Raw genomic sequence first — 115,343 nt, 5'->3', positions numbered from 1 at the left:
GCGCTATTGCTTGTGGTTTTGGTGTTTTTTTTACCGGCTTTTTCTGTAGCTTCTGTATTGTCGATACTGACTGGCATACTGATGAGCGGCAATGTCTGCAAGCTTGGATGTGTACCAGATCTGAGCCACTGACAGCTTTCACACGTGGCGCACGCTCCTTGCGGATGGGTTGCACGCTCGCGGCATAACAGCCACGCCACCAGACGCCAAACAAAAGCACGTTTGCCCATGCCTTGCATGCCTGCGGCCAGTAGAGCATGCGGCAAAGTCTGCTGCCGAGTGACGCGGTCAGTGAGCTGCGACCATAGTGCTTGCTGCCATGGCAATAATGGCGCAAAGTAAATATCATCTGCAGTCTTTGATGCACCTATATTTTCCATTGTATGACCTATCGCTCCAGCTTTATAAAATGACTTGAAAGCTTAATGGTAGTTTTGCTTAGGCTATTTTAGTTAGTCATGCTACTCGGGCTCTGAAAGTCGGTGAACGCCATCGCATTGAGGCGATCCAAGTCCTCTTGGGTATCGACCCCAGCCGGCAGATGACACGCTGCAGTCGCGATGGCAATATGACCACCGTTTTCTAGTACGCGTAATTGCTCCAAACTCTCTAAGGTCTCAAGCGGGGTCTGTGGCCAATGTACAAACTGCTGTAGTAAGCTCACGCGGTACGCATAAAGCCCCAAATGCCGATAAGCGTTTTTGGGTGGTCGTTTGTTTGGCTCGTCTGCCAATACCACATCACGGTCACAAGGAATGGGCGCGCGGCTAAAATATAGCGCGCGCTGCAGTGCATTAGTATATTGACTGACGACCTTGACCACTGAGGGACGCAAAAAAGTCTCATAATCATCGATCGGTTCACACAAGGTGGCCATGACGCTGGCTTTATCCGCGACCAATAGATTCTTTACTTGCTCTAATAATAAAGGCGGCACCAGCGGCTCATCGCCTTGCATGTTGATGACGATATCCTGATCGGCCCAGCCTTTGATGGCTGCAACTTCCGCTAAGCGATCTGTACCCGAAGCATGCTCGCGGCTGGTCATCACCACCTCAAACCTTGCGTCCATACACACCTGAGCAATGCGCTCATCATCAGTTGCGATACACATGTCATCAGCAAAATGCGCCGCTTGCGCCTTTTCAGCGACCCACAAAATCATCGGCTTGCCATGAATAGCTAACAACGGCTTGCCAGGTAATCGAGTACTCTTAAAACGGGCAGGAATCACAATGTGAGTTTTGGCAGCAGCCATAGACGCAGTAGCAGGGTCAATGACAGACTCAATGTTAGACATGGTTACTTCCTTAGCAGGTTTGATGTGACGTACCGTCTTATATGTTTTTGATAATGGCTATCTTTGATAATGACTGTTTTTAGAGCCGCTTTATTTTTTTGTTTATTTTAGGGCTTGATGAGATTTGATATCGATATCCAGTCTCTGTAATTGCTCTGTCAATAAGCGGTAGCAATCATCAGAGAGCACGGCGGTGACTGGCAATACCCAGAGCCTACTCACCAGCGCTTGGTAGTCATCATCTAGCGCATTATTAGCCATGGCCTTTGAGAGTAATGCTTTGATTTTTACAGCGTCTTTTGTGGTAACGACAATAGGATGCTGACGATACTGTAGCAGCTCCGCCAAAGTAAATTCATAGTGATCTGGATAAGGATGAGCGATGACCTCAAAGCCTAAATCTGTGAGCGTCTCAAAAAAACGCTGCGGATAACCGATGCCGCTGACTGCATGTACTTGACTGCCTGTCTTTGGCGCTACCAGAGGGTCTTGCTGCTCGCTCGTCTGTATATCGGCCTTCGCAGCGTTTGGTTTTTGGGTATTCGCCAATGCAGGTCTCCATAAAGGCTGCATGCTGTCCGCTTGCATATACATAAGCAGGCGCTGATTCGCCTGCTTTTGCTTGCTTGCGTGCTCGGGGGCTGGACTTATCTGTTGCTTGCTATGGTATACCACAGTAGCACCCTTAAGCCGAGACAATGGCTCACGTAAAAACCCTGTCGGTAGTAGCTGCTTATTACCAAAACCGCGAGCGGTGTCCACGACGATCCACTCTATATCACGCTGCAGTGCATAATGCTGCAAGCCATCATCGGCAATGATCAGTTGCAAGTCTGGGTGAGCGGCCAATAACGTTGTGATCGCTTGCTGCCGATTGGGACTGACCGCCATCGGTGCGCCTGTCATATTGACTATCAAACACGGCTCATCGCCGACCACGCTAGGGGTGCTGCTGGCATCGACCAGTGCTGGCATCTGACTGGTGTCGCCGCCATAGCCGCGACTAATCACCCCCACCTTGATACGATGTACCGCTTGTAGATGGCTCACCAACTCAATAATCAATGGCGTCTTGCCGCTACCGCCCACACTGATATTACCGATGACCATGACAGGTATGGGCGCCCGATAGCTGGCAAACACCCCCCATCGATAAGCCTGGCGGCGCAGCGTGATGATGAGACCATACAGCCAACTAATAGGCAACAGCAGCCATAGCCAAGCGGCTTTGCGTTGCCATGCACGCGTCACTGTCGTCTCAATACTCAAGGCTGATTGCTCACTTATTCGTTGATTTGAAGCTTTGCACGCACCAATGGCTACTCAAAATCGCGGGCATACATCTGGGCATAATGACCTTGCTTTTGCATCAGCTCATCATGGGTGCCCAGCTCTACAAGCTGACCACCATCTAAGACTGCGATACGATCAGCGGACTCAATGGTCGTCAATCGATGAGCAATGACCAATGTCGTCCGGTCTTTCATAACATTATCAAGTGCCTGCTGGATATAGTACTCTGACTCATTGTCCAGCGCGCTGGTCGCCTCATCTAGTATAAGAATCGGTGCGTCTTTTAGCAGTGCCCGAGCGATAGACAAACGCTGACGCTGACCACCTGACAGCTGCAGACCTTCCGCACCGATTTCGCTTTGATAGCCATTTGGTAGCTTCATAATAAAATCATGAGCAAACGCATCTTTGGCTGCTTTTTCTACCTCTGCTTGGCTTTTATTGGCCAAACTGCCATAAGCGATGTTATTAAAAACAGTGGTATTAAATAGCACCACCTGCTGATTGACCATCGCAATCTGCGCGCGCAGACTCTCAAGTTTGATATCCTCAATCGGCCGTCCATCCAAGGTAATCTGCCCCGAGGAGGTCGACAAGGTACGCGTCAACAAGTTGACCAATGAAGACTTACCAGCGCCGCTGCGCCCTACCAAGGCTACCGTCTCCCCTGCTCGCACATCCAGCGTAAAGTCGCGCAGCGCTACGGTCGAATCGGGATACACCAAACTGATATTGTCCAGAGATATCTCCCCAGACAACGCTGGGCTGACTGTGCCGGTGTCTTTTTCTTCTGGCTCATCAAGTAGCGCAAAGATGGACTCACCCGCGGCAATGCCTTTTTGCAATTTTTGATTGACATCGGTCAGGGATCGAACCGGCTTACTGAGCAGTCCTGCCGCGGCGATATACGAGATAAACTCACCGGCAGAGATATTGTCGATTACCGATGGTCTAAGGGCCAGCCAAACCACCACCGACATCGCCATGGCCATCAGCAGCTGTACCGCTGGGGTATTGATACTGTTGGTCACGACGACCTTCATACCTTGGCGCAGGTTCTTTTTGGAGGTTTTATCAAAACGCTCGGCTTCGTAAGCTTGGCCGCCGTAGTTTTTGACCACCTGATAGCCACCGATGACTTCATTGGTGATATGACTGACATCCCCCATGGTTTCTTGGATGCCTTTTGACAACTTGAGATAACGCTTGGATGCGATGCGAATCAGCCATAATATGGGCGGCAACACCACAAACAAAATCAAGGTCAAACGCCAATTACTATAAAGCAAAAACCCAATCAGACCAATCACAGTCAAACCATCTCGCAACACCGTTTTCATCGAGTCGGTACTGGCAGCGGTGACTTGCTCGACGTCAAATATCAGCTTTGAGGAGATAGTGCCAGCCGGATTGGCCAAATAAAACGCACTCGGCAAACGCAGCAGCTTATTAAACACCTCCACACGCAGCTCATACACCAAGTTGCGCGACACCAACGCGGAGTAATAGTTACCCAAAAAGCTACCCACACCGCGAACAAAGAACAGACCAATAATAAGCAGTGGAAACAAATCTTGCTTACTTTGGTCATTTTGATTGATGGCATCAGTGATGTATTGCAGCAGTTTGGCAATCCAAATCTCGGTTGCCGCATTGATCGCAAACCCCACAACCGTCAGCAGCAACGCCCACCAGTACGGCTTAAGATAGCGTAGCAGCCGCAGCAATGTCTGGTATTTTGGCGTACCTGAGGGCGCAGCCGACTGTTTTTTTGCAGACGGTTTTTTAGCGTTTGATGAATAAGCTTGGCTCATAAAAGCCTCAATTTGGGTGTCATAACATGAATGGACTGCATCTATACTGCACCTTCACAGAACTACAGCTGTACAGATAAGTGCGGCATCGAGCAGGCCATATATTATTGCGGTAACGATTGGCCAAGCGGCACAACCGTACTGATATTTAGGTTCAAAAACCCCATTTTGCCAGCGACATCCATCACACGCACGACTGATTGGTGCGTGGCATTGGCATCTGCCGCGATGACAAAGAGCATCTCACGATTGCTGCCGGCTTCTTGCTGAAGCATACTGGTCAGCTCCGCTTCATTGCTGCTCGCAAGTGTGATGCCATTGACAAGATAATTGCCATCTTCTTGCACTGCCACTTCGATGGTACTGTTTTGCTCTGTCAGCGCCACCCCTTCTGCCTCAGGGAGAATGATATTTAAACGGCTAAAATGATTGAACGAGGTGGCCAACAACAAAAACACGATTAGGAATAATAAACAATCAATCATCGGTGTCAGATTGATTTCAAGGGGCTCGACCGTCGGTTTTCTAAAGCGCATACCATTCTCTTTAATTGACTCAATACCACACTTGGTAGAATACTGATAACGTAGAATACTGATAACCACTGACGCAGATTATGAGGTCATGGCTGCTTCAGCATTGACCTCTAACCCATGCATAGCAGGCGCTGAGTCTGCCGCGCCCTCTACTGCAGCAGAAGGAAACTGACGCATATCCGCCAGATTACTATCTGCTAACAGGTGATAGTCGTATAGCTCTTGAATCATCAAACCCGCTTGGGTCTCAAACTGTGCATTGATATCAATGATACGGCGCTGAAAATAGCGATAGGCCACCAGTGCAGGGATGGCCACAATCATCCCTGCAGCTGTGGTTATCAGTGCTTGTGATACCCCAGCAGCTAGCATCGTCGGGTCCTGCATCGCGCCATCAGTAATCGCCAAAAACGATGAAATAATACCCAGTACAGTACCCAATAGCCCAAGCAGTGGGGCAATCGCGCCGATGGTGCCGAGCATATTGATGTTTTTTTCTAACTGATGGATTTGCACACTGGCACGGTTTTGCATGTGCATGGTCATCGAGTCTAGCCCATATTGGCGATAGAGCAGCCCTGTCGCTAGGATATCGCCTAATGGGGTTTTTTCTTTAACGTTCATCAGCTGAGTGCGGCCGATATCACCGTTTTCACGCAAGCGTGTGATTAGCTGCTCACGCAGCCTGCTTGGAACGATTTTGTTAAACTGTAAGGTATGACTACGCTCGATAATGATGACCAATGCCAAAATTGAGCACAACACAATCGGCGTCATCAACCAACCACCTGCCTTTACCAACTCCCACATATTGCTTCTCTTTTATATTTTTTTTAAATAGTTGTTATAAAGATGGCGCTTGTTAAGCCTGCGCTTCTATCTGTTTGATCAAAGCGGCCAGCTGGTCTTGACTATGAAAAAATATCTCGACACTGCCCTGCCCGTCTTTTTTGTGCTTAAGCTTTACTTCAGCGCCGAGCATATCTGTCAGGCGCTGGGTCAAACGCTCGACGTCACGTGATTGCACTTGCTCAGCGCGGCTGACTTTTGGCGCAGGCTGGAGGATAGATTTTACCAGTTTCTCAGCTTCGCGTACCGTCATGCCGCCATCGATGATCTTTTGGGCGATGATCGGCTGCTGCTCAGAAGAGAGCGCCAACAGGGTACGCGCATGCCCCATATCAAGCGCATTGTTGGCCAAATGATCTTTGACCGTGTCATGCAGCTGGTTGAGACGCAGCAAGTTTGACACAGTTGTACGCGCCTTACCGACTACCTCAGCGATCATCGCATGGCTCATACCAAACTCGGTATGAAAGCGCTGCAGTGCAGCGGCTTGTTCAATCACGGATAAGTCTTCACGCTGGATGTTTTCAATCAATGCTAGCGCAATCGCCAGCTCATCAGACAAAGCGCGTTCAATCGCTGGAATGACTGGCTTACCTGCCATCTTGGCCGCACGCCAGCGCCGCTCACCTGCGATGATTTCGTGCGTGACAAAATCCTCACTCTTATCTTCACTGGCCAGTAGTGGACGAATCACGATAGGCTGCATGACGCCATGCTGCTCGATAGACGATGCCAACTCTGCCAGCGCCGTTTCACTCATATCACGGCGCGGCTGGTATTTACCCGCTTGCAGGCGTTTGACATCGATCTGCACCAAGCTGATTTGATCTTCAAGCGCACTGTTGTCTGTACCTGTGGCACGCGGTTTGGCCGCTGCCTTGTTTGTAGCCCGTGATTTTCGGCCACTGCTATCAGCAGCGCGCGTTTGGGTTTTAGCAGCATTGGTACGCTCAGAGCGAGTCGCGACACTAGGCGCTTTTGCGTTCGTGTTTGATGGCGAGGTATCTGACGTGTCGACGGGCGCAGCATTGCCACGCGCAGCCATATCGTCTTGCAAGGCAGAGGCGGTAATTTGCTTTTCTTTTTTGATTGACCCTAATAAGGCATCTAAGCCTCGATTGGCCGCCAACCCTCTCTTTTTCGCCATGATTACCTATCCTCTAACACTAAAATAAAAGCCCATTTTTTACAAATGCGGCTTACTCATTACTTATAAATATGATAGTTACTGCTTATCTACTCTAACGCTGGCCACGCCGCGTTTTTAGGCACTTTGCTTAATCACTTCAGCGGCCAGTTTTTGGTAAGCGCGCGACCCTTTTGACCACCTCTCATACGCAATCACCGGCAGACCATGGGCAGGTGCCTCTGCCAGACGAATGTTTCTGGGAATGTGGGTTTTGTACATGATATCGCCAAAATGCGCCTCAAGCTCGGCTGAGACATCGCGTGCGAGTGTGTTACGTGCATCATATAGGGTTCTTACGACGCCGCGTATATAGAGATTTGGATTGAGCTCCGTTAAACGCTCAATAGTCTGCGACAAGTCGGCCAGCCCTTCTAGCGCATAGTATTCGCATTGCATCGGAATAATCACGCCATCAGTTGCCACCAAAGCATTGATTGTCAATAAATTCAAACTCGGCGCGCAATCGATAATCACATAATCATAAGACGGTGTGTTGGTAGCGGCTTGCTGCTCTACCAGCGCTGCCATGGCATTTTTAAACAGCTCATGACTGTCTGTTTTGTTCATCAAAGTGATGTCCATACCTGCCAAATCTCGGTTGGCACCAATCACGTCAAACCCAGCAGGACTTGAGACAATCACATCAGCCAGCGAGACGCCATCGAGCAGCACATCAGCGATGGTCAAGGACAGCTCGTTTTTATCGACACCTGTACCACTGGTCGCATTGCCTTGTGGGTCTAGGTCAATCAGCAGGACACGCTTGCGCTTAGCAGCCAAGCTGGCGGTCAAATTTACCGCCGTCGTGGTTTTACCCACGCCGCCTTTTTGATTGGCAATTGCTATGATTTCCATACACTCACTCAATTTTATTAGGATCTATTACTATTATTCTATGTTTTACTGATGCTTGCAGACATCGCTTGCAATCACAACACCCTGCAGCCTTGATACTCGTCAATATATGCTATTTGGATATCAAGGTAAACGATGTTTCACGACCGCACGGGCTCATAGCTTAGACATTTTTAGCAGACAATTCAATCAAATGACGACTATCATGTAAACGTGGCACTGTTAACTTTATGGTGTCGATACGCCAGTCGTGCTCGAGCGCTTGCAGCTCTTCATCGCTTGGCGCTTTGCCCTTCATCGCACACAAGCACCCCTCTGCGGCCAGTCTTGGCTGTGCCACGTGGACAAAATCAATCAGGCTGGCAAAGGCCCGCGAGGTCACCACCTCATAGCTGGCCTCATGCGCCTCGATACGAGAGGCAATAGGCTGCATATTATGTAGGCCAAGCTCACTACTGATTTGTTTGATAAAGCGAATTTTTTTCTGATTGCTGTCTAAGGCTGTGCAAGCGCGCTCAGGCTGGCAAATCGCGATAATAACGGCTGGCAGCCCTGCCCCTGTACCGATATCTAACAGTGACCCTGACGGCAAATGCGGTATAATAGCCAAACAATCAATCACATGCTTGATCAGTGCTTCTTTGGGATCAGTGATGGCGGTGAGATTATACGCCTTATTCCACAATAAAAGCTGATCTAAGTACAATAATAGCGTGCGCTGCTGCGTCTCACTCAAAGACAAACCCAGCTCATTGATCGCTTGTGCCAACGTATCGGCCAGTGCTGGCAGCTGTGTGCCAAGTTTAACAAAGCCGGCCGGATCGATAGCGGCATGATCCACGCTGGTAGATGGTGAGGTTTTTTTGGCAGAAGCTGACATAAGGCGCATTATCCAGTTTTGACATGTGAACCGTCTATTTTATCACGCACTCCGCGTATTGAATAGTTGCAGATTGCCCCAATGTGAGACATCTTATACTATCTGCGCAGTCTTTGAGGCTTATTGTTCTTTAATCATAGCAAACCGCTGGGGGTTTACTGCTATCATACGCAGCAAATACCGCGGCTTTATGATGAAATATACTAAAAAACCAATCGCTCATTTTTAAAGGCCGCATCCTAGACACCGATAATCAAACCGCCTCATAGCAACACTTCCCAATCATCAAAAACGCGACCAAACAAGACACTAATGATATGGTAACACCCTCGACTCAGCTGACCGACCCAGCAATAGACACCACCAAAGAACAGACAAAACACGCAAAAAAGGTAACGCAGCTGCATCCACGTTTTTTAGAAGTGAAGCAGCACTGCCACCTAAGCGCTGCGCAATTGAAGCGCTATAGCGATCCTGCGGCACTGCCAAGCGACACCCGATCTGCCCCTGATTTGGACGTGGGCTTTGGCCAGCAGCGAGCGCTAAAAGCATTGCAAACTGCCCTAGACATCAAAGCCAGTGGCTATCATGTGTTTGCCGCAGGCGAAAACGGTTTGGGCAAACGTACGGTCATCAGCCGTTTATTGACTCGCATCGCCGCCGATGCATCAACGCCTGATGACTGGGTCTATGTGCATAACTTCGCTGATCCCCGTACGCCGCAAGCATTATCCCTACCTGCTGGACAAGCAGAGATATTGCAGCAGCAGGTGAGTCAATTGTGGCAGCAAGCCAAAAAACGCCTCAGTCAGCGTTTTCGCAGTGATCAATACCAAAGCAAAATAGAAGCCATCAAAAACGCCACCCATCAAAAAGAAAGTCAGGCTTATGATGTGCTCAATGCCGAAGGCAAGCAATACGACTTGGCTTTGACGTTTCGCTCGTTTGATAACAAAGCGGTGTTTGTCCATCCGAGTCAGCTGCCAACGGAGAGTAGCAGCGCCGCCGATACCGCCGCTGAGCACACTCCCGCCAGCCCTAGATCCGATAATCCGCAATCCGCGGCCAAGCCCAATGAGACGGCGCATCGTCGTGGCAAGCAAGACGAAGACAGCTATGGCGATGACGAGTACGAAACCGAGCTCGACAACTTCGTACAAAAAAACCACATGCAAAAGCGCCTAAGTCAGCTCACCGTCGCACTAGAGCAATTAGAAGACGAAGCCAATGACGCCATCGAAGCGCTGCATCGTGACATTGCACGCCGTGCACTACAGCCGTTATTTGCCCCAGTTTATCAGCAGTTTGCAGCTCAGCCACAAGTCGTCGATTACCTAAAAGCCGTATCTGCAGATATGGTCACGCATGCCGAGCGCATCGTCAATGGCGATGATGAAGAGTTTGTCACAGCAGCGCTGGCCACCACTCCCAGTCGTTATGCGGTCAATGTCATCGTCAGTCACGCGCCAGACAGTGGTTCACCTGTGGTCTTTGAGGATTTGCCGACGCATCTAAACCTATTGGGACATGTCGAGCAAATCACCCAGTTGGGCACAGTCACCACTGACGTCAGTATGATTCGAGCGGGCGCTCTACACCGTGCCAATGGCGGTTATCTGTTGTTGGAGGCCAGTCATTTACTTGAGCATCCTTATGCTTGGCAAGGTCTCAAACGCGCTCTGCAATCACGCAAAATCAAACTCTCTAGCCTTGAGCAAATGCTGACTTTGACAGGTAGCCTATCGCTTGCACCGTCTCCCATTGACCTTGATGTCAAGGTGATTTTGCTGGGCGAAGCTGACCTATATTACGAGCTTTTGGAGCTCGAGCCTGAGTTTGATGCCGTCTTTAAGGTGCGTGCCGACTTCCACGACGATGTGACGCGCAGCCCTGAGCACGAGTTGGCATTGGTGGCAAAAATGGCTGATATCATCGATCATGCTAGCCTTTATCCATTTGATCGCAATGCACAGGCGGCGCTGCTTGAGCATTTGAGCTTACAAGCCGAAGACCAAGACCGCTTAAGCTTACACAGCGACTTATTGATCAAACTGCTGCACGAGTCTGATCGTCATGCGCGCCTAGATGGCCAGCATATCGTTGATGCCCATCATGTCATGCAAGCCATTGACGATATGGACGAGCGCTCAGGGTATCTGCGCGACTTATATTGGGATGAGCTAAAAAACGGCCAGCAGCTCATTCAAACCCAAGGTCATGCGGTCGGGCAAGTCAACGCCCTGACCGTGGTCAGTTATGCCGATAGCGAGTTTGGCATGCCAGCACGCCTCACCGCCGTCATTCAACCCAACATCGGCGCAGGTGAGATTCTCGATATCGAGCGCGATGTGGATTTGGGCGGTAGTCTGCATGCTAAGGGTATGCTGATTATGACCAGCTATTTGCGGGCGCTGTTTAGTCAACACCACGCCCTTAACTTTAGTGCCTCACTTGCTTTTGAGCAAAGCTACGCGCAGATCGATGGTGATAGCGCCACAGTCAGCGAAGGCTGCGCGCTGCTCTCAGCCTTAGCCGATGTGCCAATCGATCAGTCCTTAGCCATTACTGGTTCCATGAACCAATTAGGCGAGGTACAAGCTGTCGGTGGTATCAACGCTAAAATCGCTGGATTTTTTGATGCTTGCCGCGAGCAAGAACTGACAGGCCAGCAAGGCGTGGTCATCCCTATTGCCAACGTCCAGCAGCTGATGCTGCGTGACGACATCATCGCTGCGGTCAAAGCTGGTAAGTTTCATATCTATGGAGTGCAGAGCTTAAGTGAGGCGTTGACACTGATGACAGGACTGCCTATCGACACCATGAATAAAAAAGGCCGCTATCGTAAAGACACGTTGTTTGGCAAAGTATTAAATCGCTTACTGCTGTGGGACGAAAACCAAAACGTCGATGACGATATTGAGGACAAAGATGCCAAGCAAACCAGCCAAAAAAAGCGCAAGGCAAAAAAGAAAAAAGACAAGAAAAAAAGACGTCAACGTCAAGAGGATAAGGGCAAAAAAGGCAATGACGGCCACTCAAGCGCGGATATCACGACAGCTGATGAGTCGCCTGATATCGCCCAGCCCTGATGGTGACAGGCATCAGATCATGGACTGACGACCTGCTACCGTCGTTTATCATGCGCTGCTCATCAATGATAGACACAACATAGATGTCAAGATAGACGTCAAGCTGCTTTTCTGCCATGATAACCCGCGACGAACTCGTTAAAATACCAGCATTAAAATATCCATATCGATTGCGACATTGATTTACGACTTCATAAAGGTTATCTCTGAATGACTGTACATCATACCCACACAGATGAGCGAATAGACGAGCAGCGCACGAGCACCGATGCCCCTGCTGCAGAGACTCATCATAATAATCGTCATGGCGCGGCAACCACGGCGCGGCAGTGGCAAGTACTCTCACAGCTACAGCGCAATCGCTGGGTGGGAACGACGCACATTTACGAGCAGCTCAAACTTGCAGGATTTGACATCAGTCTGCGCACCGTACAGCGCGACCTAAACGCCTTGTCCAAACGCTTTCCCATCGAAAAAAACAACGCCAACCCGCAAGGCTGGCGCTGGCGTGACGATGCCCCGCTACACAGCCTACCGCATATGAATCTATCACAAGCGGTGGCTTTTAATATGGTAGAGGCCAATCTCACCCAGCTATTACCGCCCGTGATTTTAGACGAGCTGTTTCCTTGGTTTGATTTAGCAAGACGACAGCTAAAAAACAGTAAAGTCACGCACTCTTGGATCGACCGAGTACGCATTGAGCCTGCTACTCAGCCCTTAATCGCCCCGCACATTGACCTCGAGAGCAAAGACAATCTGTATCACGCGCTTTTTTATCAATTGCAGGTCAAAGCCTGCTACACCCGTAGCAACAAAAATGAGGCCAGCGAATATACGCTAAACCCCATTGCCATCATTCAGCGCGGCGTGATTATCTATTTATTAGCGACCCGTACCGATGACCCAGAAGCCATCATTCGCACCTTTGCTCTGCACCGGTTTGATAGCGTTGAGATTTTAGAGAGTCCGGCACAAACGCCAGAGGATTTTCAGCTTGATACCTATTTGGAGGCAGGCAGTATGGGCTTTAGTCATCCGTTGTTTGGCGAGCTACCTGAGCGTGGCAAAAACACGGCCATTGAGCTACAATTCACCAAACAAGCTGGCAAGAGTCTGACAGAAAGTAAGCTTAGTGACGATCAAGTCGTCACCGTCAATGATGACGACACCCTAACCATCAAAGCCACGGTCAACCTAACCTCACAGCTGGTTTGGTGGTTACGCGGCTTTGGTAGTGGCCTGCTCAATGCTCATCCCGAGCTGCTATATCGAGCCGTCTTGGATAACAGCGCCAATAACGCCACTGATAATAAGCCTGATTAACTGGTGTTATTTTGTCTTAAGCGTTACAGACTCAAACCACGATAACATCCTCGAACCATTGCAACTCGAACCATTGTAAAAGGAACACTATGTCGACCACAACCCCATCGCCACTACTTTCCGACAGCTTAAGAGGACTAGGCTTAGATGCGGGGACTTTGTTTTTTGCGCTAAACTACGAATTTACCAGAATTGAGCCAAAGGGACTGCTAAAACGTTTTAAAAAAAACCAAGGCGCGATAGATATCGACATCGCGTGCGCGTTATACGATGACAATTGTACCATCAGCGATATCGTTTGGTTTAAGCAGCTGCGAGACAAAGCGGAGTCGGTACGCCATCAAGGCGATAGCTTAAATGGCAAAGATCGCGGTGAGCAGGCCATGTATTTGGCACCGCTTGATCAAGAGCAGATCAGACTGTATTTAGACAAAATTCCTGCGCATATCACCCATATCGCCATGATGGCCAACTCTTATCACGGCCATCCTTTTTCTCGAGTCAAAAAAGGCGAGATACACCTGAGTGATGATGAAGGCAATCGCTGTTTTGAAGTCAATCTCAAACAGCTGCCACGCGACTGCCAAACACTTTGGGTCGCTCATTTGCGCCGAGAAGTAGATGACTGGCATCTAACTTTGCAAAACTTACCACTGGCAGCAGAGGATTTGGCCACAGCCGCGCAGCAAGTCGCCTATGAACTGGCGCGCGCCCTTCCTATCCCTCAAGGTCTATAAAAAGCCTATAAAGAGAAATCAGCCACAGCGTTTGACTGCAGCCATTAAAACCAGAAAATGAGACCATAAAAATGAAATCGCAGGAATGAAGCTGTCGAAATAAAGCTGTAAAAACCTCTCAAACACAAAACGGATAAAAAAGACTAGGGCGTGTTGAGTAGTGCACTGCTCTATAACGGCTCGCCGCAGTGCGGGCAGTAATTCTTTTGCCGCCTTTTCACCTCTCTTTCGCGGCGCTCAAGCTCTTGCTCACGCAGTACTTGTAAAACGATATTTTGCGCCTGCTCCTTATCCAGCCCGAGCTCACGGCGAATCTTGTCAATCATCATCTGGTTTTGCACCAAATCAAAATCACTGTCAATCAGCTGCTCACGAAAATGCTGCTCTAACTCCTCGCGGCGCTGAGCCAGCTCATTGGCCAAACCAGTCGCCAAAATACCAGCTGGCAATGCCGCCAGACCCACACCCAATATGGTAATGACGGCACCCAATATCTTGCCTGCATTGGTGATCGGTGTGACATCACCATAGCCGACAGTCGTCAGCGTCACCACCGCCCACCACATCGCCTTCGGTATCGACTCAAACTCATCTGGCTGTGCGTGATTTTCGACCAAATAAATCCCGCTAGAGGCGGTGACAATCATGATAATCAATATAAAGATAACCGCTTGAAACGAGCCTTTTTCTTTACTAATGACCACCAGCAAGATACGCATAGAGGCAAAGTAGCGGGTGAGTTTCAGAATCCGAAATAGACGCAAGATACGCAAGAAGCGTAAGTCAATAGAGACAAAGAAGTTTAAAAAGGCAGGGACGATTGCAATCAAATCGATCATCGCCGACGGGCTTTTGAGCCACTCCCAGCGCTGACGCCAAGTGGTATTATCTGGTTTGGCTTCGGCCACACTCCACAGACGCAACAAATACTCGATAGAAAAAATAACGATAGAGAAATTTTCAAACCAAATAAAATAGTCTTGATAAGGGTAATACCAGTTGTCTACAGACTCGGCAATCACAGCGGCGACATTGGTCATGATCAAAAAAATCAGGAAGTAGTCCACATAACGGCTAAACCGAGTGTCATGCTCATCGTTTTGCAAAATATCATAAACAAAAAAACGCAAGCGCCGTATAGATTGGAATAGCATGCTGACCTTATGCGGTAAAACCCGCGCGTGGATAAATAAAATAAATCGCCATTGCCGCAAAAAACATCACCGTGACCACCATAATGCCCAAGCTGACCTAAAAGGCGTCGATCGGCTGCTGCGTGTTATCCACAGCCAGCGTGTGCCCTCAGATTATACAAAATTTTTATAGTAAATATAGACAGTTATCAGCAGCGTAAAGGCAATTGCCAAGATGGCCAATCGTAAAAACCGTTCATCAACCTTTAACTGCCGGCTGATATTTTGAGCAGGCAACAAAAACAGATGGCACTCAGGACAACAGCCATCTACTTCATTTAATAGCTGCATCGTCCGTGCATTAGTACAACGCAGAGGAGAGTTACTACAATAACCAAGCATAATATGGCGCGCCTCCGTTTTTGACTTCCTCCCCTCCCTAAACGGAGGGGATTCCTACTAAAGACGGCCAAGCCCGACCGCGAGAATGTTTTTTGCTCCATTAACATCTCTGTTATGGGTCGTTTTACAAGAACGACAAAACCACTCTCTTATACCAAGCCCTGATCTACCTTTCGGACTGTCTTGGCGGGAGCCGCAACACGAGCAGGTTTGGGTGCTGTACGCTTCATTGACTTCGATATAGTGGCAACCTGCGTTCGCGCATTTGTAATCCAGTTGCCGTTTTATTTCAAACCAACCAGCATCATAGACGGATTTGGCCAGTTTGGATGAAGTGAATGATGTTGATTTAATCTTGCCAACAACGATTAGGCTGTTGGCTTTGACTAATTTATTGGTGAATTTATGGATTAAGTCTTGGCGGGTATTTTTGATCTTGGCGTGTATCGTCTTAACTCGTTTTTTGTTTTTAGCGCGTTGAGCAATGGCCAGTTTTTCAGCATATTGATGGGTTAGCTTAGTGGTTAGAACATCGCCATTACTACTGACCGCTGAATCCTTACAGCCTAGGTCAATACCGACTTGGCCAGTACCACACTTAATCTTTGGAAAATCTTTGACGGTGATACAGGCGTACCAGTGACCACGACTGTCTTGTACCAATTCGCACGTATTGATACGGTAGAGGGAGAGATTATAGCTATCCCACACATCAATGGTCAGCTTTTYACCCTTAGCAAGGCTTAGCTGAATGGTAGATTTAAGGCTTGTCTTGCCTGATTGACGAGTTGATAGGTGTTTTACGGCTGTCTTTTTAAAAGGAATCCAGCCCAAGCTTCTTCTCTTGGCCTTTGGGTTGTTGGTGCGCCAGTTGAGTTTGGCTTTTTTAAACTGTTTTCGGCTTTTGGAGTGAACCTCACTAATCGCTTGCAGGGTTTGGCTGTGCAAGTTTAAATACTCGCCACTGCCTTTGGTATAAGCGGCCAAATCATAGGCTGAAAAGAATTTGCCCGTGCGCTGTAAATGTTTAAAACTAAGCTCATTGACGTAATTCCAGACAAAGTTAACCGACCCAGCCAAGATATTGAGCTGAGTGGCATGTTTGTCTTTGATGCGTAGTTTGAGCGTTTTCATGGAATAATTATGATCTCAATGCGTTTGGTTATCAAGGTATTCACAATATTGTACGACAATGACTGACGCCTGATATCCACGCCCTAGAAGGATGTGGTTTTACGGCGTTGGATGATAAATGGCCATCAAATAGGGATGAGCTGTGAGGGTGTTGTCTGGCGTGACCGCTTATCATAGAGATAAGTGGCTGGCGAAGGCGATTCGTCAATAGTGACGATAACACAGAATAAAGATTGAGTAAAAATTCTGTGAGGTCAAAGCGGATAAATAGATAGTAACGAGACAGATAAGCCATCATTCATGCATCAACAATAGTAAGTAATAAAAAGATCTAAAGATAGGGCCGCTGACATAAAAGCGCCCTGCAAAGGCAAGGCGCTATGATAAAGCTTTGATAAAGTTCTTATTATCAATGACGTATTTACAGTCTTGGATGGTCTGCGTCGTGTTTTTCGCGCAGTTTTTGCCGCAGTACCTTACCCACATTGCTCTTTGGTAGCTCGCTGACAAACTCGATATGACGTGGGCACTTATAACCCGTTAAGTTGTCCAGCGCAAATTCTTTGATGACTTCTTTGGTGACGTTATTGTCCGCAGGCACCACATAGATTTTGACCGCCTCGCCTTGGCGCTCATCAGGAATACCTATCACTGCACAATCAACAATACCGTCGCAGTCAAGCATGACAGACTCAATCTCATTAGGAAAGACGTTAAAACCAGAGACCAAAATCATGTCTTTTTTACGGTCCAACAGTCTAAAGTAGCCTTTTTCGTCCATGCTGACGATATCACCAGTACGGAAATAACCATCGCTGGTAAAGTCATCACTGCTGTCTCTGTTTAAATAACCTGAGGTGACGTTAGGGCCCTTGACGCACAGCTCGCCTGCTTGGTTTGCACCGACGCGCTTGCCCTCATCATCAACCACGATGGCATCGACGCTAGGGACGGGCACACCAATTGTCCCGTTAAACTTACGATCTGTGATGACGTTGGCCGTACCGACCGCCACGCCTTCGGTCATCCCCCAACCTTCGATCATCGCACAGCCAGTGGTCTCAAGCCAGCGAGTGGCGGTTTGTTCGGTCGCCGCCATACCACCTGCCTGCGAGATACGTAGCGAGCTAAAATCTAGGTTTTTAAAGTTTGGATGATCCAGCAGGCCTTTAAACAGCGTATTGACCGCGGGCAAGATATGGAATGGCTGTTTTGATAAGGTTTTGATAAACCCTGGTATGTCGCGCGGGTTGGGTATCAAGATAAAGGTATAGCCTGAGCGCATGCCAAGCAAGCTAAGCATAAAGGCAAAGATATGATACAGCGGTAGCGCCATGACCATATTGATATATACCTCATTGATCTCAGAGGTGATAGGGCGGGTCCAAGCTTCTGATTGCATCGCCGCCGCCACGATATTACGCTGCGACAAGATGGCACCCTTTGATAATCCTGTCGTGCCGCCGGTATATTGCAAAAACGCCTTTTGATCAAGTGACATTTTTGGCTTTTGAAAGGGAAGGTTTTTGCCTTTTTTGAGCACATCAGGGAGTTTGGTGACTTGATACTTTGGGTCGTTGAGCTTGTATTTGGGGACCAGACGTTTGACTTGGCGAATGATGGTATTGACCAAGATGCCTTTGAGCCCCATCATATCGCCCATTTTTGATAAGACAATACGTTTGATTTTGGTCTCGCCGATGACCTGCTCGAGCGCTTGGGCAAAGTTGTCTACCACAAAGATAATTTGTGCGCCTGAGTCGTTGAGCTGATGACGCAGCTCGCGGCCTGTATAGAGTGGATTGACTGGGGTGCATACATAGCCTGCCCGCAAGATACCAATCATCGTGGGCAGATATTGCGGCACGTTTGGCATCATCAGTGCCACCACACTGCCTTGTGGTAGTCCCTGAGATTGTAGCCATGCGGCGACGGCCAACGAGGCTTCATCCACATCATGATAAGTATGAGTCACACCCATACAGATACTCATAGGGTGCATACGAAAGCGGTCAAAGCATTCCTCGTACAGCTCCATTATGCTGCTATATCTATCAGGGTTGATAGTCTTAGGTACACCATCGGGATAATTGGCAAGCCAAGGTTTGTTCGGCATCATAGTCAGCGTCCTTGAATTTCAAAATAGGGTAGGAGGGTGTATCAAAGCAGTCTTATCCGTGTCAATAAAACACACCAGCGCTGACAGAGGTAGTTTGTCGCTGCGTGCGTCAACATCCGTATTTATTGACTGGCTGCTCAGTTTTTTGAATGACAGGGTAAGTTGCACGGTAATCATCGATTGCTTCAGTGATAGCGAAAACCATGCGCTATTATTAAAGCATAAAAACCAAGGCATCAAAAAAATAATACACTTCAGAAATACAGTAGCATGAATGTCGGCCAAGGCAACAACGGTATATGATACTGATCAGTTCATTTAACCATCAGCCATAAAGTATGAGGTAGATTAAGCCTGTACCAGAGAAGTTATCTATATATAATTGACAATTACAATGAACGGATAATGAGAAGAAGCGAGGCTTGATGGAGTAAATTTGGTGACTATCAGTTGAATTGAGGACACGCCCTCATAGAAGCCAGCAATTGGCAGTCAAGGAAGCGAGAATTGCTGGTTTTCATTAAAAAATCGGCGGTAAGTGAGTAGGGCGCTGATGGTGCAGCCCAATGTGCTACTCACACAGATTAAAAACATGGTGACTATTTGATAGCGAATGGCTTGGGTAGGATCAGCGCCTGCTAAGATCTGTCCTGTCATCATGCCAGGTAAGCTCACCACGCCGACCACCAACATAGAGTTGAGCGTCGGTGTCATACCATTGATGATGGCCGTTCGTACCTGCTCATGGACAGCCTCAAAGGGCGTCGCAGATAAGCTGAGCATCATCTCGATACGCGCTTGCTGCTCATAAAAGGCATGGATCAGCTGGTTACTGGTCAATGAGATAGCCGTCAGTGAATTGCCTAATATCAGACCCAAAATAGGAATCACAAACTGCGGTGTGTACCATGGCTGCACATCTAAAATAACCATGATGGCAATGGCTGTCACCAGCACTGCGGAGATACTAACGGCAAGCAGCGTATCGATAAACAAGCCTTTATAGCGGCGTTTGACTCGGTTTTTGGCCGCACTTCCTGCAATCAGTGTCATTATGGTCAAGATGGATAAAACTTCATACCACTGCTCGCGCGCAAACACCCACGCTAGGATGAGACCGATAAGGCTCAGCTGCACGACTGTACGTAGCGCCGCCATCAATAGTGTCTTGGTCAGATGTAGACGCAAACGCCAAGAGACCATCAATACCATGAGGATTAAGCTGCTGGCGAGCGCAATGTCGCCATATGTGAGAAATATCTGCATATCGTCGCTGGTGTTCATCGCGGCTCACTTTATCAGCCAAGTATGCTGGCTCACTCATTTATTTTTACTGCCCGCTGTGCCTACGCAGACATGTACCCTTTGATGCGTTCGCTGAATTTACATTTACCTGATTTTAGTCAGTACACCTGCTTGCATATGCCAATGCTGGTCTGCCAATGGCAAGATGTCTTGGGTATCATGCGTGACCCACAGTACTGTGCGTTGTTTGCTTTTTTGTACCCAGTCGACAAGGAGTGCAACCAGCTGCGCGGCCGTATTGACATCTAGCGCGGCGGTAGGTTCATCTAGCAACAAGACACGCGGCTCTAGTTGTAGTAAGCGTAAGGTGTTGACCAGCTGGCGTTCGCCGCCTGATAAGTGATAGGCATCTTTGTGCAAAAAATCGCCCCCTCGGCCTAAATAAGCAAGCTGGGCGGTATGCCAATTACTATCAAAGCGTAGATGTTGATGCGCCCGCAACTGGAAAGGCAGCTGCAGATTATCAAGCACGCTGCCTTCTATCAGCTGAGGATGCTGTGCGAGTAAAGCGACTTGAGCGCGCCACTTGGTAGGCGAGATATCTTGTATATCCCAAAAGCGGGCGTGGGGCGGCTCGTGCGTGGGTCTTAACCGTACGGTGCCCGCGCTGATGGGCAAAAGCCCTGCCAACACCCGTAGTAGTACCGACTTGCCGCTACCAGATGTACCCGTCAGGACGGTCACCTGTCCTGCTAATAGTGTGCCACTGGCTTGTTGTATCAGTCGTTTTTTTTGTCCATCACTACCGTGAGTCAGCACCTCAATATACTCAAATGCCAAGATAGTATCGTCGTTATCAGCACTCATCGCTGGGCGCTGTCTATTGAGCCGCTGGTGTTTGAGTAGCTGATGTCTGAACTGGTGTCTGCCGTGCGGCGGCTTGCTCAATGGCTGCTCGCAGCTTTTGGGGTACGCGAATGGGACGCATGGGGGCAGCCGCGGTATCGGCTGCATGGTCATTGTCACCAGTATTGGGTGTCGGTCTTAGCTGGTTTTGCACGCAGGCGATGACAATTTTGCCACGGCTTAATAGCCCGGCGTTGCTGCTAGCTGCGCTATCTGTCAGATGCCGATGGATGCTTTGATAAAACACAATGCTGGCAGGCTTTATCTCGACGTCATCGATACGTACGCTGATGACTTCATCTAACAATATCGCCCGTTTGTATTGTAGGTCTGCTTGACTGACGACAAAGTGCTGCACGTCGCCTGTATCTGTCTGTAAAAAATAACCGTTGAGACCGAGTTTGGCAAACCAATCACGGCGACAGTTTTCAAAAAACACCAGATGATTGGCATGGTAGACTATACCGCCAGCATCGGTATGGTTAATATAGACGTTATAGTCTTTTGCAAATAGTGGCGAGATACTATCGCTGGTGGCTGTTTTTGGGGTGTGGCGCTCGGTTTTTTTTGTCGTTGTTTGCGTGCTTGTTGTCATATGAGTGCTCAGTCTAGTGATACAGGATGTCTGTGCGATGGTTGAGTGCTAAAAGTTGCATACCAAAAAAGTGTCAGCTATTTATTATGCGGTATCATGGCCGCTGACCAGTAGCAACTACTCTAGCTTAAGATATCTGGGCGTGCAACAGTCAGACCTATTTACGTCTGCTATCATAGTGCGTCACATCAGTGTATCGCTGCGTATTTTCATCAATCAGTATAGGATAATTTATGACCCGTTTTGTCAGTTTTAATATCAATGGTATTCGCGCCCGTCAGCATCAGCTAGAGGCAGTGCGAGAGGTGATCGATCCTGATGTGATGGGATTACAAGAGACCAAAGTACACGACGATCAATTTCCTTTATCGGCGGTCGAGGGTTTGGGGTATCATGTAGAATACTTTGGCCAAAAAGGGCATTATGGTGTGGCTCTGTTATCCAAAGTTGCGCCGATATTTGTCCAAAAGGGGTTCCCTGGCGAAGACGTGGATGCCCAAAAGCGCTTTATCCATGCCCGTTATGAGCTGCAAGGCCGTGAAATCGATGTATTAAATGGCTATTTTCCGCAAGGCGAGAGCCAAGACCATCCCACCAAGTTCCCTATGAAGCGTGCCTACTATGCCGATTTGATGGCATATATCGACACGCTCAAAGCTGAAGGTCGCTCACTGGTGATTATGGGTGATATGAATATCGCGCCAGAAGATATCGATATCGGCATTGGGGAAGCAAATGCCAAGCGCTGGCTAAAAAATAGAAAGACTTCGTTTTTGCCAGAAGAGCGTGAGTGGTATGCCGATTTGATGTCGCGTGAGCTGACGGATACGTACCGCCTGCACTATCCAGAGAGTACTGAGCTATATAGCTGGTTTGATTACCGCAGTCGCGGCTTTAATGACGACCCGAAGCGTGGTCTACGTATCGACCATATTTTGTGTAGCGCGGATCTCGTCGATCACTGTGTGGATGCGGGTATCAGCTATGAGCTTCGTGGTATGGAAAAGCCTTCTGACCACGCGCCAATTTGGAGCGCGTTTAGTCTTAGCAAAGTATAATTTGAATCAAACATAGCCTAAATAAACAAACCGTCTGAATAAACCATCAATACAAGCAAAATAAGGAAGTCCCTATGGCTGTTGGAAATGTTGCAATACCTGATACCATTTATCCTATCGAAGGCGTCAAACTAAGTGCGACCGCGGCAGGCGTGCGTTATAAGGATCGTGATGATTTGGTGGTGCTTGAGATTGCTGAGAGGGCCAGCTGCGCCGTTGTCACTACCAAAAACACCTTTTGTGCGGCGCCTGTACGCGTATTGCGTGAGCACTTTGCCACTCACAGTCCACGCTATCTTGTGATCAACACTGGTAATGCCAATGCTGGGACGGGTGCCGATGGCAAACGCCGCGCCCAAGAGATATGTGCGGCATTGGCCACTAAAGCTGGCGTCGATACTCAGACGGTCTTGCCGTTTTCGACAGGGGTCATTGGTGAGCCGCTAAACAGCGATGCGGTCATTGCAGGGTTGGATGAGGCGCTTGCTGGTTTGGCGGCTGATAAATGGCAGGCCGCGGCAAATGGTATCCGTACCACGGATACTATTCCTAAGATTGCAAGCCAAAAAATCGAGGTGGCAGGTAGCCGCTATCATGTGACTGGTATCTCAAAAGGCTCAGGCATGATACGTCCAAATATGGCGACCATGCTAGGCTATGTGGCGACCGATGCCAATATCAAAGCCGACCTGCTACAAGAGATGCTGGGTCAAATCAATGAGCAGTCCTTTAACCGCATCACAGTCGATGGAGATACCTCGACCAACGATTGCTGCGTTTTGATCGCCACAGGGGCAGCCAGCTCGGAGGTAATCGATAGCCCTGAGCACCCTCATTACTCAGCGGTATTTGCTGCTTTGACAGAGGTGTTTGTCCGTCTGGCGCAACTGATCGTACGAGATGGGGAAGGCGCAACGAAATTTATGACGGTCAAAGTCACTGGCGGCAAAGTCACACAAGAATGCTGTGATGTGGCCTATGCGGTCGCGCACTCTCCATTGGTCAAAACGGCGTTTTTTGCCAGCGATGCCAATTGGGGTCGTATCTTGGCGGCGGTGGGCTATGCAGGGATTGAAGATCTTGATACCGAGCAAGTCGATGTCTATCTTGATGAAGTGATGATTTGCCAAAACGGCGGCGTGGCGCCAGATTATACAGAAGAGGCGGGTAAGGCGGTGATGAGCCGTCCAGAGATTACCATTCATATCGATCTGGCACGCGGTGATGCTAGCGATACCGTTTATACCTGCGACTTGTCTTATGACTATGTCAAAATCAATGCAGACTATCGTAGCTAATTGATAGCGGCTATTTATTGATATCTTAACGCCAAGCGTAACAGCCAGAGTGACCCATAGGGTGTCGCTCTGGCTTTTTTTTGTGCCTTATTAAGCCAATATAAGGAGGCTTGCTCAAAATAAATGTGCGGTGAGTAGCAATTTACCCTGTGATTTAATACGCTTTATTAACAGCAGTTGCAAAAGCTGACGTTACTTTACAAAGCAGTCATAGAGGAGAAGCAGCGCTGCGCCCTATACTTATTTCAGTCAACAATAAATCAAACAGTTAAACCAAACTATCAAGTAATCATGACCTGATAAGTGTGAGACACACGACGATAGTTATAGAATGTGCTAAACAATAACGTAAAACAAGTAATAAAAACGCATAACCAATAACTGAGGATTGAATAATGAAAAAATTAGCCATTGCAGCATTAATGACCACATTTGCCCTATCAGGTTGCTCTACCATGGGGATGGATAGCGAGCGCACCATGGTGGTTGAGGGGCAGCCAATGAATGTCAAAGTCGTCAATATCCCAAGCTTTGAGGTGGAGATTGCACCGCGAAAAGCCGTCTGTGACCTCACGGCAACCGATGGCACCACCGTTGAAGCTGAATGCTTGCAGTATCGTCAAACCCATCAGAAAAACTACACCACATTAAATGGTAATATCCAAGGTTTCACTTATGAGCCAAACCATCGTTATGTACTCGATGTGCGCCAAGAAGCCGTAACTGCTGAAGGCTCGAATGTGGTACAACCGGTCTGGATCTTAAATGAAGTAATTTCTAAGACGGCTGAGTAATGACGCTGACAGCTGACTACAATTATTGTAGATAGCCATTATACGGACGACAGATATTTAATAATTATCCTAAAAAAATGCCTCTGATTGATCAGAGGCATTTTTTTGTCATATTTAACACAACATGATTATTTTATTAGGGCGTGTCCTCATTTTAAAAATGGCGATAAAAATGAGATAAATCGCCGTCAAACAAGGAAAATAGCGCAGATAATATCGAGATATTAGTCAGCTATTTGACACCGTTTGGCCAGATTTAGCCATTTTTAACCCATTTAGATGGCTATCGGTTGAATTGAGGACAGGCCCTAGTATGCTGACCTCATAAAATGACGACTAACACTGGCTGTACTTTACACTGACGCCATGAGTGGCCGTCGGTATACGATTGTCAGCATACACTGCCAGCCCGCCACGTGAGGTTTCTTTATACTTATCGAGCATGTCAGCGCCAGTCACTTTCATGGTTTCAATCACCTTATCTAGTGAGACGAAATGTTGGCCATTACCGCGGCAGGCCAGACGCGCCGCATTGATCGCTTTGACCGCGCCCATGGCGTTGCGTTCGATACAAGGCACCTGTACCAGCCCGCCGATAGGATCGCAGGTTAAGCCTAAGTTGTGCTCGATGCCGATTTCGGCCGCATTTAAGCATTTGGCTGGCGAGCCACCCATAATCTCGGCTAGAGCAGAGCCTGCCATCGCACAAGCGGAGCCAACCTCGCCTTGACAGCCAACTTCAGCGCCAGAGATGGAGGCGTTTTGTTTGATTAAGCTGCCGATAGCGGTGGCGTTTAATAAAAACTTACGCACGCCGTCTTGGCTATAGTTGGGCAAAAAATCACGGTAATAATGTAGCACCGCTGGGATGATGCCCGCTGCACCGTTGGTCGGCGCAGTGACCACTTTGCCACCATTGGCGTTTTCTTCATTAACTGCCAGAGCGTACAGATCGACCCAGTCCATGGCAGCGAGCTTGTCGGTTTTGGCGATCGGCTGGTCTTTTTCAGCGTCTAGCTGTTGGTGCAAGTCTTTAGCGCGGCGTTTGACATCTAGGCCGCCTGGCAAGATGCCACCATTGTCACAGCCTTGTGTGACGCAGTCTTGCATCACCGCCCAAATCTGATCCAAATATTCAAACACCGCTGTTTTATCACGAAAGTGGCATTCGTTGGCCAGCACCAGCTCGCTGATACTAAGCTCATGCTGACGACATTGCTCTAGTAGCTCTGCGGCACTATTGAAGGGATACGGCACACTAGCTATCGTAGGGCTGGCATGGTCTTCGTCTGGGTTGGTGGCGTCCTCTTCATTGATGACAAAACCGCCGCCAACTGAGTAATAAGTCTGCTGATAGCTGCTATCATCTGCTAGCGTCGCGCGCAGGGTCAAGGCGTTTGGGTGATAAGGCAACACCGTCTCATCATACCAGTGAATATCGTGCTCTGTATCAAAGTCAATCGTATGCATGCCTGAGAGAGCCAGCTGTTTGGCTGAAAAAATAGGCGCTAGATAATCACTGGTCAAACGCGTATCAATCGTACTGGGTGTATGTCCGAGTAAGCCAAGTAGTATGGCCGTGTCGGTGGCATGGCCTTTGCCAGTGGCTGCCAACGAGCCGTAAAGCTCAATCTCGATACGCTGAATGGTCGTTAACTCAGCCTGCTTTATCAGTGAGGTCAAAAAAAGATTGGCCGCGACCATCGGGCCGACGGTATGTGAGCTTGATGGCCCGATACCGATTTTAAATAAATCAAAAACACTAATCATAATAAATTACCAAAAAGTCATCAGTGACTGGGCAGACAAGATAGCCTGCTTTACGCACTTTGAGTCAATATATAATAGCCAGCCACTACCGATAATCACCTATATACGGTGCATATGGCGCAGTGGCGGTGGATGTATGGAAATCGAAGAACAAAAATAGCCGCTGAATAATAACTTTTATTTAATAAGAAACTCCGTTATTATGCTTCCAGCCAACGGTTGTGTAACATCCTGTAAGTCAGTAATTGATAGGCAGATGGACAGCAGGACAGCGCCAACTTAGATATTTAGTATAGTGAGTTCGGTATAAAAACGATACAGTAGGACTGGGATGGATTTTATGTAGCATCGAGCAGCGCAGGCGCAGCACGCCCGTAAAATTTATATCAGTTCCACGTTGGCATATAATGTATCTGTTTTATTTCGAATTAACTATTGAACATATCGGCAACATATCGACCCTGCCACATCCAGTAAAACACAGCCATCATAACAAATAATACTTTTGGTTTGCTAGCAAGAAATATAAAAGAATAAGTCTCAAAAGCAAAAAAGCAAAAGAGTCGATTTGTGTTATAAATCATAATGTTATAAATCACAATATTGCTGCATAGTATCATTCTATTAAAGTGTTTTTATTTTAGGCTCAGTAAGTAGCTGTTGACTAAAATTGAGACACGCCCTTGTTTTTCCTCACCACTCCAGCTCACATAGGACGCGCGCATGTCATCGCCAACAGAACATCCTTCATCTTCCCAAAAAAGCGCTCAAGATAAGCCGGCACAAAACGCCTTAGAGGCGGCGGGTATCGACCCAGCAGCCATGGGTCAGCCGTTTCATTCAGATTTTGACAATGGCCGCTGGTTTCCGACATGGCGACCTTATAAAGGCGACTTAGACCGTGATCCTGTCGGTATCAATGAATATCTACCGCCTTCAAAAAGCGTCTTGTTAGGGGTGCAGCATACCTTTGCCATGTTTGGGGCGACGGTGTTGGCACCGCTTTTGATGGGGTTTGACCCCAATCTGGCTATCTTGATGTCGGGTATCTGTACTGTGATGTTTTTTATGATCACAGGCGGGCGTATGCCAAGTTATCTGGGCTCAAGCTTTGCGTTCATCGGACCTGTCATTGCAGTGACCGCTTATGCAGGGGCAGGGTTCAATGATAATTTGAGTGTCGCTTTAGGCGGTATCATGGCATGTGGTATCGTCTATGCGCTGATTGGGCTACTGGTGATGAAGACGGGCACTGGCTGGATTGAACGCTTGATGCCGCCCATTGTCACAGGGGCTATTGTGATGATTATCGGTCTAAACCTAGCGCCAGTGACCATCCAAGGGGTGTCGGCCAATCAGTTTGATGCTTGGATGGCGACGCTGACGGTATTACTCATCAGTGGGGTGGCGGTATTTACCCGTGGTATGCTGCGCCGTTTGCTGTTGCTGGTGGGCTTGATCTTGTCTTATGTGGCCTATTTTGTGATGACCAATGTTTTGGGCTTCGGCACGGCGATTGATTTTAGTGGTGTCGCCGCCGCATCGTGGTTTGGGTTACCAACAATTCATACCCCAAGCTTTGAGATGAGCGCCATTATTCTTATCGCGCCGGTGGCATTTATCCTAGTCGCCGAAAATTTAGGACACTTTAAGGCCGTTGAGGGTATGACAAAAGCGCGCGTGACGCCTTATATGGGCCGCGCGTTTTTTGCAGATGGGCTGGCCACGACGTTCTCGGCAGGGTTTGGTGGCACTGGTGTCACTACCTATGCCGAAAACATCGGTGTCATGGCCGTAACCAAGGTCTATAGCACGACGATATTTGTCGTGGCAGGGTTGGTGGCTATTTTGCTGGGCTTATCGCCAAAGTTTGGTGCCATTATTCAGACGATACCAGCGGCCTTACTAGGCGGTGCTTCTATCGTAGTATTTGGTCTGATTGCGATTGCAGGGGCAAAGATTTGGATCGATAATCACATCGATTTTAGCAAAAACAGCAATCTGATTATCGCGGCTATTACCGTTATCATGGGGACAGGTAACTTTAGCTTGCACTTAGGCGGGTTTGATTTGGGCGGCATCGGCACGGCAACTTTGGCTGCTATCGTGTTAAATGCGTTGTTTAATAAAGGCTCTGACAAAACCGCTGACACTAGTGCAGCGGCCAAATAGGCCGTATCCGGCCACAAAAGCGCCCATACTATTATAGTATGGGCGTTTTTTTGTAGTGCGTTTAAAGGAGCGATAGAAGGTGATAAGTAGCAGACAGGGATTATTTATAGTCACGTTTATAAAACCGTGAAAAAAAACGATAACGGCGTAGGGCGCGTGGCTTTGGTTTGAGTGAACCCAAATAAATAGCAAACATGGTGAGTAGCGCACCAGCCCACTGCAAAGTATTGATGGGTTTGTCCAGCCAGCTATAATCAATCACCAAAGCAGCGATGGGCTCAGAGAGCAATAGTAACCCCGTCAAGGCCAATGACAGCTTGGGAATAGAGTAAGCAATGAGTCCCCATGCCAAGCACTGCATCACCGTACCATAGACCAATATCCAGCCGATCTCCGCCCAAGTATTGGGCAAGATACTCCCTTGATCAAACACCCACATTGGCACAACCATCGCCAGCACCCCGCCGATACTGATCAGCTGCATGAGCATAAATATCGGCGTTGGCTCAGTATCGTGCGTCTTACGGATAAAGGTCATCGATGCCGCTAGCATAGCGCCCGAGACGATACCAGTGACAAACCCCCACGTCGCTGCACTGTTATGGGCAAACTCAGGGCTACCAATCATCGCCACACCGAGCATCGCCAAAAACAAACTAATCAGCTGTACGATAGATTGACGCTCATTGAAATACAAAAACCCAATCGCTGCCAAGAAAAAAATCTGTAAGCTATTGAGTAGGGTAGAGATACCAGGGCCGACCGCATAAATACTCTCATGCCAAAGCGCCAAATCCAATCCCAAAAACGCCCCTGATAACAACGCATAAAAAATTGCGCGACCTGAGCGCGGCAAGCGTTGCCCCATGATTTTGGCCAATACGGCAAAAACAATACCAGAGATGGCTAAGCGCCAAAACGACATCGCCCAACCACCGATATCGACATGAGCGACGATCAGGCTACCTAAACCAAAAATAATACAGCCTATGACTAAACCGATAGGGGCAGAGCGGGATGCGGCGATGGCCATAGTGTCTCCTTATATGAATGGGATGATGATAAAAAGCATTTTACAGCGATTAGGCTATTGTCGAGGTTTTGCCCCCAAAATGAAATGGCTCAGCGACAATTATTCTATGAGATAGCAGACAAAGCTATCTAAACGAGGACCCCTGTGTATATAATTATGCCAATGAATGACATTTGCTTAGGTTTATTATGTTTCGATGTTCTTTATCAAAACCGCGCCCTGCAGTATCTAACCTTTGGACAATGGTGTTGCGGTGTACGGCTGGCGCTGGCATTAGCATTGTCAGTACGTTACTGGTGATACCGCAAGCACAAGCCGCCAGCTGTAAAATCCCCAAAAGCTACTACAAAAACGTCTCTTGTACCGCCAGCAGTGGCTTGTTTTTGGCTATCAAAGATTTTGGCGCGCCTGTGGCATTGATTGACGACAAAGGCAAGCGCATCGTCGATCTATCACGCTATCAAAAGGTCGATGCCGATAACCTCTCAGAGGGGCTGCTGCCCGTACTGCGTAATGGTCACGTCGGATACCTCAATATGAAAGGGCGAGAAGTGGTGCCTGCTATGTACGATATGCTAAAAGAGCGTCAAGGCTGGGCGCGGCCGGTATCAGAAGGGCGTATCGTCGTAAAAAAAGACGGTAACTACGGCGTCATCAATACCGCCAACAGAACCGTCGTGCCATTTTCGTCATCGTTTAGTGAGGTAGCTGATTATCGCGGCGGCATCACCCGTGTGCGTAAAAACAGCGACATCAGTTGGCTGGATAAAAGCGGCAATGTGGCAAAAGACCCTGCTGACAATAACCACAAGCCGCCGCAAGCGCGCCAGTCGCCATCCGCGCCGCCCATCAGTCCATTTACTACACTACAGCCGCGTCAGCAAGAGGGTAAATGGGGCTTTGTCGATGACCAAAATGTCACCATGATTACCTACTCATTTGATGAGGTGCGTCCCTTTTCTGAAGGCATGGCGGGCGTACGTATCAATGAAGATTGGGGTTTTGTCAATCTTGGTGGTGAGCTGTTGATTCCGTTTCGGTTTGCAGATAGTGGCGTGTCGGCAAGTGATACTTATCAAGGCAAGCCCTCGTTTGTGTTTGTCGATGGCAAAGCATGGATCGGTAATCTAAAAAATGGCAATAAAATGTGCATTGATAAAACAGGCAGCAGCGTTGGCTGTGATTGAGCCGTTTTTTTTATACCATGACGATACGTCAGTGGGCATAAAAAATTAAGCAAACATAAACAACTTAAGCAGGCATAAAAAAGCGCGCAAGCTTGTCTTTGACAGTCAAACTTACACGCTTGTTCAGACGTACGCGCTTTTTAAATAGCCTTTAAGAGCGATGCGCCAACAGATGACTGCTGATCAGATCCACCATATAAGGCTGATAATACTCAGGAATATCGTGTGCCATGCCCTCGATCAGATAAAACTTGGCATTGGGGATGGTCTTCGCCACCACGCGCCCTTGCGATGCTGGCAGGAGGCCATCGGCGCTACCATGTAACACAATGGTTGGGGCTTTGACTTGTTTGCTATAGCGGCTAATAGAGCCAGATGCCAAAATAGCATTTAGCTGCTGCACGGTCCCGAGCGGATGAAAGCTGCGCTGATAGCGAATCTTGGCAATCTCACGCACCATGCGCACATTGACATGCCCTGGCGTGCCAACCGTCTTCATAAACCAGACGCTATGACGCACGATATCACGCTCAGAGTGACTCTCAGGGCGGTTGATAAGGGTGTATAGCTGCCGAGGTTTGGGCGGTCTTAAAAATGCACGGTTGGTGGTGGTAAACATCAGCGCCATTCGCTGTACCAAGCTTGGGTAGCGAGCGGCCACGATTTGGGCAATCATCCCGCCCATAGATGCGCCAAGCAGATGGGTTTTACCCAGCTGCAACGCCTTGATCAGACGGGCGGTGTCTTCGGCCATGTCGGTCAAATTATAGGCCACTTGCGCGCTCTTGTTAGAGAGCCCTGTTTGCAGACGCATCATCATCTTTAGCTGACTGATACGCGGTAGGCCGTCAATTTGCACTTTAGACGATAGGCCAATATCACGATTGTCAAAACGAATCACAAAAAAACCGGCATCAATGAGGCGCTTTATAAAGTTTTCTGGCCAAAATATCATTTGTGAGCCAAGCCCCATGACCATGAGCAAGGGTGGATGGTTTGGGTTACCGCCTGCCTCCACACAAAGCTCGATACCGTCACCGATATCGATCATCGCTTGATGCAACTGGTCACTCAGATCAGAGTCATGCCACTGATGCGCGCCAAACTTTTGCCACTCAGGCGTAGGATAGTGGCCCACATTCTCATCTAGGCTTGGATCTGGGCTTGCTTGGGATCTGGCGCTATTGATGTTATTTGGTTGTGTCATGAAGTGTCCTAATCAGAGGTCGTCTACTACAGCTCAAGCATCTCAAAATCGAGTTTGCCCACACCGCACTCAGGACATGTCCAGTCATCAGGGATGTCTTCCCATTTGGTACCAGGGGCGATGCCTTCTTCTGGGCAGCCAAGTGCTTCGTCGTATATCCAGCCGCAGACAATACATTCATAACGTTTCATAAAAAGTCCTATCGATTATTTCTAGTGTAACCGTTTTTTAGCGCGCCAGTCATGGCGAGGGCTAATGACTGGGCGTCACGACAGTGTGCAAGTGTCCACATAACGGTCAGCGCTTAGACAGCAAAAACGCACGTAGTTTAGCATATAACCGTTATTTTCATAGTTAAGTTTACACTTGTATATTGAGATTGTGAGATTTTTATCAAGTCGAACGTCGCGGTTTTATGCATATCAAGGCTGATAATAGCCGGTGCTTTAACGTATTAATTGGGTCAATTATGCTACAATAACGGGCGAAAAATTCACACCAGTTATCATTAAAGTCATACACGCTAAGGGTCCTCATGAGCATCAATGCCGCCACTTCTACCACTACCGAAAACCAGCCATCAGCCGTGCTCAATACTGATCATCCTTTTTGGCAGATCATTCGCACCGTACCAGACTTTCCAAAAGTCGGCATTGATTTTTATGACATAACCCCGTTACTGCGCAGTCACATTGATGCGGTCATCGATGCGCTGTTGGCCGCTTTACCAGAAGGCTGTCTGGATGAGGTCGATTGTTTGGGGGCGGTCGAGGCGCGTGGGTTTGTCTTTGCCAGCTTGCTAGCAGGGCGCTTGGGTAAGGGTATGATATTGCTGCGTAAGCCTGGTAAGTTGCCGCCACCTGTGGCCAATAAGGCTTATGCGCTGGAGTATGGTAAAGACACCCTTGAGATGCAAAATAATCTACCGCCTGAGCGGGTATTGTTGGTCGATGATATTTTGGCAACGGGTGGCACCTTGAACACCGCTTACGAGCTTTGCCGCTCAGCAGGTCACACCGTGGTCGGGGCGCTGGTATTACTCGATTTGGCGGCGCTGCATGGAGCGTTTCCAGTACCCGTTTATACGGTACTAAAAGCCTAAAATCAAAAAGCGCGCTGATGCTGATATAATCAGCGCGCTTTTTTTCAACATAGCTATTTAAGATACATGGCATTTAAGATATATAGCATTTAAGAAACATGATATTTAAGGCACACGGCATAAAGCCCATGCTAAATTAAGCCGTTTTTTGTTGTTCGTGGTTTTTGCAGCTGTATTCTACGAGGGCGCGTCCGATCGTCTTAGGGCTGGTGATTTTGAAATCTTTTGTGGTCAAAATGGGTTTGTCTGACTGCCAAGACTTTATGACTTTGTCATTGGCCGCGTAATTGACATAAGCACGCCGATAGTAACTGGCGTCTTTACAAGAGATCAGTAGCTGCTGATCACTATGATGGATGGGTTTTTCTTTAAAAAGCGCTGTTTCCGCATTTTCTTCTTTTGCAGCTTCTTTGTCTTTTGCTATATTTTTTTTGGCTTGCGTTGGGTAGGTTCGACGGATTGAGACGGTGATATTTTCGACATGCTTTTCATCTATGATGCTAATATCAGAGCGCTCGATAGAATCTAAGTCCACACTAAAAACCGAGCCAGAATGACTCTCGGACACCTCTGACCAGTTCACTGCTTGTGCGCTGAGTGCCAAAGCACTGCCTGCCAATAACACTGATAGCCGTTTCATACTTAAGCCTTGCTTCTGGTTGTTTGAAGTAGGCCATAATAGCCAAGTTGTTATCGGCAGGCAAATATCTTTTATGACAGGTCACGGCCTGACAAGTTACTCACGGATGGCCGCTAGTGTCTTGGCCAGCTCATCACGAGCAGTGATAAAGCCATCAATGCCCTTTGGTAACAGGTCTTGTGTCACGGTGTCTTGTTGGTAGGCGGCGCTGAATTCTTCGTGAGTTAGACTGACGCGGGTCATCTCGTCTAGCGCCATAGACATGCTGGGCGATAGCTGACGCTCTACTTGTGTGTCCATGGCGGCAAGCTCGTCGATAAGGTTTGGCGCGATGGTCAATAAATCACAGCCTGCCAACGCCAGTATTTGCTCAGTAGAGCGGAAGCTTGCGCCCATGACTTGAGTGCCATAGCCGTGCTGCTTGTAGTATTGATAAATCAGCTTGACCGATTGTACGCCCATATCATCGGAGGAGGGCACGTTTTGGCGGTTTTGCTGGCGTTTTTGCCAGTCTAAAATACGACCCACAAAAGGCGAGATCAGCGTCACGCCAGCATCAGCACAGGCAATGGCTTGATGCTGACCGAATAAAAGCGTCAAGTTACAATGGATGCCTTGGGTTTCGAGGTAGCGCGCCGCCTCGATGCCCTGCCAAGTGGCGGCCATTTTGATCAAGACGCGCTTAGGATCGATTCCCGCCTTTTGGTACGCCTCCATAAACGCCATGGCCTTATCGATCGTCGCTTTGGTGTCATAAGACAAGCGCGCGTCGACTTCGGTAGACACTCGTCCCTCGATCAGTGCCAAAATATCACAGCCGACTTGGACGGTCAGTGCGTCTATGACCGCATCGACATCGCCATTATGGCGACTCATGGTCTCTGCCAGCATGCCTTGATTGTCAGGGTGGATGAGGGCTTTGGTGATCAAGCTTGGGTTGGTGGTAGCATCGATGGGTTTTAAGCGCGCAATGGCGGCCAGATCGCCAGTATCAGCGACAATGGTGGTCATGGTACGAAGCTGTTGTAATGCGCTCATTAGAGATCCTTTTTTTTAGTGACGTGATGTTATCAATCACAGGGTGGTTTTGTTTTTGTCGTAAGATGAGGGATTGGCATTAAACTGTAACATAGTTTTGAGCCTCTGTTGCTTCATAGTGTGATGGACGACAAGAGACAAGGGCACAACTGTGCTATAGTCAGGTCAATATTAGCTGAATTGACGACATCAGCCTTCTCACTTGCTGACGCTGTACCACAATTATTTTGAATCGACTATACTATGGACGAGATGATATGGGCGAGCTGATAAGAGTGGCGCGACATTACATGCGATTGCACACGATTACACGTGGGCACTGCGCACCGTTTTTGTTATAGTAGAGCCGGCCAGCTGTTATGCGATAGTGGTATGAGCAGCTTGAGATATTATTGATAAGTCAAAAAATGGCCTGGCAAAATCGGATAAGAGCAAAAGCAGACGGTGTCTTGATAGACTATTGTTTTATCATGTCGCTATAGCAAGCTATTAACACCGATGATGTCAGACCCAATAGCTAAAAACTGGCCAAAAATTTCAACAGTAAAAAATCTAAAAAGGATGGGCGGTAATGAGTGAGCAGTCACCAGAACAACATATGAATAACTCCAATCAAACCACGACAGACACAAACGATGCCGCAACCGAAAAAGCGTTTTTGGATAATATTCGTCAAAGTATCGATGCAGTAGACTGCAAAATTCAAACGTTGATCAATGATCGTGCCAAATTGGCTCAGCAAGTGGCTGTCGTCAAAAAAGAACACCTCGCGAGTAATGTCGCCGCCACGACCGACAGCAACCCTATTTTTTATCGTCCAGAGCGAGAGGCACAAGTACTAAAAGCCGTCATGGAGCGCAATACTGGCCCTATCGCTGACGAAAAAATGGCCCGTCTGTTTCGTGAGATTATGTCTGTATGCTTGGATTTAGAAGCACCGCAGCGCATTGCGTTTTTAGGGCCTGTCGGTACCTTTACCCATGCAGCTGCGCTCAAACACTTTGGCAAAGCCGCGGATACCGTGCCGATGACCACCATCACCGATGTGTTTCGCGAAGTCGAAGCGGGCACAGCGATGTATGGCGTGGTACCTGTTGAAAACTCTTCAGAAGGGGTGGTCAATCACACGCTAGATGGCTTTTTGTCCTCTTCATTAAAAATCATCGGTGAGGTTGAGCTGCCTATTCACCAAAACTTCTTGGTCGCGGAGCACACCAAGGTCGATAGTCTCAGCCGTATTTATTCGCACCAGCAGTCACTGGCTCAGTGCCGTCATTGGCTTGATGTCAACTTTCCAAACGTCGAGCGTGTGGCGGTATCGAGCAACGGAGAGGCGGCGCGTCGCCTCAAAAACGAGTGGCATTCTGCTGCTATCGCGGGGGACGTTGCTGCAGCAGAGTATGATTTGCACAAGCTGTATACCAACATAGAAGACAATCCTAGCAACACCACACGTTTTCTGATCATCGGTCACGAGGCGATTGCGCCATCAGGTCAAGACAAAACCTCTATCGTGGTATCGGCACACGACAAAGCAGGGGCGCTGATCGAAATCCTAAAGCCACTGTCTTATCATGGTGTATCGATGACCAGTATCGAGACGCGTCCTGAGCGCCCGAATAAATGGGCTTATGTGTTCTTTATCGATATGAATGGTCATATTGATGCGCCAAATGTGAGCGCAGCGATTGCCGATATTCGTCCACTGGTAAAAGATTTGCGTATACTTGGCTCATACCCCAAAGCGGTATTGTAAGCTGATCATCGGCCGCAAATGGATCATACTAAGCAGTAGATGTGTCATCATCTCTAAGGATAAACCATGGCATCACCTCAAGCGACATCATCAAGTTTAGCCCCGCTTACCTCTGCGTATGACAGTATCTTAGCGCTGACGCCTTATCAGACTGGCAAGCCGGTCGAGGAGCTGACGCGCGAGTATGGGGTTTCAGATGTCGTAAAGCTGGCCAGCAATGAAAACCCATTGGGCTGCTCGCCGCATGTGACATTGGCGATTACCGAGCAGCTGGGTCAACTGGCACGCTATCCTGATGGCAATGGCTATTATCTCAAGCAAGCGCTGGCGGATTTTAATCGTGTGGATGTTGAGCAGATTACCCTAGGTAATGGCTCCAATGATCTATTGGATCTCTTGGCGCGTGGCTTTGTCAGTTGCGACGATACCATTGTGTATAGTCAGTATGCCTTTGTGGTGTATTCGATGCTGGCGAAGATACAAGGTGCTACTGGGATAGAGGTGCCCACGCCGCGGTTTGGTCATGACTTAACGGCCATGCGTCAAGCCGTCGCCGACCATCCAAATACCAAGGTTGTGTTTATTGCCAATCCCAATAACCCAACAGGCACCCAGCTTGGGCAAAAAGAGCTACGTGAGTTTGTCGCTAGCGTGCCAGCTTCGGTACTGGTGGTACTCGATGAGGCGTATATCGAGTATAGCCCTAAGAGTAATAATAGGGCGCTGCTTGATGAGTTTGACAATGTGGTTATCGTTCGTACGTTTTCTAAAGCTTATGGGCTGGCGGGTCTGCGCGTGGGCTACGCGATCAGCTCAGTGCCAGTCGCAGATTTATTAAACCGTATTCGTCAGCCATTTAACGTCAGCCGTGTGGCATTGGCCGCCGCCGCTGCTGCACTTGCCGATCAAGACTTTATCGAAGCCACTCGCTTGAGCAATGCTGAGCAAATGCGCTGGTTAGAAAAACAGTTTGACGCGCTAGGGCTGGGTTTTATTAAGTCGCATGCCAATTTTATCATGGTAAAGTTCGAAGTCGAGATGGAAGACATCAACGCTATGTCTATCCATCAAGCATTGCTAGAGCAGGGGGTGATTGTACGTCCTTTGGCCGCATATGGACTCCCGAACTGGCTGCGTATCACGGTAGGTCTGGCTGAAGACAATCTGCGTTTGATTGATACGCTACGCTCGATTTTGACCGAGGACTGATCACTGGCAACTGGTACTGATAAAGAGGGCGGACCAGCCCATCTGAATCCCGATAATATCATGGCACTCATGCAGGCGTGCCTTTGCGACTTAATGCCAATTTGTGAAATACAAACTACCGTGAGTCGCCATAAAAAAGATAAAAAATAAGAATCCTATGCAATCCTCTTTTGATAAAACCCCTTTATTATTTAAACAAGTTTGCGTGATCGGTCTTGGGCTGATTGGCGCAAGCCTCGCCCAAGCCATCAAGGACAATGGGCTAAGCGAGCGCTTGGTTGCGGTCGATAGACATGTGCCAAGCGTGGAGGAAGCCATAAAACATGGCTTGCTCGATGCTGGTAGCACACGCTTGACTGACGTGGTGGCAGGCAGTGACTTACTGATCATCGCCGTACCGGTGCAAGCGGTGCAAGCCGTATTTACCGATATCAAAGCTGCAATGGACAACGGCCAGCTGGCTACAGATTGTATCATCACGGACGTCTGTAGTACCAAGGTCAATATCATTGAGGCAGCAAAATCGGTATTTGCTGCACTGCCAACAGGGTTTGTACCCGCGCATCCGATTGCTGGGGCGGAGAATTCAGGGTATCATGCCAGACGCGCCAATTTGTTTGTCAACCACAGCGTGATAATCTGTGAGCTCGCCACCACCAGCTCTTCTGCGATTGCAAAGCTGCAACAGTTATGGGAGGCAGTGGGTGCGACTGTCATGCCGATGGCCGCCGATCATCACGATGCAATATTGGCGCATACCAGTCATTTGCCGCACCTACTGGCGTTTAATCTGGTCGAGCAATTGGCGAGTCATGATGACAATTTGGATATGTTTCGCTATGCCGCTGGTGGGTTCCGCGACTTTACCCGTATCGCTGCCAGCGATCCTAAGATGTGGCATGATATATTTTTTGCCAACGAGCGCGCGATTATCAGCGCCCTTGATGAGTACGGCGTCTATCTACAGACCATGCGTCAGCTTATCATTGATAAAGATTCAACCGCCCTGATGGGGCTTTTGGGCCGCGCGCAAGCCGCACGGCGACATTTTGGCCATATGTTAGCCAGCACCCCTTATACGGATACCTCTGCTATGTCAGCTTCTTATAATATCACCCCTAGCAACACCGTCTCTGGCACCATTACCATTCCTGGAGACAAATCTATCTCGCATCGCAGCATCATGCTTGGCAGTTTGGCCACAGGTGTGACCAACGTTACTGGATTTTTGGAGGGAGAGGATGCGCTGGCTACCTTGCAGGCGTTTCGTGATATGGGCGTGAGCATTGAAGGCCCTGATAAAGGTAAATTGACCATTCACGGCGTCGGTATGCACGGACTAAAACCCAGCAAAACACCACTGTATATGGGCAACTCAGGCACCAGTATGCGCCTGCTAGCCGGTATTTTAGCGGCACAGTCATTTGATAGTGTGTTGACTGGTGATACCAGTCTAAACAAGCGTCCGATGGAGCGGGTGGCAGCACCGTTACGTGACATGGGTGCGGTGATTCAAAGCACGGGTCATGATGGTACCGCGCCGCTAAGCATCACTGGCCGTGATACGGTTGGCCAGCCGCTGCAAGGGGTAGAGTATGACATGCCAGTTGCTTCTGCTCAGGTGAAGTCTTGCTTGCTATTGGCGGGACTGTGGGCAAACGGCACCACGACGGTCATCCAACCTGAAGTTAGCCGTGATCATACTGAGCGTATGCTCTCAGCCTTTGGCTATCCTGTGACCGTCGATGGCAATCATGTCAGTATCGAAGGCGGTGGTACACTCACAGGTGGCGATATCGCTGTGCCTGCGGATATCTCTTCCGCCGCCTTCTTTATGGTCGCCGCGGCCATCAGTCAGGGTAGTGAACTGACCCTAACGCAAGTGGGTATTAACCCGACGCGTACCGGCATCATTGACATCTTAAAGCTGATGAATGCTGATATCAGCCTAAGCAATGAAACCCATGTCGGCGGCGAGCCAGTGGCGGATATTACTATTCGCAGCTCAAACCTGCAAGGTATCGATATTCCAGAGTATCTAGTACCACTGGCGATTGATGAGTTCCCAGTACTGTTTATCGCTGCCAGCTGTGCGCAAGGTCGTACGGTGTTGACTGGTGCTAAAGAACTGCGCGTGAAAGAGTCCGATCGTATTGCTGTCATGGCAGATGGTCTACAAACCCTCGGTATTGATTGTACAGTGACTGAGGATGGTCTGATCATTGAAGGCAAAGGTAGTGCAGGTGTAGGTCAAAGTGAAATAAATAACAGCCAACCTGTTTTTGGCGGTGGACATATTACCTCGCATCATGACCATCGTATCGCCATGAGCTTTGCGGTTGCTAGCTTGCGCGCATCCAAGCCGATCACCATCGAAGGCGTTGAGACGGTCAATACCAGCTTTCCAGGATTTGCCGAGCTTGCCAATCAAGTAGGCATGTCTATTGAGGTTCACGATAGCCGCGCCTAACAGCGTTAGGACTTTTACCAGGTATTAAACGCCATAAGGGTTCAAATACCGTTATCGTCAGCAATGCATTGATACTGTTATGAGTGTCAATGCATTGCTTTTTCACTTTTATTCTATCTGTAGTAACCCTGTGCTTTTGCCGCTCGCCTAAATACGCTCATCATCAGGCGCAGTCTGCAACAGTACGCTTTGCTCTAAATTAAGTTGCACTGACTTATGACCACTCAAAATGTCATCAAAAAACCCGTGACGCCTATCAAAACCACCAGACGTGGTATTGTCACCGCGCTTATGGCCTTTTTTATCTGGGGCGGGTTTCCTTTATATTTTAAACAGTTGGCCGCCTATGACGCCACTGAGATCATCGGGCACCGTATCGTCTGGACCTTTGCTTGTCTGCTGCTTGTCTTAGTCGTCACCAAACGCTGGGGCTGGATAGACACTTTAAAGAAAAACCCTAGGTGGATTGTGTTTTCGCTGATATCGGGTCTGATCATTGCCACCAACTGGCTGACCTATGTTTGGGCGGTCAACCATGACCGCATACTTGAGGCCAGTTTGGGCTACTTTATCGGGCCGCTGGTAGGAGTGGCGCTCTCGATGATTTTGTTCAAAGAGCGCTTGCGGACACTGCAATGGGTGGCGATTGGTTTTGCGCTATTGTCTGTGATTATTCAGGTGGTGATGATTGGGAGCTTACCTTGGATTTCGCTGATACTGGCGTTTAGCTTTAGCACATATGGTACCATTCAGCGGCAAACACCGCTGAGCGCCATCGATGCGATGTTTGTGGAGACGACGATGCTGGTACCGATGTGCCTGTGGTGGTTTTGGCAGGCCGATGTGGTGAGTAGTCAGATCAGTTTTTGGTTGTCATCAAACATTTGGCTATTGATGCTGGCAGGTCCCATCACTTTGATACCGCTATTGTTATTTAATAAATCAACCAAGCTGGTGGCTTATAGTATTTTAAGTTTTATGAACTATTTGACACCGACCTTTATTTTCTTTTTGGCAGTATTTTACTATAAAGAGCCATTTGACTTGCACCGTTTGGCCGTCTTTGGCTTGATTTGGGTTGGTCTATTGTTGTTTAGCATTGATTTGTGGCGTCATCGCCCAAGTAAGATGCTAAAGGCTGCGCGTTTGCGCCAAAAGGCATGATCATCTGTCTGCTATAAACTTCCTAAAAAACCAGTAAACAAGGATAAAAGCATGTTGCATACTCAGTCCGACGTGGTATTTGTCAAAGGCTTGAGGGTAGAGGCCGTCATCGGTGTCTATGAATGGGAGCGCGCTATCACCCAGCCGCTGCAGATCGATATCGCGCTTGAGACGGATATCAGCGCTGCCGCCGCCTCAGATAATGTGCAGGATGCGCTAAATTATAAGGCGGTTTGTGATGATGTCAGCGAGTGGTGCCAAGCCATTCAAGCAAGGCTACTTGAGCATCTGGCTGAACAAATCGCAGATAAGCTGCTTGCCAAATACGCTTGTCATAAAATCACGCTGAGCATGGCTAAGCCGACGGCAATCAAGCACGCAGACGCCGTTGGGGTGCAAATCACCCGATCTGCAAAAGCCAGTAATAGCGAGCAGCCTGCCAGCCAAAGTCATGATGCATAAGACGCCTAAAATGTTTAAAACGTATGAGAGGTATAAAGGTCTGGCTGGTGTGAATCTTGCGGGTCTAGAGATACATGAGCCTGAACAGCTGCAAACGCACGCGGTGACAGCAGTGGTACTGGCTTTGGGCAGCAACTATCACGCTGACTACTATTTGCCTGATGCACGTGAAAAACTGGCCACATTTGGCCGTATGCAGCTCTCTACGTCTTTTCAAAACCCTGACTTTACCGCCACTCAAGAGCAGCCAAAGCCTGACTATACCAATCAGTGTGCGTATTTATCTCTGGATACGGCGATGAGTTTGCAGGAGCTACAGCAGGCTTTTAAACTCATTGAAAGTGACTGCCATCGGCAGCGTTTAATAGAAGCGCAAACCTCTATAAAGCAAGTCACCATGGATATTGACATTTTACTTATACAAACTGGTCTTAACAAAAATAGCCTAAGCAATAAATCAATATCTACAAAAATAACGAAAGATTCAGAACAATGGATAATAATGGCGGATCGTTATCCATTCAAAGCACACGAGACAGCAGGGGTTGAGGAGTTGATTTCAAAGAGCGGTTTTATCGGTTAAAAGGCTTTAAAACTTTTCCAAACACCAAAAAAAGCTGGGCAAAATACCCAGCTTTTATGGACATTACGCTTACTACTGCGCTGTCAAACCACCATCAATAACAAACTCCGCGCCCGTCGAGTAGCTTGAGTCATCTGATGCTAAAAATAGTACCATGTTGCTTACTTCCTCTGGCTGCGCCACCCGCCGCATCGGAATGGTCTTGGCAAAGGCCTCAACCGCATCTTTGGTATCGCCTTGCATAATCATCGGGGTAGCAATGACGCCGGGATGAATGGAGTTGACGCGAATACCGTGCGGGGCGCACTCTAGCGCTGCCGCCTTTGTCATACCGCGCACCGCAAATTTAGAATCGGTATAGCCGATAGCACCGCCAACCAAGCCATTAATCGATGAGATGTTGATGATCGAGCCTTGTTTGGCGGCTTGCATTACTGGAATGACGGCCTTCATACCCAAAAAGACGGATACTTGGTTAATCTCTAGAATCTTGCGGTAGTCTGCAACCGAGGTGTCTAGGATAGATTTGTGTGTGGTGATGCCAGCATTATTGACCAATACATCAATTTGACCAAATTTTTCTTGAGTTGCGTTCGCGACTTTTGACCAATCCTCTTCATCGGTGACGTCATGCTTGACAAATAAGGCGTTATCACCAAGCTCCTTGGCCAGCGCCTCACCTTTTTCAGCGTTGATATCGGTCAATACGACTTTTGCGCCTTCTGCCAAACACAAGCGAGCATGAGTCTCGCCCATACCCTGAGCTGCGCCTGTAATGATTATAACTTTATCTTGTAGACGTGCCATGGTATCTCCTAGTGTTATTTTATTTATAAGTATAGTGCATCTGCTTTAAAATAAGTTCGTCCTACGAGCATTCATTTTTCTTGTGTGCTGTGCCAACGCTGCTCGATGCGGCGCAAAATGCATACCAGTAGCACGTGATATCAATTGTGCCAATTTTATGTGCGATTGACTATATTAAAAGAGTATCAGAGGCTACGGTAGGTCATTAGGACTTGTTTTTTTCGTCAGTCAGCTCTTCCATGTCAGAGAGGCCGATCACATCTAAATCTTCTAAACAAAGCTTGTCATACTTCTTTTTGCAAAAATCAGGATCAATCTCGCACATGGCGGTTTGCAGCTGATCTAGGCGATTTTCTGACTGCTGAATATGCTCAAGCATTTTTGCAAACGCTTCGGCCACTGGGTCTTGAGAAGAGGGGTCGATACCATAAGCTTGAAAAGTAGTGCGGCGCTTGGCTTTGGCCGATGTGCTTTGCGCTTGGTCTTTGCCGGTGTCGCCTTCGCCTGCTTGGGCTACTTTCTCTTGTTGTTTGGCGTCTTGGACTTTAGTGGCGATGGGGTTGCCTTTTTCATCGTGATGATCGGATATCATGCGCGCTGCGCTGCCGACCATGGTAGCGCCGGCTGGCACAGGTTTGACCACCACCGCATTTGAGCCGATTTTGGCATTTTTACCGACAGTAAATGGCCCCAAAACTTTTGCGCCAGCGCCTACGGTCACGCCGTCTTCTAACGTTGGATGGCGTTTGCCGTTATTCCATGAGACGCCGCCGAGAGTGACGCCGTGGTATAAGGTGACATCGTTGCCAATCTCTGCAGTTTCACCGATGACCACGCCGACACCGTGGTCGATAAAAAACCGCTTACCGATTTTGGCTGCAGGGTGAATCTCGATACCAGTGACGATACGCGAGCCGTAAGAGATCACACGGGCGGCCAGTTTTTGTTCGTGATTCCAGAGATAATGAGCGCCGCGATGCAAGATAAGCGCATGAATACCAGGATAGGTGAGAATGACCTCCAGACTATTGCGTGCGGCAGGATCACGGTTGAATACCGCATCGACATCTTCTTTTAGGTCTTTTTTGATGCTGGCAAGCGATTTGAACAATTTGGCTGGCAATGACATAAAGTGTCCTATCTGTTGGTCGGTCTGTTGGTCCGTTTATTGGTCGGTAAAGTATGGCGGTGTGGTCAGTGTTGGGTGCTAATCCTGATGCTTATTCTATATACTTATTTCTATGCACTTATTTCTATGTACTTACAATCTGAGCCATCCAATATAACACGCCCTAATAATAGCAGGCTATCGCTGGCCGACCAAACCCAAAAAATCTGTACTGGTGGCTTTTATTATGATGATTGGGGTCTATCTTTTAAAAGCTTGGCGATAAGTGCGCTTAACAGCTGATACTCTTTTTGATCCAGCTGTAAGCGCGAGCCGAGCCGCGATAGCCGCGCTGGTAATGATTTTAGATTTGTGCTGTCTGCCAGCCCCTGCTGCACCATCAGCGCTGTCATGCGCTCGGTCAACTGCTGTTGCTGCTGCTGAGTGATGGCCGGTTCATCCCACTGTTGGCGTAATGTCATATCAATCATCGAGCGTGCTGCGGCTTTATTAGAGTCAGCATTAGCCTTTGGGCTCGTCGCTGTCTGAGTGTGGGTTTGCGCATAAGCAAAGATGAAGCTGGCAATCACTTGTACCGCTGAGGCGACATTAAGTACCGGATAGGCAGGGTTGGCATCGATTTGGATATGGTAATCGGCATAGGCCAGCTCTTCATTGGTCAAACCACGGTCTTCGCGGCCAAACAATATCGCGATATTTGGTTTGTGGGTGCCAGCAGTATTATCCTGTGCGGTCTCGGCCGTGGTCTGAGGCTGATAGGTGGATTGACTATCGATAAAATCAAAAATGATTTTGGCCGCTTGTGTGGGCGTGACGACAGGGCGCGGCATATGACGACTGCGACTGCTAGCTGCAAACACCAGCTGACAATCAGCGATCGCCGACTCTAGCGTTGGGGCAATCACAGCCGCTGACAGCAGTTCATGGCCACCTGCAGCGTGCGATACACTGGTCTCATCGATAGGCCGCTTAGGGTCGACGACTGTCAAGCGTGACAATCCCATCGTATGCATGGCCCGTGCCGCTGAGCCGATATTGGCAGGCAAGGTGGTATTGACCATGACGACCTGAATACAAGATAAGTAGTCGTCTATGCTTGTTGCTGGATGGTTGATTGGCATGGATGATGGCGACGTTGTCACTGATAAAGGACTTTGGCTCATTTATTGCTCCATGCGCTGTTTGATGGTTTGCTCAGCGCATTGTAGCGCTGCTGCGATATCCTCGATCAGCGCCGCCTGCTCACCGATACGCTGCTCACGGCACCGCTCTTGGAGTTGACTACTAAGACGCATCAGCTGGGTCGTCCCCAGATTAGCACTGGCGCCTTTTAGGGCGTGGGCAATCTCAAAACCATTGGCATTATCGTTTTGTTGTTGCGCGATGCGTAGGCTGTGGATGCGCTGCTGGCTGTCAGTGAGATATACTTGAATCAAATCGGCAAAGTCCTCTTCGAGCAAGTCACGCATGTCTTCAAATTGCTCATCATTGAGGATCTCTACAGTTTGGTCGGCGGTATTATTATGTGGGTTCTCATCCATGGTATTAGGTCCAATATTGTCAGTTAAATCAGTTAAATCAGTTAAATCAGTTAAATCAGTTAAATCAGTTAAATCAGTTAAATCACAAGCAATAAAATTGCTATCGTCAAGGGATAGAGTAGACATCGCTATAGGAGGCCACGGCTAAAAGCCCAGCGTCAGCTATAATGAAAATGTAAGTTGTCCTCATTCACCATGCTTTTTAGTTGTTGTAAATTGTCATCATTTGGATAGATGCGCCAATGCTCAGAGAGTCCTACATTGGCGATGCCATACGTTTCATAAATGCTCAGGCCAAGCGGCAGACAGTTATCATGAATGGAGGCGTCAGTGTTACTCAGCGCATTATTGCTATAAGGGCTGCCATTTTGCAGCGCGTCTTGTTGCATGTCATGCTCTAGCGCCAATAAGTCATTGCCATCCTCATCATATAAGCTCCCACCCATCGCAGGATCGTAGTTGCCATTGAAGGTCGCATCGTCTGGCTCATCTTGCTGAGTCAAGCTAGGCGCGGGGATGATATCAGCTTGGGCGGACTTGAGTATCGGCTGTAGGCGTGAGAGTAGGCGCGTGTCACTGCCGTGGATTTTGATACTGATTTTTTTGAGCCAACGCAGGCGCGCATCTACCATACTCATGGCATTATCAAGACGGGCAAATAGGCGTCCATCACGCTCCCGGATGCTGCCTTTGATAATGACCACTTCATCCACCTTCAGCTGGTCTTTGACGCGATTGAAACGCTCAGCATAGCAGCTGACCTCTAATCGTGAGGTGCCATCATCTAAAGTAATGACATTTCGATTGCCAAAGTTGGCAATATCGATAATAAGGCCGGCAAAGTAGCAGCTGCCGTTATAGCCTGTGTCTGTGAGCTTATCAAGGCGGGCGCCAGAGGTATAGTGTTTTAGCTCATCCAAGTACTCATTGATCGGGTGCCCAGTTAGGTATAGCCCTAATGTGTTTTTTTCTGCTTTGAGGCGGTGCTTGTCACCCCAGATCAGCTCTGGCGTCATTTTGAGCGGTGGGGCGGCGACCACACCGTCCATCTCGCCAAACAAGTCCATCATGCCAAGCTCATTGTTTTGGCGGTCTTGCTCCGCGGCCTGTACTGCGCTTGGCAGCTGACTCATGAGTGCGCCGCGAATCTCGTAGGCGGCGTCACTTGGTAAGTCTGGTCGCAGCGTCGCGGCAAAGTCATCAAAACAGCCAGCACTAACCAGTGCCTCAAGCGTGCGTTTATTGACTTTTTTGATATCGACACGGCGGCAGAAGTCATATAAGTCTTTAAACGGCCCACCGCGGCGGCGCGCATCGACGATAGACTCCACCGCACCTTCACCCACGCCTTTAATTGCGCCAAGTCCGTAAATAATATTGGTCGGCGTATCAGCGACAAAGTGCCACTCACTGCGGTTTACCGATGGATTGTCTACAGTCAAGCCAAAGTTTTCACGGCAGTCATTGATAAAGAACACCACGTTGTCGGTGTTGTTCATATCGGATGTCAGTACCGCGGCCATAAATTCGGCAGGGTAGTACTGCTTGAGATAAGCGGTCTGATAAGCAAGGACGCCATAAGCAGCAGAGTGCGAGCGGTTGAAGCCATAACCGGCAAATTTTTCCATCAAGTCAAAGACGCCGCCTGACGTTGCTTCATCGATGCCTTGTGCGGTGGCACCGGTGACAAAAATATCACGCTGTTTGGCCATCTCTTCAGGTTTTTTCTTACCCATGGCGCGGCGTAGCATATCCGCGCCACCCAAACTGTAGCCGGCCATGACCTGCGAGATTTGCATGACTTGTTCTTGATAGACAATAACGCCGTTGGTGTTTTGCAAAATTGGCTCGAGGTTGGGATGGTCATAAATGACCTCTTCGCGGCCGTGCTTACGGTCGATATACATCTCTACCATACCAGCATCGAGTGGCCCTGGGCGGTAGAGAGCACACATGGCGATGACGTCTTCGATGTTGGTCGGTTGCAGTTTGGCCAAGTATTTTTTCATACCCATACTCTCTAGCTGAAAGACGGCCGTGGTCTTTGCTTCTTGCAAGAGTTTGTAGGTCTTTTTGTCATCTAACGGTAAATCTTCTAGTACCAGCGCGTCTTTGCCTTCGCGTGCGCGGCGTTGGTTGATGTTTTCGACTGCAGCATTAATAACGGTTAAGTTACGCAAGCCCAAAAAGTCAAATTTTACCAGACCGACATCTTCGACATCGTCTTTATCAAACTGGCTGACACGGTGACCCTCATCGTCACAGTAAATGGCGCTAAAATCGGTGATTTTATGCGGGGCTATGAGGACACCACCGGCGTGCTTACCGACGTTGCGGCACACGCCCTCTAATTTGACCGCCATCTCCCAAATCTCGATGGCATCTTCATAGTCCATATTGTCAGGATTGGAGATTAAGTCTTTGAGCTGCGGTTCTTGCTCGAGTGCTTGAGACAAGGTGATGCCAGGTGTTTTCGGAATCAATTTAGAGATTTTATTGGCCAAAAAGTATGACTTGCTTTGTACCCGCGCCACATCACGCACCACCGCTTTTGCCGCCATGGTACCAAAGGTGATGATTTGTGAGACCGCTTCACGGCCGTAAGTTTGCGCCACATAATCGATGACACGGTCGCGACCTTCGATACAAAAGTCAATATCGAAATCGGGCATAGAGACACGTTCAGGGTTTAAGAAGCGCTCGAATAATAGGTCGTAATGAATGGGGTCGAGATCGGTAATGTTGAGCGCGTACGCAACCAAAGAGCCAGCACCAGAGCCGCGACCTGGCCCCACAGGGACGCCGTTGGCCTTGGCCCAGCGGATAAAGTCCATAACGATTAAGAAGTAACCGGGGAATCCCATAGACAAGATAATATCGAGCTCATACTCTAGGCGCTCATCGTACTGCTTGCGAAAGTCGCTCCAGCTCTCGTCACGTTCTTCCACAGGAAAGAGCTTGTCCAATCGGTGATCAAGACCGCGCTGTGACTCTGCCCGAAAAAAAGACTCAATGGTCTCGCCCTCTGGCACAGGAAAGTCAGGCAACACGTTGATGCCTAGCGTCAGTGTCACATTACAGCGGGTGGCTAGGCGGATGGTATTGTCGACCACCTGCGGAATATCGGCAAACAATTGCGCCATTTGGTCCTGGGTTTTTAGATACTGCTCATCTGAATACAAGCGCGGACGGTTAGGGTCAGCCAGTACGTACGAGCCTGCAATACAAACGCGGGCTTCGTGAGCATCAAAGTCCTCCTGCTCCAGAAACCGCACGTCATTGTGGGCGATAATGGGCAGTTGATGCTTGGCACCAGCGTGGATAGCCGCTTTGATAAAAGCGTCTTCGCCTGAACGGTTGGTACGCTTGATCGCAAAGTACAAGCGATCAGAAAAATGCGCCTGCCACTCTGTGATCAGCACATCGGCATTTTCTGGCATAGAGCTGACTAGCGCATGTCCGACGTCTGATTTTTCGCCAAACAACACAATAACGCCCGCTGCGTGCTCTAAGATATGATGGCGCTTGATGACAGGGATGCCGTGATTATTAGGGTCGGCGCGGCCTTCGGTAAAGCCAAGCGAGACAATACGGGTGATGTTTTGATAGCCTTCGTTGTCCATGGCCAGCAGCGTCAGTCTGGTGTCTTCATCATCCATGATAACTTCACTGCCGATGATGGGCTTGATGCCAGCGCCAAGACAAGCGCGATAAAACTTCACCGTCGCGTACAAATTGGAGAGATCGGTCAACGCCAGCGCACGCTGGTTATCAGCTGCCGCCGCTTTAATAAGCGGCTTGATGCGCACGATAGAATCAGTGATGGAGTATTCGCTGTGAATGCCAAGGTGTACAAATGCCATAGAGGACTCTTATTGGTGCGGTCAATAACAATAGGTTTTATTAGCGGATTTTGCGTGGTTTATATGGGAGGTTTAGGCCTTAAAAGCCTTTGTCGCAAATGCTCAATTGAGCAGGACATCATAGCATTATTTGCTGTTGACAGCTACAGTTTCGGTGGGTGCCATACGAAATAGCCTGTCTTTGCTGGCAGGTGCTGATATGAAAAAAGCCTTCTATACTATGCTGATATAAAAGGCTTTGAGAGGAAGTAAAACGAGGTTTTTTATCAATACGTAACGCTTATCAGATAAAGACTATAAGTAAGATTCAGGCTAGATCTGATATGAATATTTGTTTAATACCCAACTACCGCTGCATCGACAATACGCGGATCAGAGGAGCCGTAGACACCATTTGGCGTTATCATAATCGACTGTGTTGAGCCCATAGCGGCTTTTGGACTGACCGTGTGTCCCATGGATTCTAGCTTTGTGATCGTATCGATATTCAGTGCTTTTTCTACTCGTATCTCATCAGGTAGCCACTGGTCATGAATACGCGGCGCGTGCGTGGCTTCAGCGATATTCATATCGTGATCGATGACGTTGGAGATGATTTGAGTGACGGTGGTGATGATGCGGCTACCGCCTGGGCTGCCAGTCACGATATACGGCTTATCGTCTTTAAATACCAGCGTCGGACTCATCGAGGATAGCGGCCGCTTATTGGCTTCTACGCTATTTGCCTCACCGCCTAGTAGCCCATAGCCATTTGGCGTGCCAGGCTTGGCAGAAAAATCATCCATCTCATTGTTTAGTAATATGCCTGTGCCGTCTGCAACCAGACCGGTGCCATAAGAGAAGTTCAGCGTATAGGTATTGGCGATTGCATTGCCGTCTTTATCCACGATAGAGAAATGCGTGGTTTGGTCGCTCTCGTAAGGCAGTGGGTTGTTGGCTTTAATCGTACTCGCTGGCGTGGCCTTGTCTGGATCAATCAAGGTGCGCAGCTGATCGGCATAGGCTTGAGAAGTAAGGCCGCTCGCTGGCACATCGATAAAGTCTGAGTCGCCCAAATACTCTGCACGGTCAGCATAAGCCAGTTGCATTGCCTCCGCCATCAAGTGAATGGTTTGCGCGCTATTGTGACTATAGTCTTTTAGTGGATAGCCTTCTAAAATGTTTAAAATCTGCACGATGTGAATACCACCAGAGGAGGGAGGCGGCATAGAGACGATCTTATAGCCACGGTAGTCGCCTGTCACAGGCGTACGAGCGATGGCTTCATAATTGGCCAAATCCTGCAAGCTCATGCGACCGCCAGCCTCATTAACGGCTTTGACAATACTGCGCGCGGTCTCACCTTTATAAAACCCATCAGCGCCTTGAGTGGCAATGAGCTTTAACGAGCGGGCAAGCTCTGGTTGATACAAGCGCTCACCAGGTTGATACGCACTGCCATCAGGTTTAAAAAACACCTTTTTGGTGCTGGGCCATTTTTGCAGGCGATCGCTTAAGGCTTCTAGTGACTCCGACAAGCCAGCGGTGACTTTTATGCCATCTTCAGCCAGTGCGATCGCTGGTGCCATCACTTGCTCGCGGCTCATGGTGCCATGGTCTTCTAGTGCTTTGAGCAGCCCTGCGACGGTCCCTGGTACGCCGACAGCTAAGCCATGAAAGCGAGACAAATCACTGACCGCATTGCCGTCCTTATCGAGATACATATCACGCGAGGCACTGCTTGGGGCTTTTTCGCGGTAATCGAGCGCCACCGTTTCGCCTTGCTCAGCATCATAAATCATCATAAAACCGCCACCGCCGATGTTGCCCGCCCGCGGTAGTGTCACGGCTAAGGCAAAACCCACCGCAACGCCAGCATCGACAGCATTACCACCGTCTTTTAGAATCTGTAAGCCAATATCAGAGGCCAGTGCTTCTTGAGAGGCGACCATGCCGTTTTTGGCCCAGACGGGATGATGAATGGCGTCCTCGGAGTAAATAGCTGGGTCGGTTTTTGTTTTATTGGTTGTGGATGTCAGCGTATTGATTTTCGCTGGTGTGATGCGCTTGGTTTCAGACAAGACTGTCGGATTGTCGCTCATGATGGCGAGGTTGATCGCACTGGTGTTGATTGAGGTATTATTTACCACCTTGGCAGCAGTTGGTGTTACTGGTTCAAATGCGTGCGCTGATACAGATAGCAATAATGTACTGCTAGCAATGAGCATCGCAGATTTTAATGTGGTGATGATGGGTGGTTGAGAGTGGCCAGACAGATTTGGCATGGCAAAGTCCTTTTTATGTGAGTGGTAAAGTTTGGGTATTTCATAAGTCTAAGTAAGAGGTTTTTTATATAGTCGATACACTCTAAAAATGTCATAGCGCTACTGGGATGAATTTTGCGCAGCCTCTGGGAACGCAGCACGCAAGTAAAATTTATACCAGTAGCGCGTTTAAATCCATAACAGTTTTACATTCAGCTAACTATATATAAAAAATACAAAATATGAGAGGGCAGGTTCTAATAGTTGACTTCCTCCCCTCCCTAAAGTGAGGGGATTCCTACTAAAGACGGCCAAGCCCGGCCGCGAGAATGTTTTTTGCTCCATTAACGTCACGTTGATGGGTCGTTTTACAAGAACGACAAAACCACTCTCTTATACCAAGACCTTCTCTACCTTTCGGACTGTCTTGGCGGGAGCCGCAACACGAGCAGGTTTGGGTGCTGTACGCTTCATTGACTTCAATATAGTGGCAACCTGCGTTCGCGCATTTGTAGTCCAGTTGCCGCTTAATCTCAAACCAACCAGCGTCATAGACGGATTTGGCCAGTTTGGATGAAGTAAATGAGTTTGATTTGATCTTTCCAACAACGATTAGGCTGTTGGCCTTAACAAGCTTTGATGTGAATTTATGGATTAAGTCTTGGCGGGTGTTTTTAATCTTGGCGTGAATCGCCTTAACCCGCTTTTTGTTTTTAGCACGTTGGGCAATGGCCAGTTTTTCTGCGTATTGATGGGTCAGCTTAGTGGTTAGAACATCGCCATTACTACTGACCGCTGAATCCTTACAGCCTAAATCAATACCGACTTGGCTCGTGCCACACTTAATCTTTGGAAAGTCTTTAACGGTGACACAGGCGTACCAGTGACCCCGTGCGTCTTGTACTAATTCGCAAGTGTTGATGTTGTAGAGGGCTAAATTGTAGCTATCCCACAGATCAATGATCAGCTTTTGGCGGTTAGCAAGGCTTAGCTGAATAGTAGATTTAAGGCTTTTCTTGCCTGACTGACGGGTTGCTAGGTGCTTAATGGCGGTCTTTTTAAAAGGAATCCAGCCCAAGCTTCTTCTCTTGGCCTTTGGATTATTGGTACGCCAGTTTAGTTTGGCTTTTTTAAACTGTTTACGAGCCTTGGCATGGGTTTCGGTCACTGCTTGCAAGGTTTGACTGTGCAAGTTTAAATACTCGCCACTGCCTTTGGTATAAGCGGCCAAATCATAAGCTGAAAAGAATTTGCCTGTGCGCTGTAAATGTTTAAAACTTAGCTCATTGACGTAATTCCAGACAAAGTTGACCGCACCAGCTAAGATATTGAGCTGAGTGGCGTGTTTGTCTTTGATGCGTAGCTTGAGCGTTTTCATGGAATAATTATGATCTCAATGTATTTGGGTATCAAGGGGTTCACAATATTGTGCGACAACGACTGACGCCTGATATCCACGCCCTAGAAGGATGTGGATATCAGGCGTTAGATGATAAAAACAATACAGACTTTTGCCTAGAAACGCACGCTAATATTACTAAATTGTAACGCTTTGTGTTATAAATATCATACGCGTTTATCCTTATTTTACCCATTAAATAAAGGGACTTTTATGTCATCTACTCATAGCAATCATCGCAGTCGACAGTCTGGTTGTAGGTCGCAGCTGCATGAGGTAACTGCGCCTGTGGCGATTTATCATAAAAACAAACATCGAAATTTATCACGTACACTGGCGGCGACCGGTTGTGCGCTGCTGCTTGGTGGTACGTCATTGGTATTGATGGGCTGTCAGACAAGCGCTGGCGTCTCCTCAGGCGCGGTATCAGATGCGCTCATCGACTTTGAGATCGCAGACAGTGCAGTAAACCAAGCACAGGGGCGCGTCTTTACTGACCGTCTACAAGCCAGCTCTGCGCGCTATGAGCAACTGTTTGACCAGCAGAGCTATCCCAATATGCAGACTCAGGCAAAGACACGTTTGCTTGCTGCCATTCGTCAGCATCTCGCCAGTGAGCACGTGGCCGTCGCGCAGGCCAATTATCATATGGCACCCTTTATCGATCCAGACAGTATCGATGCTGGCGCGAGCAGTCTGCTAAGAACCATCATCGAAACTTATGCGTATCAAGAAGAGCAAGCGATAGACGACGAGGCTGCTGATGATAATAGTGAGTTTGCTGACGATGCAGATGAAGCGTTTGCTGATGATGAGTATAGCGCCAATACTAAAGACGATGGGTTGATACCGGGCGTGCAAGATGTCAAACCCAAGGCATTATTAAAGAGCTATGAAGCCATGCAAGCCGCCAAGCAGCAGCCAGTGGCGAGCGATGACAAACCGATGCCAACTACCGGCGTCATCGGTCAGATGCTTGCTATGTTGCATCGCACACCTGAGCAAATCGCTGCGACCAACGCCTATCAATATCAGCATTTGACATTTAATAGCGTCAGCCAATTCAGGCCCAAACAGCGCCAGCTACGTAGCGTCTATAGTTATGACTATGTCAGCCCAACGCTTAGCTCATCCATACAGATACCGCTCGCACTGGATTTTAATGACAGTCGTATCATGGTAGACCCATCGGCCATCATGCCGATTGTGGCGCTGGCCAGTCCTGAAAATACCCCGCTGCCTCAGGAGATGGCCTCTCATACGGTCAGCTTTGGTCTGCCTAAGAGCATCACCGAGCAGCTGCCGCCTACGGTATTGTATGATGCTGCGCTTGCTGCGATACAGAAGAGTATGACCGAGCTGGCACCAGAGTATTTTAGCGCCGTTGATATACGTAATGACGCATTTGCCAAAGAAGTGGGGGCCAGCCATGCTGTCAAGTTATATATCGGTAGTAAGCAAGGCGGTGAGCTGGTCGGCAAAATCCTAAAATATATGACCCAGTCACTACAAGAGCATGTCGATGCCAATCCGTCACAGTATCCTGATGGAGCGATGCTAAAAGCTGCACTTGCTAAGGCGCAGCTATACCATAAAGGCTATCAAAGCGCGGATGTCGGCGCACTGCTACAGCTGATTGAAGCGATCGGTCCCATCTCCTTTAATCAAACAAACTACTACTATTTGGATCGCGCAAATCAGCTACTGGCCAAGCAGCAACGGCTAAATGTCGGTAGCGATTTGATGGGTGCGACCACCAGCGTACTCAACCAAGTGCGTTATGATAAGGCCAGCTTTAACGACCATGCGCTCACACCTTTATTGGCCGAGTCTTTTGGGGCAAATGCCAAGCCTGCCATCGATGGCAACGCGTGGCTTGCGAAGATACGCCAACAAAAAGACAGACTGCGAAGCGCTCGTTATGCACGCTATGACTACGAGTATGATGATGAAAATCGTTACGATGTTGATAATACTGATGAAGAGGGTAGCGTTTATGACAGTGGTAATAGTGAGGACTGGAACGACAACGATGAGGCATTGTATGACGATGCGGCCAAGTATGGCATCGATAGCAAGCTAGCGGATCAGTAGGTCTGTCTTGTTAACTCTCCCTATTAAGGATAAAAAATGAAAAAATCCCAGCAAACTCATACCAGCCGCCCGCCACGTGCATCTACTATTATCAATGGTCATGCGGTATTTGCCAGCGCGCTTGTCGCAGGCGCGGCGTTATTGACAGGGTGTCAATCGACCAGCCTTGGACAGTCTAATGCCATGACGGCTACCCAAACCTCAGTAGCTGCCAAAACAGCCGTCGCAAGCGCGCTACAAGCGCAGCGTCGCCAGTCCTTTCGTTATCATAGCAACCTTGAGATTAGTAATAAGCAGCAGTTTGACGGTATAACGTCTCAAAGCACTACCCACAATGGTGCTAACAACCCAGTCACTACTGATGATATCTATCAATACTGCGAAGATACGCATGACGAGGCCTATGCGGCATTATTGGCGCAGGCAGAAGGACAAAAGCAAGATATATCGGCGACAACATATGACGCTCAGCGTGCGACCATCAAACAATCCTATCTAGCCTGTACGGATGCCTATCAAGCATGGCAAGACAGCCAATACGACAGTGAGGTAAGTGTGCCTGCTGATTACCAAAAGTTGTTTGATAATTATGACGCGCAGCCAACCGCGCAGGGTATCAAAAAAGCAAAGCTACTCGATGCCTATCTACTAAAACCGTTGTCTATCAACGCCCAAGGCGTGTATCAGCCGATGGCGGGCAAAGCGACCATGCTTGCCAGTGCCCAATACCAAGCGCGTAATCATCAAAGTAGCCTCAACCAACCGGTCTATATCGATTTTAAAAACGGTGATATTTATCTATGGGCGGACAATTTTGCGATGATTAACTCAAAGCTATTGGACGACAAACTTGGCACGACATGGCAAAACAAATGGCTCAAAGTCACGCTGGACGATGGCACGTTACCCAAAGGCTTTGGCAAAGCAGTGATCACCCATCATTTTGCCGCGCTCGATGCCGCATTTGCCGCAGCGCCAGCAAGTCAGTTTGAGTACGTCGCGGCCACGTCTTTGACTGCGCTATCTCCTAAGCTGCCAGCGCACCAGATGCCCGCAATGCTGGCAAGTGAGCAAGTGATCCGCCGTACTCAAAGCGCGACCAGTCACGAGCAGTCATATCAAGAGTATATGCGTGGTTTTTATGAGCGGATAAGCGAGCAGTATCCAGAGCTTGTCAATAACAGTGCTGATGGTGCTGACAGTGCTTCTGATGTAGCGACTGACGTTTTTACCAGTAAGGCCTTGGTACAGCAAGTACTGACAATAATCAAAAACAGTATAGACGCCGCTGATGATACGGTCGCCAGCCGTACAGTAGATACTGGTGCAGAGACGCCAAACGTGCAAACGCTATACGGCATTGATAAACGTGGCCGTCTCATCTGGCAGCACCTGCGGCGTGAGTTTCCTAGCGAGACCAATCAGCATAAAGGCGTCGTGATGGATGCCATGCAGCAGTATTCTGCTATTCGTCCAAAAGACGCTGCATTTCCCAACTTACCAAGCGATGTACAAGTACCAAATGCGCGCAATAGTGTTGATGCGCGCGAGTATGGTCGCGAGCTGATGCAGTACTATCGCGATGGTAATGGCACGGCGATAGGCAAGATAATATTTAAGGCGCTACCGCTGTCGCAAGAGCGTTTGGGCGGTACTGATTAAAAGATGTTGAGCTATCATCAGAATTATACAAAAAAGCGCACCGTTATCACGATGCGCTTTTTCTGAGTGGTGTAGCGGGCAGTAATAACTACTACATGCCTTGATGCTGATGCGGCTGGCCATGCATCTCACCATGCGTAGAGCCATGCTGACCTTTTGTCATTTTTGCCATTCTCTCGTTTCGCAGTTTGGCAAGTTTGGCGCGTTGCTCCGGCGTTAACACTTGCGCGATGGCGTGCTGGGTCTGAGCATGCTCAATAAAACGCTGTTTGACTTTAGCCGCTTGCTGATCCGCTAGGCGGTTAAGCGCGGCCGTGTTCAACGTGTTGGCAGTGGTCAATGCCTGCATTTGTTGATGCATTTGCGCCCGTTCTGCTTTGTGTTGCGCGCGCTCAGCGTTACGGTCGCCATGTTTGGCCTTCATGATGGCTTTGATTTGTGCTTGCTGCGTGGCACTCAAGTCCAGCTGTGACAGTGGGCCTCGCATGCCGCCTTTCATATCGCCTTTATGCATGCCACCTTTGTGCATACCTTCTTTCATGCCGCCTTGATGATGCTTTTGCATCTTGCTGGTGGCAGGTACGGTGTCAGTCGTTGCATTGACACTGGTGCAGGCGGTGACAGCAAATACGCTAGAGGCGGCCAATACTGTGCCCATAAGTAGTTTTTTCATCATACAATCCTTTTATAATTTGAGTAAATAAACAATAAATACCTTATCTTGCCAGTGTGGCGATAAGTACGATAAGTTATTGATAGGTGCTATCTTACGACAGTTAAAGGTTGCGATACTTTATGAAGTATTAAGAAAGGTAACGTTTATGGCGTTATGATAAGTTCATGCCTGATAATATAGGCAACAAAGCGATCTTAGGCTTAAGGAGAGGAGACAGCAGTGCCAAACATACTACTCGGCGATGATGACGAAGAGTTGACCCAGTTATTACAAGAATACTTGCAAAATCATGGTATCGATTGTGACTGCGTGCACGATGGTGAAGCGGTCATGCAAAGGCTCAAAAACACCAGCACTGCCACCGCTTATGATTTGCTGGTACTCGATATCATGATGCCCAAAATCGATGGGCTCAGTGTGCTGCGGCAACTGCCGGCCATCAGTGATATTCCGGTCATTATGCTGACGGCAAAAGGCGAGGAGATTGATCGTATCATTGGGCTTGAGCTTGGCGCGGATGACTATATTACCAAACCTTGCAATCCGCGTGAGCTGTTGGCACGTATCAATGCGGTGATAAAACGCACCCGTCTTAATGCTTTTGATAGTACGTTAGAGCACATGCCGCTACCTGAGAGCCGCTTACATTTGGATCAAAACCAGCGACTCTGTCAGATAGACGGGACAGAGCTACAAGTGACAGGCACCGAGTTTGACTTGTTGCTCGCCTTGCTCAAGCAAAAAGGCGAGGTGGTGAGTAAAGCATGGCTATCAGAGCATGTGTTGCAGCGTGAGCTACAGCCCTTCGACCGCAGCCTTGATGTGCATGTCTCACGCCTGCGCAAAAAACTCCAGCCTTTTCATGATGAGCCGATAAAAGCGATTCGTGGGAAAGGCTATCAGCTGGTATTGTAATGACATATTCCGCAAATACTTCTACACTTCGACCCAGAATCACGCTGTTTTGGCGGCTGTTCTTGAGCCTGTTGCTGACGATTTTACTCACCTCTATTTTATCCATCGTGGTAGAGCGGATACTGGTCGAAAGAGCGCTGACCGCGCGTATGGAGGCGCAGATTGAGCAGTTGCTGATTAAACGTCAAGAGATGGCTACTGCGTTGCAAGCGGGCGATTTTGCATCAGTCAGGCAGATGTACCGTGAGGATCGGCGGCTGATGAGTCAAATCAGAGTCTATAACGGGCAAGGCGCTATTATCTTTCCGCGTTATCGAGACCAAGCGGACCGTCAAGACGGCAGGCAAGTTATGCCGCGTGCGCCCATGCACCAATCCATGCATCAGTCTATGCATCCGATGCCATCAATGCCATCAATGCCTGCCATGCCAAACGTAGCCGCCGCACCCGCCTTAGATCATCACCGCTCTGACGATACTGCCAGTATGCCAAACAATACTCACAATCCTTATTGGCAATCGATGATGGCTCAGCGCACGATAGCAGACCCCGAGACGCGCCCTGAGCTGGCGGATAAGACCATCGCGCTGTCAGATGGTCAATCTGTCATTATACAGCTGCGTCCGCACCTGCGTTTTGCCGATGTCGTCGCGCTACAGCGGAATAATTTTTCGGTACGTTTGCTGCTAATTATTCTCTTTAGTGTCTTGGTCTGTGTTTGGCTTAGCCGGACATTGACCCAGCGTATGCGCCGCGTCCAACATGCGGTACATCGCATGATTGCTGGTGATTATCAGGCGGATACCCAGCTGGCAAAAATGGGCGATGATGAGCTGGGTCTATTGGCAAAAGACGTGGCAAAGCTATCAAGGCGGCTGGCTGAGAGTGAGCTGGCACGCAAGCAGATGCTTAGTGATATCTCGCATGAGCTGCGCTCGCCCTTAGCGCGTCTTGATGTGGCGACCGAGCTGACGCGAGACTTTGCCCCCAATGCCAATCGTTACCTCGACCGTATCGACAAAGAGTCTGCGCGGATGAATGAGCTGATCGAACAAATCATTCATATCCAGTCGCTACAGATGCAGCAATACACCATTGATAATGTAGAAAATGACTGGGTTGATGTTTCTGAGATTATCAGTGAGATTGGACAAGATGTTTGTTTTGAATTTCAGCACAAAAACGTCCATTGGCACTGGCAGCCACCAACCCTAAAGTCGACGGTAAAGGGCAACCAAGAACAGTTACATAGTGCGCTTGAAAACGTCATTCGTAATGCTTTTATGCACACAGCAGCTGATTCAACGGTTATGGCTGAGATTAAACCAGCAGAGATAGATGGCAAAAGACCTGCCATTCAAATCCGCATCATAGACGAGGGCGGCGGCGTTGCAGAGCAAGACTTGCAGCGTATTTTTCAGCCCTTTGTAAGGCTAGACTCGGCGCGTCACCGCGACACTGGCGGCTATGGGCTAGGGCTGGCAATCGTTCATGCGGTGGTGCTGGCACATAAAGGCCAAATTGACGTTTGTAATCGTCTTGATGGTGTCCAAGGGCTGATAGTGCAGATTGTGTTACCTATTGAAATATAAAGTGTCTCATTAATGATCTACATGGTTGCCGCACCTTTTTAATAAGTAACGAATACCTGCGAAAAGATGTGCTTAGTATCAGAACAACGAACGAAAATTTGTGAAAAATGGAGGTAATTTAATATAAATAAGAGATAATGAAAAGAATATATTTATTTATATGAATATATTCCGATAAGCGGTAGTAAATAGCCGAAGAGTGACATGTACACTCCCTATATATTCGATATTATGAATATATAGGGAGTGTACATAGTCTTACACGATGAAACTTTTAGGTTTTTAAACGCTAAGAATGGTTACATTTGCGCAAAAAGTCTCATTAAAGCTTACCGCCGTGTCATTTTGTCGTATTCGCTCTCTACATACCGACTATGAGTTGGCCTCTAATAATTATGTAAGGGAGTACGCATCATGAACCGCATCTATAAAGTCATATGGAATGAAGCTTTAAATTGTTTTGTCGCCGTTGGTGAATATGCCAAAGCACGTGGCAAGTCCTCTAAATCTAGCGTCAGTGCCAATGCTCGTATTAATACCACAGCTACCACTTCTGTCAAAAAATGGCATGTGAGCGCTATAGGACTCGGTCTGCTGGCTGCTGGTGTCGCGATGCCAGCCAGTGCGCTTGGTCTTTACTTTGCAGGTGACGATCCTACGCCTAAAATTTATACCAATGAATGGCTCCATCATACAGTGACAATCAAAGGGGGTGAGACGGTAGCTGGCGATCCAAGCAGCAAAAATATCAATGTAACTGCCAATAAAAACAGCAAAACACTGACCGTAAAGCTAGATAAAACGGTCAATCTAGGCGTAGATGGTAGCCTAAAAATGGGTGACACCTTGGTGGATAGCTCAGGGATGACCATCAAAGCAATTAATCCTATCAACAATGTCACCTTAAGCAATAGTGGACTAAATAACGGTGGCAATAAAATCACCAATGTAGCAAGCGGTGCCGGCGACGATAACAACGCTGCCAATATCGGCGATTTAAACAATGCAATTGCTGCCAACAAAACCAAATACTACAGCGTCAACTCCACAGGTGGTAGTAATTATGACAATCTAGGGGCTACTGGCGAAAACGCTATGGCCATGGGTCGAAACGCCAGTGCGGCTGGTAGTCAAAGTATCGCTATCGGTAGTGTGGCTAATGGCAAGCCTACCAGCGCTAGTGGTGAGCAGTCTATCGCCATTGGCGCAAATGTGGTGACCACAGGAGGCTCTGCTATCGCCATCGGTGGCGATGATCTAAACGCCGCCTCTGAAACCAACTTGGATGGCAGCTCAAATATTGGTGCCAACACTGGCAGTGTGAATACGGTATTTAAGACTTACACTGGCCGTAACCTTGTAGAGCCTGCGTATTATGCTAGAAACACTGAGGCCAGTGGCGCTGCTTCCATCGCCATTGGGTCAAAAGCGCTGTCTAAAGGTCACTTATCTACTGCTGTTGGTGTACAGTCCTCCTCAGATGGTGTTGCCTCTTCAGCCTTTGGTATGGGGTCATCAGCAAGTAAAGATGGTTCGGTTGCTTTAGGTGCAGGATCCACCACGCTTAATGATGCCACTTACCAAGAGAAACTTACTATTGGTAATAAAGATTATTTTTATGCTGGTGCGACCAATGATAAAGGAGCACAGGTCTCTGTTGGCTCAGAAGAGCGTGAGCGTCAAATCAAGCATGTCGCTAGCGGGGAGGTGAGTGCAACCAGTACAGATGGTATTAATGGTAGTCAGTTGCATGCCACCAATGAGTCTGTTAAAGACTTAACTACTACAGTTGCAGCCAACAAGACACATTTCTATAGTGTCAATAGTACAGATTCAACTCGTGGCAATTACAATAATGACGGTGCGACTGGTGCTGATGCAATGGCAGCTGGAATTGATGCGTCAGCGACAGGTGAAAATGCGACAGCGTTGGGAACAAAGTCTAATGCTGAGGGCACGCGGAGCACTGCGATTGGTTACCAAGCACAAGCTAAAGATAGAAACGCAATTGCTTTAGGTTATCAAGCTAATGCACATCAAAAACATTCCACCGCGATAGGATATGCTGCTAACGCGGGTTATGCTGCGATTGCAATAGGAGATGCGGCAGCAGCAACCAAAAAAGGGTCAACAGCGATAGGAAGTCAGTCTGTCTCGACTGATGTGTATAGTACAGCTTTAGGACGCGAGGCTAAAGCACTTGAAAAGAATACTGTAGCCGTGGGGTATAGTACTACTGCCAGTGGTGAGTCTAGTGTGGCTATCGGTAATAAGTCTCTAGCAACCAAGGAAAGTAACATCGCACTAGGTGACAATGCACAGGCGACCGGAAACCAATCAATCGCGCAAGGCAGAAATGCTAAGGCGACCGGAAGTCAATCCATTGCACAAGGCACTCACGCTGAAGCGACAGGTAACTTCAGCTCGGCGCAAGGCTATTTTGCTAAGGCAACTAAGTCCGGTGCGATCGCACAGGGCCGGGATGCAAAAGCGTTCGGCGAAAACTCAATCGCACAGGGTATGAAAGCCAAAGCTGAGGGTAAGTCTAGTGTGGCTATCGGTGATGGAGCAAAAGCGAGCGGTGTCAATAGTATCGCAATCGGTACAGGTAACATCGTCAATGGCGACAACTCAGGTGCCTTTGGTGACCCTAATAATATTAGCGGTACAGGTAGTTATGCGGTGGGTAATAACAATACTATCAATGCCGACAATTCCTTCGTATTAGGTAATAACGTCACAATCAACGCCAGTGACAAGTATTCAATCGCTCTGGGTGAAGGTGCTGTAATTAACGGCGAGGACAGTATTGCAATTGGTCGCGGTGCCACTGCTGCGGCTAGTACCAGAAATGGTTTAGCAATTGGTGTGAGATCAAGTTCTGGTAACCACGCTGCGTCTTTAGGTGACGACGCTACGTCTGGTAACTACGCAGTAGCGCTTGGCTCTAAGTCCACTGCTCAGATTGGCGGTACGGCTATTGGTCAGGCCTCGAGTGCAGTCAGCAATGCCACAGCCTTAGGTCGTGCTGCTATCGCAGGGCAGCCAGGTAACGTCGCTTTGGGGCATCAATCCGTTACTGCAGCACAGCATACCGGCACTTTTGCCATAAACAATCAACCAGTTGCAGGTTTAACTAGTGGCGCTAGAACGGTATCGGTTGGCTCTGTGGGTGCTGAACGTCAAATCCAAAACGTCGCCCCAGGTGTCGTGGATGCTACTAGCACTGACGCTATTAACGGTAGTCAGTTATTCCAGACCAATAAGAACGTCACTGCTAATACCATCATGGCTGAAGGTAATATGGCCGCCCTTGGTGGTAACTATATCCCTGATCCTAATGACCCGGATGCGGCTGGCACTTATGAAACTCCTGAGTATTTTGTGTTTACTGATCCAAGTAACGTAGATACCGTTGCTGATGGTGGCACGGGTGTTGTGGTGAATAATGTTGGCGACGCATTTACAGCTATCAATGAGGCATTACAAACTCCTCTCACCTTCACAGGTGATACTGGTACGGCCACTCGTAAACTTGGCCAAACTCTCAGCGTCACTGGTGGTGCAACAGGTAATCTAACGACTGGCAATCTTGGTGTCGAAGCAGATGAAACGGGTGGTCTAATTATAAAACTAGCTGAAACAGTCAATCTTGATGCTGACGGTAGCGTAACGACGGGCAACAGTGTACTTAACACTAATGGTCTCATCATTGCTGGTGGCCCAAGCATGACTACTAATGGCATCAACGCTGGTGACAAACAAATCAAGAATGTAGCCAGTGGTGTTGGTGATGATTACAACGCTGCCAACATCGGTGATGTAAAAAATGCCATTGGTGATGTGACTACCTTAGGCTTCGGTATCAAAGCTGCTGATACTAATACCGTCCAGAAAAACCTAGGTCAAACAATTGATATCATAGGCTCTAATGGCAACATTACTACACAAGTAGACAGTGGCAAAGTTGAAGTCGTGCTCAATAACAATCTAGACCTAGACACTAATGGTAGTATCAAAATGGGTACAAGTACACCATTTGGTCTAGGTCCTGTGACTAACGTTAACCGTTATGGTATGACAACCAGCAATGCATTGGCTGGTACTTCAATCAACCTCACTGGTGTTACGGTAGCAAGTCCGCTTGGCATTACGAATCTAAATAGCACTGGGCTTTATATTGTTGGTGGCCCAAGCGTTACAACTAACGGTGTTAATGCTGGCAATAGAAAAGTCGTTAACGTAGACAAAGGCGACATCACTGCTACCTCAACTGATGGTATCAACGGTAGCCAATTATTTGATAACGCACAATCTATTGCTGATAATTTCGGTGGTGGCTCAATGGTCAAGCCTGATGGAACGGTGAGTGCTCCAGGCTATGCACTCAATGGCGGCACCTACAGCAGTGTCGGTGATGCACTGGGTAATTTAGATACTCGTACCTTTACTAACACTACCAACATTGCTAAAGGCATCAAATTCAACGTCAATAATGGTCTTGAGAAAACCTTCGCTTTAGGAGAAGAGATTAAGCTCAATACAGATAGCAACTTAACCACAACGCCACTCTCTACAGGCGACGGTATTGAGCTTGGCTTAGCTCCAGTGGTGAACGTTGGTACTGATAATCCAGTACAGATCAATGGTGATACAGGTACAATCTCAGGTCTAACCAATAGAACCTTTGATCCAACGATCACCTATACTGGTGGACAGGCGGCTACTCAAGAGCAGTTATCAGACCTTAGTGGCACTATCATTGATCTAGGTTTCGAAATCACGGCTGACAATGCTTCCTTAGCGCCTGGTGAAACTAAAGATAAAGTTAAACTTGGTGAGACAGTTAAATACACCAGTGCAGATGGCAGTATCGTCACTACAGTGGCAGATAATGAAATCGACTTTGCTTTAGGCGACAACCTCAGTGTTGGTGGCCCAGGTCTAGACGGTGAGGATGGTGTAGATGGCTTCATCGGTGTGAATGGTGCTGACGGCCAATCTGGTATTGCTCTCAATGGTGCTGATGGCACTATCGGTCTAACGGGTCCTGCAGGTCTTCACGGTGAGCAAGGTCCTTCAGGTACCATCGGTGTCACCAATGGCGTACCCGGTGTGAATGGTGAGGACGGTATTACACGTATCATTATCGACGATATTCAAGTCGCCACCATGGAAGATGGTATAAAGTTTGCGGGTAACAAGGGTGCTACCATCGCCAAGCAGCTCAACGAAACCTTGAACATCGAAGGTACGTTGGCTAACTCTGCTGATGCATCAGGTGCTAACCTACGTGTTGACAGTGATAACGGTAAGCTAAATCTAATGATGGCTAAGAAGCTAACGGATCTCGATAGCATCACCATCAATGAAGGCGGTCCAATTATCAGCAGCTCAGGCATTGATATGGGCTCCAACACTGATGACGAGGATTACCCAACCAACACAATCACCAATCTTGGAAAAGGTGTCAATGGTACTGATGCTGTGAACCTTGATCAATTAAATGAAGTCAACGAAACAGCCAATAAAGGGTGGTTTGTCCGTACGGATTCTGGTGATGGCGCGAAGAGCAATGTCAAACCAGACGACGTCGTTACGATCAACGGTGACGGTAATATTAGCGTAACCAATGAAGATAATAACCTGGTTGTGGCATTAGGCGACGACCTTAGTGTTGGTGGACTAGGTCTAAACGGTGAAGATGGTGTAGATGGCTTCATCGGTGTGAATGGTGCTGACGGTGTATCTGGCGTAGCGATTAATGGCGCTGATGGCACTATTGGTCTAACGGGTCCTGCAGGGATAGACGGTGTGAGTCCAACGCTGACCATGCGTCCAGAAATCCAGTCTGGCGACGTATTTAATGATGACACAGACGTCACGCGTTTAAGTTACGAAGATGGTGACGGTAATAGTCGTACCATAGCGACGTTAGAAGATGATGGTTTACGCTTCTCTGGTAACGACAACCCAGCTGTTGGTTATGTTACTCGCAACCTAAATAAAGAGATGCAGATTGTTGGTAGTAAAACAGCGGTTGGTACATACTCATCAGGCAATATCAATACGATTGCGACACAAGATGGTGGTATTGAAATTCAAATGGCTGATTCACCGAAGTTTGGTGAGGTAACCATCAACGCTGAGAATACCGGTAAAATTACGGGTCTTACTGCTGGTGAGGATGATACTGATGCCGTCAATGTCTACCAGCTGAATCAAACCAATGCGACTATCAACCAAGGCTTAGACTTTGGGGGTGACAGTGGTACCGATGTCAACCGTAAACTTGGTCAAAAGCTCATTGTTAAAGGTGACGATACCATCAACGCTGATCCAGCAACGAAAAACATCAGCGTTACTGCTGACGGCGATGACACATTGAACATCAGATTGGATAAAGATATCAACCTTGGTAATACAGGCAGCGTCACCACCGGAAACACTCAGGTGAATAATGCAGGTGTTACTGTATATAATGGCGATAACGATCAGGTAGCGCTGACTAACAATGGTCTGAACAACGGCAACAACAAGATTACTAACGTCGCTGATGGATTGCTGGACGCTGGCAGTAGAGATGTGGTCAACGGTAGCCAGTTGTTTAAAACTAATCAAGACATTGCCAAAGGCATCAAAATCGGTGATGGTAATGTTGCTAACGACCAGCAATTTGCGTTAGGGGAGACCATCAATGTCACAGGTGATGGTAATATCACCACACTGGCATCTGCCGCAGGCGTTCAGGTTCGGCTAAACAATCAGCTAAACTTGGGTGATGAAGGTCGTATGCAAGTGGGTAGTAGCCTCATGACAAACAATAGCTTTACCTTTGTGTCCGATAATGCGCCGAATAGAACCGTTAGATTGACTAATAATGGTTTGGATAACGGCTTTAATCGAATCACAAATGTCGCCGCCGGTATCGACTTTACAGATGCTGCTACGGTTGGACAGTTAGAAGCAGCCACCTTTGCTTTGGATCAAGGTTGGGGTTTAAGTGCACAAGGTGATAGCGCTACCATGGTCAAACAAGGCAGTGCTGTTGATATAAACAGTAGAGATGGCAATATCACGATCTCAAGAACGATTGCGGGCAATGGTATATCACCTCTAGCAAGTCGAGCAGCAGACGTCAATGACATTAGCTTTGAGCTGAACAGAGACATCGCCATCGATAGCGTACAAGCAGGCGATAGTACGCTGAGCAATGACGGCTTGACCATCGTCGGCGGACCAAGTATGACCAAAGCGGGTATCAATGCCGCTGACACCAAAGTCACAAATGTGATGAGCGGAGAAGTCTCGGCCAGTAGCTCAGATGCTATCAATGGTAGCCAGCTCTATGCACAAGGTGCAGGTATCAGTACCCTAATAGGTGGGGATACCGTCTACAACCCTGAAGATGGCACCTTCACCAATGCCAATATCGGCGGTACCGGTCAAAGCAGTATTGATGGTGCGATTGCCTCGATCAAGCAAGGCGAGACCATTATCAATGAAAGTATAGCCACCAATACCACCAATATTGAGGCCAATACGGCTGATATCGCTACCAACACCACCAATATCAGCACCAATACGACCAATATTCAAGGCAATACGGATAGATTGGATACCGGTCTCAACTTTGGCGCTGATAGTGGAGATAACATCAACAAGCCTATTGGTGATGACAGTGTCCTAAGCTTTACCGGTGGTAATAACATCACCACCACCGCGCAGGGCAGTAGCATCTTGTTTGACCTCAATGGCAATATCAGCGTAGATAGTGTCAGTACAGGTAATACGACCATCAATAGTGGCGGTGTCACTATCACAGACGGCCCAAGTATGACGGCAGATGGTCTGTATGCAGGTGGCAAGAGTATTACAGGTGTCGCCGATGGTGTCGAAGCGACAGATGCTGTCAACCTTGGTCAGCTAAGTGCACTCGATAGCAGGCTAAACAACAGCATGAGCGATCTAGGCTACAAAATCGGCGAAGTCGAAGACGATGCAAACGCAGGTATCTCAGCGGCCATGGCGATGTCTTCTCTACCGCAAGCTTATATCTCTGGTAAGTCTTTGATTAGCGGCGGTGTCGGTACTTACAACGGCGAGAGTGCAGTGGCCATCGGCTTCTCTAAGCTCTCCAATGACGGTCGTTGGGTCATGAAAATAAATGGTACTGCAGATACGCAAGGCAATGCAGGCGGCTCGATTGGTGCAGGTTTCCACTTCGACTAATAAGCCGTGACCGTTTTTATAAAATACTGTTTTCATAAAGTATAAAAAAGAGAAGCAAGGCACCTGATGTCTTGCTTCTTTATCATGTCAGTCGGTTTTAAATAAAACAGATACACTATATCAACGTGGAGCTGGTATAAATTTTCCTTGCGTGCTGTGCCTGCGCCGATAGGTACTGCGTAAAATTTATCCCAGTCTCACTGTATCGTTTTTATATTGAACTCACTATATGTGACTTATTTAGAGTCGACTATATAAAGCGATAATATTCCGCGCATTTTTGGCCACATAAACAGCCCAAAAACGCTGACAGACTGCTGTCAAATTCGGAACATGGGTGCTGTCGGCGTCAGGCCAACATAAGCCATGCCTGCTTGATTCATCCAGTGCGGCTGCACGATACCGTGTTGTAAAATCGCATAGATATCGCGATGCGCTCTTTCAATTTTATGGGTCTTATATAGCGAGACAGTACCAGCCACCGCGTAAATCTCAGACACCATATCTCTAGATGCTCTTGCCGCCTCACAAGCCGCTGCCCAGACATCGGCAAGCTGTGTGTCGGTAAAAGTGTTGTTTTTCACAGCTTCATTCCATAATGTCTCAACGCTACTGTGTAGCTGTAGGCGTCTGGCAGCCAGCAGAGTCTTGCTTTTGGCGATGGCCGCTTGTACCGTGGCGCGATCACGTAGATCTGGGTTTTTACCAGCGGTAACTCTCTCAAGACACAGACCAATCAGCTCATCGGTGGCAGCTTTTAGCACGCCTAGCGCCATCGCTGCACAGCCAGCAGCATTGATACACCCTATAGGTAGGCGGTTGTATTTATTGTCGGTATCGATAGGACTATCAAAATCGATTGCATATTCAGGCCTTACAAAGGCTTCTGTGACCACAATATCATGGCTGCCTGTCCCTCTTAGTCCACCGACATGCCAAGTGTCAATCACATCGACGTCAGCTTTTGGGATAAAAAACAGTTTTAGATTGGCACCAGAGCTGAGTGGGGCTTGCGCTCCGTCAGAGGTGACTCGGCATCGTAGGACAAACCAATCGGCCAGCTCGCAGCCAGATACCAGCGTCCAGCGACCTGATACGGTGTAGCCCTCTGCGTATTGGACGGCGACGCCTTCAGGACGCGCCGAATTGGCATAGATATGTTCAGGATTATTAAAGACCTCTTGCCTGGCCGAGCTGTCCAAAAACCGTCCAAAGGTACACGCCAGATGATTGTTCCAAACGATCCAAGACACTGACGCTTCTGCGCTTGCCAAGGTTTCGTACACTGTTAAGGTCTCGGTTGGGTTGTCTTCCCAGCCTCCCAGTGACTTTGGTAAACCCATCCTAAATAAATGGCGGGCTGAGAGCTGCTCGATCACAGCGGGTGCAATCTTTCTAAGGTTTTCTGTCTCCTCACGGTGAGCAAGTGCCAAATGATATGTCTCATCTGCTGCGCTAGCAGGCCTAATCGGTGTGCTGTATGGAAAAGATATTTGGCTCATATTTTTCGACCCTTATCATTAGTAAAACGAATTTGTTTTTTAAAACCGATAAGTTGTGCTTTATTCTAGAGTTTATATATAACGTTCTATATTCAAAGAATAACCAACTGTCGACTACTATACAACCGGTAATTTGAATATAATGAATATTTAGTGAAGGTAATCACGGTAATAAGCGTAGGATAAGTTAGGACGGTAAACGAACGTTACTGCACTCGCCTGTATAGACAAGATAAAGTTGAGCAACCATTCAATTTTTGAGAGCGACCATGATGGTTCGACATCATGGTCGTTGCTAAGATGGAAAGACTATGTCACGTACCGCACTTTATCATCCAGCGCCTGATATCTACATTCTTCTAGGGCGTGGATATCAGGCATCAGGCGTCAGTCATTGTCGCCCAGTATGGCGAATACCTTGATACCCAAATACATTGAGATCATAATTATTCCATGAAAACGCTCAAGCTACGCATCAAAGACAAACACGCCACTCAGCTCAATATCTTGGCTGGGTCAGTTAATTTTGTCTGGAATTACGTCAATGAGCTTAGTTTTAAACATTTACAGCGCACAGGCAAATTCTTTTCAGCTTATGACTTGGCAGACTATACCAAAGGCAGTGGCGAATACTTAAATCTGCACAGCCAAACCCTACAAGCCATCTCTGAAACCCATGCCAAAAGCCGTAAACAATTCAAAAAAGCCAAACTCAACTGGCGTACCAATAATTCTAAAGCCAAACGTAGAAGTTTGGGCTGGATTCCTTTTAAAAAGACCGCGATTAAGCATATCAGTACGCGCCAAAGCAGTAAAAAGTCTTTAAAAAGCACCCTACAATTTAGCCTCGCTAACCGTCAAAAGCTGATCATTGATCTGTGGGACAGCTATAACCTAGCCCTCTGTGAGTTGGTACAAGACAATCGGGGCCACTGGTACGCCTGTATCATCGTCAAAGAATTTCCAAAGATTAAGTGTGGCACGGGTCAAGTCGGTATTGATCTAGGCTGCAAGGATTCGGCAGTCAGTAGTGAGGGTGATCAGCTACAAATCAAAGTCACCCATCAATATGCTGAAAAACTGGCCATTGCCCAACGCGCTAAAAACAAACAGCGGGTCCGTGCCATTCACGCCAAGATTAAAAATACCCGTCAAGACTTAATCCATAAATTCACATCAAAGCTTGTTAAAGCCAACAGCTTAATTGTTGTTGGTAAAATCAAATCAAACTCATTCACTTCATCCAAACTGGCCAAATCCGTCTATGACGCGGGTTGGTTTGAGATTAAGCGGCAACTGGATTACAAATGCGCGAACGCAGGTTGCCACTATATCGAAGTCAATGAAGCGTACAGCACCCAAACCTGCTCGTGTTGCGGCTCCCGCCAAGACAGTCCGAAAGGTAGAGAAGGTCTTGGTATAAGAGTATGGTTTTGTCGTTCTTGTAAAACGACCCATAACAGAGATGTTAATGGAGCAAAAAACATTCTCGCGGTCGGGCTTGACCGTCTTTAGTAGGAATACCCTCCGTTTAGGGAGGGGAGGAAGTCAAAACCGTCAAGAAGCCTTAGATCGAGCATTGAGACTTTATTTCAACAAAAACATCTTAAGTACTGTCTAAAAATATTTGACCACTACAAATGGCCCTGAATATATCAGCAATGATTTAAAGGATTGGGCAACTAAGCAAGGTATCGTTATCGAATACATCGAGCCTGGCAATCCTCAGCAAAACGCTTATATTGAACGATTTAATAAGATAGTGCGTTATGACTGGCTTAATCAAGAACTATTTGATAGTTTAGATCAAGTGCGGCACCAGGCTGAAGCTTGGCTGTATCACTATAATAACGAAAGACCCAATATAGGTAATGGTGGCTTTACGCCGATTCAGAAACTTAATATGGCAGCTTATTTCTACTTATTTGGTGTTTTAAATTTGGGGGTATTTCCCTGGGAACGCAGCACGCAAGTAAAATTTATACCAGTAGCGCGTTTAAATCCATAACAGTTTTACATTCAGCTAACTATATATGCACGATTCTGTGCAAGAAAGAGAATATGATGCTATAAACAGAGAATGGGGCGCTATAGTATCTGCGTGGAAAAGTTAACTGAGACAGTAAAATGAAATTAAAATTTGCAGGTACACCCAAATATATTGATGGTAAGGAGGTATTCATATATCAGGATGTAAATATGATAAAATACCAATGGAATTCTGTCACTGTGATATGTACCGAGCAAATCAAAGCAACCGATAACGTCTTATTTTGGCATACCGGCGGCGCGCCGGCGCTATTTGCCTACGCTGATGATTTAGATATACGTTAACGAAACTTGCACAGCAGATAAAACCTTCTAAATTGAAAAACCTCTGATGAGCTAGTATCTTTTGCCTAAAGATTCGGCTTAGCAGCAATATTGTTCATACTATTTTAAAGGTTTTTTATGGGTCAAATCAGTGACTGGGTACTCTCTATTACGGCGAAGTTTGGCTACTTTGGCATTATCTTTGCCATGTTTGCCGAAAACGTCTTTCCGCCTATTCCCTCTGAGGTCATTATGCCTGCTGCTGGGTTTGCCGCCTCAAATGGTGAGCTTAATCTTATACTTGCCATATTAGCAGGGACGCTTGGCGCGGTACTTGGTGCGTTACCGCTGTACTATTTAGGCCGCGTGTTTAACGAAAAGCGCTTGATAGCCTTAACCAAAAAATATGGCAAATTTGTTTTTGTAAAACCTGACGATATCAAAGCTACCAATGAATGGTTCGATAAGCACGGTAAAAAAGCGGTATTCTTTGGTCGTATGGTGCCTGGTATCCGCTCGTTTATCTCGATTCCTGCCGGTATGAATAATATGCCAATGCTACCGTTTTTGGGACTCTCCGCACTTGGTGCAAGCATTTGGACGACAGGTCTGACGCTCGCGGGTTACTATATGGGCCAAAACTACGAGGTTATTGAATCGACGCTCGCCCCTTACTCGACAGGTATTAGCATCCTTATCGTTGTCATTATTATTGGCTGGTTTGTAAAGCGACGTTTATCTGATAAACGCTAATAAATGCGAAGGCCGATAATCACTAAGTGCTAACGCTTTGATTTACTTGTCGATAGCGTCCGGCCCTAAGCGCATCCAAGTAATCGCCTGCTCTTGATGCTCTGTCATCGCATTCCAGATACCGTCTTCGCTAAAGATAGAAATGAGCCTCACCAGAGTGCTTAATTACGATAATTCTAAATTCCAGCTCGCTAATTACCATGACATACCCCATTACCCTTCGTAAAAAGGTATTACAGTCTCTTGAACAAGGCATGAGCGTGCGCACCGCAGCCAAGCTTTATGACATGAGTCCCACCACCATTATTAACTGGAAAAAAGACATCATTATCAAGCCCATCGTCAGAGCACCGCGCAAAATACCTAATGATGCCCTAAAACAAGACATTACTGACTATCCTGACGCTTACTACTATGAAAGAGCTGCTCGTTTGGGCTGTAGTAAATCCGGCGTAGAAGTTGCCATGAAAGCGAAGATAAAGCACTGCTTTGCCCGAGTGCAAAGGGAGAGCTATGCTCGAGTACCAGATTTCATAAGAACAAACGTATCGAAAAGCTATTAAACCGACATGGTCACCGTATTCTATGGCTACCGCCTTACAGCCCTGATCTAAATCCGATTGAGAAGAAGTGGACTGAAGTAAAAACGCTCAGGCAAGGCTGGGGTGAGAATAATGTAAATCATTTATTCAGCAATGTCTGCTGTTACAACTTTAAGTTGGATTGACTATATTTGTTTAAACTTGCCCAAATAACATTACGCCATGTATTAATGAAGGGCCTAAGAATACCATAAACAATCCCGCTAAAATCATTGTTAAACTAGCTATAACGCCCTCGTCCTCATTGCGCTGACTTGCCCGGGCTGTACCAAAACCGTGTGATGCATTACCAAATGCGATTCCATTTGCAAGATGTGAGCGAATACGAAAAAAAGTCAAAATCATATCCCCTAAAATCATTCCCACCATCCCTGTGATCAAAGTAAACAATGAAACTAAAGAGGAAGATCCGTGGATTTTTTCAGATAAGTCTAACGCAAATGGTGTCGATATTGAACGGGCCATCAAGCTATAGGTCAAGGTCTTATCAAAATGGAACAAACCAGTGAATAGGTATATGCTTAAGACTCCCACCACCATCCCAACAGTTATAGAAGCGGTCAAAGCCAAAGCATGTTGACGTATTAAACGACGATATTCATAAATAGGTATAGCAAACGCAACCGTTGCGGGGGCAAGTAACTGCACAATCCAAGCTGTATCCTTCCAATAAGTATCATAAGAGATATTAAAGATAATCATTAATGAAAGCGTTATTACTGGAACCGTGATAGCTGGGTTTAGCCAAGATTTTCGATAGCGCACATAGATTACTTTAGCCATATAATAAGCAGCTAATGTCCAAATGAGACAAAGGATTGACCAGATATTCATCGCAAACCCTCACGCATTATCATTATTTTTTAGGTTTAATTGGGCTTTATGAATCTGATGTCGATACAATCTACGTTGCAAACGGTGCACCATAATAAAAGTGAATGCTGAGCTTAACATCACCATCGCGGTACTTAAGATAATTGTCAGCATTAATTGCCAGCCCTTACTGATAAATAGCGCCTTGTATTGAAGTATTGACATCATAAGTGGAATAAACATTAATACTAATTCACCCAAAACAAATTTTGCCCCCAGTCTGACCCAGTTAACCTTGATAGCACCACTCATTAATAAGATCAGCATTAAAGATACTCCTAAGACGCCTGAGGATACGGGTAAATGCAATAACTCAACCAATATCGCAGCACAATACCAGACAGCTGCGATAATAGCGCATTGCATAAGGACATGAAGCCATGATTGGCGACAGAACTGTTGAAGTCTAAGTTTTTTTTCAGCTACAAAGGATAGGGATAAGTGAATATTAGGATTACGCATAATAATTGTTGTTTGTTGATTAGAGACTACTTATTATAAAAATACCCTAGTCATAAATTATGAATTATATTTTTATTTTTATTCCTAATTTATATAATAAGTTTCGTTCTTTCTCTTAAATGTGGTCTATTATTTATGATAACTTTCAAGCAATTACGCTGCTTTGTGACAGTCGTAAAAACAGGTGGGTTTCTTCAGGCTAGTATCCAACTCAATCTAACCCAACCCACCGTTACCAAATCCATCAGTAACCTTGAAGAATATTTAGGCGTAGCTCTGTTTGATAAGCCGTTGACTCATAGAAAAAAGCGGCTAGTTAATTTAACGGAAATTGGCGAACACCTCTATATTCAAGCAGTGGATATCTTACAAAAGGCAGATAATCTTGAACAAACAGTAGTAGATTATCAGCAATTAATAGGTGGTAAGTTGCGTCTGGGGATTTCACCGTTAGGCAGTGAAATACTAAGCAAAGCTATTTTTAACTTTTACCAAATGCATCCTAGTATAGAAACCTCACTTATCGAAGATGGTGCTGAGTCACTTAAGCAGGCCCTTCTAGAGGGGCAACTTGATGTGGCAACATTGATGAAGCCGATTGACGATGATTTTGACTACTCGTCGATATGTTGCTATCCAGTGGTGGTCGTAGCAAATAAAAACCGTATGGGTAAGCGAAAAACCAATGTAACACTTAAGTCACTATCAAATGCACCCCTAATTTTATTTACCTCCAATTCATCATTTACTCCAATGATTATAGAAAACTGTCAATCACTAGGTTTTGAACCTAATATTATTTGCCAAACCAATCAGTGGCACTTGCTTCTTGACATGGTAAAACAGGATATGGGTGTGACTCTTTTGCCTCAATATTATACTCAAAAGTTGGATTTGACAGGATTAGTCTGCTTGCCACTAACCCAACCTCAGTTAAAATGGGAGCTTGTCATGGCTTGGCGTCGTCATCGCTTGCTTACACCAAGTATGCGAGCTTGGCTTGATAACATAAGAAAAAACATATAACCAGGCCTTGATAATGCTTTGGCTGAAACAGGACATAGGTTATACAAAACAGAGGTGATTGAATATTTAAAAGCAGGTTGGCAAGGTTTAGCGAATGTACAACTTGCGACATTAAATTGCGTAGATTGGTTCAATAAAAAGCGTATACACAGTGCATTGGGCTATGTATCGCCTTTTGAGTTTGAAAAGCGGTATTATGATATAGTCGATACACTCTAAAAATCTCATAGCGCTACTGGGATGAATTTTGCGCAGCCTCTGGGAACGCAGCACGCAAGTAAAATTTATACCAGTAGCGCGTTTAAATCCATAACAGTTTTACATTCAGCTAACTATAATTTAATCCTTTCAGGCATCGCTGCCTGACTCAAGTAAACCAGACTCCGACATAGTCGGGGCGGTTCACTATATCGCACTTAATAGGATACTGGTGATGGCATTGGGTCAGCTAGATCGCTTGTGGTGCATCAGGCTGCTGCATCGGTTCGGCATCTATAAAGGCTTTTAATGTGCGGCAGTGAGCATCAATGGCGACGATGGTTGGGTAGGGGGTGAGGTCCACCTCAAACCGGCGCGCAGACGACACCTGTGGTATCAAATAGCAATCTGCAAAGGTTGGCGTGTCACCGTAACAAAACTTACCGCGAGTATGGTCAGCTGCCAAGCGTTTTTCTAAAGCGGCAAAGCCTTCGCTGATCCAGCGGTTGCACCACGTCATGACCTGCGCTTCATCTACAGACAGCTCGTGGCGTAAGTATTGTAAAATACGGCGGTTATTAATAGGGTGTATGTCGCAGCCAATCATCGCACTCAGCGCTCGTACTTGCATACGGCCAGCAGCATCACTGGGCAATAAAGGCGGCGCAGGATAGACCTCTTCTAGCCACTCTAATATGGCAGGGCTTTGATAGAGTAATACGTCATCAGCTTGTAAAACAGGCACCAATCCTTGTGGGTTTAGGGTTTTGAACGTCTCAGCTAGCTGCTCGTTTTGGGCCAGATTGACTGCCAGATAATCGTACTCTAGGCCTTTTAGATTCATTGCAATACGTGTACGGTAAGATGTGCCGCTACGAAAATAACCGTAAAGTTTCATCATGGTATCTTCCTTTTATTATGTTATGTTGTGAGTCAAACGCCCCGTTGCCACCATAGCTTGTCCCGTCATTATCGTTGCATAAGATATGTATGCTCTCCAACTGCACATGCATACAATCAGGCGTAAGTGTTATAAAATTGTACTTCTCATTCCACGGCCTAAGCCTAAATAAAGCCAGCCTTTTAGCGAGTCCATTATGCCAGCAGCCAAAAGCCTTATAGACAGCGCGCCGACCACTCAAAAAAATGGCGTCCAGTCTTTGGAGACAGGGTTGTCCGTCTTAGATATCCTCATCGAGCGCCGCGAGCCTATGATGTTAAAAGACATTGCTCAAGCGCTGCAAATGCATCCTGCCAAGTGTCATCGCTATTTGGTCAGTCTCATTCGAAAAGACTATGCACAGCAATTGGCAGACGGGCGTTACGGACTTGGGCACAGAGTCGACGCGCTAAGCCACCGCGCCCACCGTCCAAACAACCTTCTAGAGCGCCTGACGCTTATCGCTCATGATATCAAAGACACCTTGCACTGCGGGGTACAGATTGCCAAATGGTTTACCGAAGGGCCTATTATTATCCAGTCGGTCGAGCCAGATAGCGCCATCAGTATCATCACGCGTGTGGGCTCACGGATGCCGCTTAGCACCTCGGCGACAGGACAGCTGTTTGCCAGCTATCAGTCAGATACGGTTATTTGGCCATTGGTGATGGCAGAATGGCGTGATCATGAGACCTATGATGACATGGCGCAAAAACGTCAGACGTTTAGCGAACGATGCGCCAATATCCGTACCCAAGGCTATGCCATGGTGACAGGCGATATGCTCAAGGGTATCAACGCCATTAGTATGCCTGCTTTGATATCATCACAGGCAAGTCATATAGACGATCACAGTACTGAGAAACACGCATCTATCGGTTTAGAGTATGCCATCACGGTCATCGGGACCAATGAGCAACTGCCTGTACATAAGCAACATGATTTGGTCACGCAGATACGGGCAATCGCGCAGCGTTATGATGTGATGTAACGTTGTTTTTCCTTAACACTATTTTTCGATACTCAAGTCCTGCACCGACTATTTATTCGCCCATAGGGAGTTGTTGCTTTACTTCTTCTAACTCTTCGTTGTGCAAAAACTGCGTATGGACGGGTGCGCGTTTGGTACGTGACCACTCATCGAGCATCTCGTGCTTCATCGCTTCGGTAATCATCGATACTTTTTCTTCTGATGTGACATCGTCATAGGTCAGCTCCAAGCGATGGCCGTTTGGATCAAAGAAATAAATCGAGTGAAAGATACCGTGATTGGTCACGCCGACCACTTCGATACCATTGTCTTCTAAATGCGTTTTTGCCAGCATCAGGGCATCGCGATCTTTTACTTTCAGCGCCAAATGCTGTACCCAGCTTGGCGTATTGAGGTCAAAGCCCATCTCAGGCTGATTTGGTACTTCAAAAAATGCCAAGACATTGCCGTGTCCTGCGTCTAAAAACACATGCATATAAGGGTCGAAGGCCTTGGTTGAGGGTACATGATCTTCGGCAAATGCCAAGATAAAGTCCATGTTTAGATGTTTTTTGTACCATTCGACAGTTTCTTTGGCATCCTTGCAGCGATAAGCCACGTGATGAATTTTTTCAATTGTAAAGCTCATATCAATATCCTTTTGATAAGGCGTGACCTGCGTCATACTGCCAGTATGATTCGAGCAACGGTCTGATCAGATCGGACGTATGCTCTACTAAGATTCTGGCAGCGTGATCAATTATTTAGCATTGCACGCCCATGTGATAGCCAGTATCAGTGGTCAAAATTAAAGCTAAAAATCAAAGCTAGAAATCAAAGCTCAGGGCAGGCAAGACTTTACCGCGTACTTCGCCAAAACCGACTCGAACGCCGTCTTTTTCGCTATAGCCTTTCATGATGACGGTATCGCCATCTTCGATAAAGCTGCGCGTCTCACCGCCGGCCAGCGTCACAGGCTTGGTCGCGTTCCAAGCGATCTCGAGCATCGAACCATAAGCGTCAGGTGTCGGCCCCGAGATCGTCCCCGAGCCCATCATATCGCCGACTTCTACCTTACAGCCGGTGATGGTGTGGTGCGTCAACTGCTGCGCCATCGACCAATACATATACTTAAAGTTTGTCTCACAAACGACAGTAGCGCTCTCGGCATTTTCGGGCAGCAGCTCGACCGATAGATTGATATCAAAGCTAGTATCAGTGGCGGTCTCGTTTAGATACGCCAGCGGTTTTGGCTCTTGGGTAGGACATGAAGTCTTAAAGGGGGCGAGCGCCTCCATGGTGACAATCCAAGGCGAGACCTCAGAAGCAAAGGTTTTGGCATTGAATGGGCCTAAAGGCACGTATTCCCATTTTTGGATATCGCGCGCTGACCAGTCATTGAGCAACACCATGCCAAAAATATGCTCAAATGCTTCATCGACGGCGATAGGCTGGCCAAGCTGGTTGCCTCTGCCAACGACAAACGCAGTCTCTAGCTCAAAATCCAAGCGCTTACAAGGTGAGAAGATAGGGCGCTCATCCGCATTTGGTTTTAGCTGCCCAGAGGGACGCACGATATCGGTGCCACTGACGACGACCGTGCTGGCGCGGCCATTGTAACCGACTGGCATCTCTGTCCAGTTGGGCAGCAGCGCGTTGTTTGGGTCACGAAACATCGTACCGACGTTGGTTGCGTGCTCTTTAGACGAGTAAAAGTCGGTAAAGCCTGGCACGTGAACGGGCAGATGCATGGTGACATCTGCTTGCTTAAACAGCGCCTTTTTTTGTAGCTCGGTGTCGTCACGTAGGGTACTGTCTGCGTCAGATAGTAGCGTTTGAATTGTCGCACGCGCCTTTTGCCAATTATCTCGGCCTGAGTCAATAAAAGCGTTTAGGGTCGGCTGGTTAAAGTACGGCCCGCCTGCTAAATCTAGAAGACCTGCTGACTCAAGCACAGACAAATCCAGTACGTATTCACCGATTGCCACGCCAGCACGGCGATTGTCTGCCTTTGCTTGAGTCTTGGTATCGCTAAAAATACCATAAGGCAGATTGTGAATAGAAAAATCAGAGTCGGCGGCAACCTCGATAAACGAAGTCAAGTTTTTGTCAATCGTTGACATAAGATGCTCCTTGCTAAAAAAATAAAGGACAAAGTTAGGTGATAAAAAGTGAGTGAATAAGAAATATAAGGTTGATTACGCAATACGTAATTTATTACTTATAGTATAATTTATGTCTTATGCTAAGTTATCATCAGAGGTATTGCAAGGGTTTTATGCCCATCATCGCTTACTTTTAGGGGCACTATTAGCCATGCAGATCGGTGAAGTGCTGCGCAAAATACGTTTGCAAAAACTGCTTAAAGGCAACCGTTGCAGGCGCTAGCGCTCGTGATGAGCGTTGATAGATAAAAAACCGCCTTGTCTTGACTGGATGAGCAAGTGGCCGCATCTGTAAGCCATTGGCGCTGACCCAGTCGATCACCTCTGGCATATAGGGTAGGCACAACGTGATACCAAACCCTTGACGCGTCATCTCCAGCGCTGTCGACATAAAATTGACCTTGTAGCGCGCTTGCTGAATATGGGCGGCGACCGCTTCATCAAGCTCGGTGGTGACTTGCTCAATAAATGGCCCTTGCAAGGTAATGAGCGGCGTCTCTAGCAAGTCTTGCCAGACGATCTCACTTTTTTGTGCCAACACATGCTGCTCTGGCATCACCACACAAAACGGCAATTCGTACAGTAAGTCGGTACTGATGTCATCATCCATCTCCATAAATCCAAGCTCGGTACCGACGCCTAAGTCTACCTCGATATTTTGGATGTGCTGTAGGACATTCTCGGCCGAGCAATCTAATAACGACACGCTGATATCAGGATAGGTTTGGGAAAACTGAGCGATGACAGCAGGCATAGAGGAGGCTGCAAACTGCGACACCGCCAGTCTGACTTGGCCTTGCGCCAAGCTGGTCAAACTACTGGCTTCGTTTTCAAATAGATGCATCTCATTTAGTACCCGCCGCGCTTGTGGCAGCAGATGGCGACCTACAGCGGACAACGATAGCTGGCGGGTGGTGCGGTCAAACAACACGATACCGAGGCTGGATTCTAATTCTTTGATCAAACCACTCACGGCAGATTGGGTCAGATGCATCTGGTCACTGGCACGGGTAAAGCTGCCATTGTCAGCGACAGTGATAAAAGCGGTCAATTGGCGAATACTGATATTCATAAGTAAACCTGATAAATAAATCATAAAAAACAATTAGTCTTATAAATAAAGCTAATCTAATATAAATGCATCGTCAATAAGCGTTATTGATATAGACAAATTTTTACGCTGATTTAAGGTTTGATACGGATTGATAGTGACGATTTTTAGCACTAATTATTTTTAGCAGTAATTGATATTAAGGATGATGACCATGGCAGATTTATTTGAAAACCCAATGGGACTAAACGGATTTGATTTTGTAGAGTTTGCTTCACCTGAGCCACACGCTGTCGATGCATTGTTTAAGCAGCTAGGCTTTAGCCACATCGCCAACCACCGCTCAAAGGACGTGGCGCTTTATCGTCAAGGCGATATTAATCTCATCTTAAACCGTGAACCAAAAAGCCACGCCAGCTATTTTGTAGAAGAGCATGGCGCAGGGGCGTGTAGTATGGGATTTCGGGTGAAAGATGCCAAAAAAGCCTATGAGCGTGCCATTGAGATGGGCGCGCAGCCTGTCGAGGTGCCAACAGGCGTGATGGAGCTGCGCTTGCCTGCGATAAAAGGCATCGGTGGCTCTTTGATATATTTAATTGACCGCTACAAAGACGGTGAGTCTATCTATGATGTCGATTTTGAGTTTTTTGCTGACGTCGACAGACAGCCTACCGGTTATGGCTTTAAAGTCATCGATCATCTTACGCACAACGTCTACCGCGGCCGAATGGCGTATTGGGCAAACTTCTATGAGCGTATCTTTAATTTCCGCGAAATCCGTTATTTTGATATCAAAGGCGAGTACACAGGCCTTACCAGTAAAGCCATGACCGCCCCTGATGGCAAAATTCGCATCCCACTTAATGAAGAATCAAAGCAGGGCGGCGGGCAGATCGAAGAGTATTTGATGCACTTTAATGGCGAAGGCATTCAGCATATTGCCTTAGCCAGTGATGACTTGCTGGAGAGCATCGATTTGCTCAAAGCGGCGGGCATTCCGCTGATGACTGCGCCAAACGATGCTTATTACGACATGTTAAGTGAGCGTCTGCCGGGTCATGGTGAGGATGTCGCGGCACTGCAAACACGCGGTATCTTGCTAGATGGCACGACTGAGGGCAACGAGCCTCGCTTACTGCTACAGATTTTTTCCGAGACCATCTTAGGCAGTCCGGTGTTCTTTGAATTTATCCAGCGTAAAGGCGATTATGCAGAAGGCTTTGGTGAAGGTAATTTTAAGGCGTTGTTTGAATCTATCGAACGCGACCAAGTGCGCCGCGGCGCTGTCGGTCAACCAGAAACAGAAGCGCTATAGCAGCGGCGGGCAAGGCAAAAGGAGTTTGTCTTGTCCACTTGCTTCATTATACGTAGCAGTTGGCTTGCGTATTTTAGTCTTATCCGCATTGGCTGGTCTGACTGGCTGGCTTGTTTGACCGATTAGGTGACGTGATCGACGCGCCAGTTTGTATGGTCAACGGGTAGAGGACAAAGGGCTGATAGAAAAAACAATCGTCATACAAGGAGTACAGGCATGGATCGCCTCTCACATACCCCCTCTTATCAACGCGCTGTCAGCGGCAGTCACAAAAACGACCTCGGCAAAAAACAAGCCGCCGACAGCTCAATTACCGATAGCACTAATACTAATATCAATACCACTAATAGCAGCGCCCATCTAGCGGCTTCTCGTCTAGAAGCTTCCTATCTAGAAGCGCCGCAAAAGCAGCCATATGTCTCGCACCAGCCCGACAGTGATGGCCATATTGCCTATAGCGATGATGAGCACCTCATGTGGCAAACGCTGCTCGAGCGACAAGCCAAACAAATCCCCAATCGCGCCTGTTCAGCCTATCTAGACGGCCTAACAAAGCTGCAGCTACCCACCACCCAGATTCCGCAATTGGCTACTATCGATGATGTCTTGCAGGCGACCACAGGGTGGCAAACGGCTGCTGTGCCAGCATTGATTAGCTTTGGTAAGTTTTTTAAACTGCTCTCCCAGCGGCGTTTTCCTGTTGCGACTTTTATTCGCCGCATGAATGACATGGACTATATCGAAGAGCCGGATATCTTTCATGAAATCGTTGGCCATTGCCCGCTGCTGACTCATCCTGCATTTGCCGCTTTTAATGAAACCTATGGTAAATTAGGTCTCAACGCCAGCAAAGAAGAGCGGTGGTTTTTGGCGCGCCTCTATTGGTTTACCATCGAGTTTGGACTGGTAGGCCATACCCCAAAAGACCGCAAAATCTATGGTGGTGGTATCTTAAGCTCACCATCTGAGACATTATATGCGCTGAGCGACACGCCTGAGCATCGGGCGTTTGATTTGCTCGATGTGCTGCGCACCCCTTATCGTATCGACCATATCCAGCCTATTTATTATGTGATTGATGAGCTGGATACGCTGTTTGATATCGTCGACAGCGATATCATGGGCGTGGTCAAGCAAGCGATGTCACTGGGTTTGTTTGAGCCGACCTATGCCAGGGAAGCCAACTGCTGATTTACTTTATTTGCTTTAACACGGACGTATATCACGTAAAAACGTAATCATGACAATAAAAGGAGTTTATTATGACGACACTATCCCAAGCCAGCTGCGAAGCCTGCCGTATCGGTGCCCCGACAGTCAGTGAGACTGAAGCGCGCGAGTTATTAACGCAGATTCCTGATTGGTCACTTATCGAGGTCGATGGTATCCGGCAGTTGCAGCGCCAGTATAAGTTTAAAAACTTCGTCGCGGCCATGGCATTTGCCAACGAGCTTGCCGATATCGCCGAAGCAGAAGGCCATCATCCAGGCATATTGGTCGAGTGGGGAAAGGCCACGGTTACTTGGTGGTCACACAGTATTAAGGGGCTGCATCGCAATGATTTTGTCATGGCTGCCAAGACCGATAGCCTACTTGGTAAATAATCAGGGTAGCAATAATCAGAGCAACTGATTAAACTTGCCACACCAAAGCCAACCCTAACGCCAAATCCACTGGCAATCTAAGGATGTGTGATGCCACCAAAAATACTCACTCAAATCTCTTCTCAACTGGCATTTATGATCTCTGCCATCGTCATCGCTATCATGGGCGTCACCATGATCGGCTTTGGCTGGGTGCCTCATCTCTCGTTGATACTCGCTATCTGTGTCCTACTGGCCATCGGTTTGTTTCGAGGCCTCAGCTTCGATGATATGCAAGCGCAAATGGCCTCTGGCGTGATGCGCGGTATTGGCGCGATATATTTGTTCTTTTTTATTGGTCTAATGGTCGCCGCCTTGATGATGTCTGGTGCCATTCCGACGCTAATGTATTTTGGTTTTCAGCTTATATCGCCCGAGTATTACTATATTTCAGCGTTTGTACTGACCTCTATCATCGGCGTGGCCTTAGGCAGTAGCTTGACGACCGCGGCGACTCTTGGGGTGGCTTTTATCGGCATGAGCCATGCGTTTGATGCCAACGTCGCTATCGCTGCAGGTGCGGTGGTGTCGGGCGCGTTTTTTGGTGATAAGATGTCGCCGCTGTCCGATACTTGTACCATCGCTTCATCTGTGGTGGGGATTGATCTGTTTGCCCATATTCGCAATATGATGTATACCACCATCCCTGCATGGATACTGACCGTGATATTGTTTTGGTTTTTTTCGGGGCAGACGGTGAGCTCGGACTTAAGTCAAGTGACTGTGCTACAAAACCAGCTGATAGACAGTGGCTTGGTACAAAACTACGCGGTACTGCCTTTTGTCGTGTTGGTAGGGTTGGCAGTGTTTCGCGTCAACGCTATTTATACCATCATCTGTACTATTTTTGTCGCCCTTATCGTCACCTATTTTCATAGCTCACCCAGTATCGGGCAGTTGGGAGGCTATTTGTTTGCAGGCTATACGCCAGCTGAGTCGCTAGAGCTGGGCGAAGTGGCAGGGATGATATCGCGCGGTGGTGTACAAAGCATGTTTTTTACCCAAGCAATCGTGGTGCTGGCGCTCAGTCTGGGTGGCTTGCTGACGGCATTGGGTATTTTGCCAGCATTGCTATCAGGGATTAAAGGCAGCTTGACCACCGCAGGGCGCGCAATCTTTGCCGCGGCGATGTCTGCGCTTAGTATCAACGTGCTGATCGGTGAGCAGTATTTGAGCATCCTGCTATCAGGAACGGCGTTTCGCCCAACCTTTGAGCGCTTGAACTTGCATCCCAAAAATCTATCACGCACCATTGAGGATGCAGGTACGGTCATCAATCCATTGGTACCATGGAGTGTGTGCGGGGTGTTTATCAGTCAGGCGTTAGGCGTTCCTGTACTGGATTATTTGCCTTATGCGTTCTTCTGCTATTTGTCGCTGCTCTTGACATTGATATTCGGTTTTACCGGTATTACCATCAGCCGCGTAGATACTCCTAGCGCCAAGACGTCTGTATAGCTCTTCATAAAAAACATAAAAATGATGCCCCAATCGGTCTGCTTGCAGGCCGATTTTTTATGCGTGCTGTTTTGATCAGTAAGGTTTTATCAATTTATTCTTATCAACCTATTCTTATCAATCTGTTTTCACAGTCGGGCGGCGCTACCCATCGCTTAGCACCAAAGCAGATAATGGCTATGTTAATATATGTTATTGTATATTGATGAGTGGCGCTGGTCTGTGCTAACTTTTAAATAAATATTGGTGTGAGCGGCTTGCCCATAAAATAGCTTATAAAAAATCATCAATTCAATAAGCGGTAAGCACCGGCTTGAATAAATTATAACGACATAAAACATCAACGATAACGATAACGATAACGATAACGATAAATATAAAGGACAAAACGATGCTACTCGAAAAAATCAAGACACCTGGACTGGCTCATCTATCTTATTTGTTGGGGTCGGGTGGTCAAGCGGCGGTGATTGATCCGCGCCGTGACTGTACGATTTATGTAGAAAAAGCGCGTGCCGCTGGACTTGAGATTACGCATATATTTGAAACCCATCGGAATGAGGATTTGGTTTCAGGCGCGCCGATTTTGGCGAACATGACAGGGGCGACAGTGTTTCATGGTCCAAACCCAGAGCAGCCTATCGTCTATGCGCAGACAGTGCATGAGGGTGATTGTTTCGCGATTGGGCAGCTTGAGATTCGGGTGATCGAGACACCAGGCCATACTGATGATCACCTAGCGTATGCGGTGTTTGACAGCGCTTATCCAGACAAGGCGGTAGGAGTGTTTACCGGAGATGCTTTGTTTGTAGGGGATGTCGGTCGTACGGATTTTTATCCCAACCGCCGTAAAGAGGTGGCAGGACTGCTCTACGACTCACTACAAAAAATCTTAGCACTGGGCGATCAGGCGATTATTTATCCGGCTCATGGGGCGGGGTCGGTCTGCGGCTCAGGTATGGCAGAGCGTGAGTTTTCTAGCGTCGGGCATGAGCGGCTAAATAACCCGCGTTTACAAATTACAGAGCGCGACGCTTTTATTGATGCAAAAATCAATGAAAATCACTATCAGCCGCCGTATTTTAGACTGATGGAGCGCTTAAATATGCAAGGCGGTGACGCGCCGCCAGCTATCATGCGCCCGCGCAATTTGACATTGGCACAGTTTAAGGACTCTGATGCCGATCATATCATCGATATCCGCGAGACGATGGCGTACGCTTCTGGCCACTTTCCAGGTTCGATGAGTTTGCCAGTCAGCATGATTCCAGCCTTTGTCGGTTGGTTTGTCGGTGAGGGCGAGCGCATTGCGTTGGTGGCAGCAGATGAAGCGCAGTTAGCTACTGCCATGGCACATCTGGTGCGGGTGGCGCTTGATGATGTGGTGGGCGGCTATGTGGGTGTGGTCGCGGCGGCCAAGCAAGGCGAGCGTCTGCAGCGAATACCGATGATCGACACCCATGAGGTCAGAAAACGTCTGAATGGTAATGATACGGATATCGACCAAAAAAACTGGGTGCTCCTCGACGTTCGTGACGCTGACGAGCGCGCCGCCGATGCGATCAAAGACTCAGAGCACATCTATGTCGGCCATCTCAATGAGCGCTGGCAGGCGCTTGATAAGCATCGTCACTATACGTTGATGTGTGCTAGCGGCGCACGGGCCACAGTCGCTGCTGGCTGGCTGGCGAGCCAAGGCTTTGATAATCTCGACATCTATCTGGGCGGGATGGAAGCGTGGCGTCATGCCAAAGACACTGCTGAGTGATAAGGCATGTCATCAGGCCAGTTATAAAGCATTGGTGCTTTAGTCAGCCTCCACCAAAACACCAGCCTTTTTGATTAACGCTTAAAATGTCGCCTGCAAACTGACAGACATTTGACGCTCAGGCCCCATCCAGCAGTTATTGATATCGTAACAGGCACCGATATAGGTTTTATCAAACAAGTTATTGATGCTTGCGCCGACAGCCAGCATCGGACTGATTTGATAATTGCCACCGATATCGACCAAGGTCACGCTTGGTAGCTCATCCGAGTTTTGTTTATCAAGCTGCATGCCGTCTTCGTAGCGTACGCCTGCATTCAGTGTGAGCTTATCTGTGGCGTAGTAGTCGGCCCACAGCGTGGCTTTGTGCTTAGCCGTTTGCGCTGGGGTATTGCCGACCACATCAGGGTTGAATTCATCTTTTGTAATCTCAGCGTCGGTATAGCTATAGCTTGCCGCAACATCCACCCAGTCATTGAGCATATGACTGCCTGATATCTCAAAGCCTTTTGACTCAATCTCACCGGTCTGAGTTTGGCTTCTATAGTTGATTTCGTCTGCGACCACGACGTTTTTTTGCGTGATATCAAAGACAGCGAGCGTGCCTTTGGTCGCGCGATCTGAGGACAGATATTTGATACCCGCTTCTAGCTGGTCGGCGGTGGTGGGTTTAAACGCTTCATTGGTAATAAAGTTGCTACCAACGACAGGCTGAAACGACTGAGAATAGCTGGCATAAGGCGATAAACCATTATCCAAATCATAAATGGCCGCCAGACGACCGCTGGTTTTTGAGGCATCATTATCGATCGTTTGTGCATCGTACACCGCGCCTTGTGCGGCTTTGGTTTGCTCAGTGATACTCTCAAACTTATCGTGACGCAAGCCTGCGACCACGGTCAAATCTTGCCACTGCATCTCATCTTGTACATAGAGCCCAAGCTGGCTTTGCTCGATGTCTTCGTCTTGACGATAGGCATCTAGCGGCAGGGTATCGGTATCGATCTGGGAAAAATTGGGGTTTGATAAGTCAAGGTTTGGCGTACCCGCTGCGCCCGCATCATAGTAAGTCGCCCTACTGTCGGTTTCTTGATACTCAATACCGAACAACACATTGTGCGAGGTGTTGGCCGTGTCGAATTGATAAGCCAGCTGGTTGTCTGTGGTCCAGTTTTTCATGCGCTCATCAGTGGTATACGCCACGCGGTTTAAGATCTTATCGCTACCATCGATAAACCCGCCACTATTATACATATTGCGCTGCTCAGCTTCGGCATCGGTGTAGCGTAAGATGTGCTTAAAGGTGAGATTGTCATTGATATCCCAGTTTACCGTAATGCTTGGCATCAGTACTTCTTTACTAAAATGATTCCATTGATCCCCTGCATAGGCATCGCTGTCTAATTTGCCATGGCTGGCGTTGTAGACCGTACCGACAGCAGGTAGTGGGGTGGATGGCACCATCTCTGGATCATCTTGATAAAACAGATTGGCAAGCACAGAGACATCGTCAGTCGCCTGCCACTCAAGCGATGGATTAATCAGTAATCGCTCTTCTTCGGTGGTCTGCATTTGACCGTCTTTTTGCCGTTTTAATGCTACCAAGCGATAGTTGAGCGCATCGCTGACTGGCCCTGTCGTATCGACCGCTACCTCCTTTAAGTTTTGATTGCCAAGTCGCAGCTGCACTTCGGTTTCTTGCGTGCTCTTTGGGGTTTTGGCGATCTGGTTGACCATACCACCTGGTGCGGCATAACCGTAGAGCGAAGAGGCGGGACCTTTGACCACCTCTACCGCTTCGGTGGCATAAATATCTACCTGCGGCATGAGGTTCCACGCGCCATCATAGGGCAGTCTGAGGCCGTCATAAAAGTTTGAGTAGGTCTTAAAACCGCGGATATTATACTCATCAAAAATAGAGACTGTGCCGCGGCTCTCCGAGCTTACGCCTGGCTCATAACGCAAAGCAGCGTTGACACTATCTGCTTGGCGCTTTTGTAACAACTCCTGATCGATGCGGGTGTAGCTCATGGGCGCATCTTCAGGGTCTAAGGCGGTCTTGGTACCGGTGCTGCGATAGCCATCGGCATAGACAGTAATGGCCTCTAACGTGGTCGATGGGGCGGTCGAGGTCGAAGCAGTGGTTGTTTCGCTTGCGCTGATGACTTCCGCGCCTGTAGACGACTCAGCACTGCCTGAGTTGTCGATTGTCTTGGCCGCAATCGATTGCGCGGCTGCGATATGACTGATACCCATTAATAGGCCGATCTGTACGGCCAATGTCAGGTGTTTTTTTCGGATGGTTCGGATAGATAGAGGGGGTAAATGAGACCGCATCTGATGTCCTTTTGAGCTGAAATGGTTGTCTTTTGGGTACGAAGTTGTAACAATACTTATAACAATGATAATAATAACATTAATGATAATTGTTATCATTAAAAAATTGCATTCAAGAACTTCGTGTAGTCGAATCTAAATGGCTCGCTAAAGCGTTGGTTTTCTTGCGTGCTGTACCTGCGCTGCTCGATGCTGCGTAAAACAACACTTCATCTCGCCATATCGTTTTTATATCGGGTTGACTATAGAAGTAACGACCACTGCGAGTAGTGCGTATCGTGCCAAGCGCGCGTCATTTATTTGAGCATCGCAATGGCGTCGATGCTGGCGCGCTGCCGTTCTTCAGCGTTTAGCTCTATCAGTCGGCCAGCTTTCATCAGTAGCAATCGATCGGCATGCGCAAAATAGCTGTCGTCGTGACTGATGATAAATAAGGTTTTTCCCATGGCTTTGAGCTTAGGTATCAGTGTTTGATAAAACACACGGCGAAAGGCAGGGTCTTGGTCTGCGGCCCATTCATCGAGGAGGAGGATGTCTTTTTGTTCGGCGATAGTGATGAGCATGGCCAGTCGTTTTCGTTGGCCTTGTGACAGCTTATCGGTAGAGAGGGTGTCGTCAGTGATGCTCACTTTGTCTTGCAGGTTGAGCTGATGCAGCCACGTATCCGTCAGTACTCGATCAGGCGCTTGTCCTTTAGGGCCGATGAGCTGCGTAAACAGATGCTGATCGCTAAAAATCGCCGAAAACAGCTGGCGATAATCGGCGCTACTTTGTAAGTTGTTAGTTTGTAAGTCGCTACTTTGTGAATCGCTGTTTTGAGAATGAATGAGCTCTCCATCGACTGTTATGGTGCCCGTCGTCGGGGCAAAAATCCCCGTGATAATCTTGGCCAGCGTAGACTTGCCGCTACCATTTGCCCCTATCAAAAACACCACATCGCCACGTTGCAAAGTTAGTGTAACAGACTGTAAGATATCATCGGCATGCTCGCTGTCGACAGCTGTCACATTTTGGCTATCGGTGTTGTGTGGGTAGCGATAACAGATATCCTGAAAACAGATGGTTTGCCAGTTTGTCGCCGCGCTGTCTGTTTGAAAATCCGGCTGATAATCAGCAAGTGCCAACGCCTGTATTTTTTCTAAAGCCACTTGAGCAGTTTGTAGCGTGGGATAAGCGCCGACAGCATGTAGGAGCGGGGACTGCATAAATAAAATCGTCAAAGAAAACGTCGTGGCCACAGCCATGGAGACGCCCAAAGAGCTTGCGACAGCAAAGACGATACCAATCGCGGCAAACATCATGATATTGGACCAGTTCACTGCCGATAAATGAAAGGTATCAGACTTGGTCACGGTCTGTTCATAGGCTTTGGCGTGCCGCAAAAAGTCGTCGTTATACAGCCTTTGGGCGCGGTGTTGGTTGAGCGCCAGCTCTTTACGACCTTCTATGATGGACTGATAATCTTGGTATAAATCATCATTGATCTCGCGTAGCTCTGTCAGATGCGTATAGACGTGCTTAACCAAAATAGTACTGATGCAAATCGTCATCACAATCCAGCACATGACAATCAATAACAATGGCAGCGACAGCCAGCCCAGATACAGCCCGACACCTACCGATAAAATCACGCCTTGTACCAGCTCTGGCATGCGCACAAACGCGGTGGTGATAGACTGAATGTCAGAGGATAGGCTGGCAAGTAAGCGCGCGCTCCCTAGATTATCTATCTGCGGCACGGCGGTGTCGATGATTTGTTTGACCAGTTTTGTCCGTAGCTCATAGACAAACCGATGACCCAAGCGTGTGAGGGCATATTGTGCTAAAAACGTGGTCGTTAGCAATAGCAGCACCAATAGCGAAAACTGCCCCAAGCTCTGCCATGATAAAGCACTAAAGACAGACTGGCTGATAAAGGTGTGATTGATATACGCGATGATACCGACGCTGACGGCGGCATTGAGCAGGTTTAATAAAACAACTTTTAAAAACGGCAGGCGATAGTGCGCCCATACCATATGATACAAAGAAGCGGCAGCGCGAGGGGACATAAAGACTCAATAAATATACGTTTTTGAGGGTTTTAAAGAAGCTTGGCGTTCGCCCTATGATGCTTATAAGGCTGAACGCTGATAAAAAAACAAATACAGGCTATATAAATAGAAGCTATGACAAGTAGAAGCTATAAAAAATAGCTTTTTATGTCGATTCCTTGCTCTGCGACTGGGTGAAAAAACACAGCCTAAGAAGCCGGCTGAATGTCTAGTTTAAACTCCCATGAGGTCGCCGTCGTCGCCGTGCTATCAGGATAATTGATCTTATCCAAACGCACACGCGCATAGCTGTTGCCTCCAGCAGATCTGATAAGGGCGCCTTGAGCACTATCAAGTGGTTTGGCATTTAGCTGATGAGTCATGCCATTGTAGGTATACCAGCCAAAATCCAAATTCGGAAAACTGCCAGTATACGCAGGGTTGAGGTCCGAGCCTTTACTGTCAATCACCCAGCTTCTGGCGCTTAGCGGCTTGTCGTAGTCTGCTGTGCTGGTAAGGTCGGCTAAGGTCGCTGCACTACCATCGGTGATAAATTGACTGACAATAGGCTCGTCTTTTGCATCATAATATCCTGCTGGTGTGGCGGCAAGATAACCGCCAATCTTACCACTGCCCGAATCTCCACCATTTAAAATCACATCATTACGCTTAAAGCCGATCTGCCAAGTGCTGTCTTTGTCCGTGCTGCTTTGGCCTGTTTTTAGGTCAACATATACCCAATCATCATTGCTGGTGGCGTTGATGGTTTGGGTCTGTACCTGGTTTGGTAGCGCCGTATCAATCCAGCGAATGGTTGGGTAGCCAGATTTTCCAGCATCATTGTAGTAGTTGGTAATCTGCAGGGCATAGATTGGCTGCTGGACGCTGCTGTCTGTCATGTCGCTACTACTGTCTGTGGTGACCATATAGACGCGGTTGTTGGGATATAGCTGATGATTGCCTTGTAAGTTGTACTCAAACCAAGGCTTGGCAGTAAACACCCCGCCGCTGCGGTCTTCATTATAGTGCAGGCTGATGTCACGGCCTGTATCAGGGTCAAGGGTGGCATTGGTATAACGGCTCAGATCAGACCAGTCGATCAAGCCAAAAACCCCGCCCATGCCTGCGCCAGAGTCGCCACTATTGGACCAAAGCTTGACTGAGCGTGCTTGGTTTTCAAACTTAATATCCCATGTATCGCCGTCACATGAGCTTTCAGCTTTGGCATCGAAGTCATAACAAGTGGCACTATCAGGCGCTAGGTTGGTGACTTGCCATGTGGCGGTTTCGCTAAAGCTGGCACTGCTGGCAGGCGGTGTGCTGCCATCATTATCGCTATTTTCGTTATTGCCACTACTCGAGCCATCACTGCCGCCACCGCAGCCGGTCATGCTAAGGGCTAATAGGCTGCTGCTAAAAAGTAATGCCAATTTGGTCGGCTTGGTGCTCATTGCTAGGGTAGGTTTGGTCATGTCAGGCTCCTTGATGGTTATTGTTTTGGCTAAAGATAAAAACAGCGCTATAGACAGAGTTTTTTAAACAATTGCTTTACAAGAGTTGCTTTAAGATAAGTGCGGGCAAGGGCTTACCAGTGATATCTGGCACCCAGTAACCACTCACGATTGTCGATTGGGCGATAGTCACTGGCATCGGTGACATCGCGCTGTACATCAAAGATATTATTAATCGCCGCGTATACGCTCAGGTTTGCCGTCATGTCATAATTGAGCTTGCTATCGAGCGTCCACCAAGACGGCGAGTACGTCTGTGCGCTGGTGCTGACGAGCTGCTTGGATTCGTAGTTGAGGCGTGGGATCAGCTGTAACTTGTCATTGATTTGATAATCAAGTGCCAGCATGGCTTTGTGATTGGGCTTATAGGTCAGCTCGGTATCGGTGACATTGTTGTGGGTCTTGAGATACGCATAACTGGCTTGTAGTTTGGCGCGCTCGTCCACTTGCCAGTCGATACCGATATCGCCGCCATAGGTTTTGGCGCTATCGACGTTCATAAACTGATAGACAGCAATATTGCCATCAAAGGTCGCATTGTCCTCGTCGGTTTGGATAAGGTCGTCAACGTCATTATAAAAACCATTGACGGTGAGGTTGAGTGTATCGCTCAGCTGACCTTGATAGCCGATTTGGTAGCTGGTTGAGGTCTCCGGCTGCAAGTTTGGGTTGCCCATCACTTTATAGCCCAAATTGCTATGATCAAAGACGTAGTAGCGCTCTTTTAGATTGGGCACGCGATAACCACCGCCGATACTACCGCGCAAGATATGCTCGCGGCCGCTAGCGTCCATGAGATTATATTTGAGCGATACTTTTGGCGCCGTATGGCTACCAAAGTCTTCATCGTTCTGGTAGCGAATCCCGCTCAGCACCTCCCAATTATCACCGATTAGCCAATCGTCTTGTATATACAGCTCACCGACGTCACGACTGACCTCATTGCTGATCAGCTCGCTGACTTGGTTTTTCGTTTGGCTCAGCTTGTCTTGCTGAAGCTGCCCGCCGACCTGAATAAGATGAATGTGATCGCCGGATAGCACCAACTCAGGTAGGTCAAGCTGCGCTTGCGCTAGCGTGGTACTGATGTCGGTGTCACGGGCGCTGGTGATGGTCTGCTGGGTTTTGGTATTAGACTCGCTTTGATAGTCCTCATGCAGCGCTTGAGCGGACAGCCGATAGGTCTTGCTACGATCGTCTGCATGCGGCGTGATATCAGCACGCGCACCGACACTAAAGCGCTGCTTGCTGATGTGCTCGTCTCGCTGCTGCGCCAAATAGCGCGGCGCCACATAGTAATTAAAGCGGCTGACATCATCTTCTTTATAGTGACTGGCCTCTAGCCAATATTGAGTATTTTTGATCACGCGGCTATCGTCGCTACTATTGCTATCGTTTGACATGCCTTTGCCATCAGGGCGGTAGCTTAGGCGCGCGCTGATTTGTGACTGCTCGCTGGCGTCTTTTAGTCTGGGCCATGCTTTATGATCCAAGCTCAAGCCATCATTGTCTAGATACGAGCCTGATAGGCGCGCCTGAAAGCGTTGATCTTTATCTAAAGCGCCTTCTACGCTGGCTTCGACATAGCGTTTGTTGGCGTCTATTCCTTTACCTGAAGGGTTTTGCTCACCATTACTGGCGATCTCGGTGGTGATATGTCCTGTCGCTGCGCCGATAGGCTTGGTGATGATATTAATCACCCCGCCCATGGCCGCACTGCCAAACTGCGCTGACGCCGCTCCTTGTACCACTTCTATTTGCTCGATATCCATATTCATGTATTGATTTAAATTCACCGTCGATCCCGTACTGGCGGTAATCGGTAAGCCGTCGATGAGCACCAGTACCTGATCGCCGGTGAAGCCTTGCATGCTGACTTCATAGCCTGTCTTGCCATGAACTTCGCGTAAGTAAACATTGGGCAAGAGCGCCAGTGCTTCTTTTAAGGTATGGGCATGGTTGTCATCGAGCGTTTGGCGGCTAAGTACCTGCATGGCGACTGGCGCATCGCTTAAGGCACGCTCAGAGCGTGTGGCGGTCACCACGATAGGGTCGAGACGGACGCTCGGCAGGGCAGTATCATCGGTAAGCTCAGGAGTGTCGTCCACAAAATCTGCTGCTTGGACGCTGGCAGGGGCCAACGCAGATAATGCCAAGGCAATGCTAGTGACCAAAGCACGCTGCCGCCACTGTGGTAAATGAGTAGAGAAGCGGGTATCTGGTAAATAAGAGCGAAGTGGGGACATCGACATAAGTAAGACAACCTTTATAAAAAAAGCAAAAACAGAGAGGTTTGACGCTCTGCTTTATTAAAATTATTTATCAAAACAACAAAATAAGCGGCTATCAGCGATTTAATCCTTCAAGGTTTTGTTACTTAAAACCTCAATGCGAGTAACAAAGCTCAGACATCATATTTCAAACGATAATAATTATCAACATGTAAATGATAATTATTTCTATTTACAAACTAAAAAAATGTTGCCATAATCATTCCCGTTCAATACCACCTGAAAAAAACGATAAGCGCAAACATGGAGCGCTGCCATTTTGCTTGATTTAGTCAGATAGATTTGGCCAAAGGCGGTGATTATTATTCAGCCGTTTATCTCTTTGCGTATATAGCGAGATGATTGGCTTTTTATTATTTATTTTATGGAGACCCTCATGAGTCAACCGTTATCTTTAATCACAAAAAATACCGAGCTGTGGCAACAGTACCAAGCACTAAAAGAAAAAACGCCGATGCTGTTTCCGACAGAAGGGGCAGCGGCATTGGGGGTCAGTGAGTTTGAGCTGATGCTCGCATCGCCTTACAGTCAGTACATCGGGGATAAGTGCAAAACGGTATTACAGCAGTTTGCACGCTTTGGCAGTGTTGAGAGCATCGTCAGAAACGATCTGGCCGTACATGAAAAAACCGCGCCGTATCACAATTTAAAACTCGGCGAAAAGATGGGAATAGCGCTCAATGTTGGTGGTTTGGATTTACGATTCTTTATGTGGCAATGGCAGCATATGTTGGCAGTAACAGATACCAGTCGCGCGGATAAAACGTCTTATAGTATTCAGTTTTACAATGGCGAGGGCGCGGCGATTGACAAAGTGTATCTGCGCGAATTAAGCGATGAGAATATCGCCAGCTGGCAGGCGCTGATTGCGGCGCAGCAGCAGACGGTAAATACGGAGACGCTGACGTTAGAGATACAAGCGCCGCTAAGTGACTGGCGCTACAAGGCGCTGGATGAAGGCGCCCGCACGCAGCTCCAACAAGGTTGGCAGGCAATGACAGATGTGCATCAGTTTCATTCACTATTAAGAAGTCTCGATATCGACCGTGCCAGCAGCTACCGTCAAGCGCCAGAGCAGATGACGCAGCAGCTTAATATTAGCGCTGTCGAGGCGGTATTTACGCAGGCCCGTGATGCCAAATGCCCGATTATGATATTTGTCGGTAATAGCGGACTTGTGCAGATTCAGACGGGTACGGTGCAGACGCTTAAGCGCCTGGGAGACTGGTTTAATGTTTTAGACAAAGACCATAACGACTTTACCCTGCATCTCAAAGACAAAGCTTTGGCGCAAGTGTGGTGCGTCAAGCGTCCAACCAAAGATGGCATTGTGACTTGTATTGAAGGCTTTGACAATAAGGGGTCGAGTGTCTTTAGCGTGTTTGGTCAACGACTCGAAGGCACGCCTGAGCTGGCTGAGTGGCAGCAAATAGTTGCTAATATTGTCGACGAACATGCCTACGCAGAAGCGTTAGCGCCAGCAGTCATGGTTGAAGTAGAGAGCGCATAAACCAGCCATAAAAATCAATTTTGGTTAATTATTTAACATTAATGACTTATATAGTTAATTCACTCTAAAAATGACATCGCGCTACTGAGGTGCTTTCTGTTCAAAATATAGGTTGCGCCGCCTTTGTGATAGCAGCATGCAAGTAAAATTTATAACAGTAGCGTGCTTAAATTTATAATCATTTTGTTTTGAATTGGCTATAGGGTCATTTTTTATGTCAGTAAATTAGGAATACGTATGTCTTCTGCCTTATCAAAAATAACACTCACTCAGTCAGTTATCAATAAAAAACGTACCCGTGGTGCTATCAGTACGGCTGCCATCCTTGGTGCATTGGCCGTGCCGTCGCTTTCTGCTCAAGCTTATGAGCGTATCGTCGCCATGAGTCCCGATGTCGCCGATGTGGTCGTGGCGCTAGGAGCGACCGATAAGCTGGTGGGCAAAGATGCGACCAATAAAAATCTGGCGCTAAAGAGCGTGCCCGCTGTGGGCATGCACCGTAATATCACCGCCGAGTCAGTGCTGGCGGTCAAGCCTGATTTGGTGCTCGGCAGCTATATGGTGCAGCCGGCGAGTATCTATCAGCGCCTAAATGGACTTAAGGTTAAGGCCGTCAATGTCGCACCCAAAGAAGAAGTCAGCACCTTTGCCAGCAGTATCAAATCCATCGGTAATTATGTCGATAAAAAATTTGCAGGGTCGCAGCTAGCCAAGCGTTGGCAGGCAGGGATGAGTCCTATGGCAAAAACCGGTAAGCGCTATCTACTGAGTTACGATGGCCGTATTGTCGCTGGCAAGGGCACGGTAGGCGATGAGCTGATTCGCCGCGCGGGCGGGATAAATGCCGCTAGCGTATCGGGGCTAAAACCTTTGTCGCGAGAAGGCTGGCTGGCCGCCAAGCCTGATGTGATTATCATTGCCGAGCATAATGAGGCGGTCGTTGGCGGTGTCAGTAAGTTTAGTAAGCGTCCTGAGGTTGCTACCAGTACAGCAGGTAAAAATGGTGGCGTCCATTTTTGGCCAGCCGATGATTTTTTGCGTTATGGCTTACAGTCGCCTGAAGTGCTAAAAAAGCTAAATGCGCTCGCAAAATAGCCTAAGCAAATAGTCTAAGTTAAACAAATCTTCCCACTGAGTTTTTATCCACATAAAACGATACTTTTCATGGCAAATACACTGACTGCACCGATCCCTACATTATCAAACAAATACAAGCACAGCCTTTATTATCTGGTGGCGGCGGCCATATCATTGCTACTGATTTGGCTGGCCCTTGGTATTGGTTTTGGCGACTGGTCCAGCCCCAACCATCTGGATGACACCATCTGGCAACTGCGCTATCCGCGCGTGGTGACGGCATTGTTGGTCGGTATGGCGTTGTCTGTCAGCGGGGCGGCGCTGCAAGCGTTGTTTGAAAACCCATTAGCCGATCCGAGCCTAATCGGTACATCAGGTGGGGCGGCGCTCGGGGTGGTGCTGGTATTGGCATTGGGTTTTGGCAGCGTTGGCATACCGCTTGCCGCTTTTAGCGGAAGCGTATTGGTGTGTTTGTTTATTCTCGCTTGTCATCGATTTTTGGGCGGCGGTCAGATGGGTCTGCTGATATTGGGGTTTGTGATCAGTGCGTTTTGTGCTGCCGTGGTCAGTCTGATTTTATTTATGTCTGATGACATGGTGCTGCGCTCGGCGACCAATTGGCTGTCGGGCAGTATGGCGGAGGCGGGGTTTGCGCCGCTGCGCTATGCGATCGTTTCTATGATCTTGGGGCTGGCTATCTTATTGCCATTAGGGCGGCAGTTAGATGGGTTGATGCTAGGGGAGGCTGCTGCTAAATCCTTGGGTATCAAGGTGGGAGTAGTGCGCTGTCTGGTGGTGATTGCCTCGGCATTATTGACAGGGGCGGCGGTATCCTTAGCCGGCGTCATCGGCTTTATTGGCATGATGGTGCCAAACCTGCTGGCTATTTTGTTTGGCGGCGGGCGTATGCGGCTGATGATTTGGTCGGGCTGGCTTGGGGCGCTATTATTACTACTCATTGATGGCACAGCGCGGCATGTCGCTTATCCAGTGGATGTGCCTGTTGGCATCGTTTTAGCGCTACTCGGTGGCCCCTTCTTTATTTGGCTGTTTGTGCGCAGTAGCCGCCGTTAATTGATAGGAGTAACTATGCTTGATTCATTTTTTCAAAGTAGACGCAGCGCTGCGGCAGCAAAACCCGTGCGGCCAGTACGGTCAATGCAAACAGGGCAAACAGAGCAAACAGAGCGACCGAGTCAAAATAATAATACAAGTCATGAGAAAGCAAGCGAGCTGTTGTCGATGCAAGATATTCATATCTCGCATGGTGATAAAGTGCTGTTAAAAATAGACAAGCTAACCGTGCCAAGCCAAAAGCTCGTCGCCTTTATCGGGCCCAATGGCGCGGGTAAAAGCACATTATTGCATACAGTATTGGGTCAGCATACTGGGATGGCGTTAAAAACACAGGGGTATATCACAGCTCAAGGCCAGCCTATCGATGAGATGATGCGTGATGGTCATATCGCTTGGGTTGGGCAACATGAGCGTTTTGAGCTGCCGCTTACGGTGCTTGATTATGCGCTATTGGGCGTCTCGCCAAACCTTGCTTGGTATCAGCGGCCAAATCGCCACCATGTCGAACGCGCGCAAACCTTGCTGCAAGATTTTGAGCTATCAAATCTAACCGATGCCCGTGTGCAAACCTTATCAGGCGGGGAGAAGCAGCGCTTGGCTATCGTGCGGGCACTGATGCAAGACACTAAAATCATGATGTTTGATGAGCCGACCAACCATCTTGACATTCGCCATCAGCGTTTTTTATTGCATTATTTACACACTCTGGTACATGAGCGGCGCAAAAGTATCTTGGTAGTGCTGCATGATTTGACTCATGCCCATCGCTATACCGATGAGGTGGTACTACTAAACGGTGGGCGAGTTATTGCCCAAGGTTCGCCTACTGAGGTAATGACCCGTCAACGACTCAGCGCTGCCTATGATGTCGATATCAAGGCGCATCAGACCGAAGATGGTGTGGTGTTTGTATAACCATATACAGTCAATCTACTTTAAAACAGCTACAGCGCGACTGGTGTTTGTTTTTCTTGTGTGCTGTGCCTACACCGCTCGATGCTGCGTCAAACAAATACCAGCAGCACGTGGCATATAGTCTCTTGCCTGCCAATTTTATTTAGGATCGAGTATATAAAAAATATCAGAGCACATTTTATGTTCAATCGAATAGTCACATTGAAATAAAAAGCTAATATTGCCCTAATAGCTGATTAGGGTGTGTCTTCAATTTACTAGATATAGTCAGTTCAAATTAAAATTGTTATAAATCTAAATGCGCTACTGGTATAAATTTTACTTGCGTGCTGTTATCACAGAGGCTGCGCAAAATTCATCCCAGCAGCGCTATGTCATTTTTAGAATGAATTGACTATAGTTATCTAAACGGGCTAAAAATGACCAAATTTTGCCAACCATCGTCAAATATCTGGTCAATATCCCAATATTAACGGCGCTACTTTCCTTGTTTGACCGGCAATGTATCTCATTCTTATCACCATTTTTACAATAAAGACACGCCTTAGTGTTTTAATATGATTCCCACCGTTTTTTTGCTTATTAGCAACCTATCTTATAAAAGCTTTCATGGCTAAAGTAGAAAACTAATTTCGATGCTTGCCAGTGAAAAATATAAAAAGTAGACATCTAGATCCTGTCTAAAACTATGAAATAGTCAAAAAAAACCAACATTTATAAGTATTTTGGTGTATACCTGTCAGGTGACAGTAGTCTGGGTAAGAAGTGTTACAAACAGTAAAATACTAAAATATGTCTGATGAGTGGTCGTAAATATAGCATCAACGGAGATATTTGTTAAATTATGATGTTATTAAGTATAAATATAGAATAAAAACCATCGCACAATGAGCGTAGTCGGTGAAAAAATAATTATTACCGAATAAAGTATACAAAAGATTGTAAATTTTATTGAAATATTGTCAGGTATATGTATACTTAGGGTCACATTTCAGTAATACAAAATTACATTACAAACGCCCGTTATTAGTGTCGAATCGATATCGAGGCGTAAACGTAACGTTTATTGCTGTCGTACAAAATGCCAATTATTGTTTTAGCGATGTTTTATCTATGATACCGATATCTTTTGTTCAATACCGAAACATTTGTTGGTTATGCATTGGCTTGACCACCTCAGTGTTGTTAGCAGGGTGTACTTCTAGTATGAAAAAAGATACGTCATACGCACCTTCTGCTGCTAGAAGTGTGTTGACATCACCTTCTTTAGCGTATTTAACCAACGAAAAAAATAGTGAAAAAGTGACAGCCGCCCAATGGCAGTTTATGGCTAAAAAGTATTACCAATCAAAAAGTTATGCTAGGGCGTTAAGAGCTGCCAATCAAGCACTTGGTAAAAACAATCAACTGGTAACTGCCCGAGAAATAGCGATGATGTCTGCGTTAAAACTCTCAAAAAACAACGTGAGTGTTTATCATAATAATGAAGTGATGGCTGAGCCCGAAAAAGCGAAAATAAAAGAAACGTTGGATGATGTGATCACGTTGGTCAATACAGAAAACAAGCTGTAGAGACACTACAGTCTTGGCGTGTAGGCTGAAGAGCATGCGCTCTTTTAAAGCTCGTCTTTAGTTTGAAGAAGCGCTTTAGTAGTAATTCTTTTTTATACTCAACAATTAAGTAGTAGGGTGATGAAACACAGTATCAATATAAGGGCTGCAAAAGCCATCATAACAGGCCTTATCATAATGGGGGCAGGCTTTAGCGTTGCTCATGGCGACGATACATTATCAACGTCTAGTATCATGAAACAGTATGAGGCTATCAAGTCATCAGAGAAGCGGCAGTCCTCTCAGCTATATACGCTCGTTGAGGCGCTAAATCAAACCGTTACTGCTAATCCTAAAGATCGCTTTACTTGGGAAGCCTTGGCAAAAATATATTATGACAATGGTTATTACACTTATGCGCTTTACTCGGTAAGCGAAGCTACGAAGTTAGGGGAAAGTACCGCTTATCTTCAAAAGACACTACTAGATAGCAGCGTGCAAGTGGTTGGTAGTCAATTAGAAGCAGGTTATCTAAATGGTAGCAGTGATAAGTTTATCAATGAATACAAAATGACGTTAAGCCAAATATATGGCAACGTTCATGGATTTAACTATGACGAGTCGCTACCCACACCTGTTGTACGTACTAAGAAGTTGACAAATACCAAGCCCGCCCGTGCAAGATCTGCCCATAAAAAAGAGCGTACTAGGAAAAAAAAGTCAGCGCCTCGCCGCACAACCAAAACATTGATACCGAAACAAAAAGTACCGACCAAACGCACCCCAGTTAAACCCAGCTCTTCAGCACCAACCGATCCATTTGGTATTTTACGTTGATTCGTTTCGTATTTATGGTAATAGGGCTAATTACTAGATTTATTCGCATCAATAACCATCAGAGACTATCAGTAATTGTTAGATAAAAATCCAAACAGCTTAGGTAACGCATATGGCAAATAACGACAGTGTTCAAAAGAAACTGGGTAAAGTACGGGCACCCCGTGTACATCTTACTTATGATGTGGAAGTAGGAGACGCTATTGAGACAAAGGAGATTCCTTTTGTCGTTGGTGTTTTAGGAGAGTTTTCTGGGGATTCAACGCTTGAGCAGCCTCGACTCAAAGATAAGAAGTTCGTTGAAATTGACTTGGATACTTTTGACGAAGTAATGTCAGGGTTAGCGCCCCGCGCAACGTTTAGAGTCAAAAACGAGCTTAGCGAAAAAGGCGGGGAGTTTGCCGTTGACTTAGCGTTCGATGCTATCGATGACTTTCGCCCTGAATCAGTTGCCAATCAGATTGAACCTTTGAAGCAATTGGTCGCTGCCCGTGATCGATTGGCTGATCTGCGCAATAAGATATCTGCAAATGAAAAACTTGAAGATTTATTAGATGAAGTTCTAAAAAATACCGAACAAGTCAAAAACATGGCAGGCAATAATATATCTGATGATGGGAAGTAAGTATGAGCGCTCAATTAATAGCAAACCCTACGGTAACAGATGAGTATGATTTACTCGAAGATATAGTTAATAAAAGTAATATTGCAAAGTCTGATGATGAAAAAATGCGGGCAAAGTCACAAATTGCTGAGTTAGCTAACGAGGTGATGCAAGGCACGGTGACATTGTCAGATAATCTGGCAGCTTCTATTGATAGTCGTATTGCTCAGATCGATGCGCTGATTTCAAAGCAGCTAACCACCGTTATGCATGCCCCAGAGTTTCAAAAGCTGGAATCAAGTTGGCGCGGCTTACATTACTTATGTAGCCAAACACCCTCTGAGTCTATGTTAAAGATTCGTATGCTCAACACGACCAAACGTGAGCTGACCAAGGATTTTCAGTCTTCTATAGATTTTGATCAAAGTACATTATTTAAGAAAATCTATGAAGAAGAGTTTGGTAGCTTTGGTGGTGAGCCTTATGCTGCCTTGGTTGGCGATTTTGAGTTTACTCGTCAAAATGCTGATATGTACTTATTAGAACAAATCTCACATGTGGCAGCCTCAGCACATGCACCCTTTGTGTCTGCTGCATCGGCCGAAATGTTTGGGTTGGATTCATTTACTGATATTGGTCGACCAAGAGACTTATCTAAAATATTTGAAACAGCAGAGTATATTCGATGGCGTGCTTTTAGGCAGTCTGATGATGCTCGCTATGTCGCATTGACAGTGCCTAGTTTCTTAGGCCGCCTGCCTTACAACCCTAAGGATGGCACAGTGGTTGATGGATTTAACTTTGTTGAAGGCGTTTCAGGATCCAATCATGATGATTACTTATGGGTAAATGCCGCCTATGCTTTTGCATCACGCTTGACCTCAGCATTTTCTGATTACCGCTGGTGTGCAGCGATACGCGGCGTAGAAGGGGGTGGCTTGGTTGAAGGCTTGCCTGTTCATACCTTTAAAACAGATGAAGGTGATTTGGCGCTTAAATGTCCAACCGAGATATCTATTACAGATCGACGTGAAAAAGAGTTAAGCGACTTGGGTTTTATTCCGTTAGTCCATTGCAAAAACACCAACTATGCGGCTTTTTTTGGCGCTCAATCTGTGCAAAAGGCCAAAACCTATCAGAATGATGATGCCAATGCGAATGCTATGTTGTCTACGCAGCTGCAATATATTATGGCAACCTCTCGTATTGCTCACTACCTAAAAGCGATGATGCGCGATAAAGTCGGCAGTTTTTTAGCACCAGGTAACGTGGAATCTTTTTTGAATGATTGGATCTCGCGTTATGTCTTACTCGATGATGGCGCCTCACAAGAAGCAAAAGCGCAGTATCCGCTACGTGAGGCATCAGTACAAGTTGTGGAAGTGCCAGGAAAGCCTGGAGTCTACAAATCTGTGGTTTTTTTAAGACCACACTTTCAGCTCGATGAGTTGTCAGTTTCTTTGCGTCTGGTCACACAACTGCCGCAAACCAGCAACAGCTGATCGTGTCAAACCAGTAGTAAATAAGAACCACTAAAACACATTAATTGTTATTAAAGGGTATGCAATATGAAGGATATTTACATTCAGTTCCGTGGTAAATATAAGATTGATGGCGAGTCTCGTGATAGTGAGCATAAAGGTTGGCTTGAGGTAAATGCTTGGGATCATTTAATTCGCCAACCAAAATCAGCGACAGCGAGTAGTGTCGGTGGTCATACCTCTGAGCGCTGCGAACATGCAGATATGTCATTTGTCAAAGACCTAGACTCAACAAGTCCAAAGCTCTGGGAAGCGTGTTCTGCTGGTTATACATTTGACGAGATCCAAATTGATTTTTATCGTGCAAATGGCGATAAGCGCGTTAAATACCTTGAAATTAAATTAAAGCATGCGCTCATTTCAAGTGTTGAGCCAATGGTGCGTGCAGAAGGCGTACCAACAGAGAAGGTAGGTATCAAATACGCGGCAGTTGAGTGGACTTATACTCAGCAAGATATCGATGGTACGGCAAAAGGTGCGGTGACTAAGAAATGGTCACTTGCCAACAACACTGCGACTTATACGGCCTAACATAGATAAATCGATAGCATCCATATTAGGGCGTGTTCAACACGCCCTAATTGCTCATAAAAAGAAAGGTCATTTTTGAGCCTTTCTTTTTTGTCATAAGAGCACATGGATGAAAAGTGAGAAGTATGAGTTATAGCGATACGAAAAGTGGGTTTCGTCTTAATCTGTTTGAGCAGCTGTTTGATGATCAGCCGCGCTATCATGAGCAGCAAATGGTAGTGCGCCGTCTGAATATTAATGAGCTTAAGGCTTCTGTTGCAAAAGACTTGGAGGCGCTGCTTAACACGCGCTGTGTGATGTCAGATCGTCTACAAGAGTATCCAACTGTCAGTGCCTCTGTGCTTAACTTTGGCATTTTAGACTTTGTCGGTTTGAGTAGTGCCAACCCAGCAGACTGTGACTATATCTGCTGCCAGATTGCAAAAACTATAGAACAGCAAGATCTTCGACTTAGAAATGTTCGAGTATCACTAGATATTGGCGCAGTTGACGTCAACCAGCTTTGTTTTTCTATTGAAGCATTACTTAAGGTTTATCCTGCTCGTGAGTTGGTCAGCTTTGATGCGTTTTTTGAACCCAGCTTTCAGCGTTATTATGTTAAGTGAATACGGCAAGCTCAGTCATATATGCAGATGTTAGAGCCATGGTTATCGATATATTGAGGCGTTATGGATAGTTTACTTCCTTACTTTGAGCATGAGTTGACACTTTTTAATAAGCAATCTAAAGAATTTGCAAAAAAGTATCCTAAAATTGCCAATCGCTTGTTGATGGCACATGATACGGTGGACGATCCTCATATCGAACGCCTGATTCAAGCTTTTTCACTCATCAGCGCACGCATCAATAAAAAATTAGATGACTCTTATGCTGATTTTACAGAGTCGCTTTTATCAGTATTGTATCCTGATTATATCAAGCCATTTCCATCGGTCTCTATTGCTCAGTTTAATTTAGGTGTACACGCACATAATTTAAGCGAACCTATTACTGTGGACAAACACCACAAGTTTTTTACTCAAAAAATAAATGGTACTGCGTGCCAGTTCCAATCTACCCAAGCGGTGACATTGCTTCCCCTTATCGTCAGTGATGTTCGGTTTGAAACACATCAAGAAGTCAGCGACCCTCAGCATGGGTTGCTAAATGGTTGTATCAGCATTCAGTTTAAAGGGCTAAATGCAGGATTTGACTACCAGCAGCTACTACATCTTGGTGTTGATTTATATATAGATCAAGATGCTAGCCAAGGCACGAGCCTTTGGGACTTACTATGGTGTGATGTTAAGCAGACTCACATCATTACTCATAAAAAATATGTTATTGCTGGCAGTCCGTTCAAACCTTTGGGGTTTGAGCCTGAGCAGCAATTACTGCCCAACCATCGCGCTCCCAACTCATCAGCCGCGCTTTTAAAAGAGTATTTTTATTTTCCAGAGAAGTTTAACTTTTTACAACTAGACCTAAGTGATCACAGCTCACAGTTCACTATAGATAGTAGTGGGTTTGAGTTGCGCTGTTATTTTAAATTCGATAAAAAAAACACCATACGTCTTAAAAATTTACAGCAGCTCGACAGCAGCAGTCTTAAGTTGTTTTGTACGCCTGTAGTTAACTTGTTTAAAACCGCTGCTAAGCCTATTTTGGTCACACAGCAGTCGATGTATTATGATTTGGTTCCAGATGCACGTGCACTCTTTCAACACGAAGTTTATGATGTTGAGAAGGTAATTGAGTCAAAGCAGATTAATAACCGACAAGTCCAGCAGGTTTATCATCCTTTTTACGCGCTTACGCACTATGAACAAAAAAACGATGGTCGTTATTATCATGTCAAACGTGACAAAGATATGGCGGACTTTCAGCAAGGGTTTGAGTATCAAATCTTATTCACAGATAAGTCGTCTGTAGCGACAACAGGGTCAGTTAGTATGAGTGCGGTTTTGACCTGCACTAATAGAGACTTACCCTCTCAAATTGTATTTGGTCAGAGCCGCGGAGATCTGTTTTGCGATAGCATGACAGGCTTTAGTAGCGTGTCCTTACTCAAACAGCCATCGCGAACCGCACGGTTTGAGTACACTGGCGATGAGCGCTGGCGGCTGATTTCGATGCTGAGTCTCAACTTTTTATCGCTCGCGTCAAAAGATGCTAAGCTCATTAAAGAGTATTTATCGCTTTATGATATTACTCAGTCAGCTTCTAATGCGCTACTAATAGACGGTATCGTATCAGTTGAGACACGAATTGAAGCACGAAGAATTCAGCGCACTCCGCAGCCAGGATTTGTTCGTGGCACCATTATTGATATTTGTATCAATCGCAGTCATTTTTCTGGAGTAAGTATTCGTCAGTTTGCACAGTTATTGTCTTATGTGCTTGGGTATCATGCCAGCTTAAATAGCTTTGTAGAAGTAATCATATTAGATGCCGTGACCAAAGAGGAGGTTTGTCGATGCCAGCCAAGAAGTGGTCTGACACCTCTTATATAGATATAGCGCCACTGTTTGATGAGCCGCAGCGATTTGATTTGCTGCAAGCGGTCAGATTGCTGCACCGTCAAGCTCAAATTGGAAATGTGCCGATTGAGATACGCTTTCGTTCCTCATTATCCTTGGCCTATCCGCTTGCTGAGATTGAGTCGATGACATTAGTATCTCAAGAGTCGATGGATAACTGTGTTAGACAGGTCGAGATCTATCCTGCGCACATTGGCTTGACAGGCCCTATGTCTGCGCTGCCAGCTTTTTATACTAATCAGCTTGCGATGCGTGTGCGTCATATCAAAGACGGTGCTGCGCCTGAGTTTTTAGATTTATTTAACCATAGATTGACCAGTTTGTACGTAAAAGCCAGCTGGTTTTATAACCTGCCTATACAGTATGAGCTAGATGACAATCAAGACAAGTATTTACTAAGTTTACGGGCTCTAGCACGCCAGCCTACTAGACTCACCAGTATCGACAGTTTGATCGCCTATGCAGGTAGGATTTCGCCTGGTCGGTTGAGCGCTGATCAGCTGGCACATGTGCTGTCTCACTTTTTGAAAATCAAGGTCAGTGTTGAGCAATTCATACCTGAGTGGTTTGATCTACCTGCTACAGAGCAGACAGCTCTCGGCACGCAGCATGTGCAGCTAGGGGTCTCAGCGTTTTGCGGAGCGAGGGTAATTCAGTTTGATAGTAAAATCAAAATTATCTTTCATCAATTAGATGCCGAGCGTTATATTCGTCTGCTGCCGCAGGGCGATATTCATCAAGTTATTACAGAGTTTATACGCAAATGGTGTGGGGTGTGTTTGGCGATTGATGTGCAGCTTGAGCTTGACAAAAAGGAAGTAAAGCCGTTGTCACTATCAGAAAGTGAGTTTGGCGGATTGGGCCGTGGAGGATTTTTGGTATCTCAGCCTGCCTATACAGACTTTAAAGACACTTATTATGCATTACCTGTTCAATAAAAAAGGAAGAGTTTTATGAGTCAATTAAAAGCAGTAATCACAAGGTTGACGCCCAGCTGCCGCAAATGCTTACAACAAGCGGCCCGCTTATGTATCGAACAGGGTAATCGTGATGTAGATGTGCTGCATTTTTTATATGAGCTAAGTCGTTCGCCTTATAATGATTTTAGCCAAATTCTAAAAACCAATAAAATTGACTCTACTTTTTTAAAAGAAGCGTTATTAAATAAGATAGAAGAATTGCCATCTGCTATGGGTGTGACCCCTGTGTTTAGTGTACAGCTCATCACCCTGCTAGAGGACGCTTGGATGCTTGCTAGCAGTCAATATACTGATAAACATGAGCATACTAAGCCTCAAATCGAGATTCGCTCAGGGCATATTTTGCTAGTGTTGCTGGGTTATGATAGTTATCAGGCGCTATTACATGCTTTGCCTGATTCATTATGTTTGATCGATCGTCACGTTTTAAAAAACGACTATGAAAAACAATGCGCTGGCAGTACAGAAAGCAGTGAGGTGGCGAGTTATGCTCATGTAGAGGGCGCTCATCCCTCTCAGTCGCTGGATAATACTCAAGAGCGCTTTGGGGTGGATGATGATAGGGTGTCTACTGAAACGACCACCCCTGCACTGGATAAGTATACCCATGATTTGACAGCGAAAGCCTGTGCTGACGAGATCGATCCTGTCATTGGACGTGAGTTTGAGATACATCAATTAATTGATATATTGATTCGGCGACGCCAAAACAATCCTATTTTGACGGGTGAAGCAGGCGTTGGTAAAACTGCTGTGGTAGAAGGGTTGGCACAAAAGATAGTCTTAGAGCAAGTGCCCGACCAACTAAAAAATATCGTAATCCGCACCCTTGATTTAGGGCTGCTGCAAGCCGGTGCAAGTGTTAAAGGAGAGTTTGAAAACCGCTTAAAACAAGTCATTGAAGAAGTGCAGTCATCGACGCAGCCTATCATATTGTTTATTGATGAAGCGCATACCTTAATTGGTGCTGGCGGGCAGGCTGGTCAAAATGACGCGGCTAATTTACTAAAGCCAGCATTGGCAAGAGGTGAGCTTAGAACCATCGCCGCAACGACGTGGTCTGAGTACAAAAAATACTTTGAAAAAGACGCCGCCTTATCTCGCCGCTTTCAAGTCGTCAAAGTCGATGAGCCTGACATCGAAACGGCGATTGCTATGATTCGCGGGTTACGTCAAAAGATGCAAGCACACTTTGCTGTCTCCATTGATGATGACGCTTTGCAGGCCGCCGTTGAGCTGTCAGCGCGTTATCTGAGTGATCGACAACTGCCTGATAAAGCGGTGAGTTTGTTAGATACCGCTGCTGCTCGAGTGAGCTTGTCTAAAACTGCCTTACCCAACCAACTCGATCAGTTGCATGCTACCGAGCAGCAGATACAGCAGCACATCAGTAGCCTCAACCAACAGCTTGAACGTATCGGTTTGATGGAAGACAAACACAAGGTTAGTCAAAAAATTGCAGTATTAGACGAACAGCGTCAGCTAAACCAGCAGAAAATCCATGAGATGACAGCGTGCTGGCAAGAGCAGTTGGCGCTGAACGCGCAGCTAGATCAACTTGGGCGAGTATTAAATGACAGTATAGACGATGACGGTCAGCCGTTGAGTGCTCAGGCACGGCTGGACACGCAGTCGGATTATCAAGAAGTCGCCCAAGCATTAGAGCGTGCTCAAAAAAAGTATCGATTAGTGCACCCAACTCTGGATCGTCAGGTTATCAAGCAGATTGTCTCTGATTGGACAGGAATACCCCTCAATGACATGGCAGGTGACGAAAAACACCGTCTTTTGAATTTGCAAAACACGCTACAAGCACGGCTGATCGGCCAAGACCATGCTATTGACGCTATCGCTAAGCGCATCCATACAGCCAAAGCACGCCTTGATGATCCCAATCGTCCTCAAGGTATATTTATGCTGGTAGGGCCAAGCGGGGTGGGTAAGACAGAAACAGCGCTGGCATTGTCCGATGTGCTCTACGGCGGCGCACGTAACTTAATCACCATCAACTTATCAGAATATCAAGAAGCACATAGTGTGGCTTCCTTAAAAGGTTCGCCGCCGGGCTATGTAGGGTATGGTGAGGGCGGAGTGCTGACAGAAGCGGTCAGACGTCGTCCTTATAGTGTGCTATTACTTGACGAGGTCGAAAAAGCCCATCCCGACGTTTTAGATTTGTTTTATCAGGTGTTTGACAAAGGGGTCATGGAAGATAGCGAAGGGCGTTTAATCGACTTTAAAAACACGCTTATTATGCTGACTAGCAATGTCGGCTCCTCTACTATTATGCAGCAATGTATCAATACTGATCCTACCGTTACTGACTTTTGCTTACCTGGCAGTGATCATCTAAAACAAGCGATTAATCCGCAGTTGTATAAGGCCTTTAAGCCCGCGTTTTTGGGTCGACTGACAGTGATTCCATATTATCCATTGACAGATGATGCACTTGCGGAAATTATTCGCCTTAAGCTAGACAAAGTCACGAGTCGTATTCGTGCTCATTATGATGTGCCGTGTATCGTCGATTCGGAGGTTATTGAGCTGATATTGTCACGTTGTCATGAAGTGGACTCAGGGGCACGTAATGCCGATGCGATTATTAGCCAAACGTTACTGCCAAAGATTGCCACTCAACTGCTCGCTCATGATGAAACAAAAAGGATGCTCAATCAAATTACCGTCTTTGTTAATGATGAGGATCACATCGATTGCCGTTTAGTTAGTGACTCTATTGTAGCACTCAGTCAAATGGCGCAAGAAAGTCAGAATCAGGAAGCATCATGATGAATGATACGAATATGACGCCCATAAGTACACTTATCGCGCCTATTATGGACTCCCATCACGGTGTAGGCGAGGATTTGACTTTTGATATGAGTCTCGAGGCTATTGCCGCTGCTCGTCAAGAGGACGATCCACTGCTGGCGCAAGGAACTTGGGTGACCGAGCTTAAGGTTGCTGATTGGGAGTTTGTAAAAAAAGAGTGTGCCAGACTTTTGGTGAATAAAAGTAAAGACTTAAAGTTGGCACTCTGGTACGTTGATGCGCTTAGTCACACCAATCATTTGGCAGGTGTTGGTCACGGATTACAGCTATTGCAAGCTCTCAATGATGAATACTGGCTGACGATGTATCCGCCGTTAGATGGTGAAGAAGATAGCATGGATATTAGGGCAGGCCTGCTATCATGGTTCGTCAAAGCGTTGACAGATGATCTTAAGCAGCTGCCTCTTTCTGATAGTAAGAGTAATATTTATAACTATAACTATTATTTAACTGCTCGCGAACACGATAAACAGCGGCAAAAAAACCCAGATGATGATAGTGGTCAGTTGAGCTTAGATGAGTACAACCAAGCCATTAAAGACAGTCATGATAGCTGGCAACGAACCCTTATCACAGAGCTGAGTCTGGTCAAAACGCAGTGGCAACGCCTAACCGATCAGCTAAATGATCTGATGGGAATGGACGCCCCCGTCTTTGCGCCTGTCACTGATCTATTAGACGCGTTAATACAGCATTTAACGCCGCTGATTCCTGAGCAAGTGATGTTAGACGATACATCGACAGAAGCGATGACTGATGATAATCATGAAACAGTACAGGTTCGCGCTAAGACATCCAGTACTGCCGTATCGCAAGGTTTTGAGCCAAACAGTGGTGATCATCAAAGCAACCGCCGGCAAGCACTCAAACTATTAAGGCAAATCCAAGACTATTTTGCGACCAATGAGCCACACAGTCCTGTGACGTTTTTACTTGGCCGTGCCATTGATTGGGCAGATATGCCACTGGACCAATGGCTTTCGCATATCATCAAGAGCGAAGATCAGCTTGCCAGTATTTCTGACATGATTGGTATTCAGCCAAAACGAGAATCTTCTAACGATGGTTATTGATGGGTTTTTCAATTAGACAGTTGTTTGAGCGGTAAGTAAGGTTTGAGCAATTTATGTATTTTATGTAGACAGCATCCCTAAATTTTATCATTTTAAACTTTCAACTTTTGGACTTAGAGAGAAGGGCGCATCATGGTATGGACTCAAACTAAGCGGCACGTGCAACTTACTAGCGCCCATCCTGATATCTCCATGAGTCTGATACAGCAAGCAGACCTTGTTGAGAGTCTGCTCGGCATGCCATTGCCTGATAGCGTCTGGGATAAGCCTGCCTTGATGCCAGCGCCCACCGCCTATCCAAGTCCCTACCATCAAGACCAACGTCAGCTATCTTATCGGCAGCGCCAGCTCGCCCTCTATTGTGGCTACCGTATCAGCCTCACCTTGCTACATCCCCAAGCAGGGCTGGATACCAAAGGTTGGCTAGGGCAAAGTCTTGCTATTCACTGGCATACGGCTGATACGCTACTGCCGAGCCAAATTCGCCACGGTATCATCACCGAAGTCATCGCTTTAGGTAGCAACAGTGGTATGGCTGCTTATCGCATCATCTGTGAACCAGCTCTTAGTCAGCTACGCTTAAGCAGTTACAACCGCCGTCACCATCATTTAAGTCTAAGTGAGCTTATCAAAGATATTATTAGCCCATATAACATAAACGTTGAGATTGACGAGCGCTTAAGTAGCGCTGACGACTATCATATTCAGCATAGCGTGCAATATAACCAAACCGATCTGGCTTACTTAACTCAGTATTTGGCACTTTTTGGTGTTACTGGCTACTACCGTCATGATACAGACCGTCATACCTTGGTTTTATTACCGCATGATGACGAAGCCTTGCGCCCAGACGCCAGTGATATTCACAGTACCTTAAGTCAAAACCCGGCCAGTCTTGCTGATAGACAAGATCGTATCACTGCCATACGCCCACAAATAGTCCAGCACATCCAAAACAGCGAGTTTTACCGCTACGACAACCGCCTCGTTGGGCTATATAGTGGACATAGTAGTACAGAACAAACGATAGAATCCGCCAGTCCGAGCACACATAAACGCTTTATCCACAGCCATAGCTATCTAAACGACGACGGACTGGACAAACTTGCAACTCGCTATCAGAAAAGCAAAGTGCAATTGGCTAATATAGGTAGTCTTACAGGCAATATCCGTCACTTGAGTCTACCCAGCGTCCACGACATTGCAGGCAATCCTTATGTCACCGAACCAATAAGCCTAGTCTCCATTCACCACAGTATCAACAACCACATACCAGCGGACTGGCTTGGACATGCGCCCTTTGACCCGATAACCTTGCAGCCCAATACAAACCATGCACATGATAATGACAACATCCACCATATCAGCGCCTGCTATCTGCCATTTCCGCATCATCACCATATCCCCTTTGGTGAACAGCTGGACAAACTTGGCGCACCGCATCCCAGTCTCACAGGACTCATGAGTGCCAGTATCGTTGATACCGCCAGTGGCAGCGCCGTAGACACTGACCGCAACCACCGCGCTCATATCCGTTACCACTGGCAAAGTGAAGATAGTAGCGACGACAGCAGCCACTGGATACCCATCGCCAGCCACCTCGTCGGCGATCACATGGGACACACCCAGTCTTTGCGTCACGGACAGCACGTCCTCATTGACTTTATTGGCGGCGACATCACCCATCCCATCATCATCGGCAGCACCCATAACGGACAGGGTAACGACGACGCCCAGCACAACCGCATCGCCAGTGACACAGACTTCATCGACGCCACCAGCCCCGTTTGGTTTATCAACCAAAGCCATGCGTATCCCATCGACGGCATCAAAACCCAAAGCATTGATAGCAGTCGCACCGGAGAAGCGACTAAAGACCACGCTATCAACGGCTACAACCAGCTCATGTTTGACGCTCATCCTGACAGTCCACAAATCAACCTGTATAGCAGCAGCTACCAGTCGAGTCTCACCCTCGGTCACCTATACCAACATAGCGACCATACTCGTGGTCAAGCACGTGGACAGGGCATCAGTATAGAGACTGAGGCCGCCGCCAATGTGCAAGGGAGTACAGGTATTCATATCAGCAGTCAAACATCAGGCAGTCAATCAAAGCAGCATATGAGCCATGACAGTCATAGCAAACTGCAAACCGCTGATCAGCATCAACAAGCTTACGCGCAGCTAGCTGACATCCATCAGCCAGTTGGACTAGAAGGCAATGCGAGTAACAAGCAAAGCGGCAATAAAGCAGACAGTCAAACCCCCTTTGCCGAATTCAGCCAAGACACCAACGGCAACAACTTAAACGAATCAGGACAATGGCAACAACCGCATGTACTCATCGACTCCCAGCGTCATCTAGCCCTATTAAGTGGACAACACAGTCAGCATACCAGCACGAAGAGCACGCACAGTCATGCGACAGGTAGTACTCACTATCATAGCCAAACGCAGATGAACCAATTAGTCGCAGGCGACATTCACTATTACTCAAACAAAGCGCAAACCCATACCGCCGCCCATGGCGATGTGACCATACAAGCGCATCAAAGTGAGATGCGCCTCGATAGCGAGCAAGTCCTAC

General features: G+C 47.3%; 89 protein-coding genes and 2 pseudogenes (1 of these 91 running past the window's edge). 49 read left to right on the top strand and 42 right to left on the bottom strand.

Annotated elements, in window-relative coordinates; translation table 11 throughout:
- The 9 genes from CAP50_RS06435 to rsmG form a co-directional block, all read right to left on the bottom strand.
- Positions 1-380, bottom strand: the beginning of a protein-coding gene (locus CAP50_RS06435; protein ID WP_100749422.1) for a DNA polymerase III subunit delta'. Its footprint begins 739 nt before the window's first position; 380 of the gene's 1,119 nt are visible here — the first part of the coding sequence; its start codon is at positions 378-380; its stop codon lies off the left edge, out of view.
- A gap of 68 nt (positions 381-448) precedes the next feature.
- The gene (kdsB, locus tag CAP50_RS06430; RefSeq protein ID WP_100749421.1) at positions 449-1,300 is read right to left on the bottom strand and encodes a 3-deoxy-manno-octulosonate cytidylyltransferase; all 852 of its coding nucleotides are present in this window, start codon (positions 1,298-1,300) and stop codon (positions 449-451) included.
- A 102-nt stretch (positions 1,301-1,402) separates the two neighbouring features.
- The gene (gene lpxK, locus CAP50_RS06425) at positions 1,403-2,569 is read right to left on the bottom strand and encodes a tetraacyldisaccharide 4'-kinase (RefSeq protein ID WP_100749420.1); all 1,167 of its coding nucleotides are present in this window, start codon (positions 2,567-2,569) and stop codon (positions 1,403-1,405) included.
- A gap of 50 nt (positions 2,570-2,619) precedes the next feature.
- Complete coding sequence (gene msbA, locus CAP50_RS06420) at positions 2,620-4,407, bottom strand: lipid A export permease/ATP-binding protein MsbA (protein WP_100749419.1); 1,788 nt, start codon at positions 4,405-4,407, stop codon at positions 2,620-2,622.
- A gap of 104 nt (positions 4,408-4,511) precedes the next feature.
- The gene (locus CAP50_RS06415; RefSeq protein WP_100749418.1) at positions 4,512-4,943 is read right to left on the bottom strand and encodes an ExbD/TolR family protein; all 432 of its coding nucleotides are present in this window, start codon (positions 4,941-4,943) and stop codon (positions 4,512-4,514) included.
- Between the two features lie 78 nt (positions 4,944-5,021).
- The gene (locus CAP50_RS06410) at positions 5,022-5,753 is read right to left on the bottom strand and encodes a MotA/TolQ/ExbB proton channel family protein (RefSeq protein WP_241900677.1); all 732 of its coding nucleotides are present in this window, start codon (positions 5,751-5,753) and stop codon (positions 5,022-5,024) included.
- A gap of 52 nt (positions 5,754-5,805) precedes the next feature.
- A complete protein-coding gene (locus CAP50_RS06405; protein WP_075102124.1) occupies positions 5,806-6,939 on the bottom strand; it encodes a ParB/RepB/Spo0J family partition protein in 1,134 nt (377 codons plus the stop codon).
- A 117-nt stretch (positions 6,940-7,056) separates the two neighbouring features.
- Positions 7,057-7,836, bottom strand: coding sequence for a ParA family protein (locus tag CAP50_RS06400; RefSeq protein WP_100749417.1), 780 nt, complete (start codon positions 7,834-7,836; stop codon positions 7,057-7,059).
- Positions 7,837-7,999: 163 nt separating this feature from the next.
- Entirely contained in the window at positions 8,000-8,716 is a 717-nt protein-coding gene (rsmG, locus tag CAP50_RS06395) for a 16S rRNA (guanine(527)-N(7))-methyltransferase RsmG (protein WP_100749416.1), read from the bottom strand.
- A gap of 317 nt (positions 8,717-9,033) precedes the next feature.
- Between rsmG and CAP50_RS06390 the strand changes: the two genes are divergently transcribed.
- From CAP50_RS06390 to CAP50_RS06380, 3 genes are all read left to right on the top strand, one after another.
- Entirely contained in the window at positions 9,034-11,805 is a 2,772-nt protein-coding gene (locus tag CAP50_RS06390; protein WP_100749415.1) for an ATP-binding protein, read from the top strand.
- Between the two features lie 210 nt (positions 11,806-12,015).
- Positions 12,016-13,131, top strand: a complete 1,116-nt coding sequence (locus tag CAP50_RS06385) for a helix-turn-helix transcriptional regulator (protein ID WP_100749414.1) — start codon at positions 12,016-12,018, stop codon at positions 13,129-13,131.
- An 89-nt stretch (positions 13,132-13,220) separates the two neighbouring features.
- Positions 13,221-13,868, top strand: coding sequence for a TerD family protein (locus CAP50_RS06380; protein WP_075102129.1), 648 nt, complete (start codon positions 13,221-13,223; stop codon positions 13,866-13,868).
- Positions 13,869-14,038: 170 nt separating this feature from the next.
- Here CAP50_RS06380 and CAP50_RS06375 read toward each other — a convergent pair whose 3' ends face one another.
- From CAP50_RS06375 to CAP50_RS06350, 7 genes are all read right to left on the bottom strand, one after another.
- Positions 14,039-15,022 (bottom strand): ion transporter, encoded by a 984-nt coding sequence (locus CAP50_RS06375; protein WP_100749413.1) that lies wholly within the window; start codon positions 15,020-15,022, stop codon positions 14,039-14,041.
- A gap of 153 nt (positions 15,023-15,175) precedes the next feature.
- A complete protein-coding gene (locus CAP50_RS12685) occupies positions 15,176-15,352 on the bottom strand; it encodes a hypothetical protein (RefSeq protein ID WP_172953075.1) in 177 nt (58 codons plus the stop codon).
- A 108-nt stretch (positions 15,353-15,460) separates the two neighbouring features.
- Entirely contained in the window at positions 15,461-16,537 is a 1,077-nt protein-coding gene (locus CAP50_RS06370; protein WP_100749412.1) for an RNA-guided endonuclease InsQ/TnpB family protein, read from the bottom strand.
- Positions 16,538-16,958: 421 nt separating this feature from the next.
- Positions 16,959-18,656, bottom strand: coding sequence for an AMP-binding protein (locus tag CAP50_RS06365; RefSeq protein ID WP_075102337.1), 1,698 nt, complete (start codon positions 18,654-18,656; stop codon positions 16,959-16,961).
- Between the two features lie 492 nt (positions 18,657-19,148).
- Positions 19,149-19,940: an ABC transporter permease gene (locus tag CAP50_RS06360; RefSeq protein ID WP_100749411.1), complete on the bottom strand. Its 792-nt coding sequence runs from the start codon at positions 19,938-19,940 to the stop codon at positions 19,149-19,151.
- Positions 19,941-20,045: 105 nt separating this feature from the next.
- The gene (locus tag CAP50_RS06355; RefSeq protein WP_172953074.1) at positions 20,046-20,768 is read right to left on the bottom strand and encodes an ABC transporter ATP-binding protein; all 723 of its coding nucleotides are present in this window, start codon (positions 20,766-20,768) and stop codon (positions 20,046-20,048) included.
- A 13-nt stretch (positions 20,769-20,781) separates the two neighbouring features.
- Positions 20,782-21,402, bottom strand: coding sequence for a thioesterase family protein (locus tag CAP50_RS06350; RefSeq protein ID WP_100749409.1), 621 nt, complete (start codon positions 21,400-21,402; stop codon positions 20,782-20,784).
- A 233-nt stretch (positions 21,403-21,635) separates the two neighbouring features.
- Between CAP50_RS06350 and xthA the strand changes: the two genes are divergently transcribed.
- The 3 genes from xthA to CAP50_RS06335 all read left to right on the top strand — a co-directional run bounded on the left by xthA (position 21,636) and on the right by CAP50_RS06335 (position 24,552).
- Entirely contained in the window at positions 21,636-22,460 is an 825-nt protein-coding gene (xthA, locus tag CAP50_RS06345; protein ID WP_100749408.1) for an exodeoxyribonuclease III, read from the top strand.
- Positions 22,461-22,534: 74 nt separating this feature from the next.
- Entirely contained in the window at positions 22,535-23,758 is a 1,224-nt protein-coding gene (gene argJ / locus CAP50_RS06340) for a bifunctional glutamate N-acetyltransferase/amino-acid acetyltransferase ArgJ (protein ID WP_100749407.1), read from the top strand.
- Positions 23,759-24,153: 395 nt separating this feature from the next.
- Positions 24,154-24,552 carry a DUF4377 domain-containing protein gene (locus tag CAP50_RS06335; RefSeq protein WP_100749406.1) on the top strand — a complete coding sequence of 133 codons (399 nt, stop codon included), beginning with the start codon at positions 24,154-24,156 and terminating at the stop codon, positions 24,550-24,552.
- Positions 24,553-24,888: 336 nt separating this feature from the next.
- Here CAP50_RS06335 and CAP50_RS06330 read toward each other — a convergent pair whose 3' ends face one another.
- Positions 24,889-26,325, bottom strand: coding sequence for an L-serine ammonia-lyase (locus tag CAP50_RS06330; RefSeq protein WP_274539909.1), 1,437 nt, complete (start codon positions 26,323-26,325; stop codon positions 24,889-24,891).
- A gap of 819 nt (positions 26,326-27,144) precedes the next feature.
- On the opposite strand from CAP50_RS06330, the gene CAP50_RS06325 reads away from it, so the two are divergent.
- Positions 27,145-28,494 carry a solute carrier family 23 protein gene (locus CAP50_RS06325; RefSeq protein ID WP_372046638.1) on the top strand — a complete coding sequence of 450 codons (1,350 nt, stop codon included), beginning with the start codon at positions 27,145-27,147 and terminating at the stop codon, positions 28,492-28,494.
- Between the two features lie 100 nt (positions 28,495-28,594).
- On the opposite strand, the gene CAP50_RS06320 is transcribed toward CAP50_RS06325, so the two are convergent.
- Positions 28,595-29,527, bottom strand: a complete 933-nt coding sequence (locus CAP50_RS06320; RefSeq protein ID WP_075102345.1) for a DMT family transporter — start codon at positions 29,525-29,527, stop codon at positions 28,595-28,597.
- Between the two features lie 242 nt (positions 29,528-29,769).
- Here CAP50_RS06320 and CAP50_RS06315 point away from each other — a divergent pair, with 242 nt between their 5' ends.
- The gene (locus CAP50_RS06315) at positions 29,770-30,714 is read left to right on the top strand and encodes a WG repeat-containing protein (protein WP_241900693.1); all 945 of its coding nucleotides are present in this window, start codon (positions 29,770-29,772) and stop codon (positions 30,712-30,714) included.
- Between the two features lie 151 nt (positions 30,715-30,865).
- Here CAP50_RS06315 and CAP50_RS06310 read toward each other — a convergent pair whose 3' ends face one another.
- Both CAP50_RS06310 and CAP50_RS06305 read right to left on the bottom strand, forming a co-directional pair.
- Positions 30,866-31,921, bottom strand: a complete 1,056-nt coding sequence (locus CAP50_RS06310; RefSeq protein WP_075102347.1) for an alpha/beta fold hydrolase — start codon at positions 31,919-31,921, stop codon at positions 30,866-30,868.
- 26 nt (positions 31,922-31,947) lie between these two features.
- A complete protein-coding gene (locus CAP50_RS06305) occupies positions 31,948-32,112 on the bottom strand; it encodes a rubredoxin (protein ID WP_057759803.1) in 165 nt (54 codons plus the stop codon).
- A 344-nt stretch (positions 32,113-32,456) separates the two neighbouring features.
- On the opposite strand from CAP50_RS06305, the gene CAP50_RS06300 reads away from it, so the two are divergent.
- Positions 32,457-33,023 carry an adenine phosphoribosyltransferase gene (locus CAP50_RS06300; RefSeq protein WP_100749404.1) on the top strand — a complete coding sequence of 189 codons (567 nt, stop codon included), beginning with the start codon at positions 32,457-32,459 and terminating at the stop codon, positions 33,021-33,023.
- 136 nt (positions 33,024-33,159) lie between these two features.
- On the opposite strand, the gene CAP50_RS06295 is transcribed toward CAP50_RS06300, so the two are convergent.
- Both CAP50_RS06295 and CAP50_RS06290 read right to left on the bottom strand, forming a co-directional pair.
- A complete protein-coding gene (locus CAP50_RS06295; RefSeq protein ID WP_100749403.1) occupies positions 33,160-33,663 on the bottom strand; it encodes a hypothetical protein in 504 nt (167 codons plus the stop codon).
- 96 nt (positions 33,664-33,759) lie between these two features.
- Positions 33,760-34,701: a transaldolase gene (locus CAP50_RS06290; RefSeq protein ID WP_075102350.1), complete on the bottom strand. Its 942-nt coding sequence runs from the start codon at positions 34,699-34,701 to the stop codon at positions 33,760-33,762.
- Between the two features lie 571 nt (positions 34,702-35,272).
- On the opposite strand from CAP50_RS06290, the gene pheA reads away from it, so the two are divergent.
- The 6 genes from pheA to CAP50_RS06260 all read left to right on the top strand — a co-directional run bounded on the left by pheA (position 35,273) and on the right by CAP50_RS06260 (position 42,345).
- Complete coding sequence (gene pheA / locus CAP50_RS06285) at positions 35,273-36,457, top strand: prephenate dehydratase (protein ID WP_075102351.1); 1,185 nt, start codon at positions 35,273-35,275, stop codon at positions 36,455-36,457.
- A 66-nt stretch (positions 36,458-36,523) separates the two neighbouring features.
- Positions 36,524-37,666 carry a histidinol-phosphate transaminase gene (gene hisC, locus CAP50_RS06280; protein ID WP_100749402.1) on the top strand — a complete coding sequence of 381 codons (1,143 nt, stop codon included), beginning with the start codon at positions 36,524-36,526 and terminating at the stop codon, positions 37,664-37,666.
- 157 nt (positions 37,667-37,823) lie between these two features.
- A complete protein-coding gene (locus tag CAP50_RS06275) occupies positions 37,824-40,136 on the top strand; it encodes a bifunctional prephenate dehydrogenase/3-phosphoshikimate 1-carboxyvinyltransferase (RefSeq protein WP_100749401.1) in 2,313 nt (770 codons plus the stop codon).
- Positions 40,137-40,352: 216 nt separating this feature from the next.
- On the top strand, positions 40,353-41,300 hold the full coding sequence (gene rarD / locus CAP50_RS06270; RefSeq protein WP_075102354.1) for an EamA family transporter RarD: 948 nt from the start codon (positions 40,353-40,355) through the stop codon (positions 41,298-41,300).
- A 51-nt stretch (positions 41,301-41,351) separates the two neighbouring features.
- Entirely contained in the window at positions 41,352-41,762 is a 411-nt protein-coding gene (gene folB / locus CAP50_RS06265) for a dihydroneopterin aldolase (RefSeq protein WP_100749400.1), read from the top strand.
- 10 nt (positions 41,763-41,772) lie between these two features.
- Positions 41,773-42,345 (top strand): 2-amino-4-hydroxy-6-hydroxymethyldihydropteridine diphosphokinase, encoded by a 573-nt coding sequence (locus CAP50_RS06260; RefSeq protein WP_100749399.1) that lies wholly within the window; start codon positions 41,773-41,775, stop codon positions 42,343-42,345.
- A 72-nt stretch (positions 42,346-42,417) separates the two neighbouring features.
- On the opposite strand, the gene CAP50_RS06255 is transcribed toward CAP50_RS06260, so the two are convergent.
- From CAP50_RS06255 to CAP50_RS06225, 7 genes are all read right to left on the bottom strand, one after another.
- Positions 42,418-43,152, bottom strand: a complete 735-nt coding sequence (locus tag CAP50_RS06255) for a glucose 1-dehydrogenase (protein WP_075102356.1) — start codon at positions 43,150-43,152, stop codon at positions 42,418-42,420.
- Between the two features lie 205 nt (positions 43,153-43,357).
- A complete protein-coding gene (gene cysE, locus CAP50_RS06250) occupies positions 43,358-44,281 on the bottom strand; it encodes a serine O-acetyltransferase (protein ID WP_075102357.1) in 924 nt (307 codons plus the stop codon).
- 224 nt (positions 44,282-44,505) lie between these two features.
- The gene (locus CAP50_RS06245; protein ID WP_075102390.1) at positions 44,506-45,402 is read right to left on the bottom strand and encodes an RNA methyltransferase; all 897 of its coding nucleotides are present in this window, start codon (positions 45,400-45,402) and stop codon (positions 44,506-44,508) included.
- Between the two features lie 42 nt (positions 45,403-45,444).
- On the bottom strand, positions 45,445-45,822 hold the full coding sequence (locus CAP50_RS06240; RefSeq protein WP_075102358.1) for an Hpt domain-containing protein: 378 nt from the start codon (positions 45,820-45,822) through the stop codon (positions 45,445-45,447).
- Between the two features lie 158 nt (positions 45,823-45,980).
- The gene (gene dnaE / locus CAP50_RS06235; RefSeq protein WP_100749398.1) at positions 45,981-49,685 is read right to left on the bottom strand and encodes a DNA polymerase III subunit alpha; all 3,705 of its coding nucleotides are present in this window, start codon (positions 49,683-49,685) and stop codon (positions 45,981-45,983) included.
- Positions 49,686-50,020: 335 nt separating this feature from the next.
- The gene (gene ggt, locus CAP50_RS06230; protein ID WP_100749397.1) at positions 50,021-51,949 is read right to left on the bottom strand and encodes a gamma-glutamyltransferase; all 1,929 of its coding nucleotides are present in this window, start codon (positions 51,947-51,949) and stop codon (positions 50,021-50,023) included.
- 280 nt (positions 51,950-52,229) lie between these two features.
- Positions 52,230-53,306, bottom strand: a complete 1,077-nt coding sequence (locus CAP50_RS06225; RefSeq protein WP_100749396.1) for an RNA-guided endonuclease InsQ/TnpB family protein — start codon at positions 53,304-53,306, stop codon at positions 52,230-52,232.
- A 234-nt stretch (positions 53,307-53,540) separates the two neighbouring features.
- Between CAP50_RS06225 and CAP50_RS06220 the strand changes: the two genes are divergently transcribed.
- Both CAP50_RS06220 and CAP50_RS06215 read left to right on the top strand, forming a co-directional pair.
- Positions 53,541-55,421 (top strand): hypothetical protein, encoded by a 1,881-nt coding sequence (locus CAP50_RS06220; RefSeq protein ID WP_100749395.1) that lies wholly within the window; start codon positions 53,541-53,543, stop codon positions 55,419-55,421.
- A gap of 36 nt (positions 55,422-55,457) precedes the next feature.
- Positions 55,458-57,083, top strand: coding sequence for a hypothetical protein (locus tag CAP50_RS06215; protein WP_100749394.1), 1,626 nt, complete (start codon positions 55,458-55,460; stop codon positions 57,081-57,083).
- 91 nt (positions 57,084-57,174) lie between these two features.
- On the opposite strand, the gene CAP50_RS06210 is transcribed toward CAP50_RS06215, so the two are convergent.
- Positions 57,175-57,756, bottom strand: coding sequence for a Spy/CpxP family protein refolding chaperone (locus tag CAP50_RS06210; RefSeq protein ID WP_100749393.1), 582 nt, complete (start codon positions 57,754-57,756; stop codon positions 57,175-57,177).
- Between the two features lie 222 nt (positions 57,757-57,978).
- Here CAP50_RS06210 and CAP50_RS06205 point away from each other — a divergent pair, with 222 nt between their 5' ends.
- The 3 genes from CAP50_RS06205 (at position 57,979) to CAP50_RS12615 (ending at position 68,498) form a co-directional block, all read left to right on the top strand.
- Positions 57,979-58,674 carry a response regulator transcription factor gene (locus tag CAP50_RS06205; RefSeq protein WP_100749392.1) on the top strand — a complete coding sequence of 232 codons (696 nt, stop codon included), beginning with the start codon at positions 57,979-57,981 and terminating at the stop codon, positions 58,672-58,674.
- 62 nt (positions 58,675-58,736) lie between these two features.
- Positions 58,737-60,266, top strand: coding sequence for a sensor histidine kinase (locus CAP50_RS06200; protein WP_241900676.1), 1,530 nt, complete (start codon positions 58,737-58,739; stop codon positions 60,264-60,266).
- Positions 60,267-60,680: 414 nt separating this feature from the next.
- The gene (locus CAP50_RS12615; protein ID WP_153045432.1) at positions 60,681-68,498 is read left to right on the top strand and encodes an ESPR-type extended signal peptide-containing protein; all 7,818 of its coding nucleotides are present in this window, start codon (positions 60,681-60,683) and stop codon (positions 68,496-68,498) included.
- A gap of 320 nt (positions 68,499-68,818) precedes the next feature.
- Here CAP50_RS12615 and CAP50_RS06155 read toward each other — a convergent pair whose 3' ends face one another.
- On the bottom strand, positions 68,819-70,000 hold the full coding sequence (locus tag CAP50_RS06155; RefSeq protein ID WP_100749390.1) for an acyl-CoA dehydrogenase family protein: 1,182 nt from the start codon (positions 69,998-70,000) through the stop codon (positions 68,819-68,821).
- Positions 70,001-70,453: 453 nt separating this feature from the next.
- Here CAP50_RS06155 and CAP50_RS06150 point away from each other — a divergent pair, with 453 nt between their 5' ends.
- The 4 genes and pseudogenes from CAP50_RS06150 (at position 70,454) to CAP50_RS06135 (ending at position 73,066) form a co-directional block, all read left to right on the top strand.
- Entirely contained in the window at positions 70,454-71,515 is a 1,062-nt protein-coding gene (locus tag CAP50_RS06150; RefSeq protein ID WP_100749389.1) for an RNA-guided endonuclease InsQ/TnpB family protein, read from the top strand.
- Positions 71,516-71,639: 124 nt separating this feature from the next.
- A pseudogene (locus tag CAP50_RS06145) lies at positions 71,640-71,912 on the top strand (transposase); the annotation flags it as partial.
- A gap of 287 nt (positions 71,913-72,199) precedes the next feature.
- Positions 72,200-72,334, top strand: coding sequence for a hypothetical protein (locus tag CAP50_RS12875; RefSeq protein ID WP_274539908.1), 135 nt, complete (start codon positions 72,200-72,202; stop codon positions 72,332-72,334).
- Between the two features lie 117 nt (positions 72,335-72,451).
- A complete protein-coding gene (locus CAP50_RS06135) occupies positions 72,452-73,066 on the top strand; it encodes a DedA family protein (protein WP_075102370.1) in 615 nt (204 codons plus the stop codon).
- Between the two features lie 42 nt (positions 73,067-73,108).
- Here CAP50_RS06135 and CAP50_RS12610 read toward each other — a convergent pair whose 3' ends face one another.
- Positions 73,109-73,219 (bottom strand): DUF4298 domain-containing protein, encoded by a 111-nt coding sequence (locus tag CAP50_RS12610; RefSeq protein ID WP_241900675.1) that lies wholly within the window; start codon positions 73,217-73,219, stop codon positions 73,109-73,111.
- Positions 73,220-73,266: 47 nt separating this feature from the next.
- Here CAP50_RS12610 and CAP50_RS06130 point away from each other — a divergent pair, with 47 nt between their 5' ends.
- Together CAP50_RS06130 and CAP50_RS12925 are read left to right on the top strand one after the other, a co-directional pair.
- Positions 73,267-73,629: an IS630 transposase-related protein gene (locus CAP50_RS06130; RefSeq protein ID WP_100749388.1), complete on the top strand. Its 363-nt coding sequence runs from the start codon at positions 73,267-73,269 to the stop codon at positions 73,627-73,629.
- Positions 73,512-73,793 carry a transposase gene (locus CAP50_RS12925; protein WP_100749559.1) on the top strand — a complete coding sequence of 94 codons (282 nt, stop codon included), beginning with the start codon at positions 73,512-73,514 and terminating at the stop codon, positions 73,791-73,793. Before CAP50_RS06130 ends, CAP50_RS12925 begins: the two co-directional genes overlap by 118 nt.
- Positions 73,794-73,803: 10 nt before the next feature.
- Here CAP50_RS12925 and CAP50_RS06120 read toward each other — a convergent pair whose 3' ends face one another.
- Entirely contained in the window at positions 73,804-74,502 is a 699-nt protein-coding gene (locus CAP50_RS06120) for an LrgB family protein (protein WP_075102372.1), read from the bottom strand.
- Positions 74,503-74,511: 9 nt separating this feature from the next.
- On the bottom strand, positions 74,512-75,003 hold the full coding sequence (locus CAP50_RS06115) for a CidA/LrgA family protein (protein ID WP_075102373.1): 492 nt from the start codon (positions 75,001-75,003) through the stop codon (positions 74,512-74,514).
- Positions 75,004-75,138: 135 nt separating this feature from the next.
- Between CAP50_RS06115 and CAP50_RS06110 the strand changes: the two genes are divergently transcribed.
- Both CAP50_RS06110 and CAP50_RS06105 read left to right on the top strand, forming a co-directional pair.
- Entirely contained in the window at positions 75,139-76,029 is an 891-nt protein-coding gene (locus CAP50_RS06110; RefSeq protein WP_100749387.1) for a LysR family transcriptional regulator, read from the top strand.
- Positions 76,030-76,038: 9 nt separating this feature from the next.
- Positions 76,039-76,248 (top strand): annotated as a pseudogene (locus tag CAP50_RS06105) (integrase core domain-containing protein); the annotation flags it as partial.
- Between the two features lie 229 nt (positions 76,249-76,477).
- On the opposite strand, the gene maiA reads toward CAP50_RS06105, so the two are convergent.
- Positions 76,478-77,125 carry a maleylacetoacetate isomerase gene (gene maiA / locus CAP50_RS06100; protein ID WP_198411596.1) on the bottom strand — a complete coding sequence of 216 codons (648 nt, stop codon included), beginning with the start codon at positions 77,123-77,125 and terminating at the stop codon, positions 76,478-76,480.
- Positions 77,126-77,324: 199 nt separating this feature from the next.
- Between maiA and CAP50_RS06095 the strand changes: the two genes are divergently transcribed.
- Positions 77,325-78,158, top strand: a complete 834-nt coding sequence (locus tag CAP50_RS06095; protein ID WP_100749385.1) for an IclR family transcriptional regulator — start codon at positions 77,325-77,327, stop codon at positions 78,156-78,158.
- A gap of 52 nt (positions 78,159-78,210) precedes the next feature.
- On the opposite strand, the gene CAP50_RS06090 is transcribed toward CAP50_RS06095, so the two are convergent.
- From CAP50_RS06090 to CAP50_RS06080, 3 genes are all read right to left on the bottom strand, one after another.
- Positions 78,211-78,786, bottom strand: coding sequence for a VOC family protein (locus CAP50_RS06090; RefSeq protein ID WP_100749384.1), 576 nt, complete (start codon positions 78,784-78,786; stop codon positions 78,211-78,213).
- A gap of 178 nt (positions 78,787-78,964) precedes the next feature.
- The gene (fahA, locus tag CAP50_RS06085) at positions 78,965-80,260 is read right to left on the bottom strand and encodes a fumarylacetoacetase (protein WP_100749383.1); all 1,296 of its coding nucleotides are present in this window, start codon (positions 80,258-80,260) and stop codon (positions 78,965-78,967) included.
- 187 nt (positions 80,261-80,447) lie between these two features.
- Positions 80,448-81,374, bottom strand: coding sequence for a LysR family transcriptional regulator (locus CAP50_RS06080; RefSeq protein ID WP_075102391.1), 927 nt, complete (start codon positions 81,372-81,374; stop codon positions 80,448-80,450).
- A 193-nt stretch (positions 81,375-81,567) separates the two neighbouring features.
- Here CAP50_RS06080 and hppD point away from each other — a divergent pair, with 193 nt between their 5' ends.
- The 5 genes from hppD to CAP50_RS06055 all read left to right on the top strand — a co-directional run bounded on the left by hppD (position 81,568) and on the right by CAP50_RS06055 (position 87,537).
- On the top strand, positions 81,568-82,668 hold the full coding sequence (gene hppD, locus CAP50_RS06075) for a 4-hydroxyphenylpyruvate dioxygenase (RefSeq protein ID WP_075102379.1): 1,101 nt from the start codon (positions 81,568-81,570) through the stop codon (positions 82,666-82,668).
- A 216-nt stretch (positions 82,669-82,884) separates the two neighbouring features.
- Positions 82,885-83,859: a phenylalanine 4-monooxygenase gene (gene phhA / locus CAP50_RS06070; RefSeq protein ID WP_241900674.1), complete on the top strand. Its 975-nt coding sequence runs from the start codon at positions 82,885-82,887 to the stop codon at positions 83,857-83,859.
- 71 nt (positions 83,860-83,930) lie between these two features.
- Positions 83,931-84,272, top strand: a complete 342-nt coding sequence (locus CAP50_RS06065) for a 4a-hydroxytetrahydrobiopterin dehydratase (protein WP_075102380.1) — start codon at positions 83,931-83,933, stop codon at positions 84,270-84,272.
- A 90-nt stretch (positions 84,273-84,362) separates the two neighbouring features.
- Positions 84,363-85,769, top strand: a complete 1,407-nt coding sequence (nhaC, locus tag CAP50_RS06060) for a Na+/H+ antiporter NhaC (RefSeq protein ID WP_075102381.1) — start codon at positions 84,363-84,365, stop codon at positions 85,767-85,769.
- Positions 85,770-86,160: 391 nt separating this feature from the next.
- Positions 86,161-87,537 carry an MBL fold metallo-hydrolase gene (locus tag CAP50_RS06055; RefSeq protein ID WP_075102382.1) on the top strand — a complete coding sequence of 459 codons (1,377 nt, stop codon included), beginning with the start codon at positions 86,161-86,163 and terminating at the stop codon, positions 87,535-87,537.
- Between the two features lie 81 nt (positions 87,538-87,618).
- Here CAP50_RS06055 and CAP50_RS06050 read toward each other — a convergent pair whose 3' ends face one another.
- The 4 genes from CAP50_RS06050 to CAP50_RS06035 form a co-directional block, all read right to left on the bottom strand.
- The gene (locus CAP50_RS06050) at positions 87,619-89,874 is read right to left on the bottom strand and encodes a TonB-dependent siderophore receptor (RefSeq protein ID WP_083608629.1); all 2,256 of its coding nucleotides are present in this window, start codon (positions 89,872-89,874) and stop codon (positions 87,619-87,621) included.
- Positions 89,875-90,170: 296 nt separating this feature from the next.
- Entirely contained in the window at positions 90,171-91,925 is a 1,755-nt protein-coding gene (locus CAP50_RS06045) for a multidrug ABC transporter permease/ATP-binding protein (protein WP_100749382.1), read from the bottom strand.
- 191 nt (positions 91,926-92,116) lie between these two features.
- Positions 92,117-93,379, bottom strand: coding sequence for an HmuY family protein (locus CAP50_RS06040; RefSeq protein ID WP_241900673.1), 1,263 nt, complete (start codon positions 93,377-93,379; stop codon positions 92,117-92,119).
- Positions 93,380-93,492: 113 nt separating this feature from the next.
- Complete coding sequence (locus tag CAP50_RS06035; protein ID WP_100749381.1) at positions 93,493-95,670, bottom strand: TonB-dependent receptor plug domain-containing protein; 2,178 nt, start codon at positions 95,668-95,670, stop codon at positions 93,493-93,495.
- A 415-nt stretch (positions 95,671-96,085) separates the two neighbouring features.
- Here CAP50_RS06035 and CAP50_RS06030 point away from each other — a divergent pair, with 415 nt between their 5' ends.
- The 15 genes from CAP50_RS06030 to CAP50_RS05960 all read left to right on the top strand — a co-directional run.
- Complete coding sequence (locus CAP50_RS06030; RefSeq protein WP_075102385.1) at positions 96,086-97,219, top strand: ChuX/HutX family heme-like substrate-binding protein; 1,134 nt, start codon at positions 96,086-96,088, stop codon at positions 97,217-97,219.
- Between the two features lie 237 nt (positions 97,220-97,456).
- Positions 97,457-98,314 carry a heme/hemin ABC transporter substrate-binding protein gene (locus tag CAP50_RS06025; RefSeq protein WP_083608630.1) on the top strand — a complete coding sequence of 286 codons (858 nt, stop codon included), beginning with the start codon at positions 97,457-97,459 and terminating at the stop codon, positions 98,312-98,314.
- Positions 98,315-98,383: 69 nt separating this feature from the next.
- Positions 98,384-99,370 carry a FecCD family ABC transporter permease gene (locus CAP50_RS06020; protein WP_100749380.1) on the top strand — a complete coding sequence of 329 codons (987 nt, stop codon included), beginning with the start codon at positions 98,384-98,386 and terminating at the stop codon, positions 99,368-99,370.
- 15 nt (positions 99,371-99,385) lie between these two features.
- Entirely contained in the window at positions 99,386-100,288 is a 903-nt protein-coding gene (locus CAP50_RS06015) for an ABC transporter ATP-binding protein (protein ID WP_241900672.1), read from the top strand.
- 1,206 nt (positions 100,289-101,494) lie between these two features.
- On the top strand, positions 101,495-101,860 hold the full coding sequence (locus CAP50_RS06010) for a hypothetical protein (protein WP_075100780.1): 366 nt from the start codon (positions 101,495-101,497) through the stop codon (positions 101,858-101,860).
- 120 nt (positions 101,861-101,980) lie between these two features.
- Positions 101,981-102,676, top strand: a complete 696-nt coding sequence (locus CAP50_RS06005; RefSeq protein ID WP_153045431.1) for a hypothetical protein — start codon at positions 101,981-101,983, stop codon at positions 102,674-102,676.
- A gap of 112 nt (positions 102,677-102,788) precedes the next feature.
- Positions 102,789-103,301 (top strand): type VI secretion system contractile sheath small subunit, encoded by a 513-nt coding sequence (gene tssB, locus CAP50_RS06000; RefSeq protein WP_075100782.1) that lies wholly within the window; start codon positions 102,789-102,791, stop codon positions 103,299-103,301.
- A gap of 2 nt (positions 103,302-103,303) precedes the next feature.
- Complete coding sequence (gene tssC / locus CAP50_RS05995; RefSeq protein ID WP_100749378.1) at positions 103,304-104,782, top strand: type VI secretion system contractile sheath large subunit; 1,479 nt, start codon at positions 103,304-103,306, stop codon at positions 104,780-104,782.
- A 66-nt stretch (positions 104,783-104,848) separates the two neighbouring features.
- Positions 104,849-105,352, top strand: coding sequence for an Hcp family type VI secretion system effector (locus CAP50_RS05990; RefSeq protein WP_075100784.1), 504 nt, complete (start codon positions 104,849-104,851; stop codon positions 105,350-105,352).
- 125 nt (positions 105,353-105,477) lie between these two features.
- Entirely contained in the window at positions 105,478-105,957 is a 480-nt protein-coding gene (gene tssE / locus CAP50_RS05985) for a type VI secretion system baseplate subunit TssE (protein ID WP_075100785.1), read from the top strand.
- 63 nt (positions 105,958-106,020) lie between these two features.
- Positions 106,021-107,844, top strand: a complete 1,824-nt coding sequence (gene tssF, locus CAP50_RS05980; RefSeq protein WP_075100786.1) for a type VI secretion system baseplate subunit TssF — start codon at positions 106,021-106,023, stop codon at positions 107,842-107,844.
- Positions 107,808-108,809 (top strand): type VI secretion system baseplate subunit TssG, encoded by a 1,002-nt coding sequence (tssG, locus tag CAP50_RS05975; protein ID WP_075100787.1) that lies wholly within the window; start codon positions 107,808-107,810, stop codon positions 108,807-108,809. Before tssF ends, tssG begins: the two co-directional genes overlap by 37 nt.
- Positions 108,810-108,824: 15 nt before the next feature.
- Complete coding sequence (gene tssH / locus CAP50_RS05970) at positions 108,825-111,638, top strand: type VI secretion system ATPase TssH (RefSeq protein ID WP_075100788.1); 2,814 nt, start codon at positions 108,825-108,827, stop codon at positions 111,636-111,638.
- Positions 111,635-112,753, top strand: coding sequence for a type VI secretion system protein TssA (tssA, locus tag CAP50_RS05965; protein ID WP_083608488.1), 1,119 nt, complete (start codon positions 111,635-111,637; stop codon positions 112,751-112,753). Before tssH ends, tssA begins: the two co-directional genes overlap by 4 nt.
- Before the next feature lie 132 nt (positions 112,754-112,885).
- On the top strand, positions 112,886-115,343 hold a 2,458-nt coding region (locus CAP50_RS05960), incomplete at its 3' end, for a contractile injection system protein, VgrG/Pvc8 family (RefSeq protein WP_153045430.1).

The sequence above is a fragment of the Psychrobacter sp. L7 genome (assembly GCF_002810365.1).
Classification (GTDB): domain Bacteria; phylum Pseudomonadota; class Gammaproteobacteria; order Pseudomonadales; family Moraxellaceae; genus Psychrobacter; species Psychrobacter celer.
The sequence above is the reverse complement of the archived record's forward strand: the minus strand, read 5'-3'. Positions and strand labels throughout refer to the sequence as shown.

Bases quoted from the DNA above. Each gene is read 5' to 3' on its own strand.
- tssG (WP_075100787.1), top strand. From the start codon at position 107,808: ATGCCAGCCAAGAAGTGGTCTGACACCTCTTATATAGATATAGCGCCA.
- CAP50_RS06135 (WP_075102370.1), top strand. From the start codon at position 72,452: ATGGGTCAAATCAGTGACTGGGTACTCTCTATTACGGCGAAGTTTGGC.
- tssE (WP_075100785.1), top strand. From the start codon at position 105,478: ATGAGTTATAGCGATACGAAAAGTGGGTTTCGTCTTAATCTGTTTGAG.
- CAP50_RS12875 (WP_274539908.1), top strand. From the start codon at position 72,200: ATGATAAAATACCAATGGAATTCTGTCACTGTGATATGTACCGAGCAA.
- CAP50_RS06005 (WP_153045431.1), top strand. From the start codon at position 101,981: ATGAAACACAGTATCAATATAAGGGCTGCAAAAGCCATCATAACAGGC.
- CAP50_RS06090 (WP_100749384.1), bottom strand. From the start codon at position 78,786: ATGAGCTTTACAATTGAAAAAATTCATCACGTGGCTTATCGCTGCAAG.
- CAP50_RS06260 (WP_100749399.1), top strand. From the start codon at position 41,773: ATGTTTAAAACGTATGAGAGGTATAAAGGTCTGGCTGGTGTGAATCTT.
- CAP50_RS06220 (WP_100749395.1), top strand. From the start codon at position 53,541: ATGTCATCTACTCATAGCAATCATCGCAGTCGACAGTCTGGTTGTAGG.
- CAP50_RS06410 (WP_241900677.1), bottom strand. From the start codon at position 5,753: ATGTGGGAGTTGGTAAAGGCAGGTGGTTGGTTGATGACGCCGATTGTG.
- CAP50_RS06325 (WP_372046638.1), top strand. From the start codon at position 27,145: ATGGGTCAGCCGTTTCATTCAGATTTTGACAATGGCCGCTGGTTTCCG.
- CAP50_RS06115 (WP_075102373.1), bottom strand. From the start codon at position 75,003: ATGCGTAATCCTAATATTCACTTATCCCTATCCTTTGTAGCTGAAAAA.
- CAP50_RS06390 (WP_100749415.1), top strand. From the start codon at position 9,034: ATGGTAACACCCTCGACTCAGCTGACCGACCCAGCAATAGACACCACC.
- CAP50_RS06415 (WP_100749418.1), bottom strand. From the start codon at position 4,943: ATGCGCTTTAGAAAACCGACGGTCGAGCCCCTTGAAATCAATCTGACA.
- CAP50_RS06015 (WP_241900672.1), top strand. From the start codon at position 99,386: ATGCTTGATTCATTTTTTCAAAGTAGACGCAGCGCTGCGGCAGCAAAA.
- CAP50_RS06310 (WP_075102347.1), bottom strand. From the start codon at position 31,921: ATGACACAACCAAATAACATCAATAGCGCCAGATCCCAAGCAAGCCCA.
- CAP50_RS06025 (WP_083608630.1), top strand. From the start codon at position 97,457: ATGTCTTCTGCCTTATCAAAAATAACACTCACTCAGTCAGTTATCAAT.
- CAP50_RS06080 (WP_075102391.1), bottom strand. From the start codon at position 81,374: ATGAATATCAGTATTCGCCAATTGACCGCTTTTATCACTGTCGCTGAC.
- CAP50_RS06045 (WP_100749382.1), bottom strand. From the start codon at position 91,925: ATGTCCCCTCGCGCTGCCGCTTCTTTGTATCATATGGTATGGGCGCAC.
- CAP50_RS06300 (WP_100749404.1), top strand. From the start codon at position 32,457: ATGAGCATCAATGCCGCCACTTCTACCACTACCGAAAACCAGCCATCA.
- CAP50_RS06215 (WP_100749394.1), top strand. From the start codon at position 55,458: ATGAAAAAATCCCAGCAAACTCATACCAGCCGCCCGCCACGTGCATCT.
- tssF (WP_075100786.1), top strand. From the start codon at position 106,021: ATGGATAGTTTACTTCCTTACTTTGAGCATGAGTTGACACTTTTTAAT.
- CAP50_RS06210 (WP_100749393.1), bottom strand. From the start codon at position 57,756: ATGAAAAAACTACTTATGGGCACAGTATTGGCCGCCTCTAGCGTATTT.
- CAP50_RS06225 (WP_100749396.1), bottom strand. From the start codon at position 53,306: ATGAAAACGCTCAAGCTACGCATCAAAGACAAACACGCCACTCAGCTC.
- CAP50_RS06095 (WP_100749385.1), top strand. From the start codon at position 77,325: ATGCCAGCAGCCAAAAGCCTTATAGACAGCGCGCCGACCACTCAAAAA.
- CAP50_RS06320 (WP_075102345.1), bottom strand. From the start codon at position 29,527: ATGGCCATCGCCGCATCCCGCTCTGCCCCTATCGGTTTAGTCATAGGC.
- CAP50_RS06350 (WP_100749409.1), bottom strand. From the start codon at position 21,402: ATGACAACAAGCACGCAAACAACGACAAAAAAAACCGAGCGCCACACC.
- cysE (WP_075102357.1), bottom strand. From the start codon at position 44,281: ATGTCATTGCCAGCCAAATTGTTCAAATCGCTTGCCAGCATCAAAAAA.
- phhA (WP_241900674.1), top strand. From the start codon at position 82,885: ATGGATCGCCTCTCACATACCCCCTCTTATCAACGCGCTGTCAGCGGC.
- rarD (WP_075102354.1), top strand. From the start codon at position 40,353: ATGACCACTCAAAATGTCATCAAAAAACCCGTGACGCCTATCAAAACC.
- tssC (WP_100749378.1), top strand. From the start codon at position 103,304: ATGAGCGCTCAATTAATAGCAAACCCTACGGTAACAGATGAGTATGAT.
- CAP50_RS06020 (WP_100749380.1), top strand. From the start codon at position 98,384: ATGGCAAATACACTGACTGCACCGATCCCTACATTATCAAACAAATAC.
- CAP50_RS06155 (WP_100749390.1), bottom strand. From the start codon at position 70,000: ATGAGCCAAATATCTTTTCCATACAGCACACCGATTAGGCCTGCTAGC.
- CAP50_RS06050 (WP_083608629.1), bottom strand. From the start codon at position 89,874: ATGCGGTCTCATTTACCCCCTCTATCTATCCGAACCATCCGAAAAAAA.
- CAP50_RS06120 (WP_075102372.1), bottom strand. From the start codon at position 74,502: ATGAATATCTGGTCAATCCTTTGTCTCATTTGGACATTAGCTGCTTAT.
- hppD (WP_075102379.1), top strand. From the start codon at position 81,568: ATGGCAGATTTATTTGAAAACCCAATGGGACTAAACGGATTTGATTTT.
- CAP50_RS06290 (WP_075102350.1), bottom strand. From the start codon at position 34,701: ATGAGCGCATTACAACAGCTTCGTACCATGACCACCATTGTCGCTGAT.
- CAP50_RS06030 (WP_075102385.1), top strand. From the start codon at position 96,086: ATGAGTCAACCGTTATCTTTAATCACAAAAAATACCGAGCTGTGGCAA.
- CAP50_RS05990 (WP_075100784.1), top strand. From the start codon at position 104,849: ATGAAGGATATTTACATTCAGTTCCGTGGTAAATATAAGATTGATGGC.
- pheA (WP_075102351.1), top strand. From the start codon at position 35,273: ATGAGTGAGCAGTCACCAGAACAACATATGAATAACTCCAATCAAACC.
- CAP50_RS06375 (WP_100749413.1), bottom strand. From the start codon at position 15,022: ATGCTATTCCAATCTATACGGCGCTTGCGTTTTTTTGTTTATGATATT.
- CAP50_RS06240 (WP_075102358.1), bottom strand. From the start codon at position 45,822: ATGGATGAGAACCCACATAATAATACCGCCGACCAAACTGTAGAGATC.
- CAP50_RS06130 (WP_100749388.1), top strand. From the start codon at position 73,267: ATGACATACCCCATTACCCTTCGTAAAAAGGTATTACAGTCTCTTGAA.
- CAP50_RS06315 (WP_241900693.1), top strand. From the start codon at position 29,770: ATGGTGTTGCGGTGTACGGCTGGCGCTGGCATTAGCATTGTCAGTACG.
- CAP50_RS06055 (WP_075102382.1), top strand. From the start codon at position 86,161: ATGCTACTCGAAAAAATCAAGACACCTGGACTGGCTCATCTATCTTAT.
- nhaC (WP_075102381.1), top strand. From the start codon at position 84,363: ATGCCACCAAAAATACTCACTCAAATCTCTTCTCAACTGGCATTTATG.
- CAP50_RS06400 (WP_100749417.1), bottom strand. From the start codon at position 7,836: ATGGAAATCATAGCAATTGCCAATCAAAAAGGCGGCGTGGGTAAAACC.
- CAP50_RS06295 (WP_100749403.1), bottom strand. From the start codon at position 33,663: ATGAAACGGCTATCAGTGTTATTGGCAGGCAGTGCTTTGGCACTCAGC.
- rsmG (WP_100749416.1), bottom strand. From the start codon at position 8,716: ATGTCAGCTTCTGCCAAAAAAACCTCACCATCTACCAGCGTGGATCAT.
- CAP50_RS12685 (WP_172953075.1), bottom strand. From the start codon at position 15,352: ATGCAGCTATTAAATGAAGTAGATGGCTGTTGTCCTGAGTGCCATCTG.
- CAP50_RS12615 (WP_153045432.1), top strand. From the start codon at position 60,681: ATGAACCGCATCTATAAAGTCATATGGAATGAAGCTTTAAATTGTTTT.
- CAP50_RS06010 (WP_075100780.1), top strand. From the start codon at position 101,495: ATGAAAAAAGATACGTCATACGCACCTTCTGCTGCTAGAAGTGTGTTG.
- hisC (WP_100749402.1), top strand. From the start codon at position 36,524: ATGGCATCACCTCAAGCGACATCATCAAGTTTAGCCCCGCTTACCTCT.
- CAP50_RS06405 (WP_075102124.1), bottom strand. From the start codon at position 6,939: ATGGCGAAAAAGAGAGGGTTGGCGGCCAATCGAGGCTTAGATGCCTTA.
- CAP50_RS06110 (WP_100749387.1), top strand. From the start codon at position 75,139: ATGATAACTTTCAAGCAATTACGCTGCTTTGTGACAGTCGTAAAAACA.
- ggt (WP_100749397.1), bottom strand. From the start codon at position 51,949: ATGCCAAATCTGTCTGGCCACTCTCAACCACCCATCATCACCACATTA.
- dnaE (WP_100749398.1), bottom strand. From the start codon at position 49,685: ATGGCATTTGTACACCTTGGCATTCACAGCGAATACTCCATCACTGAT.
- CAP50_RS06040 (WP_241900673.1), bottom strand. From the start codon at position 93,379: ATGACCAAACCTACCCTAGCAATGAGCACCAAGCCGACCAAATTGGCA.
- msbA (WP_100749419.1), bottom strand. From the start codon at position 4,407: ATGAGCCAAGCTTATTCATCAAACGCTAAAAAACCGTCTGCAAAAAAA.
- tssB (WP_075100782.1), top strand. From the start codon at position 102,789: ATGGCAAATAACGACAGTGTTCAAAAGAAACTGGGTAAAGTACGGGCA.
- folB (WP_100749400.1), top strand. From the start codon at position 41,352: ATGTTGCATACTCAGTCCGACGTGGTATTTGTCAAAGGCTTGAGGGTA.
- maiA (WP_198411596.1), bottom strand. From the start codon at position 77,125: ATGAAACTTTACGGTTATTTTCGTAGCGGCACATCTTACCGTACACGT.
- CAP50_RS06305 (WP_057759803.1), bottom strand. From the start codon at position 32,112: ATGAAACGTTATGAATGTATTGTCTGCGGCTGGATATACGACGAAGCA.
- tssA (WP_083608488.1), top strand. From the start codon at position 111,635: ATGATGAATGATACGAATATGACGCCCATAAGTACACTTATCGCGCCT.
- CAP50_RS06065 (WP_075102380.1), top strand. From the start codon at position 83,931: ATGACGACACTATCCCAAGCCAGCTGCGAAGCCTGCCGTATCGGTGCC.
- CAP50_RS06335 (WP_100749406.1), top strand. From the start codon at position 24,154: ATGAAAAAATTAGCCATTGCAGCATTAATGACCACATTTGCCCTATCA.
- CAP50_RS06360 (WP_100749411.1), bottom strand. From the start codon at position 19,940: ATGAACACCAGCGACGATATGCAGATATTTCTCACATATGGCGACATT.
- CAP50_RS06150 (WP_100749389.1), top strand. From the start codon at position 70,454: ATGAAAACGCTCAAGCTACGCATCAAAGACAAACACGCCACTCAGCTC.
- xthA (WP_100749408.1), top strand. From the start codon at position 21,636: ATGACCCGTTTTGTCAGTTTTAATATCAATGGTATTCGCGCCCGTCAG.
- CAP50_RS06385 (WP_100749414.1), top strand. From the start codon at position 12,016: ATGACTGTACATCATACCCACACAGATGAGCGAATAGACGAGCAGCGC.
- kdsB (WP_100749421.1), bottom strand. From the start codon at position 1,300: ATGTCTAACATTGAGTCTGTCATTGACCCTGCTACTGCGTCTATGGCT.
- CAP50_RS06245 (WP_075102390.1), bottom strand. From the start codon at position 45,402: ATGCCAATCAACCATCCAGCAACAAGCATAGACGACTACTTATCTTGT.
- tssH (WP_075100788.1), top strand. From the start codon at position 108,825: ATGAGTCAATTAAAAGCAGTAATCACAAGGTTGACGCCCAGCTGCCGC.
- CAP50_RS06035 (WP_100749381.1), bottom strand. From the start codon at position 95,670: ATGTCGATGTCCCCACTTCGCTCTTATTTACCAGATACCCGCTTCTCT.
- fahA (WP_100749383.1), bottom strand. From the start codon at position 80,260: ATGTCAACGATTGACAAAAACTTGACTTCGTTTATCGAGGTTGCCGCC.
- CAP50_RS06275 (WP_100749401.1), top strand. From the start codon at position 37,824: ATGCAATCCTCTTTTGATAAAACCCCTTTATTATTTAAACAAGTTTGC.
- CAP50_RS06380 (WP_075102129.1), top strand. From the start codon at position 13,221: ATGTCGACCACAACCCCATCGCCACTACTTTCCGACAGCTTAAGAGGA.
- CAP50_RS06355 (WP_172953074.1), bottom strand. From the start codon at position 20,768: ATGAGTGCTGATAACGACGATACTATCTTGGCATTTGAGTATATTGAG.
- CAP50_RS06255 (WP_075102356.1), bottom strand. From the start codon at position 43,152: ATGGCACGTCTACAAGATAAAGTTATAATCATTACAGGCGCAGCTCAG.
- argJ (WP_100749407.1), top strand. From the start codon at position 22,535: ATGGCTGTTGGAAATGTTGCAATACCTGATACCATTTATCCTATCGAA.
- CAP50_RS06365 (WP_075102337.1), bottom strand. From the start codon at position 18,656: ATGATGCCGAACAAACCTTGGCTTGCCAATTATCCCGATGGTGTACCT.